The organism is Pantoea sp. USHLN298, assembly GCF_037149395.1.
In the GTDB taxonomy this organism is placed as follows: Bacteria; Pseudomonadota; Gammaproteobacteria; order Enterobacterales; family Enterobacteriaceae; genus Pantoea; species Pantoea astica.
In genome coordinates, this window is the sequence record NZ_JBBCRO010000007.1 from 110,906 (window position 1) to 226,248 (window position 115,343).

General features: G+C 57.2%; 102 protein-coding genes (2 of these 102 running past the window's edge). 40 read left to right on the forward strand and 62 right to left on the reverse strand.

Features of this window, described 5'->3' with window-relative positions; all coding sequences use genetic code 11:
- The 3 genes in view from WFK59_RS18495 to mdcH are tightly spaced (at most 1 nt apart) and all read left to right on the forward strand, a layout consistent with a single transcriptional unit that may run on beyond the window.
- Positions 1 to 266, forward strand: partial view of an AEC family transporter gene (locus WFK59_RS18495; protein ID WP_336756758.1) — the end only. The gene continues 694 nt to the left of window position 1, outside the view; 266 of the gene's 960 nt are visible here — the last part of the coding sequence; the start codon falls outside the window, past its left edge; it ends in the stop codon at positions 264 to 266.
- 1 nt (position 267) lies between these two features.
- Complete coding sequence (locus WFK59_RS18500; protein WP_336756759.1) at positions 268 to 888, forward strand: malonate decarboxylase holo-ACP synthase; 621 nt, start codon at positions 268 to 270, stop codon at positions 886 to 888.
- Positions 885 to 1,787: a malonate decarboxylase subunit epsilon gene (gene mdcH / locus WFK59_RS18505; RefSeq protein ID WP_233986891.1), complete on the forward strand. Its 903-nt coding sequence runs from the start codon at positions 885 to 887 to the stop codon at positions 1,785 to 1,787. Before WFK59_RS18500 ends, mdcH begins: the two co-directional genes overlap by 4 nt.
- Here the strand turns inward: mdcH and WFK59_RS18510 are convergent.
- The 6 genes from WFK59_RS18510 to glgB form a co-directional block, all read right to left on the reverse strand.
- Positions 1,768 to 2,703: a LysR family transcriptional regulator gene (locus tag WFK59_RS18510; protein WP_336756761.1), complete on the reverse strand. Its 936-nt coding sequence runs from the start codon at positions 2,701 to 2,703 to the stop codon at positions 1,768 to 1,770. The genes mdcH and WFK59_RS18510 overlap by 20 nt on opposite strands.
- A gap of 288 nt (positions 2,704 to 2,991) precedes the next feature.
- Positions 2,992 to 5,439 (reverse strand): glycogen phosphorylase, encoded by a 2,448-nt coding sequence (glgP, locus tag WFK59_RS18515; RefSeq protein ID WP_336756762.1) that lies wholly within the window; start codon positions 5,437 to 5,439, stop codon positions 2,992 to 2,994.
- Positions 5,440 to 5,458: 19 nt separating this feature from the next.
- Positions 5,459 to 6,892 (reverse strand): glycogen synthase GlgA, encoded by a 1,434-nt coding sequence (gene glgA / locus WFK59_RS18520; RefSeq protein ID WP_233986888.1) that lies wholly within the window; start codon positions 6,890 to 6,892, stop codon positions 5,459 to 5,461.
- Positions 6,893 to 6,954: 62 nt separating this feature from the next.
- Entirely contained in the window at positions 6,955 to 8,247 is a 1,293-nt protein-coding gene (gene glgC, locus WFK59_RS18525; RefSeq protein WP_233986887.1) for a glucose-1-phosphate adenylyltransferase, read from the reverse strand.
- Between the two features lie 10 nt (positions 8,248 to 8,257).
- Positions 8,258 to 10,240 carry a glycogen debranching protein GlgX gene (gene glgX, locus WFK59_RS18530; protein ID WP_336756763.1) on the reverse strand — a complete coding sequence of 661 codons (1,983 nt, stop codon included), beginning with the start codon at positions 10,238 to 10,240 and terminating at the stop codon, positions 8,258 to 8,260.
- Positions 10,237 to 12,420, reverse strand: coding sequence for a 1,4-alpha-glucan branching enzyme (glgB, locus tag WFK59_RS18535; protein ID WP_336756764.1), 2,184 nt, complete (start codon positions 12,418 to 12,420; stop codon positions 10,237 to 10,239). The genes glgX and glgB overlap by 4 nt, the downstream gene beginning before the upstream one ends.
- A 31-nt stretch (positions 12,421 to 12,451) precedes the next feature.
- On the opposite strand from glgB, the gene WFK59_RS18540 reads away from it, so the two are divergent.
- The 4 genes from WFK59_RS18540 to WFK59_RS18555 all read left to right on the forward strand — a co-directional run bounded on the left by WFK59_RS18540 (position 12,452) and on the right by WFK59_RS18555 (position 14,881).
- Positions 12,452 to 12,754 (forward strand): hypothetical protein, encoded by a 303-nt coding sequence (locus WFK59_RS18540; RefSeq protein WP_233986884.1) that lies wholly within the window; start codon positions 12,452 to 12,454, stop codon positions 12,752 to 12,754.
- A gap of 327 nt (positions 12,755 to 13,081) precedes the next feature.
- Entirely contained in the window at positions 13,082 to 13,591 is a 510-nt protein-coding gene (locus WFK59_RS18545; RefSeq protein WP_336756766.1) for a DUF2778 domain-containing protein, read from the forward strand.
- A gap of 248 nt (positions 13,592 to 13,839) precedes the next feature.
- Complete coding sequence (locus WFK59_RS18550) at positions 13,840 to 14,325, forward strand: Hcp family type VI secretion system effector (protein WP_336756767.1); 486 nt, start codon at positions 13,840 to 13,842, stop codon at positions 14,323 to 14,325.
- A gap of 394 nt (positions 14,326 to 14,719) precedes the next feature.
- On the forward strand, positions 14,720 to 14,881 hold the full coding sequence (locus WFK59_RS18555; RefSeq protein WP_336756769.1) for a hypothetical protein: 162 nt from the start codon (positions 14,720 to 14,722) through the stop codon (positions 14,879 to 14,881).
- 490 nt (positions 14,882 to 15,371) lie between these two features.
- On the opposite strand, the gene asd is transcribed toward WFK59_RS18555, so the two are convergent.
- Positions 15,372 to 16,481: an aspartate-semialdehyde dehydrogenase gene (asd, locus tag WFK59_RS18560; protein WP_233986881.1), complete on the reverse strand. Its 1,110-nt coding sequence runs from the start codon at positions 16,479 to 16,481 to the stop codon at positions 15,372 to 15,374.
- 34 nt (positions 16,482 to 16,515) lie between these two features.
- Complete coding sequence (locus tag WFK59_RS18565; protein WP_233988245.1) at positions 16,516 to 16,851, reverse strand: hypothetical protein; 336 nt, start codon at positions 16,849 to 16,851, stop codon at positions 16,516 to 16,518.
- Here WFK59_RS18565 and WFK59_RS18570 point away from each other — a divergent pair.
- A complete protein-coding gene (locus WFK59_RS18570) occupies positions 16,742 to 17,293 on the forward strand; it encodes a YhgN family NAAT transporter (RefSeq protein WP_233988115.1) in 552 nt (183 codons plus the stop codon). The two genes, WFK59_RS18565 and WFK59_RS18570, sit on opposite strands and share 110 nt — an antisense overlap.
- A gap of 54 nt (positions 17,294 to 17,347) precedes the next feature.
- On the opposite strand, the gene gntU is transcribed toward WFK59_RS18570, so the two are convergent.
- The 4 genes from gntU to WFK59_RS18590 form a co-directional block, all read right to left on the reverse strand.
- Complete coding sequence (gene gntU, locus WFK59_RS18575; protein ID WP_069729847.1) at positions 17,348 to 18,688, reverse strand: gluconate transporter; 1,341 nt, start codon at positions 18,686 to 18,688, stop codon at positions 17,348 to 17,350.
- Positions 18,689 to 18,690: 2 nt separating this feature from the next.
- Positions 18,691 to 19,227, reverse strand: coding sequence for a gluconokinase (gene gntK, locus WFK59_RS18580; RefSeq protein ID WP_233986880.1), 537 nt, complete (start codon positions 19,225 to 19,227; stop codon positions 18,691 to 18,693).
- Positions 19,228 to 19,367: 140 nt separating this feature from the next.
- Positions 19,368 to 20,363 carry a gluconate operon transcriptional repressor GntR gene (gene gntR, locus WFK59_RS18585; RefSeq protein ID WP_233986879.1) on the reverse strand — a complete coding sequence of 332 codons (996 nt, stop codon included), beginning with the start codon at positions 20,361 to 20,363 and terminating at the stop codon, positions 19,368 to 19,370.
- A 102-nt stretch (positions 20,364 to 20,465) separates the two neighbouring features.
- The gene (locus tag WFK59_RS18590; protein WP_233986878.1) at positions 20,466 to 21,161 is read right to left on the reverse strand and encodes a pirin family protein; all 696 of its coding nucleotides are present in this window, start codon (positions 21,159 to 21,161) and stop codon (positions 20,466 to 20,468) included.
- 483 nt (positions 21,162 to 21,644) lie between these two features.
- Between WFK59_RS18590 and WFK59_RS18595 the strand changes: the two genes are divergently transcribed.
- On the forward strand, positions 21,645 to 22,928 hold the full coding sequence (locus WFK59_RS18595) for an HAAAP family serine/threonine permease (RefSeq protein ID WP_336756771.1): 1,284 nt from the start codon (positions 21,645 to 21,647) through the stop codon (positions 22,926 to 22,928).
- A 61-nt stretch (positions 22,929 to 22,989) separates the two neighbouring features.
- The gene (locus tag WFK59_RS18600) at positions 22,990 to 24,357 is read left to right on the forward strand and encodes an L-serine ammonia-lyase (RefSeq protein ID WP_233986876.1); all 1,368 of its coding nucleotides are present in this window, start codon (positions 22,990 to 22,992) and stop codon (positions 24,355 to 24,357) included.
- A 66-nt stretch (positions 24,358 to 24,423) separates the two neighbouring features.
- Here the strand turns inward: WFK59_RS18600 and WFK59_RS18605 are convergent, their stop codons facing one another.
- On the reverse strand, positions 24,424 to 24,867 hold the full coding sequence (locus WFK59_RS18605) for a helix-turn-helix domain-containing protein (RefSeq protein WP_336756773.1): 444 nt from the start codon (positions 24,865 to 24,867) through the stop codon (positions 24,424 to 24,426).
- Between the two features lie 622 nt (positions 24,868 to 25,489).
- On the opposite strand from WFK59_RS18605, the gene WFK59_RS18610 reads away from it, so the two are divergent.
- Positions 25,490 to 25,984 (forward strand): GNAT family N-acetyltransferase, encoded by a 495-nt coding sequence (locus WFK59_RS18610; RefSeq protein ID WP_336756775.1) that lies wholly within the window; start codon positions 25,490 to 25,492, stop codon positions 25,982 to 25,984.
- Between the two features lie 617 nt (positions 25,985 to 26,601).
- Here WFK59_RS18610 and ggt read toward each other — a convergent pair.
- Positions 26,602 to 28,353, reverse strand: a complete 1,752-nt coding sequence (ggt, locus tag WFK59_RS18615; RefSeq protein ID WP_233986873.1) for a gamma-glutamyltransferase — start codon at positions 28,351 to 28,353, stop codon at positions 26,602 to 26,604.
- A 206-nt stretch (positions 28,354 to 28,559) separates the two neighbouring features.
- Here ggt and WFK59_RS18620 point away from each other — a divergent pair, with 206 nt between their 5' ends.
- Complete coding sequence (locus WFK59_RS18620; protein WP_233986871.1) at positions 28,560 to 28,841, forward strand: DUF2756 domain-containing protein; 282 nt, start codon at positions 28,560 to 28,562, stop codon at positions 28,839 to 28,841.
- Here WFK59_RS18620 and ugpQ read toward each other — a convergent pair.
- From ugpQ to WFK59_RS18670, 10 genes are all read right to left on the reverse strand, one after another.
- The gene (gene ugpQ / locus WFK59_RS18625) at positions 28,838 to 29,581 is read right to left on the reverse strand and encodes a glycerophosphodiester phosphodiesterase (RefSeq protein WP_336756778.1); all 744 of its coding nucleotides are present in this window, start codon (positions 29,579 to 29,581) and stop codon (positions 28,838 to 28,840) included. The genes WFK59_RS18620 and ugpQ overlap by 4 nt on opposite strands.
- Entirely contained in the window at positions 29,578 to 30,651 is a 1,074-nt protein-coding gene (locus tag WFK59_RS18630) for a sn-glycerol-3-phosphate import ATP-binding protein UgpC (RefSeq protein WP_336756780.1), read from the reverse strand. The genes ugpQ and WFK59_RS18630 overlap by 4 nt, the downstream gene beginning before the upstream one ends.
- 1 nt (position 30,652) lies before the next feature.
- The gene (gene ugpE / locus WFK59_RS18635; protein ID WP_031375616.1) at positions 30,653 to 31,498 is read right to left on the reverse strand and encodes a sn-glycerol-3-phosphate ABC transporter permease UgpE; all 846 of its coding nucleotides are present in this window, start codon (positions 31,496 to 31,498) and stop codon (positions 30,653 to 30,655) included.
- Complete coding sequence (ugpA, locus tag WFK59_RS18640) at positions 31,495 to 32,382, reverse strand: sn-glycerol-3-phosphate ABC transporter permease UgpA (protein ID WP_233986867.1); 888 nt, start codon at positions 32,380 to 32,382, stop codon at positions 31,495 to 31,497. Before ugpA ends, ugpE begins: the two co-directional genes overlap by 4 nt.
- Before the next feature lie 57 nt (positions 32,383 to 32,439).
- Positions 32,440 to 33,756, reverse strand: coding sequence for a sn-glycerol-3-phosphate ABC transporter substrate-binding protein UgpB (ugpB, locus tag WFK59_RS18645; protein WP_336756782.1), 1,317 nt, complete (start codon positions 33,754 to 33,756; stop codon positions 32,440 to 32,442).
- Positions 33,757 to 34,372: 616 nt separating this feature from the next.
- Complete coding sequence (gene livF / locus WFK59_RS18650; protein WP_233986863.1) at positions 34,373 to 35,086, reverse strand: high-affinity branched-chain amino acid ABC transporter ATP-binding protein LivF; 714 nt, start codon at positions 35,084 to 35,086, stop codon at positions 34,373 to 34,375.
- A gap of 1 nt (position 35,087) precedes the next feature.
- A complete protein-coding gene (gene livG, locus WFK59_RS18655; protein ID WP_233986861.1) occupies positions 35,088 to 35,855 on the reverse strand; it encodes a high-affinity branched-chain amino acid ABC transporter ATP-binding protein LivG in 768 nt (255 codons plus the stop codon).
- Positions 35,852 to 37,132 (reverse strand): high-affinity branched-chain amino acid ABC transporter permease LivM, encoded by a 1,281-nt coding sequence (locus WFK59_RS18660; RefSeq protein ID WP_336756785.1) that lies wholly within the window; start codon positions 37,130 to 37,132, stop codon positions 35,852 to 35,854. The genes livG and WFK59_RS18660 overlap by 4 nt, the downstream gene beginning before the upstream one ends.
- Positions 37,129 to 38,055, reverse strand: coding sequence for a high-affinity branched-chain amino acid ABC transporter permease LivH (gene livH, locus WFK59_RS18665; RefSeq protein ID WP_009087789.1), 927 nt, complete (start codon positions 38,053 to 38,055; stop codon positions 37,129 to 37,131). Before livH ends, WFK59_RS18660 begins: the two co-directional genes overlap by 4 nt.
- A 133-nt stretch (positions 38,056 to 38,188) precedes the next feature.
- On the reverse strand, positions 38,189 to 39,301 hold the full coding sequence (locus tag WFK59_RS18670; RefSeq protein WP_233986858.1) for a branched-chain amino acid ABC transporter substrate-binding protein: 1,113 nt from the start codon (positions 39,299 to 39,301) through the stop codon (positions 38,189 to 38,191).
- Between the two features lie 398 nt (positions 39,302 to 39,699).
- On the opposite strand from WFK59_RS18670, the gene panM reads away from it, so the two are divergent.
- Entirely contained in the window at positions 39,700 to 40,095 is a 396-nt protein-coding gene (gene panM, locus WFK59_RS18675) for an aspartate 1-decarboxylase autocleavage activator PanM (protein ID WP_233986856.1), read from the forward strand.
- A gap of 67 nt (positions 40,096 to 40,162) precedes the next feature.
- Here panM and rpoH read toward each other — a convergent pair whose 3' ends face one another.
- From rpoH to ftsY, 4 genes are all read right to left on the reverse strand, one after another.
- On the reverse strand, positions 40,163 to 41,020 hold the full coding sequence (rpoH, locus tag WFK59_RS18680; protein WP_031376708.1) for an RNA polymerase sigma factor RpoH: 858 nt from the start codon (positions 41,018 to 41,020) through the stop codon (positions 40,163 to 40,165).
- 241 nt (positions 41,021 to 41,261) lie between these two features.
- Entirely contained in the window at positions 41,262 to 42,248 is a 987-nt protein-coding gene (ftsX, locus tag WFK59_RS18685) for a permease-like cell division protein FtsX (RefSeq protein ID WP_233986846.1), read from the reverse strand.
- Entirely contained in the window at positions 42,238 to 42,906 is a 669-nt protein-coding gene (gene ftsE, locus WFK59_RS18690; RefSeq protein ID WP_031376707.1) for a cell division ATP-binding protein FtsE, read from the reverse strand. Before ftsE ends, ftsX begins: the two co-directional genes overlap by 11 nt.
- 5 nt (positions 42,907 to 42,911) lie before the next feature.
- Positions 42,912 to 44,357: a signal recognition particle-docking protein FtsY gene (ftsY, locus tag WFK59_RS18695; protein WP_336756788.1), complete on the reverse strand. Its 1,446-nt coding sequence runs from the start codon at positions 44,355 to 44,357 to the stop codon at positions 42,912 to 42,914.
- A gap of 233 nt (positions 44,358 to 44,590) precedes the next feature.
- Between ftsY and rsmD the strand changes: the two genes are divergently transcribed.
- Both rsmD and WFK59_RS18705 read left to right on the forward strand, forming a co-directional pair.
- Positions 44,591 to 45,190 carry a 16S rRNA (guanine(966)-N(2))-methyltransferase gene (gene rsmD / locus WFK59_RS18700; protein WP_336756790.1) on the forward strand — a complete coding sequence of 200 codons (600 nt, stop codon included), beginning with the start codon at positions 44,591 to 44,593 and terminating at the stop codon, positions 45,188 to 45,190.
- On the forward strand, positions 45,180 to 45,452 hold the full coding sequence (locus WFK59_RS18705; protein ID WP_233986818.1) for a DUF1145 family protein: 273 nt from the start codon (positions 45,180 to 45,182) through the stop codon (positions 45,450 to 45,452). Before rsmD ends, WFK59_RS18705 begins: the two co-directional genes overlap by 11 nt.
- 28 nt (positions 45,453 to 45,480) lie before the next feature.
- On the opposite strand, the gene WFK59_RS18710 is transcribed toward WFK59_RS18705, so the two are convergent.
- Complete coding sequence (locus WFK59_RS18710) at positions 45,481 to 45,837, reverse strand: DUF2500 domain-containing protein (RefSeq protein WP_233986816.1); 357 nt, start codon at positions 45,835 to 45,837, stop codon at positions 45,481 to 45,483.
- Positions 45,838 to 45,990: 153 nt separating this feature from the next.
- On the opposite strand from WFK59_RS18710, the gene WFK59_RS18715 reads away from it, so the two are divergent.
- On the forward strand, positions 45,991 to 46,620 hold the full coding sequence (locus WFK59_RS18715; RefSeq protein ID WP_233986814.1) for a lysoplasmalogenase: 630 nt from the start codon (positions 45,991 to 45,993) through the stop codon (positions 46,618 to 46,620).
- A gap of 100 nt (positions 46,621 to 46,720) precedes the next feature.
- Positions 46,721 to 48,997: a zinc/cadmium/mercury/lead-transporting ATPase gene (locus WFK59_RS18720; RefSeq protein WP_336756793.1), complete on the forward strand. Its 2,277-nt coding sequence runs from the start codon at positions 46,721 to 46,723 to the stop codon at positions 48,995 to 48,997.
- Positions 48,998 to 49,042: 45 nt separating this feature from the next.
- Here WFK59_RS18720 and tusA read toward each other — a convergent pair whose 3' ends face one another.
- Positions 49,043 to 49,294: a sulfurtransferase TusA gene (tusA, locus tag WFK59_RS18725; RefSeq protein ID WP_031375242.1), complete on the reverse strand. Its 252-nt coding sequence runs from the start codon at positions 49,292 to 49,294 to the stop codon at positions 49,043 to 49,045.
- A 204-nt stretch (positions 49,295 to 49,498) separates the two neighbouring features.
- Here tusA and WFK59_RS18730 point away from each other — a divergent pair, with 204 nt between their 5' ends.
- Positions 49,499 to 50,164 (forward strand): 7-cyano-7-deazaguanine/7-aminomethyl-7-deazaguanine transporter, encoded by a 666-nt coding sequence (locus tag WFK59_RS18730; protein WP_233986810.1) that lies wholly within the window; start codon positions 49,499 to 49,501, stop codon positions 50,162 to 50,164.
- 118 nt (positions 50,165 to 50,282) lie between these two features.
- Positions 50,283 to 50,837, forward strand: coding sequence for a DcrB family lipoprotein (locus WFK59_RS18735; RefSeq protein WP_233986808.1), 555 nt, complete (start codon positions 50,283 to 50,285; stop codon positions 50,835 to 50,837).
- 69 nt (positions 50,838 to 50,906) lie between these two features.
- On the opposite strand, the gene iolE is transcribed toward WFK59_RS18735, so the two are convergent.
- The 3 genes from iolE to iolD all read right to left on the reverse strand — a co-directional run bounded on the left by iolE (position 50,907) and on the right by iolD (position 54,864).
- Positions 50,907 to 51,803, reverse strand: coding sequence for a myo-inosose-2 dehydratase (iolE, locus tag WFK59_RS18740; RefSeq protein ID WP_336756796.1), 897 nt, complete (start codon positions 51,801 to 51,803; stop codon positions 50,907 to 50,909).
- 46 nt (positions 51,804 to 51,849) lie between these two features.
- On the reverse strand, positions 51,850 to 52,860 hold the full coding sequence (locus WFK59_RS18745) for a Gfo/Idh/MocA family protein (RefSeq protein ID WP_233986800.1): 1,011 nt from the start codon (positions 52,858 to 52,860) through the stop codon (positions 51,850 to 51,852).
- A 63-nt stretch (positions 52,861 to 52,923) separates the two neighbouring features.
- Positions 52,924 to 54,864, reverse strand: coding sequence for a 3D-(3,5/4)-trihydroxycyclohexane-1,2-dione acylhydrolase (decyclizing) (gene iolD / locus WFK59_RS18750; protein WP_336756797.1), 1,941 nt, complete (start codon positions 54,862 to 54,864; stop codon positions 52,924 to 52,926).
- Positions 54,865 to 55,410: 546 nt separating this feature from the next.
- Between iolD and WFK59_RS18755 the strand changes: the two genes are divergently transcribed.
- Together WFK59_RS18755 and WFK59_RS18760 are read left to right on the forward strand one after the other, a co-directional pair.
- Entirely contained in the window at positions 55,411 to 57,324 is a 1,914-nt protein-coding gene (locus WFK59_RS18755) for a bifunctional 5-dehydro-2-deoxygluconokinase/5-dehydro-2-deoxyphosphogluconate aldolase (RefSeq protein WP_233986789.1), read from the forward strand.
- Positions 57,325 to 57,613: 289 nt separating this feature from the next.
- Entirely contained in the window at positions 57,614 to 58,456 is an 843-nt protein-coding gene (locus WFK59_RS18760; RefSeq protein ID WP_094121845.1) for a MurR/RpiR family transcriptional regulator, read from the forward strand.
- A 673-nt stretch (positions 58,457 to 59,129) separates the two neighbouring features.
- Here WFK59_RS18760 and iolB read toward each other — a convergent pair.
- Together iolB and WFK59_RS18770 are read right to left on the reverse strand one after the other, a co-directional pair.
- Entirely contained in the window at positions 59,130 to 59,948 is an 819-nt protein-coding gene (iolB, locus tag WFK59_RS18765) for a 5-deoxy-glucuronate isomerase (protein WP_233986787.1), read from the reverse strand.
- A gap of 130 nt (positions 59,949 to 60,078) precedes the next feature.
- Positions 60,079 to 61,584 carry a CoA-acylating methylmalonate-semialdehyde dehydrogenase gene (locus WFK59_RS18770; protein ID WP_233986780.1) on the reverse strand — a complete coding sequence of 502 codons (1,506 nt, stop codon included), beginning with the start codon at positions 61,582 to 61,584 and terminating at the stop codon, positions 60,079 to 60,081.
- A 428-nt stretch (positions 61,585 to 62,012) separates the two neighbouring features.
- Between WFK59_RS18770 and WFK59_RS18775 the strand changes: the two genes are divergently transcribed.
- Positions 62,013 to 62,828: a TIM barrel protein gene (locus WFK59_RS18775; protein ID WP_336756799.1), complete on the forward strand. Its 816-nt coding sequence runs from the start codon at positions 62,013 to 62,015 to the stop codon at positions 62,826 to 62,828.
- Positions 62,829 to 62,912: 84 nt separating this feature from the next.
- Here the strand turns inward: WFK59_RS18775 and WFK59_RS18780 are convergent, their stop codons facing one another.
- The gene (locus tag WFK59_RS18780) at positions 62,913 to 64,130 is read right to left on the reverse strand and encodes an MFS transporter (protein WP_336756801.1); all 1,218 of its coding nucleotides are present in this window, start codon (positions 64,128 to 64,130) and stop codon (positions 62,913 to 62,915) included.
- A gap of 274 nt (positions 64,131 to 64,404) precedes the next feature.
- On the opposite strand from WFK59_RS18780, the gene WFK59_RS18785 reads away from it, so the two are divergent.
- Positions 64,405 to 65,460 carry an AI-2E family transporter gene (locus WFK59_RS18785; protein ID WP_233986770.1) on the forward strand — a complete coding sequence of 352 codons (1,056 nt, stop codon included), beginning with the start codon at positions 64,405 to 64,407 and terminating at the stop codon, positions 65,458 to 65,460.
- On the opposite strand, the gene WFK59_RS18790 is transcribed toward WFK59_RS18785, so the two are convergent.
- Positions 65,449 to 66,132 (reverse strand): FadR/GntR family transcriptional regulator, encoded by a 684-nt coding sequence (locus WFK59_RS18790; RefSeq protein WP_233986762.1) that lies wholly within the window; start codon positions 66,130 to 66,132, stop codon positions 65,449 to 65,451. The genes WFK59_RS18785 and WFK59_RS18790 overlap by 12 nt on opposite strands.
- Before the next feature lie 139 nt (positions 66,133 to 66,271).
- On the opposite strand from WFK59_RS18790, the gene uxuA reads away from it, so the two are divergent.
- The 5 genes from uxuA to WFK59_RS18815 all read left to right on the forward strand — a co-directional run bounded on the left by uxuA (position 66,272) and on the right by WFK59_RS18815 (position 73,638).
- Positions 66,272 to 67,456, forward strand: a complete 1,185-nt coding sequence (uxuA, locus tag WFK59_RS18795; protein WP_336756805.1) for a mannonate dehydratase — start codon at positions 66,272 to 66,274, stop codon at positions 67,454 to 67,456.
- Positions 67,457 to 67,782: 326 nt separating this feature from the next.
- Complete coding sequence (locus WFK59_RS18800; protein ID WP_336756806.1) at positions 67,783 to 69,366, forward strand: EAL domain-containing protein; 1,584 nt, start codon at positions 67,783 to 67,785, stop codon at positions 69,364 to 69,366.
- 581 nt (positions 69,367 to 69,947) lie between these two features.
- Positions 69,948 to 71,453: a glycine betaine/L-proline transporter ProP gene (gene proP, locus WFK59_RS18805; protein ID WP_233986739.1), complete on the forward strand. Its 1,506-nt coding sequence runs from the start codon at positions 69,948 to 69,950 to the stop codon at positions 71,451 to 71,453.
- Positions 71,454 to 71,580: 127 nt separating this feature from the next.
- Complete coding sequence (hemB, locus tag WFK59_RS18810; RefSeq protein WP_233986737.1) at positions 71,581 to 72,558, forward strand: porphobilinogen synthase; 978 nt, start codon at positions 71,581 to 71,583, stop codon at positions 72,556 to 72,558.
- 111 nt (positions 72,559 to 72,669) lie between these two features.
- A complete protein-coding gene (locus tag WFK59_RS18815; RefSeq protein WP_233986735.1) occupies positions 72,670 to 73,638 on the forward strand; it encodes a GGDEF domain-containing protein in 969 nt (322 codons plus the stop codon).
- A 25-nt stretch (positions 73,639 to 73,663) separates the two neighbouring features.
- Here WFK59_RS18815 and WFK59_RS18820 read toward each other — a convergent pair whose 3' ends face one another.
- Positions 73,664 to 74,686, reverse strand: a complete 1,023-nt coding sequence (locus tag WFK59_RS18820) for an alpha/beta fold hydrolase (RefSeq protein ID WP_336756809.1) — start codon at positions 74,684 to 74,686, stop codon at positions 73,664 to 73,666.
- A gap of 351 nt (positions 74,687 to 75,037) precedes the next feature.
- Here WFK59_RS18820 and WFK59_RS18825 point away from each other — a divergent pair, with 351 nt between their 5' ends.
- Entirely contained in the window at positions 75,038 to 75,535 is a 498-nt protein-coding gene (locus tag WFK59_RS18825) for a helix-turn-helix domain-containing protein (RefSeq protein WP_233986731.1), read from the forward strand.
- Positions 75,536 to 75,538: 3 nt separating this feature from the next.
- On the opposite strand, the gene WFK59_RS18830 is transcribed toward WFK59_RS18825, so the two are convergent.
- Positions 75,539 to 76,198 carry an epoxyqueuosine reductase QueH gene (locus tag WFK59_RS18830; protein WP_233986729.1) on the reverse strand — a complete coding sequence of 220 codons (660 nt, stop codon included), beginning with the start codon at positions 76,196 to 76,198 and terminating at the stop codon, positions 75,539 to 75,541.
- Positions 76,199 to 76,469: 271 nt separating this feature from the next.
- On the opposite strand from WFK59_RS18830, the gene WFK59_RS18835 reads away from it, so the two are divergent.
- Positions 76,470 to 77,858, forward strand: a complete 1,389-nt coding sequence (locus WFK59_RS18835) for a sugar porter family MFS transporter (protein WP_262287780.1) — start codon at positions 76,470 to 76,472, stop codon at positions 77,856 to 77,858.
- A gap of 15 nt (positions 77,859 to 77,873) precedes the next feature.
- On the opposite strand, the gene WFK59_RS18840 is transcribed toward WFK59_RS18835, so the two are convergent.
- The gene (locus WFK59_RS18840; protein WP_336756811.1) at positions 77,874 to 78,554 is read right to left on the reverse strand and encodes an SDR family oxidoreductase; all 681 of its coding nucleotides are present in this window, start codon (positions 78,552 to 78,554) and stop codon (positions 77,874 to 77,876) included.
- A 253-nt stretch (positions 78,555 to 78,807) separates the two neighbouring features.
- On the opposite strand from WFK59_RS18840, the gene WFK59_RS18845 reads away from it, so the two are divergent.
- Positions 78,808 to 79,827 (forward strand): LacI family DNA-binding transcriptional regulator, encoded by a 1,020-nt coding sequence (locus WFK59_RS18845; protein ID WP_336756813.1) that lies wholly within the window; start codon positions 78,808 to 78,810, stop codon positions 79,825 to 79,827.
- A 61-nt stretch (positions 79,828 to 79,888) separates the two neighbouring features.
- On the opposite strand, the gene WFK59_RS18850 is transcribed toward WFK59_RS18845, so the two are convergent.
- Complete coding sequence (locus WFK59_RS18850) at positions 79,889 to 80,716, reverse strand: hypothetical protein (protein ID WP_233986715.1); 828 nt, start codon at positions 80,714 to 80,716, stop codon at positions 79,889 to 79,891.
- Between the two features lies 1 nt (position 80,717).
- The gene (locus tag WFK59_RS18855; protein ID WP_233986713.1) at positions 80,718 to 80,915 is read right to left on the reverse strand and encodes a hypothetical protein; all 198 of its coding nucleotides are present in this window, start codon (positions 80,913 to 80,915) and stop codon (positions 80,718 to 80,720) included.
- Between the two features lie 294 nt (positions 80,916 to 81,209).
- On the opposite strand from WFK59_RS18855, the gene WFK59_RS18860 reads away from it, so the two are divergent.
- Complete coding sequence (locus WFK59_RS18860; RefSeq protein WP_233986710.1) at positions 81,210 to 82,196, forward strand: aldo/keto reductase; 987 nt, start codon at positions 81,210 to 81,212, stop codon at positions 82,194 to 82,196.
- A gap of 7 nt (positions 82,197 to 82,203) precedes the next feature.
- Here WFK59_RS18860 and WFK59_RS18865 read toward each other — a convergent pair whose 3' ends face one another.
- On the reverse strand, positions 82,204 to 83,388 hold the full coding sequence (locus WFK59_RS18865; protein WP_233986708.1) for an NAD(P)/FAD-dependent oxidoreductase: 1,185 nt from the start codon (positions 83,386 to 83,388) through the stop codon (positions 82,204 to 82,206).
- A gap of 243 nt (positions 83,389 to 83,631) precedes the next feature.
- On the opposite strand from WFK59_RS18865, the gene pitA reads away from it, so the two are divergent.
- Positions 83,632 to 85,134, forward strand: a complete 1,503-nt coding sequence (pitA, locus tag WFK59_RS18870; RefSeq protein WP_233988113.1) for an inorganic phosphate transporter PitA — start codon at positions 83,632 to 83,634, stop codon at positions 85,132 to 85,134.
- A 44-nt stretch (positions 85,135 to 85,178) separates the two neighbouring features.
- Here pitA and uspB read toward each other — a convergent pair whose 3' ends face one another.
- On the reverse strand, positions 85,179 to 85,514 hold the full coding sequence (gene uspB, locus WFK59_RS18875) for a universal stress protein UspB (RefSeq protein WP_031374844.1): 336 nt from the start codon (positions 85,512 to 85,514) through the stop codon (positions 85,179 to 85,181).
- A gap of 417 nt (positions 85,515 to 85,931) precedes the next feature.
- Here uspB and uspA point away from each other — a divergent pair, with 417 nt between their 5' ends.
- A complete protein-coding gene (uspA, locus tag WFK59_RS18880; RefSeq protein WP_094121542.1) occupies positions 85,932 to 86,369 on the forward strand; it encodes a universal stress protein UspA in 438 nt (145 codons plus the stop codon).
- A 438-nt stretch (positions 86,370 to 86,807) separates the two neighbouring features.
- Positions 86,808 to 87,050, forward strand: coding sequence for a hypothetical protein (locus tag WFK59_RS18885; protein WP_233986706.1), 243 nt, complete (start codon positions 86,808 to 86,810; stop codon positions 87,048 to 87,050).
- A 169-nt stretch (positions 87,051 to 87,219) separates the two neighbouring features.
- On the opposite strand, the gene rsmJ is transcribed toward WFK59_RS18885, so the two are convergent.
- Complete coding sequence (gene rsmJ, locus WFK59_RS18890) at positions 87,220 to 87,972, reverse strand: 16S rRNA (guanine(1516)-N(2))-methyltransferase RsmJ (protein ID WP_336756817.1); 753 nt, start codon at positions 87,970 to 87,972, stop codon at positions 87,220 to 87,222.
- Positions 87,973 to 87,980: 8 nt separating this feature from the next.
- Entirely contained in the window at positions 87,981 to 90,023 is a 2,043-nt protein-coding gene (gene prlC, locus WFK59_RS18895) for an oligopeptidase A (protein ID WP_233986702.1), read from the reverse strand.
- A gap of 465 nt (positions 90,024 to 90,488) precedes the next feature.
- On the opposite strand from prlC, the gene WFK59_RS18900 reads away from it, so the two are divergent.
- Positions 90,489 to 91,331, forward strand: coding sequence for a 23S rRNA (adenine(2030)-N(6))-methyltransferase RlmJ (locus WFK59_RS18900; RefSeq protein WP_233986700.1), 843 nt, complete (start codon positions 90,489 to 90,491; stop codon positions 91,329 to 91,331).
- Positions 91,332 to 91,390: 59 nt separating this feature from the next.
- Positions 91,391 to 92,209 carry a CPBP family intramembrane glutamic endopeptidase gene (locus WFK59_RS18905; protein WP_233986699.1) on the forward strand — a complete coding sequence of 273 codons (819 nt, stop codon included), beginning with the start codon at positions 91,391 to 91,393 and terminating at the stop codon, positions 92,207 to 92,209.
- On the opposite strand, the gene rnz is transcribed toward WFK59_RS18905, so the two are convergent.
- Positions 92,206 to 93,117, reverse strand: a complete 912-nt coding sequence (rnz, locus tag WFK59_RS18910) for a ribonuclease Z (protein ID WP_233986697.1) — start codon at positions 93,115 to 93,117, stop codon at positions 92,206 to 92,208. The genes WFK59_RS18905 and rnz overlap by 4 nt on opposite strands.
- 127 nt (positions 93,118 to 93,244) lie before the next feature.
- Here rnz and gorA point away from each other — a divergent pair, with 127 nt between their 5' ends.
- Positions 93,245 to 94,597, forward strand: coding sequence for a glutathione-disulfide reductase (gene gorA / locus WFK59_RS18915; protein ID WP_233986695.1), 1,353 nt, complete (start codon positions 93,245 to 93,247; stop codon positions 94,595 to 94,597).
- Positions 94,598 to 94,693: 96 nt separating this feature from the next.
- On the opposite strand, the gene WFK59_RS18920 is transcribed toward gorA, so the two are convergent.
- The 4 genes from WFK59_RS18920 to WFK59_RS18935 all read right to left on the reverse strand — a co-directional run bounded on the left by WFK59_RS18920 (position 94,694) and on the right by WFK59_RS18935 (position 98,733).
- Positions 94,694 to 95,590 carry an alpha/beta hydrolase gene (locus tag WFK59_RS18920; protein WP_336756820.1) on the reverse strand — a complete coding sequence of 299 codons (897 nt, stop codon included), beginning with the start codon at positions 95,588 to 95,590 and terminating at the stop codon, positions 94,694 to 94,696.
- A gap of 167 nt (positions 95,591 to 95,757) precedes the next feature.
- Positions 95,758 to 96,096, reverse strand: coding sequence for a hypothetical protein (locus WFK59_RS18925; RefSeq protein WP_233986683.1), 339 nt, complete (start codon positions 96,094 to 96,096; stop codon positions 95,758 to 95,760).
- A gap of 22 nt (positions 96,097 to 96,118) precedes the next feature.
- Positions 96,119 to 97,465, reverse strand: a complete 1,347-nt coding sequence (locus tag WFK59_RS18930) for a cation:proton antiporter (RefSeq protein WP_233986681.1) — start codon at positions 97,463 to 97,465, stop codon at positions 96,119 to 96,121.
- Positions 97,466 to 97,527: 62 nt separating this feature from the next.
- Positions 97,528 to 98,733, reverse strand: a complete 1,206-nt coding sequence (locus WFK59_RS18935) for an MFS transporter (RefSeq protein WP_233986673.1) — start codon at positions 98,731 to 98,733, stop codon at positions 97,528 to 97,530.
- Positions 98,734 to 98,826: 93 nt separating this feature from the next.
- On the opposite strand from WFK59_RS18935, the gene WFK59_RS18940 reads away from it, so the two are divergent.
- The gene (locus WFK59_RS18940; protein ID WP_233986671.1) at positions 98,827 to 99,786 is read left to right on the forward strand and encodes a LysR family transcriptional regulator; all 960 of its coding nucleotides are present in this window, start codon (positions 98,827 to 98,829) and stop codon (positions 99,784 to 99,786) included.
- Positions 99,787 to 99,835: 49 nt separating this feature from the next.
- On the opposite strand, the gene WFK59_RS18945 is transcribed toward WFK59_RS18940, so the two are convergent.
- From WFK59_RS18945 to WFK59_RS18990, 10 genes are all read right to left on the reverse strand, one after another.
- Positions 99,836 to 100,339, reverse strand: coding sequence for a TIGR00645 family protein (locus WFK59_RS18945; RefSeq protein WP_031377731.1), 504 nt, complete (start codon positions 100,337 to 100,339; stop codon positions 99,836 to 99,838).
- Between the two features lie 54 nt (positions 100,340 to 100,393).
- Positions 100,394 to 103,069 carry a two-component system sensor histidine kinase KdpD gene (gene kdpD / locus WFK59_RS18950; RefSeq protein WP_233986669.1) on the reverse strand — a complete coding sequence of 892 codons (2,676 nt, stop codon included), beginning with the start codon at positions 103,067 to 103,069 and terminating at the stop codon, positions 100,394 to 100,396.
- 16 nt (positions 103,070 to 103,085) lie between these two features.
- Positions 103,086 to 103,652: a potassium-transporting ATPase subunit KdpC gene (gene kdpC / locus WFK59_RS18955; protein WP_336756824.1), complete on the reverse strand. Its 567-nt coding sequence runs from the start codon at positions 103,650 to 103,652 to the stop codon at positions 103,086 to 103,088.
- A gap of 10 nt (positions 103,653 to 103,662) precedes the next feature.
- A complete protein-coding gene (kdpB, locus tag WFK59_RS18960; RefSeq protein WP_336756826.1) occupies positions 103,663 to 105,711 on the reverse strand; it encodes a potassium-transporting ATPase subunit KdpB in 2,049 nt (682 codons plus the stop codon).
- Complete coding sequence (gene kdpA / locus WFK59_RS18965) at positions 105,708 to 107,396, reverse strand: potassium-transporting ATPase subunit KdpA (protein ID WP_233986642.1); 1,689 nt, start codon at positions 107,394 to 107,396, stop codon at positions 105,708 to 105,710. Before kdpA ends, kdpB begins: the two co-directional genes overlap by 4 nt.
- Positions 107,396 to 107,485: a K(+)-transporting ATPase subunit F gene (gene kdpF / locus WFK59_RS18970; protein WP_010253443.1), complete on the reverse strand. Its 90-nt coding sequence runs from the start codon at positions 107,483 to 107,485 to the stop codon at positions 107,396 to 107,398. Before kdpF ends, kdpA begins: the two co-directional genes overlap by 1 nt.
- A 108-nt stretch (positions 107,486 to 107,593) precedes the next feature.
- A complete protein-coding gene (locus WFK59_RS18975; RefSeq protein WP_336756829.1) occupies positions 107,594 to 108,760 on the reverse strand; it encodes an HD-GYP domain-containing protein in 1,167 nt (388 codons plus the stop codon).
- 180 nt (positions 108,761 to 108,940) lie between these two features.
- Positions 108,941 to 109,897, reverse strand: a complete 957-nt coding sequence (locus WFK59_RS18980) for a 2-hydroxyacid dehydrogenase (protein ID WP_336756831.1) — start codon at positions 109,895 to 109,897, stop codon at positions 108,941 to 108,943.
- Positions 109,878 to 111,269: an MFS transporter gene (locus WFK59_RS18985; protein WP_233986630.1), complete on the reverse strand. Its 1,392-nt coding sequence runs from the start codon at positions 111,267 to 111,269 to the stop codon at positions 109,878 to 109,880. Before WFK59_RS18985 ends, WFK59_RS18980 begins: the two co-directional genes overlap by 20 nt.
- A gap of 870 nt (positions 111,270 to 112,139) precedes the next feature.
- Positions 112,140 to 112,640 carry a GNAT family N-acetyltransferase gene (locus tag WFK59_RS18990; RefSeq protein WP_233986628.1) on the reverse strand — a complete coding sequence of 167 codons (501 nt, stop codon included), beginning with the start codon at positions 112,638 to 112,640 and terminating at the stop codon, positions 112,140 to 112,142.
- A gap of 72 nt (positions 112,641 to 112,712) precedes the next feature.
- On the opposite strand from WFK59_RS18990, the gene WFK59_RS18995 reads away from it, so the two are divergent.
- The gene (locus WFK59_RS18995) at positions 112,713 to 114,545 is read left to right on the forward strand and encodes an ABC transporter ATP-binding protein (RefSeq protein WP_336756834.1); all 1,833 of its coding nucleotides are present in this window, start codon (positions 112,713 to 112,715) and stop codon (positions 114,543 to 114,545) included.
- On the opposite strand, the gene WFK59_RS19000 is transcribed toward WFK59_RS18995, so the two are convergent.
- Positions 114,542 to 115,343 carry the 3' portion of a GNAT family N-acetyltransferase gene (locus WFK59_RS19000; protein WP_336756835.1) on the reverse strand. 323 nt of this gene lie beyond the right edge of the window, so the window shows 802 of its 1,125 coding nt (coding positions 324-1,125); the start codon falls outside the window, past its right edge; the stop codon is at positions 114,542 to 114,544. The genes WFK59_RS18995 and WFK59_RS19000 overlap by 4 nt on opposite strands.

Here is a 115,343-nt window from a genome sequence, read left to right on the forward strand (position 1 = left end):
TGAATGCGGTAGTTGGCTTCGGTACGATAACTAAACTGTTAATTCAACCGTTTATCGCCTGGGGTCTGGTACTGGCACTGGGTCTGAGTGGTCCGGTGGCGATTACTGCGATTCTGATGATTGCCCTGTCTGCCGGCTTCTTTGGCGTGGTATTCGGCAATCGGTTTGGTGTGCAGTCGCCCGATGCCGAAGCCGTACTGTTGTTAAGTTCGATTCTGTGTATTTTATCGTTACCCCTGTTCATTACCCTGACATCCGGAATGTAATATGAGCTGTTCACCGCGTCCCCACGATCTGCTCTGGCTCAGTTCAGATCGCGCCCTGTCAGCCATCAGCGAAGCGTGGGTCAGTCAGCACTGGCATCACGCGCTGCCGGTGGTGGTCAGGCGCGATGTGAATCGTTCCGGGCTGATTCCGGTGGGTGTGCGCGGTGAAAAACGCGAACAGCGCGCTGCCGGCTGGGCAGATCCAGCCGGGATTACGCGCATCGTCACGCCGGAGATGCTGGCCGAACGGCAACATCTGTTCGATTCGCCGTTTGCGGATTACCCACCGGTAAAGGCGGCGATGGCGCTCAGCGACAGCGTCTGGCCCTGGAGCTGGGGCGTCACCGGCAGTACCGGTTACGCGCTGGCCACCCGGATACCGACGCTGCACGCTGCCAGCGATCTCGACTTACTGATTCGCGCGCCGCAGCCGCTGGCACGCGACGACCTGCAGCAGTGGCAGGCCCAAACCGAAACGCTGCCGTGCCGTGTCGATACCCAGGTGGAAACGCCGCTCGGCGCGTTTGCCCTTAACGAGTGGCTGCGTGAAGGCCGCGTGCTGTTGAAAACCGCCACCGGACCGGTTCTGACCCCCTCTCCCTGGAGCAGAGATTCCGCATGAAAATTCTTTTTACTTTTCCCGGCCAGGGCACGCAGCGGGTCGGCATGTTGCAGCATCTTCCTGACGGCGAGGCGCTGTTAAACAGCGTACGCGCCGTACTGGGTGATGAGACCGATCGGCTGGACAGTGCTGATGCGCTGCGCCATACCCGTGCGGTCCAGCTCAGCCTGCTGATTGCCGGTGTTGGCTGGGCGCGCGAGCTGATCAGACATGGACTAAAACCCGATATCGTCAGCGGCCTGTCGATTGGTGCCTATCCCGCCGCGGTCATCTCAGGCGCGCTCGATTTCAGCGATGCGCTGCGGCTGGTGGCGCTGCGCGGCGATCTGATGGAGCAGGCCTATCCGCAGGGTTATGGCCTGACCGCCATCACCGGGCTGACGCTCAGCCGGCTGGAGAAGCTGCTGGTCGACAGCAATACCTATATCGCCAACCTTAATGCGGAAACGCAGATAGTGATTGCCGGACGAGATGAGGATATGGCGCGGGTGGCGCAAGCCGCGCTGGACGCCGGGGCGAGTAAAGCCGTCAGGCTGGCGGTGAGTGTGCCTTCCCACTGCGCGCTGCTGGATAAACCTGCCGCTGAACTGGCGACCGCGTTTGAGTCTGTCCAACTTTCGCGTCCCACCTGTGCTTACCTGAGCGGTTCGACCGGACGGGTTATCTGGGAGCCAGAGAAGATTGCCGACGATCTCGCCTTTAATATGGCGCGGACGGTGCGGTGGAATGATGCGGTGATTTCAGCCAACCAGCGCGATGCCCGGCTGGCGATAGAAATGCCGCCAGGCAATGTGCTGACTGGCCTGACGCTGCAGGCGGGCTGGCAGGGCGAAGCCATCTGCATGGAGCGCAACAGCGTTGAGGTGGCGCGGCATCTGGCTAAACGGCTGAGTCAGTAAGGCTACGGGCATACATCCGCCCTTCTGCCGCCAGTGCCAGCAGGTCATGATCGCGTTCACGGCGATGTGAATAGACGATCGAAATCTGCTGGCGCATCTGATAAGGCTCGGCCAGGCTGAGCAGCTGGATATTGTTTTCGTAGACTTTTTTCATCCGGCCCGGAATCAGCGCCAGCCCGACACCGGCCTGCACCAGGCTGACCATCGAAAAGATGTCATTGACCCTGGTGACCACTCTCGGTTCAAAACCCGCTACCTGAAACGCCTCCTGAAAACCGGCATAGGTGGCAAAGCCTTCGGCCAGCGAAACAAAATCGCGATCGGCATAGTCACGCAGATCCGCCTGGCGCGTCATATCCAGCGGTTCACCGGCTGGTGCGGCGAGGAAAATGTCATCATAAAACAGCGGGACCACATCGAAGTTCGAGTCGCTGAACTCGCCGTTGTGGGTGGCGATCAGTACCGCGTCAAGAGCCTCATCCTCAAGCATGTTAAGCAGCATCTGAGTGGAGCCCATAGTGAGATCAAGCTCCAGCGTCGGCCGACGCAGCTTCATTCCCATAATCAGCCGCGGAATGGTCTCCAGCGTCAGCGAGTAAAGCGTGCCGATGCGCAGACGGCCACAGCCGACACCCGCCACCAGCCGCGCCTCCTCAATGCCTTTACCCATCAGCGCCGTCACATCGCGGCAATATTCCAGCAGCGTCCAGGCGGCGGGTAGCGGCACCAGGTTGCGTCCCTTGTGAATAAACAGCGGGCAATCGATGCCTTCTTCCAGCGTATGCAGGGCGCGGTGAACGCTGACGCTGCTCAGCTCCAGCGCTTCTGCGGTGCGGGCAATATTGCCTTTGTTCATAAACATCATGAAGACACTGAGCTTACGGAAAGTAATCTCGTGATTAATATTGTCACTCATTGTCTGCTCTGCCTGTCTGGTCAAAAGGTGAAACGCATAAAAAACCGGGCTGCATAATAACTTATGCGTCAGCCAGGCCGATATGATCTGGCAAGGCAGCCGCGGCACTTCTGCCGGGGAGTCGATCGAAAAGATCCCGGCGATCCTGCGCCATCAGGGCAGTCCGGGAAGGAGAGTGCGCGAGGCGCCGCGGTCAGGCGGGAGAGCGGAAGGTCACAGCGAATGCGGTGGCGGAGATGACCGGCGCTCACTCTGCGGCCAGGGCTTCAGCCGCAGAGTGAAATCGCGTTACAACCTTATCGGGGAGATATTCCAGATCTCATCGGCGTACTCCTGAATGGTACGGTCCGAGGAGAAGTAGCCCATGCCGGCAATATTCATCGCGGCACGCCGCTGCCATTCTTCCGGCTGACGATAAAGCGCATCCACCTTATCCTGGGTATCGACATAGCTGCGGTAATCCGCCAGCAGCTGGTAGTGGTCGCCGAAGTTGACCAGTGAATCGAACAGGTTACGGTAACGGCCTGGCTCCTGCGGACTAAAGACGCCGGAGGCAAGCTGCGTCAGCACCTGATGCAGTTCCTGATCCTCTTCGTAATACTGGCGCGGGTTATATCCCCCTTTGCGCAGCGCTTCCACCTGCGGCGTGGTATTACCGAAAATGAAGATATTCTCTTTACCGACGTGATCCAGCATCTCGACGTTGGCCCCATCCAGCGTGCCGATGGTCAGTGCGCCGTTCAGAGCAAACTTCATATTACTGGTACCGGAGGCTTCGGTACCGGCAGTGGAGATCTGCTCGGAGAGATCGGCGGCCGGGATGATGATCTGCGCCAGACTGACGCTGTAGTTCGGGATGAAAACCACCTTCAGCTTGTTCTTCACCTGCGGATCGTTGTTGATCACTTTAGCGACATCATTGATCAGATGAATGATGTGTTTGGCGACGTAGTAGGCCGAGGCGGCTTTACCGGCGAAGATATTGACGCGCGGTACCCACTCTGCATCGGGATCGGCTTTGATGCGGTTATAGCGGGTGATCACATGCAGCACGTTGAGCAGCTGCCGCTTGTACTCATGGATACGCTTAATCTGCACATCGAACAGCGCGTTCGGGTCCAGCACCACATCGAGGTTTTTCGCCACCCAGTCAGCCAGACGCCGCTTGTTCTGGTGCTTGGCGACCGCCACTTTTTCAATAAAGGCCGGATAATCGATCTGCGCCTTGAGCTCACCGAGCTGGCTGAGATCGGTACGCCAGTTGCGGCCGATCTCCTCATCCAGCACCTCAGAGAGTGCCGGATTGGCCAGCGCCAGCCAGCGACGCGGTGTAACGCCGTTGGTCTTGTTGCAGAAACGGCCCGGGAACAGACGCGAGAAATCGGCAAACAGCGACTGCACCATCAGGTTGGAGTGCAATTCAGAGACGCCATTAACCTTGTGGCTGACCACCACCGCCAGCCACGCCATGCGAATCCGGCGTCCGTCGTTCTCGTCGATAATCGAAATGCGCGACAGCAGATCCCAGTCATCCGGGTAGTAGTCCTGAATGGTTTTCAGGAAGAAGTCGTTAATCTCGAAAATGATGCTGAGATGGCGCGGCAGAATTTTGCCAATCATATCGACCGGCCAGGTCTCCAGCGCTTCAGTCATCAGCGTGTGGTTGGTGTAAGAGAAGACCTGACAGCAGACGTCAAACGCGTTGTCCCAGCTGAACTTATGTTCGTCGATCAGCAGACGCATCAGTTCAGGGATCGCCAGCACCGGGTGCGTGTCATTCAGGTGGATGGCGATTTTATCGGCCAGGTTATCCCAGGTCTGGTGCATCCGCCAGTGACGATTGAGAATGTCCTGTACGGTGGCCGAGACCAGAAAATACTCCTGACGCAGACGCAGTTCACGACCAGAATAGGTTGAGTCATCGGGATAGAGCACGCGGGACACGTTCTCGGAGTGGTTTTTATCTTCCACCGCCGCGAAATAGTCGCCCTGGTTGAATTTACCGAGGTTGATTTCGTTACTTGCCTGCGCGCCCCATAACCGCAGCGTATTGGTAGCATCGGTGTCAAAGCCAGGAATGATCTGGTCATAGGCCATTGCCAGAATTTCTTCTGTCTCCAGCCAGCGCACCTTCGCGCCTTCATGCTGCACCCGGCCACCGAACCGCACTTTGTAACGGGTATTGAAGCGCTGAAATTCCCACGGATTACCATATTCAAGCCAGTAATCCGGTGACTCTTTCTGCTCACCTTCCACAATGTTCTGTTTGAACATGCCGTAATCATAACGAATGCCGTAGCCGCGACCGGGCATCCCCAGCGTCGCCAGCGAGTCGAGGAAGCAGGCCGCCAGGCGACCCAGACCGCCATTGCCGAGGCCAGGATCGTTCTCCTCTTCCATCAGCTCGGCCAGATCCAGCCCCATCTCATCCAGCGCCTGGTTCAGATCGTCATAAATCCCCATCGCCAGCAGCGCATTGCCCAGCGTGCGGCCCATCAGGAACTCCATCGACAGGTAATAGACCTGGCGCACATCCTGCGACAGCTGAGCACGGCTGGAACGCAGCCAGCGCTCAACCATCCGGTCGCGCACCGCCAGCAGCGAGGCGTTAAGCCACTCATGCTTATTGGCGATAGAAGGATCTTTACCGATGGTAAACATCAGCTTGTAGGCAATCGAATGCTTTAAGGCATCAACCGTCAACGTTGGTGAGGCGTAAGTGAAAGGTGCATTCATATCCAGTTTTCCCAATCCGTTACATCAAACGTTGGTAGAGATCACGGTAGGCTTGTGCCGCCACCTGCCAGCTAAAATCCATCCCCATGGCCTGGCGCTGAACGTAACGCCACAGCGAAGGACGAGACCACAACACAAAGGCACGCCGGATAGCCCGCAATAGCGACCAGGCGTTAGCATCTTCAAAACTGAAACCGCTGGCGATACCGTCCGCCAGGTTCTCTAATGAACTGTCATTGACCGTATCGGCCAGGCCGCCGGTGCGACGCACCAATGGCAACGTACCATACTTCAGGCCATAGAGCTGGGTCAGACCGCACGGCTCGAATCGGCTCGGCACCACAATCACGTCCGCGCCGCCGACAATGCGGTGCGAAAACGCCTCGTGATAGCCAATCTGAACGCCGACGCTGCCCGGATGCTCGGCCGCCGCGGCGAGGAAGCCCTGTTGCAGCTCGGCGTCGCCCTGCCCCAGCAGCACCAGCTGTCCGCCCTGCGCCAGCAGGCCCGGCAGCGCTTCCAGCACCAGATCCAGCCCTTTCTGTTTGGTGAGACGGCTGATGACGCAGAACACCGGCGCCTTATCATCCACCTTCAGCCCCATCGCCACCTGCAGCTGACGTTTGTTTTCCGCCTTGGCTTCCAGCGTGTCGCGGTTATAGCGCGCGCTGAGCAGCAGGTCATGCGCCGGGTCCCAGATTGACGGGTCCACGCCGTTGAGAATGCCGCTCAGGCGGCCTTCGAGCATCCGCTGTGCCAGTAAGGTTTCCATACCATAACCAAACTCGGCCGAGGTGATTTCATGCGCATAGGTCGGGCTGACCGCCGTGACGTGATCGGCGTAGTAGAGGCCCGCTTTGAGGAACGAGATCTGGCCGAAAAACTCCAGGCCATACATGCTGAAAAACGACCACGGCAGACCAATCTCTTCCATGTGATGCGCCGCGAACAGCCCCTGATAGGCCAGGTTATGCACGGTGAACACCGATTTCGCCGGGCGACCGCGTGCCTCCAGATAGGCGCAGGTCAGGCCAGCATGCCAGTCGTGGGCATGAACAATATCCGGTCGCCACATCGCATCCAGCCCGCACGCCAGCTCACAGCCCATCCAGCCGAGCAGCGCGAAGCGCAGATAGTTATCGACGTAGGCAAACTGCGACTCATCATGATACGGACTGCCCGGACGGTCATAGAGCCCCGGCGCGTCAATCAGGTAGATGCCTACCCCGTTAAACTCACCAAACAGTAATCGCACATGTCCGGCAAAAGTATCCAGTTCTGTAACCACCTGAAGATCAGGTATGCCCTTGCGCAATGCTGGAAAAGCGGGCAATAACACCCGCGTATCCGTGCCACCCGCAATTTGTGCTTGAGGTAATGCCCCGACTACATCAGCCAGTCCGCCCGTTTTAAGCAGCGGGAAAAGTTCTGAACAGACATGTAAAACCTGCATCCTCGACCTCATTAAGTTATCAGGCACGATCCGCGTGCCGATTGCGTGTGTTCCGCTATCGCTTACTGCCCGGCCCTGGCCAGTTTAGCCAGCATGGCGCGGGTAACCAGTACGATGCCTTCATCCGAACGGTGAAACCGGCGACTGTCTTCATCAGGGTTTTCGCCGATAACCATTCCTTCTGGCAGCTCGCAGGCGCGATCAATCACACAGCGGCGCAGACGGCAGGATCGGCCAACCACCACATCGGGCAGCAGCACGGTTGAATCAATGTTACAAAACGAGTTAACGCGCACCCGGGGAAACAGCACCGAGTTCACCACCACTGAGCCGGAGATGATGCAACCGCCCGATACCAGCGAGTTCATGGTCATGCCGTGACTGCCGGAACGATCCTGAACAAACTTGGCGGGCGGCAGCGGCTCCATATGGGTGCGGATCGGCCAGGTGACGTCATACATATCCAGTTCAGGCATCACCGAAGCCAGATCAAGGTTGGCGCGCCAGTAGGCTTCCAGCGTGCCGACATCGCGCCAGTACGGCGGCGCGTTGTCGTCGTTCTGTACGCAGGAGAGCGCAAAAGAGTGCGCATAGCCCTCACCGCTCGCCACGATTTTCGGCAGGATATCTTTGCCGAAGTCGTGATTAGAGCCTGGCGTCTGCAGATCCTCTTCCAGCAACGCATAGAGATAATCGGCGTTGAAAACGTAGATCCCCATGCTGGCCAGCGCTTTGGTGTCATCGCCCGGCATGGTCGGCGGTTTTGGCGGCTTTTCGACGAAGTCGATCACCATGTTCTCTTCGTTCACCGCCATCACGCCGAACGCGGTGGCTTCATGCACCGGCACCGGCAAACAGGCGATGGTACATTTCGCCTCGTTGACCACGTGGTCCAGCAGCATGCGCGAATAATCCATCTTATAAATGTGGTCCCCGGCAAGGATCACGATGTACTGCGCCTGATAACGGCGAATCACATCAAGGTTCTGCGTCACCGCATCGGCGGTGCCGCGATACCACTGTTCGGTGGAAAAGCGCTGCTGCGCTGGCAGCAAATCCACAAACTCATTCATCTCTTCATTGAAGATCGACCAGCCACGCTGAATGTGCTGGGTCAGGGTATGAGACTGATACTGGGTAATCACGCCAATGCGGCGGATACCGGAGTTAACGCAGTTGGATAAGGCAAAGTCGATAATGCGGAACTTGCCGCCGAAGTGCACCGCCGGTTTGGCGCGTTTTGCCGTCAGGTCGACCAGGCGTGTACCGCGTCCACCGGCGAGGATCAGAGCAACCGTTTGTGTAGGGAGCTGGCGCGCCAGCATCAGGTGTTCTGTTCTATCTAATTTAACCATGTCTGACTCCTTATGATTGCTTTTGGAACACGCACACACCGTGTGCGGGACCATGCCAGACAGTTAACAGGATGGGGTTGTCGTCCCCGGCGAAAGGAGGAAGGGCACGCCATTCTCCGTCTGGTAAGACGATGTCATTCACCGAGTCCGTGGCGTTTATTGTTATTAACCAGCGGCCGGACAGCAGGATCTGCAATCTGTGCGTTCCCTGTGCCCATTCATCGTGTTGCAGTGGCTGACCACCGGCATTGAGCCACTGCACATTGCCATCACCGTCCTGCCACCAGCGATCCGCCGTCAGCGCCGGAATGCGCTGACGGAGCTGAATCAGGGCGGCGGTGAATCCAACCAGTCCTTTCTCGTCCGCCTGCCAGTCAAGCCAGCTCAGGGCGTTGTCCTGACAGTAGGCGTTGTTGTTGCCGTGCTGCGTATTGCCGCGCTCATCGCCCGCCAGCAACATCGGCGTGCCCTGCGACAGCAACAGCGTGGTGAGCAAACCGCGTACGCTGCGGCGGCGGCGCTCAATCACATCGAAGCTGACACTCAGCCCCTCTTTGCCGTGGTTGTGACTGTAGTTGTCGCCGTGCCCATCACGGTTATCTTCCCCGTTGGCTTCGTTGTGCTTGCGCTCGAAGCTCACCACGTCCCACAGCGTGAAGCCGTCGTGCGCAGTGATCAGGTTGACAGTGGCGTGTGGCAGCCGGTTCTCATGCTGAAAAAGATCGCTGGAGGCGGCAAAGCGGCGGGCAAACTCGCCGTTGCTTAACGCGCCGTGCAGCCAGTAGCGTCGTGCGGTATCGCGGAACCGATCGTTCCACTCGGCAAACGGCGCAGGAAAATGCCCAACCTGATAGCCGTTGGGGCCGATATCCCAGGGTTCGGCAATCAGCTTGACCTGTGACAGCACCGGACAGGCGCGTATCGCTTCAAACAATGGCGCATCGCGCTGGTAGTCGGGCGTACGGCCCAGCACCGGAGCCAGGTCAAAACGGAAACCATCGACGTGACAGACCTGCACCCAGTAACGCAGCGCATCCAGCGCCCACGCCATCACCTGTGGATGATGCAGATTGAGCGTGTTGCCGCAGCCGGTCCAGTTCTGGTAGTCGCCCTGCTCATCCAGCCAGTAGTAGCTGGCGTTATCGATGCCGCGCAGTGAAATTGTCGGGCCGATGACGTCCAGCTCAGCGGTGTGGTTAAACACCACATCCAGCAGCACTTCGATGCCCGCCGCGTGCAGGTTTTTAACTGCCTGCTGAAACTCCTGCAGCGGCGTCAGCCCATCCTGACCCGAGGCATAGCGCGGATCGACGGCCCACAAGGCAAACGGGTTGTAGCCCCAGTAGTTGCTCAGCCCCAGCTGAAGCAGCCGCGGTTCACTGGCAAAATGGGCAATCGGCAGCAGCTCAATCGCCGTGATGCCGAGCCGACGCAGGTAATCCACCATAACAGGATGGCCGAGCGCCGCGTAAGTGCCGCGCAGCGTTTCCGGAATTTCCGGATGCTGGCGGGTCAGGCCGCGCACGTGCGCCTCGTAAATTACGGTGTTGCCCCACGGCGTGCGCGGCGCGACATCGTCCTGCCAGTCAAAATCGTCGGCGACCACCCGCGACTTTGGCGCGATGGACGCGCTGTCATGAGGATCGGGTGCGTCAATGCCGCCATGAAAGCGGGGATCGTCCGGGACATCACCGTCAACGGCGCGGGCGCAGGGATCGACCAGCAGCTTAGCCGGATTAAAGCGATGGCCCTGCTGCGGAGCCCAGGGACCGTGTACCCGATAGCCGTAGCGCTGTCCCGGCTTGAGTCGGGGTACATAGCCATGCCAGATATCCCCGCTGCGGCCAGGCAGATCCATACGCTGCTCCACCCCGTTTTCATCAAACAGGCAGAGCTCGACGCGCCCGGCATGTTGCGAAAACAGGGTGAAATTGACGCCTTTGCCATCGTAACTGGCGCCAGGCGGCTGCGGATCGCCGGCCGTTATGGTCATTCGCCCTCCCGCACCAGCCACAGGGTCGCCAGCGGCGGCAGGTTGAGACTCAGCGACTGCGGTCGCCCATGACTCGGCTGCTGATCGGTATGCACGCCGTGGTTGCGCACGTCGCTGCCGTGATACTCATGCTGGTCAGTGTTCAGCACTTCGCGCCACCGGCCCGGCTGATTGACGCCAAAGCGGTAACCCGGACGCGGCACCGGCGTAAAGTTACTGACCACGATCACTTCATTGCCTTCACGGTCGCGACGGACAAAGGCAAACACCGAATGTTCCGCATCGTCGACCACCAGCCACTCAAAGCCCTGCGGATCGAAGTCGAGCTGGTGCAGCGGCGTATAGTGCTGATAGGTATGGTTGAGGTCGCGTACCAGACGCTGCACGCCGTGGTGCCAGTTGTCGCCGCCCTCCAGCAGATGCCAGTCAAGGCTGACGTCGTGATTCCACTCGCGGCCCTGAGCAAACTCGTTGCCCATGAACAGCAGTTTCTTGCCGGGGAAGCCCCACATCCAGCCGTAATAGGCGCGCAGGTTGGCGAACTTCTGCCAGGCGTCACCCGGCATACGGTCGAGAATGGAGCGCTTGCCGTGCACCACTTCGTCATGTGACAGCGGCAGGACAAAATTCTCGGTGTAGTTGTACATCATGCCGAAGCTCATCAGGTTGTGATGATAACGGCGATGGATCGGATCGAGCTTCATGTAGTCGAGCGTGTCGTGCATCCAGCCGAGGTTCCATTTGAACCAGAAGCCCAGCCCGCCGCCCTCGGTCGGGCGCGTCACGCCAGGATAGTCGGTTGACTCTTCCGCCATCGTCACCGAGCCGGAAGCAACCGTGCCCAGCGTGCGGTTGGTGTAGCGCAGAAACTCAATCGCTTCGAGGTTTTCACGTCCGCCATACTGGTTCGGCACCCATTCGCCTTCAGCGCGGCTGTAGTCGCGGTAGATCATCGACGCCACCGCATCGACGCGCAGACCATCGATGCCAAAGCGTTCGACCCAGTAGAGCGCATTGCCCGACAGGTAGTTGCTGACTTCACGCCGGCCAAAGTTATAGATCAGGGTGTTCCAGTCCTGATGAAAACCTTCACGCGGATCGCTGTGTTCATACAGCTCAGTGCCGTCGAATTTCGCCAGACCGAAGTCATCGCTCGGGAAGTGGCCCGGCACCCAGTCCAGCAGTACGTTCAGGCCGGCGGCGTGAGCGCTATCGATAAAGGCGCGGAACTCATCACGGGTACCAAAGCGGCGGGTTGGCGCATACATGCCCAGCGGCTGATAACCCCAGCTGCCATCAAACGGATGTTCGTTGATCGGCAGCAGTTCAATATGGGTAAAGCCCATCTCTTTAACGTAGGGCACCAGCTGCTCAGCCAGCTCTTTGTAGCTCAGCCAGAAGTTATTATCGGTGTGGCGTCGCCATGAACCGAGATGTACTTCATAAATAGAGATTGGCGCATCGAAGGCGTTGGCCGCTTTGCGCTCCTCTTTCATCTCGATCGCATCCGGCAGGCCACAAATCATTGAGGCCGTTTGCGGGCGCATCTGCGCTTCAAAAGCGAACGGGTCCGCTTTGATACGCAGCTCGCCGTTGGCATCAATGATCTCAAACTTGTACAGCTGACCATTTACCGCACCTGGCACAAACAGCTCCCAGATGCCCATCTCTTTGCGCAGACGCATCGGATGACGGCGGCCATCCCAGAAATTGAAATCACCCACTACCGATACGCGACGGGCGTTCGGCGCCCAGACGCAGAAACGGGTACCGGTAACGCCATCGATCACGTCACCGTGCGCGCCCAGCGTTTCGTAGGGACGCAGATGGGTCCCTTCAGCCAGCAGCCACAGATCCATCTCCCGCAGCAACGGGCCAAAGCGGTAAGCATCATCGATCAGGTTCTGCTGGCCGTGCCAGTTCACCGCCAGCTGATAGCGGAAACGGTTTTTGCGGCGTGGGATCACACCGCTGAAAAAGCCGCGTGCATCTTCGCACGCCAGCTGGGCAAGTTTACGCCCGGTGGAGGTTTCAATAACCCACACTTCCAGCGCTTCGGGTAACAACGCCCGGACTTCCAGGCCTTGCTGAGTCTGGTGCATCCCCAGTAACGCAAACGGATCGGCATAATTACCTGCAAACAGGGCGTTGATCGCATCGCGATCGGGAAGCTCTGACATGACTTTCTTCCTGTGATAGTTGGCAGGCGAAATGAACGCGACGCAGCCTGTCACGCTTCACATGCGCTGCTCTTTATTGAGCCATACGTACGACGACAAAAGGCATCTGGCCATTCCATGGGAAAAGGTCTTTGCCGTGTACAACAACCATTTAGTCCGGAAAGCAAAACAGTCAACTCGCGGCACATCATGGTTAAATCATAGCTTGGTAGCGGCAGTTGCCATGGTTGAAACCAAAAAATTATTCATCGACCGGCAAAAAAGGGAAGCTGATCACTTTGTAAGCGAAACGGCAGGTTGTTTCGTGTACGACAGGGACAAAAAAACCGGGTAAAAACAATGATTATTTTCATTTATGCTGCCTGCAATATCCCGACTGATGAAGCAACATTTTTCATCGGATCGGAAATGTGTCGCTGATGCCGACCCCTGTCAGACGCCAGGATCAATGAGAGCAGACGACGGTTAAGAAAAGCTACCTGATAATGAGCTGTAAATCGATGGTTAACAGCATGTTTCTGACATGAACAGAATCACGCCATAAAAAGGGTAAGAAGTGAATCTGCTTCACGATCTTAAACTTTGCCCGAAATAGCCGTACATCTGTTTTTTACTGTGCATTAGCATGCAAATACACATTGTCAGAGGCCAAAGGATTGCTATGGCTTTACAAGGAAAGTTTGTAATCAATAACGCTGATTATTCCCCACTCATTTTTCCAGGTTTAGGCACATTTTTAGCTTTTTCTGGTAATGGTATCTACCGTAATAAAGGTGGCTGCGGGATGATAATCAATAAGGGGCCATTACCTGCCGGATATTACTACATAGTTGACAGACCTTCTGGAAATTGGGTCAATAGCGTCAGAGCATGGGCTATTGACGAAATAAAAAGTGCATTTAAGTATCATGTTGATCATTCAGAATGGTTTGCCCTTTTTCGTGCTGATAGCATGATCGACGATAGCACTTTCTTTAGGGGTGTAGTCCGGGCGAGTTTCAGACTTCATCCTGGTCAGGTCTCAGAGGGCTGCATTACGCTGGCCTGGCAATCAGACTTCAACATGTTGAGGAATGCTCTGTTAAGAACGTCCAAAATCCCGGTTCCGGGCACAGACTTAAAAGCCTATGGCACTATTGAGGTCATCACTTATGGCGACACTTGCCCATAAATCAGGGAAGGTAGCCTTCTTCCTTCTGCTTTTAATTTTCGTGGGCCGGGCTATGGGTGAACCCTATAACTGGATTCACTATGATTTCGTTTTAAAGCTGGGAAGTATGCTTTATGGCCCTGGGGAAATTGGAGCAGAGGCAATAGATGATACGTATTTCTATATTAGTTTCCTCACTAACATAGTTATCACTACAGCACTTTTTTCCATAACAATGAAGTTAATCAGAAAAATAAGGAGATGATGACATGCCAATTCCTGCTTATATGTGGCTCAAAGATGATGGCGGTGCTCATATTGAAGGCTCTGTTGATGTCAGGGATCGCGAGGGCAGCATTGAGATTGTTGGTTTCAGTCATGGGCTGAATATTCCTGTAGACAGCACCAACGGCAAGATTACCGGTAAGCGTTCACACTCACCGATGATGATCGAAAAGGAGTTTGATAGCTCAAGTCCTTATCTTTACAAGGCGGTAGCTACGGGGCAGACGCTGAAAAGTGCGGAAATCCGTTGGTATAGAATCAACTATGCAGGACAGGAAGAGTGTTACTTTGTCATGACTATCGAGGGGGTAAAGATTACTGGTGTGAATCCCGGTATGCCAAACGCTAAAATGTCAGGTAACGCGCAAATTAATCATATGGAATCGATATCCATGATGTATGACAAAATCACATGGCGTTATGTTGATGGAAATGTGCAGTATACCGATGACTGGAATGTACGGGCATAGAGCATCGGAAAGAAACGCGTAGCTGAAAGAGATTAATGCGGAAAAAACACCTGAAAAAATATAATGACATGAATTTATACTCATCGCTGCAGCGCTAAAGTGGCATACCAGTATCATCGTATAGGTAGTCTATTTCAGAAAGAAACTCGCAGACATTACCTTCACTCCAAACATTGCTGCCTGTAATGACGCAACTATTTTTTTACTTTACCAACTCTGCAAACACAAAGAATTAACATTCTAAAGAATGAATAATTCATTCAGTTTTGAACATCATCACACTTTGGAAATGAAGCGGTGAAAGTTAAAACAAAATGATTGAAAGCAAGAGGAGTTAGTCGTATCTAAACAAAAGACATCAATTAAGATGTCTATATTAATAAGGAAATTAACAATGGCAAAACATTGGTCAGGGCAACCATGCCCTAAGACTGGAACTTATGGTCAGTATCATGATACTGACAATTCATACGCAGGAACTGCCTATGACCGCCATGTAAAAAAAGATGATCCATTCCCGCCATGCAAAAACAATCATCACTATAAAGAAAAGTGATACTGAATAGAAAAAGCCCCACGGGGCTTTTTCTTTTTAACCACTGTATTACATCCTTAGTGACCACCACACCATCATTCTCATGCCGTCAAATGCATTAGCTTCTCAAAAAGCCTGCATTGCGTATGTTTGATAAATGATGATTTGTTGACGATTAAGACCTCAATGAGAGTGTTGGCAGATTCAGTCTGACGAATTCAATTTTTAAGACGCTATCTGCCCCGTTGAGCAGCGATGCAATGTGCATATTACAATGATGCAAGTCTCTGCCCTAAGCCATCCTATCAGTCTCAAAACATACGTCATAAAACGCTGAGAGCTTTTTCGCTGAAACTCAAAAAATCATCCAGATGCTTAACGAAAAACAAAAAGCCCGTAACCATCAGTAATGATTACGGGCTTTTACATAGCGACCAGGCGGTTAGCCGATCATCTTTGTCTCACCTGATCGGCATTGATCATAAATCCGGCCTTTGGCGATGTTTGCTGTTTAGTTGGTTAACAACCGCAACATACGACGCAGCGGTTCAGCCGCGCCCCATAATAGCTGGTCACCGACGGTGAAGGCGGAGAGATACTCCGGTCCCATATTCAGTTTACGCAATCGGCCAACCGGCGTAGTCAGCGTGCCGGTCACCGCGGCAGGCGTCAGTTCGCGCATCGTCAGTTCGCGATCGTTTGGCACCACTTTGACCCACTCATTGTGGGATGCCAGCAGTTGCTCGATTTCAGCCAGCGGCAGGTCACGCTTCAGCTTCAGGGTAAACGCCTGACTGTGGCAGCGCAGCGCACCGACGCGCACGCACAGCCCATCGACCGGAATCACATGACGGGTCGCCAGAATCTTGTTGGTTTCCGCCTGACCTTTCCACTCTTCACGGCTCTGACCGTTTTCCAGCTGCTTGTCGATCCAAGGAATCAGGCTGCCCGCCAGCGGCACGCCGAAGTTATCGGTCGGCAGGGTGCCGGAACGGGTGAAGTCGGTCACGCTACGCTCGATGTCGAGAATTGCCGAAGCCGGGTTCTGCAGCGCAGGGGCAACGTGATCGTGCAGCATGCCCATCTGGGTCAGCAGTTCACGCATATGACGCGCACCGCCGCCTGAGGCCGCCTGATAGGTGGCAACCGAAGCCCACTCCACCAGATCCTGGGCAAACAGTCCGCCAAGCGACATCAGCATCAGGCTGACGGTGCAGTTTCCGCCGACAAAAGTTTTAATGCCGCGATCGATACCCTCACGAATCACCTGATGGTTAACCGGATCGAGGATGATGATCGCATCGTCTTTCATCCGCAGCGTAGAGGCCGCATCGATCCAGTAACCCTGCCAGCCGCTGCTGCGCAGCTTCGGATAGACATCACTGGTGTAGTCGCCGCCCTGACAGGTAATGATGATATCCAGCGCACGCAGTGCCTCAATATCAAACGCATCCTGCAGTACGCCCTGCTGCTTACCGGCAAAGGCGGGAGCCGCCTGACCGTGCTGCGACGTCGAGAAGAAGACCGGATTGATGAGATCAAAATCGCGCTCTTCGCTCATGCGGGACATCAGCACTGAGCCGACCATACCGCGCCAACCAACAAAACCTACATTCTTCATGTCGTGTCCGTCTCAGGCGGTTTTACACCTGCTTTTATGTCAGAGGAGAGAACGACGTGTTCTTTGCACGTCGCTCTGCGTAATAATAAGATTTACCTGTGACCACCAACTCTACAAAATGCAGGCTTTCTGGCAAGTGAATTAATTCGATTACGCTAACTTTTTCAGCAGCGTAACTAATAACAGCCATTTCCGGCACACAAGACGGCGTAAAACGAATGACTGAAATGATTTCAGCGACCATATTATTGTTGTTAATTATGGACCCATTGGGCAATTTGCCGATTTTTATGTCGGTTTTAAAGCATCTGGAACCGAAACGGCGGCGAGTGGTGCTGATTCGCGAAATGTTGATCGCGTTAATCATCATGCTGCTGTTTCTGTTTACCGGCGAGCGCATCCTGGCGTTTCTCAACCTGCGTACCGAGACGGTATCGATTTCTGGCGGGGTGATTCTGTTCCTGATTGCCATCAAAATGATTTTCCCGTCGGAAGAGAGCAGCAGTACCGGTTTACCGGCGGGTGAAGAGCCGTTTCTGGTGCCGCTGGCGATCCCGCTGGTTGCCGGACCCTCGCTGCTGGCGACCCTGATGCTGTTGTCACATCAGTATCCGCAACAGATGACGCACCTGGTTGGCGCGCTGTTGATCGCCTGGGGCGTGACGGTAGGTATTTTGCTGCTGTCAGGCCTGTTCCTGCGGCTGCTGGGCGATAAAGGAGTCAATGCGCTGGAGCGGCTGATGGGATTGATTCTGATTATGCTGGCAACCCAGATGTTCCTCGATGGGATTCGGGCCTACCTCAAGCTGTAGCCCGATCCGTTCTTCCCTGTCACCCCAGGGAAGAACGAAAAGAGTAAAGCGCCGTTACGATAACAGCGTAAAGGCGATCATCCCCACCACTGCACCGACGGTGCCGAGAATGGTTTCCATCAGGGTCCAGGTTTTCAGGGTTTCCGCTTCGCTGGCCCCGGTGAAGCGACCAAACAGCCAGAAACCGGCATCGTTGACGTGGCTGATGATAATCGATCCGCCGCCGATACAGATCGACAGCGCCGCCAGCTGAGCGCCGCTGTAGTGCAGCGGTTCAATCACCGGCATGATCAATCCGACCGTGGTGAGACAGGCGACCGTTGCCGAGCCCTGAATCACCCGCACTGCGCCCGACAGAATAAAGCAGGCCAGCGCAATCGGCAGTCCCGCACCGGTCAGCGCATTCCCCAGCACCGGCCCGACGCCAGAATCGACCAGCACCTGTTTGAATACGCCGCCCGCGCCGATCACCAGCAGGATAATCCCCGCCGGCTGCAGCGCACTGCCGCACACCTGCATCACCCGCTCTTTGTCCATGCCCTGACGGTAGGCCAGACCATAAATCGCCACCAGCAACGCCAGCAGGATCGCGGTAAACGGATGACCGATAAACTCCAGCCACTCATACAACGGGGTGCCTTCGGTGGTGAAGCGCGCGCCGATGGTTTTCAGGCCAACCAGCACCAGCGGGAACAGAATCAGTGACAGGCTGAAGCCAAACGAAGGCAGCTTGCTCTCATCCACATCCGGCTGATGATCTTCCGGCGGTGCGCTGAACGAGACATGATTCCCGATGAAGTTGCCGAACAGCGGACCCGCAATCAGCATGCCGGGGATCGCGGCGCACAGACCCAGCAGGATCATCCAGCCAAAGTCAGCGTGCATCTGCGAGGCCAGCAGCATCGGTGCCGGACCCGGCAGCAGGAAAGCGGCGGCTGCGGCGACCCCGGCAAACAGCGGGATCACCAGCTTAACCAGATTGCCGCCGGTACGCCGCGCCACGGCAAAAGCGATGCTGATTAACAGCACCACCGCCACTTCAAAAAACAGCGGCAGCGCGCAGATCAGGCCAGCAATGCCCATTGCGTAATGGGCGCGACTCTGACCAAAAGTTTTCAGCATCCGGATAGCAATCTGATCGACCGCCCCGGTTTCATGCAGGATTTTGCCGAACATCGCGCCCAGCGCCACCACAATGGCGAGGAAGCCGAGCGTGCCGCCCATCCCCTTCTGCATGGTTTCGGCGATCTGATTCAGCGGCATACCGGAGAACAGCCCGGCGCCAATCGACACTAACATCAGGGCGACAAAGGCGTGCATACGCGCTTTCATCACCAGAAAAAGCAGCAGCAGGACGGAGCCTGCTGCGGTCAGTACAAGTGTTGCGGTATTCATCTCTAACCCTGGCTGATTGCGTCCCTGATAGTCGCAACCGTAGCCGCCACAACCTCGTCGAGTGAATGATCGATATCCACCACCAGTACATCCGGCTCATCACTGCCCGGTTCTTCCAGCGTCGCAAACTGGGTGACCAGCATTTGCGGCTTGAAGAAGTGACCTTTGCGCGCTTTAAGACGGGCTTCGATGGTATCGAAGTCGCCTTTCAGATAGACGAAACGCAGGTTGTCATTACCCTGGCGCAGAATATCGCGATAACTTTTTTTCAGCGCCGAGCAGACAATCACTGAAATCGCCTGGGTACGCTGCATCGCAAACGCAGCATCGTTCAGCGCCTGTAACCACGGCTGGCGGTCGTTATCATCCAGCGGATGACCATCAGCCATTTTCAGGATGTTGGCGCGCGGATGGAGAAAATCACCGTCGAGAAAGGCGGTATTCAGTTGATGCGAAACCTGGTTGGCGACGGCAGACTTACCGCTGCCTGAAACGCCCATCAGGATAAAAACGTGATGCGACGGGGATTGCGTTGTCATTTTTCTGCTCCGGCAGGTGTGGATTTGCCAATGTTACCGATAACAATGTCGTTTCTCATTGTCTTGACCACTTAACAGCCTGGCAACCTTTTTACCGGGAAAAGCACGAAAGTGTGAGCTGACTCATAAAATCGCCAGAATCAGATGCTGCCACCTTCACTGATTTCGAAACCGACATCCAGCGACTGATTTGCGCTGCTCTCTCCGCCGATACGCGCCAGCAGCAGTGCTGCCGCTTCACGCCCCATCCGGTCGCGCGGCGTCAGGACCGTTGCCAGCTGCGGCGTCACCACCTGACTGATGTCATGCCCGTGGAAACCGGCAATCGCCATCTGGCTCGGCACCTGCAAACCCTGTCGCTGGCATTCAAACATCGCGCCGACGGCCAGGTCATCGTTGGTGCAAAACAGGCTGTCGGTTTCAGGATAGAGCCGCTGTGCCTCACGCAGCAGATCACAGCCGGCGCTGAAGGATGAAGCATCTTCCATCATGACGCTGCGCGGAGTCAGCCCCGCTTCGCGCATCGCCGCTTCATAGCCGCGCTGCTTTTGCAGCGTACGTTCATCGAGACGTGCCCCGAGGTAAACGGTGTGACGATGACCTTTGCTGAGGATCGCCTGGGTCATCTGTCGCGCCGCTTCCACGTTGTCGAAGCCTACCGCCATATCCAGGCAGGGCGTCACGCTGTCCATCACCTCAATCACTGGAATGCCGGCTACTTCCAGCATCCGCAGCGTGCCGGGCGTGTGAGTGCGTTCGGTCAGGATCACCCCATCAATGTTCCAGCCGAGCAGCGAGCGCAGCTGTAACTCTTCTTTTTGTGGGTTGTAGCCAAAGTGAGCCACCAGCGTCTGATAGCCCGCCTCATCGGTGACGGCTTCAATGCCGCGCAACACGTCGGCGAAGACCTGGTTGGTGAGCGACGGCAGCAGCACGCCAATGGCGCGGCTGGTCGCGTTTGAGAGCATATCGGGCGCGCGGTTGGGGATATAACCCAGCTCATCCAGCGCAACCGCAATCTTATCGCGCAGGGCAATGGAGACCTGCTCAGGGTTACGCAGGTAACGGCTGACGGTCATTTTTGTAATGCCGACGCGATCGGCAACGTCCTGTAATACCGGTCTTTTCTTCTTCATCGTAGCGCCTGGGATCGCCCTTATAGCTTCAGTACGATGAGTCTATCACTTTTCTGACAACAGATTGCCAACCGGGCGCGACGAGGCGCGCCCGTAACCGAATCAGACCGGTGGCAGATCAAACAGCAGGACTTCGGCGGCGCTGCTGGCCTCGATGGTGAGTGCGCTTTCATCCCAGATTGCCAGCGCATCGCTGGTAGTCACCGCCTGACCGTTGACGGTAACCTCCCCTTTCACCACCTGAATCCAGATGCGACGACCGGCATCGATCGCCACGTTATCCTGCTCACCCGCCGCCAGCACCCAGCGCGATAAGGTCATATCCTGATAGACCTTCAGCGAGCCTTCACGCGCATCCGGACTCAGCACCAGCTGACGTCCCTGCACATCCGGGAAACGGCGCTGATCGTAGCGTGGCTCAATGCCGGTACGCTCAGGAATGATCCAGATCTGATACAGATGCAGCGGCTCGGTGGCGCTGGCGTTGTACTCGGAGTGACGTACACCGGTGCCGGCGCTCATGATCTGAAACTCCCCGGCCGGGATCTGCTCTTTGTTGCCCATGCTGTCCTGATGCTCAACCGTTCCGGAGAGCACGTAGGTCAGAATCTCCATATCTTTATGCGGATGGGTACCGAAACCCTGGCCGCCTTCCACCACATCTTCATTGATCACCCGCAGCGCGGAGAAACCCATAAAGTTAGCGTCGTGATAGCTGGCGAAAGAAAAGGTGTGCCAGCTGTCCAGCCAGCCGTGGTTAGCGTGACCGCGTTCTTCTGCTTTGCGTACATAAATCATGTTCAAATCTCCTCAATGTTTTTTATAGTCTCTCCCTGCGGCGGCATGATTGATAGCTGAAAAAGTTCACGCCTCTGTTCAAAATCATTGAACAAAAGCGGGCGGATTACTGAACGGGACAGAACGAACCGGTTAGAAGGCGGGATGAAGGGAAAAAACAGACATAAAGGTAAATTGATAAAGCCGGTAGATAACAGCCACGCAGAAACTCTGTTAATTTATTTTCCGAATATCACACTGGTGATATTTCCACGGAATTTAAAGCCGCCAAAGATAAAAGCGGGATTAAAAGTGATACCTTAAAAATCATCATTAATAAGGGATGACTTTTGATACCTTAAAAAATAAATTACAAACCGAATAATGTGATCGCCGTAAATAACCCGCCATGACAAACCCTACTAAAATAGCCAGCAAATAAAAAGCCTGTTTTTAAATATCGTCCGATTCATTTTATCTCTTCTTATTATTAGGAACCCTATTATGGATGCCGTTCAAAATACGCTGATATCAGGTGACACCCTACGCTGGAGAAAAAGCGATACCGTCTGGATGCTGGGACTCTACGGCACGGCAATTGGTGCCGGCGTGCTGTTTTTGCCGATCAATGCCGGCACGGGCGGTTTGCTGCCGTTAATCGTGATGGCGCTGTTAGCCTTCCCGATGACCTTTTTTGCCCATCGTGGGCTTACCCGCTTTGTACTTTCCGGCAGGAATCCGGGTGAAAATATTACTGAAGTAGTGGAGGAACATTTTGGTACCGGTGCAGGCAAGCTGATTACCCTGCTCTACTTTTTTGCTATTTATCCCATTCTGCTGGTTTATAGCGTGGCGATTACCAATACCGTCGAAAGTTTTCTCACCCACCAGCTTCATCTGGTATCGCCGCCGCGTGCGTTACTGGCATTGATTCTGATTGTCGGCATGATGGCTATTGTACGCTTCGGCGAAAAAGCGATTGTGAAAGCGATGAGCGTGCTGGTGTTCCCGTTTGTTGCCGCGCTGATGCTGCTGGCGCTTTATCTGATCCCCCAATGGAACGGCGCTATTCTGAATACGCTCTCATTTAGTGGTTCAGAGACCACCGGAGGTGGGCTGTGGTTCACGCTGTGGCTGGCCATTCCGGTCATGGTTTTCTCTTTCAATCACTCCCCGATTATCTCCTCCTTTGCGGTGGCCAAGCGTCAGGAGTACGGTGATCAGGCGGCATCAAAATGCTCACGTATTTTAGCCTGCGCCCATATCATGATGGTTCTCACCGTGATGTTTTTCGTCTTCAGCTGCGTACTGAGTCTCTTACCGGAAAACCTGGCCGAGGCGAAAGCGCAGAATATTTCTATTCTCTCTTATCTGGCTAACCATTTTAACTCTCCGTTAATTGCCTGGATGGCGCCGATTATCGCCATCATCGCCATTACCAAATCCTTTCTTGGTCACTATCTGGGCGCGCGTGAAGGTTTCAACGGCATGGTGATTAAGTCGCTGCGCAGCAAAGGCAAAACCATTGAGCTTAATAAGCTGAACCGGATCACCGCCTGCTTTATGCTGGCCACCACCTGGATTGTCGCCACCCTGAATCCCAGCATTTTAGGCATGATTGAAAAACTGGGCGGGCCGGTTATCGCCATGATTCTGTTCCTGATGCCGATGTACGCCATCAATAAAGTCCCGGCGATGCGCAAGTACAGCGGTCATCTGAGTAATATTTTTGTCATCGTCATTGGCCTGATTGCTATTTCCGCCATCGCTTATTCATTACACAGCTGATGACCGTCGCTCGCCCTCCCGGCGAGCGCCACTTTCCTATTGCAATCCGCATGGGTGAATCATGATTAGCGTTTTCGATATTTTTAAAATCAGCATCGGGCCATCCAGTTCACACACGGTCGGGCCGATGAAGGCAGGCAAACATTTTGTGGATACGCTGAGTGAAAAAGGCCTGCTGGATAAGGTGACTCGTCTGGTGGTGGATATTTATGGCTCGCTTTCTCTGACCGGTAAAGGCCACCACACCGACATTGCGATTATTCTCGGCCTGAGTGGCTATCTGCCTGACACCGTGGATATTGATAAGATTCCAGCCATCATTCGTGACGTGAATAGCCTGCAACAGTTGCGTATCAAAGAAGGTCAGCGGGAAATTGCCTTCCCGGTGGCAGAGTGCATGCGTTTTCACAGCGAGTTTCTGCCATTACATGAAAATGGTATGAGCATTACCGCCTTTTGTGACGGCAAAACCGTTCATTCCCAGACCTACTATTCCATCGGCGGCGGTTTTATCGTGACCGAAGATGATTTCGGTAAAAACCTGGATAACGAAATCGATCTCCCCTTTCCGTTCTACTCCGCCCGCAACCTGCTGGCGCATTGCCATGATAATAACCTGTCGATTTCAGCGGTGATGATGAAGAACGAGATTGCCCGCTATGGCCGCAAAGAGGTGGAAGAAAACATGGCGCAGATATGGCAAACCATGCGCAATGCGATTACCCGCGGCCTCAGTACGGAAGGCATTTTACCCGGCCCGTTAAAAGTGCCGCGTCGGGCATCGTCTCTGCATCGCATTCTGGCGCCGCAGAGTCAGTCGGTGAATCCGTTAAGTGCTATGGACTGGGTGAACATGTTTGCTATGGCGGTGAGCGAGGAAAATGCCGCAGGAGGACGTGTGGTTACCGCGCCAACCAACGGCGCGTGCGGAATTATTCCGGCGGTGCTGGCCTATTATGATCGTTTCATCAAACCGGTCACGCCTGAGCTTTATATGCGTTATTTCCTGACGGCAGGCGCAATTGGCATTCTTTATAAGATGAATGCCTCCATTTCCGGCGCTGAAGTGGGCTGCCAGGGAGAAGTCGGCGTGGCCTGTTCAATGGCAGCGGCTGGCCTGGCTGAATTGCTGGGCGCAGAGGCGGAAAAAGTCTGCGTCGCGGCTGAAATAGGGATGGAGCATAATCTGGGTCTGACCTGCGATCCTGTGGCGGGTCAGGTTCAGGTGCCCTGTATTGAGCGAAATGCGATTGCGGCGGTGAAAGCCATTAACTCAACCAGTATGGCGATGTATCGCACCAGCGATCCGAAAGTGTCGCTGGATAAGATCATTGAAACCATGTTTGAAACCGGCAAAGACATGAATGCCAAATACCGTGAAACGGCGCGCGGCGGTCTGGCGATCAAAGTGGCGATTTGTGAATCCTGACGGTTAAACACCGCCAGCCTGTCAGGCTGGCGGTTTACTCCTTTCACCCTGCCGGTTTTAACGGCGTTATTTCGTTTCGCTCTCCGTTGTCAGATCTGACCAGACCATGCTTCGCACTTCTGAAGAGCTGTACCATTCATTAATGGTGGCGTTGGGCGGCGTCTGCTGGACAGGCTGGCCGGTAGCGGCTGTCTGAGCCGGGCCGGTCTGCTTTTTTCTGATACGGATGCGGGCAGGTGATGAGGCGGTTAACTGTGCATTAAAGGTGCGCCGGTGTGAATCCGAAAGAACGGACTCCAGCTGATGCAGACGTTCCAGACCACGCAAAATACCGATAAGGGTGCTCAGGGTGACAGACTCCCCTAATTCTGCCCGCTTAATGGTTGCCGTACCCACGCGGGCGCGTTCAGCAAGCTCAATCTGAGAGAGCCCAAGCTGCATACGTGTTTCTTTAATTCTGCAACATAATTCAGAAATAATTTCACTGTCGGACATGGTATTAAAACTCATATCAATACCTTATTGCGTGATTCATCGGATAAATTATTTAACAAACCTGAGTGCAAATAAAGGAAATAATTTCAGGATAATCCCTTCAGCATCAATACATGTTATGTTAATGATTATCTGAAAATAAATAGCGCAGATAAGGTCAGCATCAGATAATTTGCCCATCGCGCTTATTTTATCCGGTTAAATTTAACCAAATCCGATCTCTTTTTTCCGCTGGCTGAAGGCCGTTTAACACCATGACCGTCCGTCAACCCGATCTGTTAATCCTGTCAGTCACTGAATATCACGTTGCGGTTTGAGGGTTTATTCGTGATCGCGCCCGCCAGCCCATTTGAGGACGGGTTAGGGGTCAGCTGCCACTGGCCTGACAGAGACCTTGTGCAGGTGCGGCGGTGAGAGCAAAAAAAAAGCCAGCATCTGTGCTGGCTAAATAATACTGGAAGCAATGTGAGCAATGTCGTGCTTTCTCAGGCTGTCGGGCGACACCCCGGGAACGCATCGAAATAATAATCATTATCATTCGTATCTGTAAAGCGATTTTGCCGAAATTTTGTTGATTTATCCGTGCTTTCCCTTGATGTTAAAAGGGATTTATCCATCTAATCCATCGGGAGGCACCATGAGTGAGATCACCGTTCGCCACGTTACGCCGGAAGATGCGGTCGCTCTGCAGCGCATTTATAGCCAGCCCGATACGCAGGCGAACACGCTACAACTCCCTCACTCGTCGTTGCAGATGTGGCAAACCCGGCTCAGCACGCCCCGGCCAGGAGTGCATCTGCTGGTCGCCTGTATGGATGATGAAGTGGTCGGGCAATGCGCCCTGGAAGTGCCCGAGCGCGCCCGGCGGCGTCACTCCGCCACGCTGGGCATGGGAGTCGATGAAAATTATCGCCAGCGCGGTGTCGGCCGTGCGCTGATGCAGGAGATGGTCAGCCTGTGTGACAACTGGCTGCAGGTCTCGCGGATGGAACTGACGGTGTTTGTTGATAATGCCCCGGCTATCGCCCTTTATCGTCGCTTCGGTTTTGAGATCGAGGGAACGGCCAGACGATATGCGATGCGCTATGGCGAGCTGATCGATGTTCATTTCATGGCGCGGCTGAAATCCTGACGCCTCAGAATAAAAAAGGGCACCCTGAGGTGTGATGCTCGTCAGTTAAGCGACAGGTGATAACGCAGTCTGGTGCCGAACAGGGGCTGGCGGTCCTCGCGCCGCTGCGCGGTGCCTTCACTTCATTCCTCGGCCTGACGCACCGTCGGGGATGGCACATCCTGTGCCGCCCCGCCTTTCGCCCGCGTCCTGCGGGCTCTCCTGGCAGACCCATTCTGCTCAGCGCTGCGGATTGCCTGCCCCTGTTCGACTCCAGCCTGCTCTGAAGCTTCAGTGCGTGTTGTTAAAAAGGGCACGATAGTGGAGGCCTGGGCGCCTCTGCTGCTGAAAGGGCTATCCGCAGCGCTGAGGCGTGACGTTGGACCAGAACGCCACGCCGGGAAGCGTGGAGAGTTCGGGGCGGCCAGGGAGGGCCGATCCCCGAACGGTTCGTCGGCACGACGTCAAAGCCGAAGGTACCGCGAAGCGGCGCGAGGACGACCCGGCAGCAGCAGAGGTGCTCAGGCCCGCACTCCGGCACGCCTGCCAGGAAAAAAGCTGCCACGTCTGACCGTGACAGCCTTTGCAAATCTAACCTTCGCTGACGAGCATTACACACCCTCAGGTGCCCTTGTGCCTTAATAACCGGCACTGAGATCGTCGATGCTGCGCGGGTCGGAGGCGCCATACAACATCCCATCGGGACCAATCATAATGCTCTGGGTACTGCCCATCGCTGGCAGCACTTTCACATGCTGGCCTTTGCTTTCCAGCAGACGCAGCGTATCCGGGCTGAAGCCTTTCTCAACTCGCAGCTGATCGGGCAGCCACTGATGATGGAAACGCGGTGCATTGGTCGCTTCGGCGACGTTCATCCCGAAATCGATGCTGTTAACCACCATCTGCAATACCGTGGTGATGATACGGCTGCCGCCCGGACTGCCGGTGACCAGCCAGGTTTTGCCGCCTTTCGCCACAATGGTCGGAGACATCGAAGAGAGCGGACGTTTCGCCGGTTGCACCGCATTGGCTTCACCGCCAACCAGCCCGTAGACGTTTGGCGTACCCGGCTTGGCTGAGAAATCATCCATCTCGTTATTCATCAGGATGCCGCTGTTACCCGCCACAATCCCGCTGCCGAAATAGGTGTTAAGCGTGTAGGTCACCGCGACCGCATTGCCCTGTTTATCCACCACCGAGAAATGGGTGGTCTGGTTACTTTCATAAGGTTCGAGCTTGCCGGGTTTGATCTCACTGGACGGACGCGCTTTGGCGACGTCAATCTGCTGCGCCAGGGTTTTGGCGTAGGCTTTGCTGGTTAATGCCTGCCACGGCACCTTTACAAAATCGGGGTCGCCGAGATATTCAGAGCGGTCCGCGTAGGCATATTTCTCCGCTTCGGCCATAACCTGCATCGCATCCGCGCTGCCAAAGCCCATCTTCGCCAGATCGAAGTTTTCCAGGATATTGAGGATCTGCACGATGTGGATGCCACCGGATGACGGCGGCGGCATCGAGAAGACTTCATAGCCACGATAGGTGCCGCTGATTGGCTTACGCTCAACCGCGCGATAGGCCGCCAGGTCAGCTTTGTTGATCAGGCCGCCGTGCTGCGCCATCTCCCCGGCGATCTCATCCGCGATTTCACCTTTATAAAAAGCATCCGGTCCCTGACGGGCAATCAGTTGCAGACTGTGGGCGAGGTTCTTCTGCACCAGCCGATCGCCCTTCTGCCACGGCGTGCCGTCCGCTTTATAGAAGATCGCTTTGCTGTTGGGATGGTTAATCAGCACCTCTTTGCCGTAGGTTTTCAGGTCATCCGCCAGCGCGTCGTTGACCGGAATACCGTCACGCGCCAGTTTAATCGCTGGTGCCAGCAGCGTGCTCAGCGGCAGCGTGCCATATTTTTGCGCAGCCAGCGCCAGCCCGGCCACGGTGCCCGGTGTACCGGAGGCGAGATGTGAGGTCAGCGACAGCTTGCTGTCGGCGTTGCCCTGCTTATCCAGGAACATATCGCGCGAGGCGTGGCCCGGTGCCATTTCACGGAAATCGATAGCGGTGGCGCGGCCAGAGGCGGTGCGCAGCAGCATAAACCCGCCGCCGCCGAGGTTACCAGCCTGCGGATGGGTGACGGCCAGCGCAAAGCCCACCGCCACCGCCGCATCGACGGCGTTGCCGCCCTGACGCAGAATCTCAACCCCGACCTGGGTTGCCATCGCATCGACTGACGCCACCATGCCGTGCTGTGCTTTCACCGGATGGAAAGTGTCGCTGTCGACGCCGTAAGAGACCGGCGGTGCCTGGGTTGGTGCGGCGTTAGCGCCGGCCACCACGGTAAAACTCATCACCAGCGACCAGCTAAGCTGCCGCACTGTTTGCTGCATTTTCATCCTGCCACCATCCCGTGTTGTTATTTACATTTTTTTATCATTTACGCAAGTGGCTACAAATACAGCAAAATAATCAGGGTTAAGTCAAATCAGGAATACATCTGAAGGTAAGGTCTGTGATATCGCGTAAACTTATGCGTGCGACCCTGAACGCCAGACGATGGCATTCAATATCCAGCACCTGTCGCTTTGAGGAAGGAGGAATAATGAAGAAGTGGATAATTGCTTTGGCGGCCCTGCTGCCTTTCGCCACGCTGGCGAACACGCTGAACAGTACCAACGATCCTAACCGGCCAGGCTATAACCCGAGCCAGCAACGGATGCAGAACCAGATGCAGACGCAACAGCAGCAACAGCAGTTGAAGCTGCGTCAGGATCAGCAACGTCAGACTCAGGATATGCAGCGTAAAATGCAGGAGCAGCGTAACAGCGCCCAGCAACGGGTGATCACCACGCAGCCGGGTCAGCAAAATCAAAATCAGAACTAACTAAAATCGGGGCCGATGATGTCGATGCAGTCGGTACAGATGGCATCAACGCCCCATTTCAGCAGTTCCCGCACCCGCTCCGGGCTGTTTACGGTATAGGCCAGAATCTTCAGGCCAGCCGCCTTTAGTTCCGCCACCCGCGCTTCGGTCAGCACTTTGTGATTGAGATGGATCGAAACGCACGCCAGCGCCGCCGTTTTCTCGCGCCACTCATTATCCCAGCTGTGTGACAGCAAACCACGCGGCAGCTGCGGTTCCGCCTGCATCGCCGCTTCCAGCGCCTCATACGAGAAAGAAGAGAGCAACGGTGCGGTTTGTCCGTGCCACAGGCTGGCTGCCGCCTGCGCCACGGCGCGCCCGGTTTCTGCTTCGCTGCCGGTGGTCGGTTTGATTTCGATATTCGCCATCATCTGATGCTGACGGCAGCGATCCGCCACCTGATCCAGCCGCGCCAGCTTTTCGCCATTAAACGCCTTGCTGAACCAGCTGCCGGCATCAAGCTGTGACAGTTTCTCCCACGGCAGCTGCCCGGCAACGCCCCAGCCGTTGCTGGTGCGATCCAGCGTGTCGTCGTGCAGCAGAAAGATCTGTGCATCGCCCGACAGTTTGGCATCAAATTCAATCATCTGATGACCATATTTCGCCCCGACGTCAATTGCCGCCAGGGTGTTTTCCGGTGCCAGTTTACCGCCGCCGCGATGCGCGACGATGTGCGGATAGGGCCAGTGTTGTGTGCTCATTCCAGACGCTTTCCATGGGTTGAATCGAAGAAGTGTAACGCATCTGCGGGCAGATGCAGCCACAGCGTGCTGCCAGGCTGTGGCCGCTCGCTGTGGGCTAAGCGTACCACCAGCGGCGTATCACCGATGCGGCCATGCGCAAGATTATCGGCACCCAGCATCTCCAGCGTATCGACCCGCAGCGGCACGCCGCCCTGCTCACGGCTGCTGAGCTGGATATGTTCCGGCCGGATACCCAGCACCACCGGACGGTTGGCCCACTTCGCTTTGCTGTCGCTGAGCGGCAAAGCGTGCGACGCATCCAGATTAAAGCGCGTACCGTCACTGTTGAACTGCCCTTTCAGCAGGTTCATCGCCGGTGCGCCGATAAACGAAGCGACGAACTGACTGGCGGGACGCTCATAAACCTCAACCGGCGTGCCCAGTTGCTCGACCACGCCTTTGTTCATCACCATCACCCGCTGCGCCAGCGTCATCGCTTCGACCTGATCGTGCGTGACATAGAGGCTGGTGGTCTGCAAACGCCGATGCAACTGTTGCAGTTCAAGACGCATCTGCACCCGCAGCCGTGCATCCAGATTGGAGAGCGGCTCATCGAACAGAAACACCGCCGGTTCACGCACGATGGCGCGCCCCATAGCAACGCGCTGACGCTGGCCGCCGGAGAGCTCACGCGGCCGGCGGGTCAGCAGATGATCCAGCTCAAGGCTGCGCGCCGCGTCAAGCACCCGCAGCCGAATCTGCTCTTTGCCCATGCCGCGGATCTTCAGGCCATAGGCCATGTTCTCTTCGACGGACATATGGGGATAGAGCGCATAGTTCTGGAACACCATCGCAATGCCGCGATCTTTTGGCTCTTCCTGGGTGACGCGTTTGTTGTCGATGTAGATGTCGCCGGAGCTGACGCGCTCCAGGCCCGCCACCATCCGCAGCAGGGTCGATTTCCCGCAGCCGGAAGGGCCGACCATCACCATAAATTCGCCATCATTAACCGTAACGTTCAGCGGCTGAATGATCTGATTTTTACCATCGTAAGACTTGGTCACTGCCTGAAGGGTTACGCCTGCCATCTTATTTCTCACTCTCAACCAGGCCGCGCACAAAGGCACGCTGCATGACTAACACCACCACAACCGGTGGGATCAGGGTTAATAACATCGCCGCCATCACTTCGTTCCACTGGGTCGGTGAACCGCTGGTGGAGATCATACTTTTGATCCCCGCGACCGCCGTGCCGAGGCTGGCGTCATTAATGATCAGCAGCGGCCAGAGATACTGATTCCAGCCGTAGATAAAGGTGATCACGAACAGCGCCGCCAGGTTGGTTTTCGACAGCGGCAGCACGATATCGCGGAAGAAACGCATCGCGCTGGCACCATCGATGCGCGCCGCTTCCACCAGCTCATCCGGTAGCGACATAAAAAACTGGCGGAACAAAAAGGTGGCGGTCGCTGACGCCATCAGCGGCAGGGTCAGGCCGCTGTAACTGTCGAGCAGGTTCAGATCGGCGATCACCTGCACCGTCGGGAAAATACGCACTTCGACCGGCAGCATCAGGGTGATGAAAATCAGCCAGAAGAACAGCGTCCGTAGCGGAAAGCGAAACCAGACCAGCGCAAAGGCTGACAGCATCGAGACGGTGATTTTGCCGACGGTGATCCCAAGCGCCATGATCGTGCTGTTCAGCAGCATCAGGCCGAATGCCGGGCCGTTACCGTTCACGCCGTGGGTCCAGATGCGCGAGACGTTCTCCCACAGGTGGGTGCCGGGCACCAGCGTCATCGGCACCTGATAGACCGCGTCGTTATCCAGCGTGGCCGCCACAAAGGCGACATAGAGCGGGAACAGGATAGTCAGCACGCCCAGTATCAGCACGATGTGGCTGAAGATATCCAGCCCGCGTCGGTTCTCAATCATTGGTATTGCACCTTACGTTCAACGAAGCGGAACTGAATCACCGTCAGGCCGATCACCAGCACCATCAGCACCACCGACTGGGCGGCGGATGAGGAGAGATCCAGACCGGTGAAGCCTTCGCGATAGATTTTGTAGATCAGCGTGGTGGTGGCCTGCACCGGCCCGCCGCCGGTCGCCGCGTCGATCACCGGGAAGGTATCGAAGAAGGCGTAAATCAGGTTCACCACCAGCAGAAAGAAGCTGACCGGCGTAATCAGCGGCAGAGAAAGGTTGAAGAAGCGACGCACCGGCCCGGCACCGTCAATCGCGGCGGCTTCCACCAGCGATTTGGGAATCGACTGCAGCGCGGCGAAGAAGAACAGGAAGTTGTAGCTCATCTGCTGCCAGATTGACGCCAGCACAATCAGGAACATCGCCTGACCGCTGTTTTGCGCATAGTTCCAGTTGTAGCCGATGTGGTTCAGCAGGTAGCTGAACAGGCCCAGACCGGGATTAAACAGAAACATCCACAGCACCGCCGCCACGACCGGCGCAACGGCGTAAGGCAACAGCAGCAGCGTCTGGTAAAGTTTGCGCAGCCGCACCACGTAATCCACCAGCGCCGCCAGCAGCAGCGACAGCACCATGCCGCACACCGTGACCAGACCGCTGAATTTGATGGTGGTCCAGAAGGAATCCAGATAGTAAGGATCGGCAAACAGCCGTTTAAAATTATCCAGCCCGACGAAGGTGCTGGAGATGCCAAAAGGATCGAGGCTTTGCAGCGAATACCATAAGGCTTCACCCGCAGGCCAGAGAAAGAAGATGGCGGTGATCAACAGTTGCGGCAGCACCAAAAGATAGGGCAACAGGCTGGTGCGAAAGACCGGACGAGATGAGGACATGGCGCACTCTGATTCAGAAAGAGAAAGGGCCAGCCTGGGCTGGCCCGGTGGAGCGGGTTACTTCACCTGCTGCTGGAAACGACGCAGCAGATCGTTGCCGCGTTTAACCGCATTATCCAGTGCGCTTTGCGGCGACTGTTTACCGGTCCAGACGCTCTCCAGCTCTTCATCCACCACGGTACGAATCTGCGGCATATTGCCGAGACGCATCCCTTTGGTGAACGGCAACGGCGGCTTGTTCAGCATCTGACGGGTGGCGATATCGGCTCCCGGATTTTTATCGTAGAAGCCCTGCTGTTTGCTCAGCTCATAGGCGGCGGTGGTAATCGGCAGATAGCCGGTTTTCTGATGCCATTCCGCAGCGATTTCCGGCTGGGCGAGGAACTGCATAAACTCAGCGACGCCTTTGTAGGTGGCTGCATCTTTGCCCTTCATCACCCACAGGCTGGCCCCGCCGATGATGGCGTTTTGTGGTGCTTCAGGAACGGTGTCGTCATACGGCATCATGCCCACGCCGAAGTTAAATTTGGCGTAATGACGGATATCCGCCAGCGAACCGGATGAGGCGGTGGTGATACCGCAATCGCCGTTGTAGAACTTGGCGGTGGACTCATCTTTACGACCAAAGTAGGTGAAGTCGCCCTTTTTATTCATCTCTTCCAGCATCTGGATGTGACGAACCTGCACCGGCTTATTGAACTCCAGCACCGCATCGCGACCATCAAATCCGTTGTTTTTGGTCGCCACCGGCAGCGCATGCCAGGCGCTGAAGTTTTCGATCTGAATCCAGCCCTGCCAGCCGCTGGCGTAACCACAGCTCATGCCCGCTTTACGCAGCGCCGCGGCATCTTTTGCCAGCTCCTGCCAGGTTTTCGGTGACTGATCCGGGTTAAGTCCTGCTTTTTTGAAGGCGTCTTTGTTGTAGTAAAGCACCGGCGTCGAACTGTTGAACGGTTGAGAGATCAGCTGACCTTTGCTGTCGCTGTAGTAGCCCGCCACCGTCGGTACAAACTGCTTTTCATCAAACGGAATACCGGCATCTTTAAACACCTGATGCACCGGCACAATCGCCTGTGAGGCCATCATGGTAGCGGTGCCGACTTCATACACCTGCAACACCGCGGGCGCTTTACCGGTGCGCACTGCCGCGATACCTGCCGCCAGGCTCTGCTCGTAGTTACCTTTGTAGGTCGGAACAATTTTGTAATCGGGATGGGCCTGGTTAAACCGTTGTGCCAGCGAATCCACTTCTTTGCCTAACTCGCCTTCCATAGAGTGCCAGAACGGGATCTCAGTGGCGGCCAGCGCCTGGCCGCTGAGCGTCAGGCCAAGCAGCGCGCTGATCAGGCTACGACGATAGGTAACGACGGACATAGAATTTTCCTGTGCAGGTAAATACGCGTGAAATCACGGATTTCTGTTTCGCGAAGTAACATGACACGGGGAAATGAAGGATTAATAACAGAAAGATGACAGCCGGGTGACAGACTGAATAGCGGAAAAGGCAGAGCGACTAACTGCAGCTGAGCTTGTTGACAAAGTCTCGCCTGGTCGCTGTAAGACTGAGCCCTGCACAGAGAACACGGTCAGATCGGAAAGACGCAAAATCCGTCATCCATGACATGCTCGGCCCGCGCCGTCCATGGCGCGGGACGCTTTCCTCCTCTGCCCGTGTTCCCTGTGCGTTGAGTTTGTTCGTTGCAGCCAAATTCACCCTGATTTGGGTTTTCAGCAATCTGAGCGGCTATACACCATTACAAAGTCGCGTTTATTTACATAAATTGTAACGGATACTGGCAATGACAGCACTTGTCCGTGCTTTTTAAGGGCAAACTCAAAGGCCGTCAGTGGCACCACCCATGCTCAAGGCCGTCGGCGGCGCAGGCAGTTCGGCACCGGCCAGCGCGCAGTAACCGGAGCGTATATATATACGTGAGGATTACGAGCACTGCCCGGTGTCGAAATGGCAAGTAAGCCAGGCCTCTGAATATTAAGCTCCGAGGTACGCGCTGCGGACGGCTTCGTTGGAAAGAAGTGCTGCGCCTGTGTCTTCCAGCACCACATGGCCGTTCTCCAGCACGTAACCCCGATCCGCCAGCTTCAGCGCCTGATTCGCGTTCTGCTCCACCAGGAAGATGGTCATCCCTTCGCTGCGTAACTGTTCGATGGTGTCGAAAATCTGCTGAATGATTATCGGTGCCAGACCCAGCGACGGCTCATCCAGCAGCAGCAGGCGCGGCTGACTCATCAGCGCCCGACCAATCGCCAGCATCTGCTGCTCACCGCCGGACATGGTGCCGGCCCGCTGGATTTTGCGCTCCTCCAGCCGCGGGAATAGCTGATAAACGCGCTTGATCCGTTCCAGATATTGCGGGCGGCTGGCAAAAAAGCCGCCCATCGCCAGATTCTCTTCCACCGTCATGCGCGCAAACACCCGACGACCTTCCGGTACGATGGCGATCGCTTCACGCATGATGCGCGCCGTCTGCCAGTCGGTAATGGTTTTCCCGTCAAAGGTGATGTTGCCGTGGGTAGCTCGCGGTTCGCCACACAGCGTGCCGAGCAGCGTGGTTTTCCCGGCGCCGTTGGCCCCAATCAGCGTGACGATTTCGCCCTGATTGATGTAGAGGCTGACATTATGCAGCGCCTGAATTTTGCCGTAATGGGCGCTCACGTTCTCAATGGTTAACATCGCATTTGCCATCTTACGCCTCTCCTAAATAGGCACGGATCACGTCCGGGTTATTACGAATCTCTTCCGGCGTACCGTTAGCCAATGGCGTTCCCTGATTAACCACGTAAATGCGATCAGAAATGCCCATCACCAGCTTCATATCGTGTTCAATCAACAGCACTGACACCTTGTGCTCACCGCGCAGTTCGGCGATCAGCTCATCCAGTTCGTGCGTCTCTTTGGGGTTAAGACCCGCCGCCGGTTCATCCAGCATCAGAATTTCCGGGCGCGTCACCATGCAGCGCGCAATCTCCAGACGGCGCTGCTGACCATAGGCCAGGTTTCCGGCCTGGCGGTTAGCCAGATCCAGCAGACCGACCCGCTCCAGCCAGTTGGCCGCACGATCCAGCGCCTCGCCTTCACTGCGACGAAACGCCGGCGTCTTGAGCAGGCCAGCAAACAACCCGCTTTTCAGATGCTGATGTTGCGCCACCAGCAAGTTTTCGATCACCGTCATTTCGCGGAACAGACGTACGTGCTGGAAAGTACGCACAATCCCCATCCGCGCAATCTTCTGGCCAGGCAATCCTTCCAGATGCTGCTCACGCAGTTTAATGCTGCCACCGGTTGGCTTGTAGAAGCCGGTCAGGCAGTTGAATACCGTGGTTTTCCCGGCACCGTTTGGCCCGATCAGCGAAACGATCTCCTGAGGATGCAGCGCCATCGAAACGTTGTTTACGGCTAACAGGCCGCCGAAGCGCATCATCAGGCCTTCAACGGCTAATAAAGGCTGACTCATGCCTGTTCTCCCTGTTTACCCTGTTTACCCTGTCTTAATTTCAGATGCGGACGCTTCATCGGCAACAGTCCCTGCGGACGCCAGATCATCATCAGCACCATTAATCCTCCCAGCACCAGCATGCTGTACTCGTTGAGGTCACGCATCAGTTCACGCGAAACCACCAGCAGAATGGCAGCCAGAATCACCGCAAACTGCGAGCCCATGCCGCCCAGCACCACAATCGCCAGCACAAACGCTGATTCGACAAAGGTAAAGGATTCCGGGCTGACAAAGCCCTGACGCGCGGCGAACAGGCTACCGGCAAAGCCGGCGAAGGCGGCGCTGATGGTAAAGGCCGTCAGTTTGATTCGGGTCGGGCTGAGGCCCAGTGAACGACAGGCGATCTCATCCTCGCGCAGCGCTTCCCAGGCACGGCCCAGCGGCATCCGCAGCAGCCGGTTGATCACGAACAGCGTCAGCACCACCAGCAGCAACGCCACCAGATACAGGAAGATAATCCGGTCGCTGGGATCGTACTTCAGGCCAAAGAAGTGGTGGAAAGTATCCCAGCCGCCTTCACGCGGCGTACGGCCAAATTCCAGACCAAAGAAGGTCGGTTTCGGGATCTGGCTGATGCCGTTCGGGCCGCCGGTCAGGGCGGTATTGTTGAGCAGCAGAATACGCACGATCTCACCGAAGCCCAGCGTCACAATCGCCAGATAGTCGCCGCGTAACCGCAACACCGGGAAGCCCAGCAGCAGGCCAAACAGCGCGGCCACCATGCCGGAGAGCGGCAGGCACTGCCAGAAGCCGAGCCCGTAATAGTGGTTCAGCAGGGCGAAGGTATAGGCACCGATGGCGTAGAAACCGCCGTAGCCCAAAACCAGCAGGCCCGACAGGCCGACCACCACATTCAGTCCAAGACCGAGCATCACGTAGATCAGCGTCATGGTGGCGATATCGACCGTGCCGCGCGACACCAGGAACGGCCAGGCGAGCGCCGCCACGATCATCACCGCCATCACCAGCTTCTGCTTTGGCGTCGAGCCATCGATGCCCGGCAGCACCAGCGCCGGACCGGAGATTTTCTTCAGGCCGCTCTGCCAGACCGGACGCAGCAGCTGAAACAGAAACACCACCACACAGGCAACAGCAATCCAGTTCCAGCGCACGCTGCCGGCGTTTTGCACCACCAGATTTGTGCCATCCAGATTAAGGCGCAGCCCCATAAAGAAGCTGGCGAGCAGCAGCAACATCAGCGACGAAATCAGGGCGTTGAGAAAGGAAGACTTCATACTTTTTCCACCTCCGGACGGCCCAGAATCCCGGTCGGCATCACCAGCAGCACCACAATCAGTAAGGCAAAGGAGACGACATCTTTATACTCGGTGCTCAGATAGGCGGAGGTCAGCGCTTCCGCAATCCCCAGCACCAGGCCACCAATCATCGCGCCCGGAATACTGCCAATCCCGCCCAGCACCGCGGCGGTGAATGCCTTCATGCCGGCCATAAAGCCGATAAACGGGTTAATCGATCCGTAAAACTGGCCCAGCAACACGCCCGCGACTGCGGCCATCGCGGCACCGATGACAAAGGTCAGTGAGATGACGCGATCGGTGTTAATCCCCAGCAGGCTGGCCATTTTCAGATCTTCAGCACAGGCGCGGCAGGCGCGGCCCATACGCGAATAGCGAATAAAGGTAGTCAGCGCCAGCATCGCCAGGAACGTCACCACCCAGATCACGATTTGCATGGTGGAGATGGTGGCGGCAAAGCCGTTGCTCTCGCCCACCGTCCACTGCCCGGTAATCAGGCTCGGCAGCGCCAGGTCGCGCGAACCCTGGGTCAGGCTGACGTAGTTTTGCAGGAAGATTGACATGCCGATGGCGGAGATCAGCGCGATCAGGCGCTTGGAGGAGCGCACCGGCCGGTAGGCGACGCGCTCGATGCTCCAGCCGTAGGCGCTGGAGATAATTACCGCCATCACAAAGCCGGCCGCAATCATCAGCCAGGTGGTGTCGATGCCCATCATCATCAGGGCGGCAATCACGATAAAGGAGACATAGCTACCGATCATGTAAACCTCGCCGTGAGCGAAGTTGATCATGCCGATAATGCCGTAAACCATGGTGTAACCGATGGCGATCAGCGCATAGGTGCTGCCGAGGGTAACACCGTTGAACATCTGCTGAATAAAATAGAGGAACTGCTCGGACATACCTTAACCCTTACTTATCCGATCGTCGCCGAACGGAGTACAAAAAACGCCTGGCAGCACAGACCAGGCGTTAGTGTTGCAGGGGAGCAGGCAGCGGTTACCCGACACCTGACCCGCCAGTAAACCGCCTGACTTACTTCACAGCGGTCGAGGTACCGTCGGCATGCCATTTGAAGACGCCGAACTCAAAGCCTTTCAGATCGCCCTTCTGATCCCAGCTCAGGTTGCCCATCACGGTTGGCACCGCAGCGCCCTCTTTCAGGTTCTTCACAATCTCTTCCGGCTCGGCGCTCTTGCTGCGCTCCATCCCGGCCGCCAGCGATTGCAGCGCGGCATAGGTGGTCCAGACGAACGGACCGGTTGGATCAAGTTTCTTCGCTTTCAGCGCATCCACAATCGGCTTGTTGGTCTCAACCTGATCGTAGCGTTTCGGTAAGGTCACCAGCATCCCTTCAGAAGCGGCACCCGCGATGTTAGACAGTGAAGCGTTGCCCACGCCTTCCGGACCCATGAACTGGGTTTTCAGACCGGCAGCACGCGCCTGGCGAACAATCTGGCCCATCTCCGGGTAGTAACCGCCGAAGTAGACGAAATCGACGTTCTCTTTCTTGAAGCGCGCCACCAGGGTAGAGAAATCTTTGTCGCCGGCGGTGATACCTTCAAACATCACGATGTTGGCGCCCTGCTTTTTCAGGCTCTCCTGCACCGAACGCGCCAGGCCTTCGCCATACTGCTGCTTGTCGTGTACCACAGCGATACGCTGCGGCTTCAGCTCGGTCATGGCATATTTGGCCGCGGTCGGGCCCTGATCGGAGTCGAGACCGGTGGTGCGCATAATCAGTTTGTAGCCACGGGCGGTGAGATCCGGCGCGGTGGCGGCGGGGGTAATCATCAGCACGCCTTCATCTTCGTAGATGTCAGACGCAGGCTGGGTCGATGAGGAGCAGAGATGGCCGATGACGTAGCGGATGCCGTCGTTGATCACTTTGTTGGCGACCGCGACCGCCTGTTTCGGGTCACAGGCGTCATCATATTTCACCGCAACCAGTTTGTTGCCGTTAACGCCGCCTTTGGCATTGATATCTTCAATCGCCTGGGTCGCTCCGGCAAACTGCATGTCGCCATACTGCGCAACCGGGCCAGACATCGCCCCGACAATCGCCACTTTAATATCTTCAGCCAGTGCGGCATGGCTCATCGCCAGTGCTACACATCCCGCCAGTAATGCGCGACCTTTCATTTTCATCCGGACTACCCCATCTGTTATGTCGTGGTTGTTGTGAGTGCAAACTGCCAGATAAAGTCGAAAAACTGATTAAGCAATAATGAGTTAGCGTACTTTTCTGGCATTTATTAGTAATAAGGCTTTATTTTTCAGGTTATTAAACAGGAAGTTTCTTCTGTAAATCAACTGACATATTCAGAATTGCCTGAGTGCAACAGCATAATACACTGGATGCAACGGCCGGATTTTCACCACTTTGCCAGCGGGTTATGCTGGATTGATCGCATCCAGGGCCTGTTTACAACTATCATCCTGGCAGCCAGGCCATCTTTTGACCTGTTTTATTGATGAAAATGTGTCAGCGCTCTGGTTGTATACTTTCGCTACACTTCCCCCTTTTACAAGTACAGGTGTTTGTCATGAAGCTCACCATCCAGCGTTTAACCACGCTGACGCCGCAGGACCGGATCGATCTGGGTAAAGTCTGGCCGGATCTGGAGATTGATAAACTGGAACAGACGCTGAATGAAAGTCATCGCCTTTATGCCGCGCGTTTCAACGACCGCCTGCTGGGCGCATTGCAACTGGAGATTTCAGGTATTCACGGCAAGGTTCATCGGCTGGCCGTACGCGATGTCACCCGGCGACGCGGAGTGGGTCAATATTTGCTGGAAGAGACCATCAGGCAGAACGGATCATTAGCGGACTGGTGGATTGCAGATGATGGCAGCGACGATCAGCGGGTGCGGGCGGCGTTTATGCAGGCGTGTGGTTTCAGAGCCCAGACCGATGGCTGGATACGGGCGGTGGAGTAAAGCAGGCGAGCGCAGAAAACAAAAAGGGCGACATGATCATGTCGCCCCTGAAGGTTACCTTGCGGTATTACGCTTCGATCGCCATGCGCAGTTTTTTCATGGCGTTCTTTTCCAGCTGGCGGACACGTTCCGCTGAGACGCCATATTGATCGGCTAACTCCTGCAGCGTGGTTTTGTTGTCTTCATCCAGCCAGCGGGCACGGATGATGTGCTGACTACGCTCATCCAGACCTTCCATCGCATAGCTCAGCTTATCGGCAGCGTGCGCATCCCAGTTATCCTCTTCAATGCCGTCGGCAAAGTCAGAGGTTTTATCCTGCAGATAGAGCACCGGTGCCATTGATTTGCCTTCACCGCTCTCATCGTCGGCCGACATATCAAAGGTCATATCCTGGGCCGCCATACGTGATTCCATTTCACGCACGTCTTTACTGCTCACGCCCAGTTCACGCGCCACCATCTCGACTTCGTCCTGATTGAACCAGCCCAGACGCTGCTTGGTTTTACGCAGGTTAAAGAACAGCTTACGCTGTGCTTTGGTGGTCGCGACTTTCACGATACGCCAGTTACGCAGCACGTACTCATGAATTTCGGCTTTGATCCAGTGTACGGCGAAAGAGACCAGTCGCACGCCCACTTCAGGGTTAAAGCGACGCACCGCTTTCATCAGACCGATGTTGCCTTCCTGAATCAGGTCAGCCTGCGGCAAGCCGTAGCCGGAGTAATTACGAGCGATATGAACTACAAAGCGTAGGTGAGACAGGATCAGCGTCTTTGCCGCATCCAGATCGCCCTGGTAATGCAGCCGTTCAGCCAACGCTTTTTCCTCTTCTGCCGACAGCATCGGCCAGGTATTGGCAGCCCGAACGTAAGATTCCAGGTTGCCCAGAGGAGCAATAGCTAAAGTTTGCATTTCTTTGGTCATTCAAACCCTCACAAATTCAGTGGAATTGCCGCACATTTCCTTGCGCAGACGATACAGTATGTCAACGTCGCGCGAAATCCGAAAGCAATCTGTGCTACCGGGACAACAAAGTTATCCACAACAACAATTATAGCAGTGAATATTTTACACACAGATGACAGGAAGGGAAGAGGCGAGTGCGTCCTCTGCATCCCATCGCCGGTAGCAGAGGACTATTATAACAAAAAAATGTTGCAGGCGTTTACTGGGGCGTAAATCGGCGTAAATGTTGTACCGTCGCCAGCCAGGCGGCGATCCAGCCGATAATCGCGGCAATCAGCACTAACAGCAGCGCCTCATCCCAGGAGAAGCCTTCCAGCGAGAAAGTGGTGCCGAACACGGTTGCCACATGGGCCACCACCGATTGCAGCCGCAGCACCAGCACTTCCGACAGCAGCAGCGACAATACCGCGCCGCTCAAGCCCAGCAACGCTCCGCCATAGAGGAACGGCCGCAGAATAAAGCCATCGGTGGCGCCAATCAGCTTTTGTACGTTGATGGTATCGCGGCGGGCAAAGATGCTGAGCCGCACGCTGTTACCGATCACCAGGAACACCGCCACAATCATCAGTACGCCGATCATCGAGGCGATCTGCCCTACCAGCCCGGTCAGCGCCGCCAGCCGCGCGAACCAGCTGTCGTCCATGCGTACTTCATCCACGCCCTGCACTTTAGTCACCCGATCGCGCAGGCTTTGCATGGTGTCGGAATTCTGAAAATTGAGCTTCGGCGTGATAATCGCCACCGCAGGCAGCGGGTTCTGCTCCAGCATATCCATCGCACCGCCAAACCCTGACCAGTTGCGGAACTCATTGAGCGCCTCTTCCCGCGTCAGGTAATTGACGTTATCCACGCCTTCCACCTGTTTGAGCTGCGCCACCACGTTTTCGGCGGCGGTGTCATCCAGCGCTTTATCGAGATAGACCGTCAGCTGCGGTGCCGGATACCACTGGGTCGCCGCCTGGCTGACGTTCTTCCACACCATGTAGCAGACGCTTGGCAGGGTCAGCGAAATGGCGATCACCATAACCGTCAGCAGCGTCGCCAGCGGCTGACGCCACATGTCCGACAGCGTGCCGCGCAGGGCATAGCGCCACTGCTCCTGCCAGCCGCCTTTCAGCGCTTTGCTTTTCGACGGCTGCTGCTTCGCTTTCGGCGCCGTCGGGCGTTTATTGCGTTTATTGACCATCGTGGCCTCCGTGCAGGCGTCCCTGATTCAGCGTCATGACGCGGTAGTTACGACGGGCAATTAAGCCGTTGTCGTGCGTCGCCATCAATACGGTGACGCCCACGCGGTTGAACTCTTCAAACAGTCGCAGAATGTCTTCCGACAGCGCTTCGTCAAGGTTACCGGTGGGTTCATCCGCCAGCAGCACCGCCGGTTTATTCACCACCGCACGGGCGATACCCACACGCTGCTGTTCACCGCCTGATAGCTGAATCGGGTAACTTTTCGCTTTGTCGAGCAGGCCGACTTTGTCCAGCGCTGCCGAAACGCGACGACGGATATCTTCGCCGCTGGCGCCGGAGATAATCAGCGGGATCGCCACGTTGTCGTAGACCGAACGATCCATCAGCAGGTGGTGATCCTGAAAGATCATGCCGATCTGACGGCGCAGAAAAGGCACCTCGCTGTTACGCAATCGGGAAATATCGTGGCCGCTAAACCAGATTTGTCCGGCACTCGGACGCTCAATGCCACAAATCAGCTTCAGCAACGTACTTTTACCGGCACCGGAGTGGCCGGTCAGGAACGCCATTTCGCCGGGACGCAGATGGAAATCCACCCCCTGCAGTGCCTGACGTCCGCCGAGATATGCCTTACTGACCTCTTCAAAGCGAATCATCCTAATTAGTCCTCTCGGGCAAACAGTGCCTCAATAAAATCATCCGCCTTAAACGGGCGTAAATCTTCGATGCCTTCCCCGACACCGATATAGCGAATCGGAATACCGAACTGATCGGCGACCGAGAAGATCACTCCGCCCTTGGCGGTGCCATCCAGCTTGGTCAGCGCGATGCCGGTTAAGCCCACCGCTTCATCAAACAGTCTGGCCTGGCTGACCGCATTCTGCCCGGTACTGGCGTCAAGCGTCAGCATCACTTCATGCGGCGCATCTTCATCCAGCTTCTTCATCACCCGGGTAATTTTCTTCAGCTCTTCCATCAGGTGCGATTTGTTCTGCAGGCGACCGGCGGTATCGGCAATCAGCACGTCGACACCGCGTGATTTCGCCGCCTGAATCGCATCGAAGATCACCGAGGCAGAATCTGCACCGGTATGCTGAGCAATCACCGGAATATTGTTGCGCTGACCCCAGACCTGCAGCTGCTCGACCGCGGCCGCACGGAAGGTGTCACCGGCAGCCAGCATCACTGATTTGCCCTCGGCCTGATACTGACGCGCCAGTTTACCGATGGTGGTGGTTTTACCCACACCGTTGACGCCGACCATCAGGATCACAAACGGGGTTTTGCCGGAGACGTCCAGCGGCGCATCCACTTTGGCCAGAATCGACGCCATTTCGGCTTTCAGCAAACCATAAAGCGCTTCCGCATCACGCAGCTGCTTACGGTTCGCCTGCTGAGTCAGATGGGTGATGATCCGGCGGGTGGTATCGACGCCGACGTCAGCAATCAGCAACTGCTCTTCCAGCTCATCAAACAGGTCATCATCAATCTTTTTGCCACGGAACAGGCTGACGAAACCGGAACCGAGGTTCTGACGGGTTTTTACCAGGCTGCGCTTCAGGCGGGCAAAGAAGCCCTCTTTGCTGGGGCGTTCCTGCTCCTGCGTAATGATTGGCGCAGCGGCTAACGGCAGATCGCTGACGGTATCCGGCACGGCATCGGCTTCTTCACTTTCTGCCAGCGCCAGGGCTTCCAGCTCTTCATCGCTCAGCGGCGCGTCAGCCTGGGTTGCTGCGGCATCAGCCGCTGGGGTGATGATGGCGTCAACCTCGACGACCGGTACGCCGTGCGGATCGCTTTCCGTTTCCAGTAAGGCTTCCGGGTCAGCCTGAATCGGCTCCGGTTCCGCCAGGGCTTCCGGTGCGGCTTCATGCGGCGCGGCAGCCGTTACCTCCGCATCACGTTGCTGTCCGGCCACCGTTTCGGTGATGGCGACAGTCTCTTCCGCTTGCGATTCAGCCTGCGTTAAGGTTGCGGCTGGCTGTTCTGCCTGCTGCGGCGTGGACTCAGCCGCCGGTTGCGCCTGCTCCTCTGCAGAGGGTTGCTTCTCTTCTTCTTTGCCAAATCCCAGCCAGGAAAAAAAGCCACGTTTTTTCTCTTTTGCCATTGTGTGACTACACTCCTCGATGGCTTTGTCCCGGTCGCGCGTCGTTTCCAGGGGTGAATCAATTAAAATTGGCTAACGCCAGACCGGCGTAAAACCGCAGAATACTGCATGACTTCAGCAACTCAGTAGTCTAACACTTTCCAGCCAGCTCACCACAGCACCCTTTTTTAACGTTTCTTCTCACCGATTCGCCCGTTAAACTACGCAACAAATTATGACGAGTTGTGAGCAAGATGACTAAAAACACCCGCAGTACCGGCGGTGCCGGGCAGATCCGCATCATCGGCGGACAATGGCGCGGACGCAAATTGCCGGTGCCCGACAGCGCCGGGCTGCGTCCCACCACCGATCGGGTGCGTGAAACCCTGTTTAACTGGCTGGCGCCGGTACTGCCAGCAGCACGTTGTCTCGACTGTTTCGCCGGCAGCGGCGCGTTAGGGCTGGAAGCGCTGTCGCGCTACGCGGGATCGGCGACGCTGCTGGAGCTGGAGCGTCCGGTAGCACAGCAGCTGATGAAGAACCTGCAGACGCTGAATGCCCACAACGGCAAGGTGATTCAGACCAATGCGCTCACTTTTCTGGCGCAGCCAGGCGAACCCTTTGACGTGGTGTTTATCGATCCGCCGTTTCGCCAGGGATTGCTGGAGCAGACGCTGCAGCTGCTGCAGCTGAATCACTGGCTGGCGGACGACGCGCTGATCTATGTCGAAAGTGAAGTGGAAAATGGCGCGCCGCCGGTGCCGCCAGAGTGGAATCTTTATCGCGAGAAAATAGCCGGACAAGTGGCTTATCGTTTATATCAACGTCAACAGGAGACGCAGGATGTTACTTAATTTGGGGCGTCTGTTGATGCTATGCGTATGGGCATTTTTACTGGTTAACGTGGTGCATCCCTACCCGAAACCGCTGACCTACTTTATTAATGTCGCGCTGTTTTTCATGATCATGATGCACGGCCTGCAGCTGGTATTACTGCGCGCCACGCAGACCAAAGATGCCCCGCCGATTGACCGCCTTACCCAGGCGAAGGTGTTTGTGTTTGGCGTATTTGAACTGGTCGCCTGGCAGAAAAAGCACTTTCCCCGCAAAAAATAGTTCTGTGAGCGGGCGCCCTGCCCGCTGATTACTGCGCTGGGGTAAAGCTGATAAAGCGCGTTCCCTGCATTTTCAGTTCGCCCTTCGTCCCTTTATCCAGCTGATGATATTCGCCTTCTTTAAGCTGCACTTTAATGTCGCTGGCACCGTTAAGCGGATGAAACAGGGCTTCGTAGCGCATCTCTTCCCCGGCAATCACCTCACGCTGACGTGAACGGCGATTGGGTGCCGGAAATTCACGTTTGGTTTTGACTTCCGCCGTCAGGGATCGCACCGGAGAGGCATCATTGACGGCGGTTTCGCGGCGCTGTTTGATGAACTGACGGGTAGCCAGCACGGCGATAATCGCCAGGACGATAATAATGATTAGCGGTGGTTTGCTCATAATTCTCTCGTGCTTAAAGAAATGCGGATGGCGTTAACTGCGCGGCAAAGCATACAACCAGAGTTGCCCGATTGTCACATCGTCAGGACGTAACCTAAACTGGAAGGGATATTTTGGGATCTTTCACCATTTTGGTTAAAAAAGGGAGAAACAATGCTCTGGTCTTTCCTCGCTGTACTTTTCTCCGGCTGGCTCTACGTTGATGCCACCTATCGCGGTCCGCAATGGCAACGCTGGTTGTTTAAACCGGTCACGCTGCTGCTGCTGGTCGGCCTCGCCTGGCAGGCCCCGACGCTGAACACCACGGACTACCTGATTCTTGCCGGTCTGATCGCCACTCTGGTCGGCGATGCGTTAACGCTGCTACCCCGTCAGCAGATGCTCTACGCCATTGGCGCGTTTTTCCTGTCGCATCTGCTTTATACCCTCTGTTTCGCCGCCAGCATGACCATGACCTTCTTCTGGCCGATTCCGCTGACGCTGTTGATTATCGGCGTGGTGCTGATTGGCATTCTGTGGAGCCGACTGGAAGATCTCCGCTGGCCGATCTGTACGTTTATCGGTATGACGCTGGTAATGACCTGGATAGCGACAGAGCAGTACTTCTTCCGCCCGACCGATTACAGCTTCTCCATCATGGTGGGTGCCGGTCTGCTGTTGCTGGCGAATATTGTCTGGTTTATCAGTCATTATCGTCGCCGTTTCAGTGCCGACAGCGCCATCGTTGCCGCCTGCTACTTTGCCGGTCACTTTATGATTGTCCGTTCGCTGTGGGTGGTGTAACAGAACGCCTGGTTTAAAAAATGGCCTTGACTCTGGAGTTAACTCCAGAGTGTAGGATAACGGGATGGACAGCTTCGTTCATCCCTTATCCGGAGGTCATATGCATCAACATCACGCCTGTGGCTGCGGTAAACCGCGTGCCAGCCACGCCGCAGCCAAACCCCTGTGCCAGATCCCTCAGACTCGTCCCCTGACGCTCTCCATCCACGCCGCAACCCCGGTTACCGCAGACAGCGCGGGCTGCTGCTGCGACAGTAACAGCAGTCCCGGCAACGATGCCGATGAGGAAGGCGACCGGCGACGCGCCGGTCACCTGCCGTTTAGCTGGCAGGTCAGCGGGATGGATTGTCCCGGCTGCGCCCGCAGCATTGAAACCGCGGTTCAGCAGGTGGCGGGCGTCACCGAAGCGCGCGTGCTGTTCAGCAGTGAAAAACTGGTGGTCAGCGCCGACAGCGACGTGCGACAGGCGGTAGAACAGGCGGTTAAAAAAGCCGGTTTCCAGCTCAGCAGCCAGACCGACACGGCAGCCGATGGCCCGCGCTGGCAACATAACCGCATGCTGATTGCGCTGGCGCTGCTGGTGCTCGCCAGCAGCCTGCTCAGCCATTTCGCGCCGCTGTGGGGCGATCGCCTGTTTGTCATCACCACCCTGATCGGCCTGTTTCCGGTGGCACGCAGCGCCTGGCAGCGGCTGCGCAGCGGTTCGCCTTTCACCATCGAAACCCTGATGACGCTGGCCTCAGCCGGTGCGCTGATCATCGGTGCCCATGCCGAAGCGGCGATGGTGCTGGTGCTGTTTCAGCTCGGCGAGCAGCTGGAAAGTTACGCCGCCGCGCGGGCACGCAGTGGCGTCACCCGTTTAATGGCGCTGCGCCCGGAATCGGCGATCCGCCTTGAGCAGGGCCAGCGTCGTGACGTGCCACTCGCCGCGCTACAGCCCGGCGATCAGATTGAAGTGGCGGCGGGCAGCCGCCTGCCGGTCGATGGCTGCTTAATGACGCCGCTCGCCAGTTTTGATGAAAGCGCCTTAACCGGCGAATCGCTGCCGGTGACGCACAGCCGCGGCGACAAAATCCTGGCTGGTGCCACCAGCATTGACCGTCTGGTGACGCTGGAAGTGGTGTCGAAGCCGGGCGAAAGCGCGATCGACCGGATACTGCAACTGATCGAGGAGGCGGAAACCCATCGCGCGCCGGTTGAACGCTTTATCGATCGGTTCAGCCGCATCTATACGCCGCTGGTGATGCTGCTGTCGCTGCTGGTGATGCTGGTCCCGCCGTTGCTCGGCGCGGGGGAATGGCAGCCGTGGATCTACAAAGGCCTGACCTTGCTGCTGATTGGCTGTCCCTGTGCGCTGGTGATCTCCACGCCAGCGGCGATTACCTCCGGACTGGCCGCCGCTGCCCGTCAGGGCGCGCTGATCAAAGGCGGCGCGGCCTTAGAACGACTGAGCTCGCTGCGCATGATGGCGTTCGATAAAACCGGTACCCTGACCGTCGGCAAGCCGCAGCTCAGCGGAATTGTGCGCTTTGGCACCGCCAGTGAAACGGAGATGCTGGCGCTGAGCGCCGCCGTGGAACAGGGCGCGACCCATCCGCTGGCCACGGTGATTGTGGCGGCAGCGGCGGCTCGCAATCTGACGATTCCGGTCGCAGACGATCAGCAGGTTCAGGCGGGTCGGGGCATTACCGCCTGGGTCGGCGGTCAGCAAATCCAGCTGCTGACGCCTGCACAGATAGGCGGGCTGACAGCGCAGCAAACCGAAGAGATCACCCGGCGCGAAGCAGAAGGTGAAACCGTGGTGGTACTGGTGCGGGATGACGACGTGCTGGGGGCGCTGGCCTTGCACGATCGGCTGCGCAGTGATGCGGCAGCGGCTCTGCAGGCGCTGAAAAAACTGGGCATTGAGAGCCTGATGCTGACCGGTGACAATCCGCGTGCAGCCGCGACCATTGCCCGTCAGCTGGGCATTGATTTCCGGGCCAGCCTGCTGCCCGCCGATAAGGTCGCGGCAATAGCCGAACTGAGCCAGCAGCAGCCGCTGGCGATGGTCGGTGATGGGATTAACGATGCGCCGGCGATGAAAGCGGCGACGCTGGGCATTGCGATGGGCAGCGGCACCGATGTGGCGCTGGAAGCCGCCGATGCCGCGCTGACGCGCAATCAGCTGAGCCATCTGGCACCGATGATTGTGCTGGCGCGCCGCACGCGCCGCATCATTCGTCAGAACCTCACCATCGCGCTGGGGCTGAAGGCGGTTTTCCTGGTCACGACGCTGCTGGGACTGACCGGATTGTGGCTGGCGGTGCTGGCGGACTCGGGCGCCACGGCGCTGGTCACCGCCAACGCGCTGCGGTTACTGCGCAACCGCAGCTAAAGAGAGGCGGCCTGTCTGATGACGGGCCGCGCTCAGCCAGCACGACTACTCCGCCATGCCTTTCTGGATCAGGAACTGATACGGCAGGTTATCGGTCTGCTGCGCCAGCAGACGATGTTCCATAAAGCGGCAGAAGCCCGGAATATCGCGGGTGGTGGCCGGATCGTCGGCGATGATCAACAGCGTGTCGCCATCCTGCAGGCTGCGTACGGTTTTGCGCACCATCATCACCGGCTCCGGGCAACGCAGGCCACGGGCATCCAGTTGATGGTCGGCAGAGGAAAAAGCATCGCTCATAATGGACTCGGTTCAGGTTTGGGGCGCTCATTCTAGCGCGTGATGATGATGACGCAAGGCGATAACGATTGCGCTAAAATTAACCATTGCATAAATAGCACAACGCGGTAAGATGCCGCCGCTTTTTGCTCATAAAACTGCCAGGCGCTGCCCGAACGGCGTCCCGCAATGGGTTCCCTCACCCCAACATTAAAAAGGTTGATTATGCTCGCATTCTCTTCGCGTCAGCGCATGCACGCGCTGTTCTGGTTATCGCTGTTTCACCTGCTGGTGATCACCTCCAGTAACTATCTGGTGCAGCTGCCGATCTCGATTTTTGGCTTCCACACCACCTGGGGCGCATTCAGCTTCCCGTTTATCTTCCTGGCAACCGATCTGACCGTGCGCATCTTTGGCGCGCCGCTGGCCCGTCGCATTATTCTGGCGGTGATGATCCCGGCGCTGTTTATCTCCTATGCCGTCTCTGCGCTCTACTATCAGGGTGAATGGCAGGGCTGGCAGGCGCTGGAACAGGTGAACCTGTTTGTCGCCCGCATCGCCTGCGCCAGCTTTATGGCTTACGCACTGGGTCAGATCCTCGACGTACACGTCTTTAACCGTCTGCGCGCCCTACCGCAGTGGTGGATCGCGCCAGGCTGCGCTATGTTCCTCGGCAACATCAGCGATACGCTGGCCTTTTTCTCCATCGCTTTTTACAAGAGCCCTGATGCCTTTATGGCCCAGCACTGGGTGGAGATTGCCCTGGTGGATTACAGCTTCAAAGTGCTGATCTGCATGATTTTCTTCCTGCCCGCCTACGGCGTACTGCTCAATGCCGCGCTGAAACGGCTGGCTGAGCGCCGTTCTGCCGCTCAGGTAAATTTCGGCTAACCCGCCATACCGATTTTCGCCATTACCCGCTAAGATCTGCTGACAATCATCAGGTTGCGTTTGCAACCTGATTCCTGTTGTATTAACGGCTGACTGGAAACTTAAAAAAGGGATTCTGATGCGCAACCTGGTGAAATATGTAGGAATGGGCTTACTGGTGCTCGGCTTAGCCGCCTGTGACCAGAAGAAAGATGACGCGGCAAATGACAACGGCGTCAGCGCCAGTCAGTCGGCGCAGACGGTGACGCTGATGGATGGCAAACTGAGCTTCTCGCTGCCGCCTGGCATGTCAGATAAGAGCGGCAAGCTTGGTTCGCAGACCACTAATATGCACGTTTACGCCGATGAAACCGGCGCGCGCGCGATTATTGTGATTGCCGGTGAGCCGACCAATGATGGCCTGGACGTGTTATCACAGCGTATGGAACAGCAGCAGCGCAATCGCGATCCGCAACTGCAGGTGGTTTCAAACAAATCGGTTACGCTGAAAGATCAGCCGGCACAGCAGCTGGATACGGTGATTTCAGCGAACAACCAGACATCATGGTCATCGGTGATTCTGGCGAAGGTCGATGGCAAACTGGTCACGCTGCAGATTACTCTGCCGGGCGATAACCAGCAGCAGGCACAAAGCGATGCCGACAACATTGTGAAAAGTATCACTCTGAAATAAGGCCGGGCGACTGCCCTGCTGGCTTCCGGCTTCCCCGGTTCGGGGAAGCCGGTTATTTCCCGCCTGCGCTTACAGCCCGGTATTCTCACGAATATAACGGCGCGCTTTCACCGCATATTCAAACGGGTTAGCCAGCGCCGGGTCCTGCTCCGCTTCCACCACCATCCAGCCTTTGTAGCCGTAATCGTCGAGAATTTTGAAAACCGGTTTAAAATCGATCACGCCATCGCCCGGCACGGTGAAGGTGCCTTTCTTCACCCCTTCCAGGAAGGAGAGATGATTGTCGCGCACCTCAGCGACCACCTCGTCGCGCACATCTTTCAGATGGACGTGAAAAATGCGCGGCAGATATTTTTCCAGCACCGCCAGCATCTTCTGCTGTGAACCTTCCGAATAGTAGACGTGACCGGTGTCATACAGCAGGCCAACCTGCTCGTCGGTCAATGCCATAAAGCGGTCGATCTCTTCGGTGGTCTGAATGCCGGTGCCCATATGGTGATGCAGCGTGACCCGCATTCCCTTTTCAGCCGCAATGCGCGCCAGTTCGTTGTAGCCGTCTGCAGTGCGCTGCCACTCTTCATCACTGAACACCGGTTTCTGCTCAAACACCGCCAGCGTGGTGCCCTGAATACTTTTGCTCTGCTCTGAACAGCCAATGACCCGTGCGCCCATCGCATGCAGGAAGTTCATGTGATTAATGAACTCATCGATGGTTTTGGCCTTATCGCCGTTGGCAAAAAATGTGCTGAACCAGGCGTTACAGATTTCGATGCCGCGAATATCCAGCATCGGTTTCAGGATCGCCGGATCGCGCGGATATTTACTGCCGACTTCGCTGCCGGTAAACCCCGCCAGCGCCATCTCACTGACGGTTTGCTGGAAGGTGTTCTCGCTGCCGAGATCCGGCATGTCGTCGTTGGTCCAGCCGATCGGGGCAATCGCCAGTTTTACGTTGTCTTTGTTCATTATGTTGTTCCTTAGCCGGGCGGGCATCCCGCCTGTCTGTGCTGAATCAGGAGTAGAAAGCAGGACGTGGCGGCATCTCTACCGTTTCAATCGCACCGCTGTTTTGCGCTTTGATACAGGCATCGGCAGCCACTGAGGCGGCGAAGCCATCCCAGGCTGACGGACCGGTCAGCGTGCCCGCTTTCACGTCGTTGATGAACGCCTGCAGCTCAACGTCATACGCTTCGATAAACCGATCTTTCCAGTCAACCAGAATGGTGTTCGACAGCCGGGCATCTTTACGCAGCTGAACCGACGACGGCTCCGGTAACCGGGCAATGCCCTCTTCGCCAACCACTTCACATTGAATGTCATAGCCATAAGCGCAGTTGACGAAGATCTCGACGTCGATGCGTACCCCTTTCTGGGTTTCAAACAGCACAATCTGCGGGTCTTTCAGCTGAGCATGCGATTTTGAGGTGACGCGCGGGAAGACCACCTGCACGGTTTTGTAATCGTCACTGGTCAGCCAGCGCAGCACATCCAGTTCGTGGATCAGCGTGTTAGTGATCGCCATCGGCGTGGTGTAATTTTCCGGCACGGTCGGGTTGCGGTGCGCGCAGTGCAGCATCAGCGGCTCACCGATATCTCCGTCGGTAATGACTTTTTTCAGGGCGCGATAACCGGCATCGTAAGGTCGCATAAAGCCAACCTGGACCAGCCGTTTGCCCGCCTGAATTTCAGCATCGACCACCCGGCGGCAGCCTTCGGCGCTCATCGCCAGCGGCTTCTCACAGAACACCGGTTTGCCGGCGGCGATGGCGGCTAAGGTGAACTCTTCATGGGTCGGGTCCCATGACGTCACCAGCACCGCATCGACGTTCGGCGACTGGATCACGTCATGCCCGTTCTGAAACACCTCCGCCTCGATATTCAGGCGCTGCAGCGCAGCGCGCGCGCCGTCAACGTTGATATCCGAGACGGCAACCACCTGCGCTCCCTGCAACACGTGGTTGCAGCGGCGAATATGTTCCTGACCAATTGCACCGGTACCGATGACGCCAAGTTTCAAAGTCATAATTACACCTGTGTAGGGTTCGTGCTGAGAGAAGAAGAAAGGGGCCGTGCTCCGGCCCTGAAATTAGTATTTACGGGCCTGATCCAGATGGGCTTTCAGCTTATCCGCGACCGCCTGAACCCGTTCAGAATCGGAGGCCTGTGCAACGCCAACGTGCCACCAGCTGAAATATTTGTGGATCATGGTTTTTGGCAGCACTTTGATGTCGATAAGAGTGGAAACGGTCTGCGTTCTGGCATCTTCCAGTGCGGCTTTTAACTGCTCCAGCGTGGTGACGCGGTAGGTTTTACAGCCGTAGCCTGCCGCGATGGCGGCGAAATCAACCGGCACAAAGCCGCCATCCAGCTTGCCGCCTTCCGGATTACGGAAGCGAAACTCGGTGGTGAAGCTGTCCATGCCGTGTTCCATCTGCAGGTTATTGATGCAGCCGTTGGTCATGTTATCCAGCAGGACCACGTTGATCTTCGCCCCTTCCTGAATCGAGGTCACCAGCTCGGAGTGCAGCATCATGAAAGAACCGTCGCCGACCAGCGCATAGACTTCACGCTGCGGCTGCGCCAGTTTTGCGCCCAGCGCGGCGTTAACTTCATACCCCATACAGGAGTAGCCATACTCAACGTGATAGGCGTTGTAATCTTTGGTGCGCCAGACGCGCTGCAGATCGCCAGGCAAACTGCCTGCCGCCGCGACAATCACCGCCTCTTTGGGTAACTGTTCGTTCAGCGTGCCGAGCACGCTGCTCTGGGTCAGCACCGACTGAGTCAGGCGGTTGAACTCGGCGTAAACCGCTTCACGATCCAGGTGGTCAGCAATTTCCGGCACAAAATCCTGCTCGTGATAGGTCACCTGATAGACGCGCTGGGTCTCTTTCAGCAATTTGCTCTGCGCCTGCTCAATCTGGCTGCCCCAGTCGTTGCTGTAATGTTGTGACGCCAGCGCGGCGGTCAGCGCGGTCAGCCCTTCACGGGCATCGGCCAGCAGCTGCACGCCATCCAGCTTGTAGCTGTCGAAATTACTGACGTTGATATTGAGGAAGCTGACGTCCGGGTTCTGGAAAATCCATTTCGAGGCGGTGGTGAAGTCGGTGTAACGGGTCCCGATGCCGATAACTAAATCAGCCTCTTTGGCCAGCAGGTTCGCCGCCAGACAGCCGGTTTCGCCCACGCCGCCGACGTTCAGCGGATGATCAGAGATCACCGTGCCTTTGCCCGCCTGGGTCTCCGCAAACGGGATCTGATAGCGTTCGGCGAACTGGCGCAGTGCCTCGCCTGCTTCGGAATACTTCACCCCGCCGCCACAGACGATCAGCGGCTTGCGCTTACGGCCGATCAGCGTCAGGGCATCGGCCAGCTGCGCCGCAACCGGCAGGCGACGATCCAGTCGATGTACCCGCTTCTGGAAGAAATAGTCCGGATAATCCCAGGCTTCGCCCTGCACATCCTGCGGCAGCGACAGCGTTACCGCACCGGTTTCGGCCGGATCGGTCAGCACCCGCAGGGCGTTAATGCAGGCGGACATCAGCTGTTCCGGACGGCTGACGCGGTCCCAGTATTTGCTGACGGCCCGGAAGGCGTCGTTGGTGCTGATGCTGAGATCGTAACTCTGCTCAATCTGCTGCAAAACCGGATCGGGCTGACGGGTAGCGAACACGTCGCCCGGCAGCAGCAGCAGCGGAATACGGTTTGCGGTGGCGGTAGCGGCGGCAGTAATCATGTTGGCGGCGCCCGGTCCGACTGATGAACTGCAGGCGATGATCTGACGACGCAGTGACTGTTTCGCAAAGCCGGTCGCGGCATGCGCCATGCCCTGCTCATTGCGACCCTGATAAACCACCAGATCGCCGCTGTCCTGCTCCAGCGCCTGCCCCATTCCCAGCACGTTGCCATGACCGAAAATCGCGAAGATGCCTTTTACAAACTTTGTCTCAACGCCATCAACATCAATATATTGATTATCAAGAAATTTAACCAGCGCCTGTGCAGTGGTCAGTCTGATTGTGCCCATATGCTCTTCCTTTACATGCTGGTGGTACCTGACTCCGGTACAACGCGCCAGGCGAAGTCATACTGCGGAAAAGGCGACCGGTATAATTGAAACGTGAGGCGATTATAAACAAATATATTTTTCATAAAATACAATTACAGAAGAAACATTTCATTTTGCGAGTGAGATCAAATTTAGTCATGCTGCAGGGTCTGACGAGGCATCCGGGCGGGAAAAACTGGAACGTTTTATGGACAACAAGGTGCGTTGAAAAAATTCATTTCACTTCAGTAGCTTCCTCTATTGCTGGCAATATTCCTGCGATCTCTCTCACAACCCTGACACACCGGGCACGGCGAAGATAAGGTTACCCGTCACCAGGCGGAATCAGGAGTTTTACCTGGTTCACAAAATCGCGATGGATATTTCATTTCATATTGAATCTGGAATTTTTATTCCTCATACTGACCTCATAGCCAATCAGGCACCTATAGACCCGGAAGCAAAGCGCGCGTCGTCGGGCTTTTCGCCCGCAGTGTCTGCTAATCACAGAAGGAAACCACAGGTATGAGTACACAACAGAAGCGGCTTGATGTGATTTGTATCGGGCGCATCGCCGTCGATTTTTATGGTCAGCAGATCGGGGCGCGGCTGGAGGATGTCACCTCATTTGCCAAATATCTGGGGGGTTCGTCAGGTAACGTCGCCTATGGCACCGCGATTCAGGGTCTGAAATCGGCGATGCTGGCGCGGGTGGGAGATGAGCACAATGGTCGCTTTCTGCGGGAAGAGCTGCAGCGCGTAGGCTGCAATACCGACGCCTTAATTACCGATGAAAAACGCCTGACCGGCATGGTGATCCTCGGTATTAAAGATGAAGAGACTTTTCCGCTGATTTTCTACCGTGACAACTGCGCGGATATGGGACTGGTACCGGAGGACGTGCAGGAAGCGTTTATTGCCTCTTCGCGTGCGGTGGCAGTAACCGGCACCCATTTATCTCATCCGCAAACCCGCGAAGCGGTACTGAAAGCGCTGGATATTGCCCGCCGCCACGGCCTGCGTACCGCGCTGGATATCGATTATCGTCCGGTGCTGTGGGGACTGACCTCGCTCGGCGACGGTGAAACGCGTTTCATTGAATCGTCGCAGGTGACGCAGCAGCTACAGGAAGTGGTGCATTATTTCGATTTGATCGTCGGCACCGAAGAAGAGTTTCATATTGCCGGTGGCAGCACCGACACGCTGACCGCCCTGAAGAATGTGCGTCAGGCCAGCCAGGCGACGCTGGTCTGCAAACGCGGCCCGCTGGGTTGCGTGGTGTTCGAAGGCGAGATCCCGGATAGCTGGGAGCAGACCCGGCTGCACACCGGCGTGCGCGTCGAGGTGTTAAACGTACTGGGCGCGGGCGATGCCTTTATGTCGGGCCTGCTGCGTGGCTGGCTGAACGATGAGGGCTGGGAGCAGGCATGTCGTTACGCCAACGCCTGCGGTGCGCTGGTGGTGTCACGCCACGGTTGCGCACCCGCCATGCCGACCAAAGCGGAGCTGGATGATTTCCTGAGCCGCGATAAAGAGGTGAAACGGCCCGATCTCGACGATCGCCTCAACCATCTGCATCGCGTGACCACCCGCAAGCAGCAGTGGCCAGAACTGAATGTTTTCGCCTTTGATCATCGCAAACAGCTGCTGGATATGGCGCGTGAAGCGGGCGTTGATGAGAGCAAAATTCCACAGCTTAAACTGCTGCTGCTGAAAGCGGCCGAGGAAGCGGCGCAAACGGCCGGACTGGAAAACAAGAGCGGTATCCTGGCTGATACCACCTACGGCCAGAAAGCACTGAATGCGATTACCGGAAAACAGTGGTGGATTGGCCGTCCGATTGAGCTGCCGGGTTCGCGCCCGCTGCGACTGGAGCATGGCAATATCGGCTCGCAGTTAATCGACTGGCCAGCCGAGCATGTAGTGAAATGCCTGGTATTTTATCATCCACACGACAGCGCCGAACTGCGTAAAGAGCAGGATGAGCTGGTACTGGATGTCTGGAACGGCTGTAACAAAAGCGGACACGAGCTGCTGCTGGAAGTGATTCTGCCGGAGAGCAATCCGGACCGTGATGAGCGCTACTATCTTGATATTCTCAGCCACTTCTACAGCCTCGGCATTCAGCCGGACTGGTGGAAACTGCCGCCGCTCTCTGCTGAGAGCTGGCAGGCGATCAGCGGGTTGATTGAGCAGCAGGACCCGCACTGTCGCGGCATTCTGCTCCTCGGCCTTGATGCGCCAGAGGAGAAGCTCAAAGCTGGTTTTGCCGCCGCGGCAAAAGCGCCCTGGGTTAAAGGCTTCGCAGTGGGCAGGACTATTTTTGGTCAGCCATCACGCCAGTGGCTGCAGGGCGAACTGGACGATCAGGCGCTGATCGAGACCGTGAAGGGCAACTACCTGCGGCTGATAGAGTACTGGCGCGCCGCCCGCGCCTGATTGATTCACCGCCAGACGCCATCCTCCGGCCGGAGGGTGGCGCTTTTTTTTTCATCTTCCGCCGCGCTTAATTCATTTCTGTTGCCATTCGCGCCCGCCGTTTGTCCCCTTTCGGCCTGCAGGGAGTCGCGGTCGGCCAGCAGACAGGTGATGCAGAGACAATCTGTGAAGCATTTCATAAAGCCATGAAATAAACCGCTCTGTTGACGCAAACAAATGAAATTTTCCATCCATCTGGTACTATAGCGCTCATTATCCAGCCATTATTCTTATTACACGGGCAGAAGTAATGACCAATAATCCCACCCAACTTTCTTTATTGCAGGACGATATTCGTCGCCGCTACGAAACGCTGAGCAAACGTCTTAAACAGGTTGCGCGTTACATCCTTGATAACAGCAATAGCATCGCCTTTGACACCGTGGCTTCCATCGCCCAGCAGGCCGATGTGCCGCCATCGACTCTGATTCGCTTTGCCAACGCTTTTGGCTTTAGCGGTTTCAACGAAATGAAACAGGTTTTTCGTCAGCACCTGATGGAAGAGACGGTGAACTACACCGAGCGCGCCCGCCTGTTTCGCCAGACGTCAACCGACGACAGCGCCAGCGCGCCTGAGAGCCCGGCTGAGATCCTGAATGTCTTTACCATGGTGAACAGCCAGGCGTTACAGCAGCTGGCGATGCAGGTGAATCCGGAGCAGTTGAACAAGGCGGTGAAACTGCTTAACGAGGCCGAGAATATCTATGTGATTGGCCTGCGCCGTTCCTTTAGCGTGGCCTCTTACCTGGTCTATGCGCTGCGTCATCTGGAACGTCGGGCATTCCTGATCGACGGCCTCGGCGGCATGTTTACCGAACAGCTCAGCCTGGTAAATCCAAAAGATGTGGTGATTGCCATCAGCTATTCGCCGTATGCGCGTGAAGCGGTCGAAGTGGTCGAAATGGGTGCCAAGCGCGGTGCGCATCAGATCGCCATTACCGACAGCCAGGTGAGTCCGCTGGCGGCTTTCAGCGACGTCTGCTTTGTGGTGCGTGAAGCACAGGTAGACGGCTTCCGCTCGCAGGTGGCATCGCTCTGTCTGGCACAGACGCTGGCCGTTTCACTGGCGCTGAACAACGTGGAAACGCCCTGATTTGCGGCGTTAATGCTGGATAGCGGCAATAACAAAGGCAGCCGATGGGCTGTAGTGCTGGTCAGTTAAGGTTGAATTTGCAAAGGCTGTCACGGTCAGACGTGGCAGCTTTTTTTCTGCGCGAGTGTGCCGGAGTGCGGGCCTGAGCATCTCTGCTGCTGCCGGGCCGTCCTCGCGCCGCTCACGCGGTACCTTCGGCTTTGACGTCGTGCCGACGAACCGTTCGGGGATCGGCCTTCCCTGGCCGGCCCTAACTCTCCACGCTTCCCGGCGTGGCGTTCTGGCCCAACGTCACGCCTCAGCGCTGCGGATAGCCCTTTCCGCAGCAGAGGCGCCCAGGCCTCCACTCTTGTGCCCTTTTTAACAGCACACACTGAAGCCTCAGAGCAGGCTGGGGCCGATCAGGGGCAGGCAATCCGCAGCGCTGAACATTAGCCAGGAGAGCCCGCAGGACGCGGGCGAAAGGCGGGGCGGCACAGGATGTGCCATCCCCGCCGGTCCGTCAGGCAGACGAATGACGTGAAGGCACCGCGCAGCGGCGCGAGGACCGCCAGCCCCTGAGCGGCACCAGACTGCGTTATCACCGGTCGCTTAACTGACAGGCATTACGCCCATCGGCTGCCGTTTTACTTTTCTGAGGGTTATCCGCTGCTGACGAGAATCAGTGCAGCGGTTACTTCTGACGCGGATAGGCGTCGCTGTTAACCCAGGCGTGATCTTTCTCCCAGGTAAACTTCCACAGCCTCACCGGCCCGGCCATCACGTTCAGGTAGTAGTTGTTGTAACCCGCCAGCGTCGCCACCGGATGATAGCCACGCGGTACCATCACCACATCGCGATTGTAGGGTGCCATGCAGGCATCCAGCGAGCGATCGTCGGTGTAAACCCGCTGCATAGCGAAACCCGGTTCCGGATCGAAACGGTGATAATAGGTCTCTTCCAGATAGGTTTCGTCTTCGCTCTCTTCCTGATCGTGCTTGTGGCTGGGATAAGAACTGGTGTCGCCTTCATCGGTGTAGACTTCCACCACCAGCAGACTGTCAGCGGGTTTATTATCCGGCAGAATATTGTGCACCAGCCGCTGATTACGCCCTTTCCCGCGATGCTCAACGCCGACATCTTCTGGGGCAATCAGCCGCGCAGGCAGGTTGCCGTGCCCCGGCGCGCTGCATACCGCCAGCTCCAGATCGCTGTCGGCCCGCACTTCCACTTCATCGTTATGCGGCACATAGACTGACCACGGCGGCACGCGCTCAAACGGTGACATGCGCTTTCCGATGCCCGGAAATTCCGCATGGCGGGTTTTCACCGAGGCCAGCCCGGCAACTAATACCAGGCACAGCTCTTTATCACCGCTGCTGAGCCGCAGGGTTTCACCTTTCTTCAACAGATAAGCGTCGAAACCGACATAACGCCAGCCGGCGCGCTCCGGGGTTACGTGCTGAATGCGCCCCTGACTGTCTGGTGCTTGTGCTTTCGAAAGTAAAGACATTCCCTTCCTCCTCTCTGTCATGCTTTACGTGCCCGCCGTGACCCGGATTTAACCGGGCAACAAAACCGGATACCGGCAGGTCAACGCAAGGCGGCCTGCCGGTCTGGCACGTTAAACAGCGTGCATTGAATTAACTGAGCGTTGGCATACTGAATTCAGAAACGGTCTGCTGACCCGCTGGCCAGCGCACCGTGGCGGTTTTCATTCGGGTATAGAAACGCACACCGTCCGGACCGTGGACGTTGAGCGCACCGAACACCGAGCGCTTCCAGCCACCAAAGCTGTGAAACGCCATCGGCACCGGCACCGGCACATTCACGCCGACCATGCCCGCTTCAACGTTCTGGACAAATTCACGCGCGATATTGCCGTTGCTGGTGAAAATGGCGCTGCCGTTACCAAACTCATGGCTGTTGACCAGCTGTAACGCACTGTCGTAGTCCGGCGCACGCATGATGCTCAGCACCGGGCCAAAAATCTCTTCGCGCCAGATCACCATGTCAGAGGTGACGTTATCAAACAGCGTACCGCCGACGTAGTAACCCTCAGCGTGACCCGCCACCTGAACGTTGCGGCCATCGACCACCAGCTTCGCGCCTTCCTGCTCGCCTTTATCGATGTAGCCGAGCACTTTCTTCTGATGCGCCGCGGAAACCACCGGCCCCATCTCATTCTCATCAGCGCCTTTATTGATGCCGGGACCAATGCGCAGCGCGTTTACCAGCGGCGTCAGTCGGGCGATCAGTTTGTCAGCCGTATCATCACCGACCGCGACCACCACCGGCAGAGCCATGCAGCGCTCACCCGCTGAGCCAAACGCACCGCCCATAATGGCGTTCACGGTGGCATCCAGATCGGCATCCGGCATTACGATGGCGTGGTTTTTGGCTGCGCCAAACGCCTGCACTCGTTTGCCGTGAGCGCTGGCGGTTTTGTAGATGTGCTCAGCGACGCCGGATGAACCGACAAAGCTCACTGCCGCGATGCGCGGATCTTTATACAACTGTTCCGCATCGTCATTGGAGCTGTGAACGACGTTGAACACGCCATCCGGCAGTCCCGCTTCGGTCAGCAGTTCCGCCATGCGTACCGCTGCACTCGGATCGAGCGCTGGCGGCTTCAGGATAAAGGTATTGCCGCAGGCCAGGGCGATCGGGAACATCCACAACGGCACCATCGCCGGGAAGTTGAATGGGGTAATCCCCGCCACCACGCCCACTGGCTGCATCAGCGAGTAGCTGTCCACGCCGCTGCCGACGTTTGGTGAATATTCACCTTTCAGCAGATGCGGGATGCCGCAGGCAAACTCAATTACTTCGATACCACGGGTCAGTTCACCCAGCGCATCAGACCAGACTTTGCCGTGTTCCGAAACAATCAGCGCGGCCAGCTCGTCGCGGTGTTGTTCCATCAGCGCTTTGAAATTAAATAGCACACGGGCGCGGCGCAGCGGCGAGGTTTTCGACCAGGCCGGAAAAGCGTTGTGCGCAACCTCAATCGCATGAGCCACTTCATCAGCGGTACTTTGCGTCAGTTCACGTACCACCTGGCCGGTTGCCGGATCGTAAACCGGGATGGTTTCGTTGCTGGCGCTGAAGGTGGTTTTACCGCCAATAAAGTTTCCTGTGATCGTCATGATGTTGCCTCTTTAAAGGGTTAAGTTTCCTGCAGACGCACCGTGCGGCCTGTCCCGCAGTCTGATCAGGCAAACCTGAAAGCGTGTTATGAAGCTATTACAGTGGAACAAATTTTTCAAATAGATATTTTTGGAAAATTTCCTTTTAGCGGCACAGATCGCATTTTTCTGGTCAGTGAGGCAGCGCGGTCTGAAAAGCGGTGAAATCCAGCCAGTAAAGGCGCTGCAACGGCGTTAGCAAACCGGGAAAGAGCGACGAAAATTGACGTTTATTGCAGGCCCGATCCGGTTTTGCTTACACAGGCTGAAACGGAATATGGAATTAATGCGAGGCTGATCTAATAATTACTATTTCATAATTCATAAACAATGAAATAAATGTTCTCTTTAGCGCTATCTCTTACGCTGCCTGCCACCGGAGTCGCCGCATGGCCATCGATCCCACCCGCTTCTGTATTAACCGTAAAATTGCGCCCCGCCTCTCACTGGAGGCCTTCTTCCAGCTGGTACACCGGCTTGGACTGAGCAAGGTTGAACTGCGCAATGACATGCCGGGCGGCAAAGTCACTGACGGCCTCAGTGCCGATCAGCTGCGCGCGCTGACCGACAAATATCATATCGATATCATCACCATTAACGCGCTCTATCCGTTTAACCGCATCGATGATGACCTGCTGACCCGTGCCGAAGCGCTGTTGCAGGAAGCACAACGGATTGGTGCCCGCGCGCTGGTGATGTGTCCACTGAATGAAGGTCTCGCCGTGTCGCCGCAACAGACCCTGGCGGCGATGCAGCAACTGGCACCGCGCTTTGCGCATTACGGCATTCAGGGTCTGGTGGAGCCGCTGGGTTTTCCGGTCAGCTCACTGCGTTCGTCGGTGCAGGCACAACAGCTGATTGCAGAGGCGGATGTGCCGTTTAAGCTGGTGCTGGATACTTTCCACCATCACCTCTATGAGCAGGCTGAACAGGAGTTTCCGGCCAGCATCGATATTGAGCAAATCGGGCTGGTGCATCTCTCTGGCGTGGAAGATTTGCGCCCGACCGCTGAACTGACGGATGAAGAGCGGGTGATGTTAAGTGACAGTGATGTCCTGAACAGCGTGGTGCAGGTGAAGCGGCTGGAGATGCTCGGCTACAAGGGGATTTACGCCTTTGAGCCTTTCTCAAGCCAGCTTGAGCGCTGGACGCCCGCGGAGATTGAACGCCAGATTCGCCACAGTATCGAGCTGCTACAGGCCTGAAACCGGCTACGGGGAAGTGACCTCGTGCCAACCGATTCTTATCTGTGTCTGAAAAGACGTTTGGCCCCGGTCGGGGCCTTTTTTTCAGCGCTGATCCGGCTCTGTCACCGGTTGCCTGAACTGCAGACGCAGGGTGCAGAAAAAAGCCAGACAGACCAGCAGCGCCGTCAGCAGATAGACATGGGAAACGCCGGCATAGCTCATGATCAGTCCGGCGATGGGCCCGGTAATGCCCAGCGACAGATCCATAAAGGCGGTGTAGGTTGCCAGCGCGCTGCCCTGATTCTGCTGCGGCACCACTTTTACCGCGACAACCCCCAGCGCCGGGAAGACCAGCGAGAAACCAGCACCGGTAAGAAAGGCACCCGCTTTAGCCATCCACGGATCGCCCGCGGCGGCCACCAGAAACAGCCCGGCTGCTTCCACTGCCAGACAGAGGCTGGCAACCCGCAAACCACCATGACGGTTGATGGCATTCGGAAACAGCAGCCGCGCCCCGACAAACGCCCCACTGAACAGCGACAGCGCAAAGGCGGCCCCTTCCCAGCCTTTATCCTGATAAAACAGCGTAATAAAGGTGGCGATGACGCCGAAACCGGCCGAGCCCATCGCCAGAATAGCGCCGAATCCGGCAATTTTCCCCAACACCGCGCGGAACGGCAGCGGCCGGCCTTTACTGCCTTTCACCGCCGGACGCGGCACTGCCCCGGCAATCCCCACCAGACAGATGGCAATGATAATCCCTGACAGCCACAGCAGGCCGCCAAGCCGGTAGATCAGCACGCCAAGCGGCGCGCCAATCGCCATCGCGCCGTAGGTGACGATGCCGTTCCAGGAGATCACCCGACCAATGTGCAATGAACCGACCCGCGCCACGCCCCACAATGAGGTGCCGGTGCCGGTGAAACTCTGCCCCACACCGAGGATCAACCGGCCGATGCAGAGCAACGTCAGGCTCAGCAACGGACGGTCGAGCGTCAGCGCCGCCAGCAGGATGCAGACGCCGCTGATCAGACAGCCCACCAGCCCCACCACCACCACTTTCTTGGGTCCCCAGAGATCGGCATAGCGACCGGCATGCGGTCGGCTCAGTAGCGTCGCCACATATTGCAGGCTGATCACTAATCCGGCCCAGAAGGCGCTAAAGCCCAGCGTGTCATGTACCCATCCCGGCAGGATCGCCAGCGGCAGGCCAATAGTGAGATAACTGGCAAAGTTGTAGATCACGATGGAGAGGATCAGCAGGGAGATTTTTACGCTACCGGATGCAGAACCCGGCTCTGCTGCAGGTTGGTCAGGCATGAATCATTGCACTCGTAGTCGGCTGAAAGCTAAAGAGTAATGTTTAACTATACCTGCTTTCGCCGGGCGCGCATCCGTACAGCGCCGCAACCGGCGATATTATCCCGCCAGACAGCAAACGCGCTGCAGCAGACCGCCTGATCTCTGGCACACTCAGCAGCGGCTTTGCGCCCGCCCAGACTGCTGGCCATTTTTACCGTTTCTCTGATAAATCAGTTTGTTAATTTTACTTCAGCTACACTTTCATCAGCCAATTTGCGTGATGGGAGAGGGAATGAGCGAGCTGCAACGGGAAAAAATCGGACAAAATATTTTGATCAAACTGGCGATGCTGGTGATTATCCTCGCTGGCGTGCGGGCCGCGTCCGATATTCTGGTGCCGCTGTTGCTGGCGGCCTTTTTTGCCATTGTGCTCAACCCGCTGGTCACCCTGCTGATGCGGCGCGGCTTCCGGCGTGGGCTGGCAATTACTCTGGTGATCACGGTGATCTTCTTCGTCATTCTGCTGCTTGGCGCGGTACTGGCCAGCTCGATGAGTGAGTTTTACGATCTCTACCCGCAACTGCGCGCCACCATGGAACAGAAAATGACGGTGCTGCAGCATCTGGCGGCCGGTTTTCACCTCAACATTTCCACCGATGCGTTGATTCAGCGCTTCGACCCAAACACCATGGTGAATCTGGCCACGGTGGCCCTGAGCGGCTTCTCAGGCGCGATGACCAATACGGTGCTGCTGATTCTGACCGTGGTGTTTATGCTGTTTGAAGTCCACCACCTGCCCTACAAAATGCGTAACGCGCTGGTTAATCCCAAAATCCGCATTGCCGGGCTGCATAAGGCGCTGAAAGGGGTGACGCACTATCTGGCACTGAAAACGCTGGTGAGTCTGATAACCGGCCTGTCGGTCTGGCTCAGCCTTTATCTGCTGGATGTGAAATTTGCGCTGCTGTGGGGCGTCGTGGCGTTTATCCTCAATTTTATTCCCAATATCGGGCCGATTATTGCCGGCATCCCGCCCTTTTTACAGGCGCTGCTGCTGAACAGCCTGTTTGATGCGGCGATGGTGGCGGCGCTGTTTACGGCCATTCATATGGTGTTCGGCAATATGCTGGAGCCGCGCCTGATGGGCCGGGGACTGGGTTTATCCACCCTGGTGGTGTTTCTGTCGTTGGTGTTCTGGGGCTGGCTGCTCGGCCCGGTCGGGATGCTGTTATCGGTGCCGCTCACCAGCATTACCAAAATTCTGATGGAGACCACGCCAGGCGGCAGCCGGCTGGCGATTATGCTGGGCACCGGACGGCCGAAGCGGGCGCGCGGTTTAACCAAGTAACCGTTGCTGGACGTGGCGCAGATGGTTTTCCATCGCCTGACGGGCCGCCACTTCATCACCGGCCACGATGGCGTTCGCAATCTGCTGATGGTCAGCGTTCATCTCCAGGGCAAAACTGTTGGCGGCGAAATGGCGCTCCAGCCGCTGCACATGCGGAGTGTGGCGCTGATTCCATAACTGCTCCAGCAGCTCGCGCAGCAGATCGTTGCCACTCATCTCACTGATCAGCAAATGGAAGCGCTTATCCTGCGCCAGAAAGGCCGCATCATTCTCCTGGTGCTGTTGCAGCTCAGCAGTCAGCGCCAGCAGGGCGGCACGCTGGTGCGGGCTACCGTTGCGCGCGGCCAGTCCTGCCAGCATTCCTTCGAACGCCTCTCTGGCCTGTAACAGATCCTGCAGGCTACAGGCTTCGCTCTCCGTTGCCGGTGCGGACGCAGGCAGCGGCTGCGCGACAAAAACGCCGGTGCCGGTGCGGATATCGACCCAGCCCGTCATCTCCAGCGCGATCAACGCCTCACGTACCGAAGAACGGCTGACCCCCAGCTGCTTCGCCAGCTCCCGCTCCGGCGGCAGCAGATCACCGGCGACAAAATCACCGCGCTCAATCCCCGCCATAATGGCATTAGCAATCTGACGATAGAGACGTTCAGTTTTTATGACAGGCAGCGTCATCACCTTCTCCTTGTTATCTGGCTGCACCGATCGCGCAGTTTGTCATGCTGCGATCCGGATCACGGCCCCGTTTTGCTGGCTATCATACTCTTGGTCCAGCGGCCTGACCACTGGGCCACATCACAGTTGAGGAGTAAACATGGAACAGACATGGCGATGGTACGGTCCGAACGATCCGGTCTCTCTGGATGATGCCCGTCAGGCTGGCGCAACCGGCATCGTAACCGCACTACACCATATTCCTAACGGCGAAATCTGGCCGGTAGAAGAGATTAAGGCCCGCCAGGCATTGCTGGCAGAAAAAGGCCTGGTCTGGTCGGTGGTAGAGAGCATCCCGGTGCATGAGTCGATCAAGACCCAGCGTGGCGACTACCTGCACTACATTGCCAACTATCAGCAGTCGATACGCAACCTGGCCGCCAGTGGCGTGGATACCGTCTGCTACAACTTCATGCCGGTGCTCGACTGGACCCGTACCGATCTCGCCTGGACGCTGCCGGATGGCGCAAAAGCGCTGCGCTTTGACGCCGATGCCTTTGCTGCGTTTGAACTGCACCTGTTGCAACGGCCGGGTGCCGAACAGGATTACAGCGCCGCCGAGCAGCAGGCAGCGGCACAGCTGTTCGCCGCCATGAGTGAAGACGACAAAAACAGGCTGGTGCGCAATATTATCGCCGGTCTGCCGGGTGCCGAAGAGGGCTACACGCTGGAGCAGTTCCAGGCGCAATTGGCGCAATATGACGGCATCGATAAAGCCCGGTTACGTGAGCATATGGCCACCTTCCTGCGGGCAATCGTGCCGGTCGCGGAAGAAGTGGGAATTAAGCTGGCGGTGCATCCGGACGATCCACCGCGCCCGATCCTGGGCCTACCGCGAATTATCTCGACGCAGGAAGATATGCAGTGGCTGAAAGAGACGGTGGATAGTCTGCATAACGGTTTCTGCTTCTGTACCGGCTCGTATGGCGTTCGCGCCGATAACCCGCTGATTGAGATGGCGGAAGCGTACGCCGACCGCATCAACTTTGTTCATCTGCGCGCCACCAAACGTGAGGCGAATCCCAACAGCTTCCACGAAGCGGCACACCTTGCGGGCGACGTTGATATGGTCGGCGTGATCAAAGTGATTCTGGCTGAAGAGCAGCGCCGCCGTCAGGCGGGTAATCACCGGGCAATTCCGATGCGCCCCGATCACGGGCATCAGATGCTCGACGACCTGCATAAACGCACCAATCCCGGCTATTCGGCGATTGGACGGCTGAAGGGTCTGGCGGAATTACGGGGTGTCGAAGTGGCCCTGAAACAGATCTATTTTAACGACTAAACCTGCGTCACTGGCCCTGCGTCCGGCCTGGTGCCGGCCAGGGCATTTACCTTCCTTCATCGCAGCAAATGACTCTGCCACCTGCTGCGTTTCACTCTGCCACCAGACCCACAGCGGCTCTGTGGTTGCGCTGAACGGTTATGAACCCTATCTGAATGCCAGCAAAAGCAAAACATTGTCAACAAATGCAATCTCTGGTCGATAATTGACCTTAATCAGTTCTGTTGGCGGACAAAACGCTAACCTGCATCGCCCGGAGACATGCTATGCTGCGCCGATTGATTAGCACCTCCTCATAACGTCTATAACATTCAGAGGAATTTGCGGTGCCGCTATTGCAACGAAAACGCGACTACGCCCGGCTGATTATCATCGTTTCCGGCGTGTTGCCCCTGATACTTGGCATCTTTTTTACCGCCCTCGATGCGCGTCATACGGTCCACCAGCAGCAGGTGAGCGCCGCCAATACCCTTTTATCTCAGGCTGAGAAAATGAGCGACAGCGCCTGGGATATGATCACCTCACTCCGCCAGTTTCAGAACCAGCCCTGCAGCCAGATCGAAAATTCCCTGCAGCGACTCGGTACGCTCAACGCCTATTTCCGTGCCATTGGCAAACTGGAAGATGATCACATCGCCTGCTCCTCCGCCTATGGTTTAAATTCTGGCTCGCTATCTGAAATGATGATGCGTGATGTGCCGGTGACCGGCAAAGCCTGGTGGAGTTTGTCGATAGCCGGCACGCACGCTGTCCCGGATCGCCCGGCGGTGCTGTTCGTGCGTGAACTGCCAGGCGGCGAAGGATTCTGGGCGGTGATTGATGGTCAGTATCTGATCGATTTTATGCGTGCCATCGGCAGCGCGCGCGGCTATCAGCTGAGTATGCAGTTCAGCGGTGGCGCACCGATCGCCTATGGTATCCAGCAAACCACGGCGCAAGGCTGGTTTGAACCGCTGGTTTATCACGCCGCCTCACAGCGTTATCCGCTAAGCGTCACGGTGATCGCCCCGCCCGGCGAGCTGATCACGGCCTGGCGTCAGGTGCTGTTTATCTTCCTGCCGATGGCGGCAATCTTTTCCATTCTGCTGATGATCCTGACCTCAAACTGGCTGCAGCGGCGCATTTCATGGCGTGACGAGATCCGCCGCGCCATCGCCGGGGGTCAGTTCCGCGCACACTATCAGCCGGTTTATGACGATCGGTTGCAGCGTTGCAGTGGCGTGGAAGCGCTACTGCGCTGGACCACGCCCGATGGCAATGGCGTCCGTCCCGATATTTTTATCGGTGCCGCCGAAGCGGAAGGGATGATTGTGCCGCTGACCCGTCATCTGCTCGATCTGATCGTGGAAGATGTCCAGCAGTGGCAGGTCCCGGCGCACTTCCATCTGGCCATTAACGTGGCGGCAGACCATCTGCAGCATCCCGATTTTGTCAGCGACATGCTCTATTTTGCCGAGCGGGTGAAAGAGAAGCAGTTTGTGATCACCCTTGAACTGACGGAGCGCAGCCTGATTAAAGATGGCGAAGGCGTGGCGCGTAAACTCGACCAGCTGCGTCAGTTCGGCATGAAAGTTGCGATTGACGATTTCGGCACCGGTCACTGCTCCCTGAGCTACCTGCAGACCTTCGCACTGGATTACCTGAAAATCGATCGCGGCTTTATTAACGCCATTGAATCGCTGGAGGGCGAAACGCCGGTGCTGGACGCCATCATTAACCTCAGCCATAAGTTGCAGTTACAGGTGCTGGGCGAAGGGGTGGAAACCGCCCTGCAGTTTCGTTATCTGCAGCAACGTGGCGTGGTCTTTATCCAGGGTTACTACTATGCCCGTCCCATGGATAACGCTGCGCTGATCGTCTGGCAGCAGGAACAGGGCGATCGGCCCATGCGGGATGATAAACCCGGTTAACATCCGCTGAATCACGCCGGTTCTGCTGCCTGCCGGCGGCGCGCAACGCCACGGCGGCTGGATGGTCCCGCCTTACTGTGTGCTCTGCCCTCACAACCTGCCCGTTGCGGCGTTTGTCGCCAGCGCCTCTGTATCCGGGCAGCCTCAGCGATCAACCCTTTCACCCCTGCCCTTGCGAAACACCCCATGTTACTGAATGTTTCTGTGCCGCGCTGAGCGTCAGCTTGCCGACGGCAAACCGCTGAAAATCTAACCGAAGCGGCTGACAATGCGGACCCACAGTGAGCAATCTGATGAAAAAAGCGTCATTCGTCACGCAGAGTGATTATTTTTTCAGGGATGATATACGGACTAAATGATCGGTCTGATGGCTCAGTTTTAGGCCAAACATGACAGATATCACACAAAAACGGTATACTCTGCCGCTTAACGCACTAATTCCGGCACGAATTATTGTGTTGGCTGGCCGGTAAAACAGGCCTGTTTACGGCTATGCTTTAATTTCCTCAACGCCGCGGTCTGAACCCTTTTGCTCGGTTCGCGCCGTTGAGGACTTTCATGTTCCATTACAGGGTAATTCTATGAAATTGCGTAGGAAGCGTGTAAAACCAATCGGGATCGATGATGTAACCATCATTGATGATGCCCGTTTACGTAAAGCCATCACCGCAGCCTCTCTGGGTAATGCGATGGAGTGGTTCGACTTCGGTGTGTATGGCTTTGTGGCTTACGCGCTGGGTAAAGTCTTCTTCCCGGACGTCTCGCCGGGCATTCAGATGATTGCGGCGCTCGCCACCTTCTCTGTTCCTTTCCTGATTCGCCCGCTGGGTGGCCTGTTCTTCGGTATGCTGGGCGACAAATATGGTCGTCAGAAAATACTCTCCATCACCATTATCATCATGTCGGTCAGTACCTTCTGTATCGGCCTGATACCGTCCTATGCCTCTATCGGCATCTGGGCACCGATTCTGCTGCTGCTCGCCAAGATGGCTCAGGGCTTCTCGGTCGGCGGGGAATATACCGGTGCCTCTATCTTTGTCGCCGAATACTCGCCTGACCGTAAGCGCGGTTTCATGGGGAGCTGGCTCGACTTTGGTTCGATTGCCGGCTTCGTGCTCGGCGCAGGCCTGGTGGTTCTGATTTCCTCCATCATCGGGGAAGAGAGTTTCCTTGAGTGGGGCTGGCGTCTGCCATTCTTTGTGGCGCTGCCGCTGGGAATTATCGGTCTTTACCTGCGTCATGCGCTGGAAGAGACCCCGGCCTTCCAGCAGCACGTGGACAAACTGGAACAGGGTGACCGCGAAGGCCTGCAGGATGGCCCGAAAGTCTCATTCAAAGAGATTGCGACCAAACACTGGCGCAGCCTGCTCTCCTGTATCGGTCTGGTGATCGCTACTAACGTCACCTACTACATGTTGCTGACGTACATGCCGAGCTACCTGTCGCATAACCTGCACTACAGCGAAGATCATGGCGTGATGATTATTATCGCCATCATGATCGGTATGCTGTTTGTCCAGCCAATGATCGGCATGATGAGTGACCGTTTTGGTCGTCGTCCGTTTGTCATCATCGGCAGTATCGCCCTGATGATTTTCGCGATTCCGGCCTTCATGATGATCAACAGCGGTGTGCTGGGACTGATTTTCGCCGGTCTGCTGCTGCTGGCGGTAATCCTTAACGCCTTTACCGGCGTGATGGCCTCGTCGCTGCCGGCGATGTTCCCGACCCACATCCGCTACAGTGCGCTGGCCAGTGCCTTTAACATCTCGGTGTTGATTGCCGGTCTGACCCCGACGCTGGCCGCCTGGCTGGTCGAGACCACCAACAACCTCTACATGCCAGCCTACTATCTGATGGTAGTCGCGGTGGTGGGTCTGATTACCGGTCTGTTTATGAAAGAGACCGCCAACAAGCCGCTGAAAGGGGCGACACCAGCCGCCTCCGATATGGCTGAAGCGCGCGAAATTCTGCAGGAGCATCACGATAACATCGAGCACAAAATCGAAGATATCGACGAAGAAATTGCCCGCCTCGAAGCGAAACGTAAAAACCTGGTGCAGCAGCACCCGGACATTAACGAGTAACCGCCTCCTCTCCCGCCGCCCGGCGGGAGAGTTTTTTTTGCCCCCCGATGACCGCACACAAACCTTCATGCCACGCAGACAAAGGGAGTAAACTGTTGTCACTTTTTTCACCTGCGTAAGAATGAATATGTCTGATTATTCCCTTATCCAGCGCCCAAGAAGATTGCGCGCCAGCGCGTCAATGCGCGAAATGTTCCAGGAATCTACCCTCAGCCTGAACGATCTGGCTCTGCCCATTTTCGTTGAAGAGGGTGCTGACGATTACAAAGCGATTCAGGCGATGCCTGGCGTGATGCGTATCCCGGAAAAGCGTCTTGCCTATGAGATTGAACGCATCGCGAAAGCCGGTATCCGCTCGGTGATGACCTTTGGGATTTCACACCATACCGATGCCACCGGCAGCGATGCGTGGAATGAAAACGGTCTGGTGGCGCGGATGTCACGCATCTGCAAAGAGACGGTGCCGGAAATGATTGTCATGTCCGATACCTGTTTCTGTGAATACACCAGCCACGGCCACTGCGGCGTGCTGTGCGATCACGGCGTGGATAACGATGCGACCCTGATCAACCTCGGCAAGCAGGCGGTCGTGGCCGCAGCAGCAGGGGCTGACTTTATTGCCCCTTCGGCGGCGATGGACGGTCAGGTGCAGGCGATTCGTCAGGCGCTGGACGCGGCGGGCTTCACCCAGACCGCCATCATGTCCTACTCCACCAAGTTCGCCTCTTCTTTCTACGGTCCGTTCCGTGAAGCGGCAGGCACCTCGCTGAAGGGCGACCGTAAGACTTATCAGATGAATCCGATGAACCGTCGTGAAGCGATCCGTGAATCGCTGATTGATGCGGCTGAAGGTGCAGATTCGCTGATGGTTAAACCGGCAGGCGCCTATCTCGACATCCTGCGTGACATCCGCGAGCGCACAGAGCTGCCGCTGGCTGCCTACCAGGTGAGCGGCGAATACGCGATGATCAAATTTGCCGCGCAGGCGGGCGCCATCGATGAACGTAATGTGGTGCTGGAAAGCCTGGGTGCGATAAAACGTGCCGGTGCGGACCTGATTTTCAGCTATTTCGCGCTTGATCTCGCCGAACAAAAAGTGCTCTGATCCCCCCCTCAATAAGACAGTGAATTGAATCGCTTCGATCACTGTCTTTTTTCTTTGCCGTAAGGCTCACACCAGAACCTGGCTCCAGTTAAAAAAATAAAGGGCTCTGCGATGAAAGCACCTGAGATCGCTGCCGATGAGGCACAACGTTTGTCGCAGTTGCGTGCGCTGAACATTATGAATACGCCTGCGGAAGAGCGTTTCGATCGTTTAACCCGTCTGGCGCGCCGCCTGTTTGACGTGCCGATTGCGCTGGTTAGCCTGCTGGAAGCCGATCATCAATGGTTTAAGTCAGCGCAGGGTTTTGAGCCTGCCGGTTCGCCGCGCAACATCTCTTTTTGCGGCCATGCCATCCTGCAGGATGAGATCATGATCGTCGAAGATGCCGCAGCAGACCCGCGCTTTCATGATAATCCGCTGGTGACCGGTGAGCCGCATATTCGCTTCTACGCTGGCTGCCCGCTGCGGGCGCCGGGCGGCGCGAAGATGGGCACGCTTTGCATCATTGGCCGGTCGCCACGCCCGTTCGACGAAGAAGATCGGGCCACGCTACGCGACCTGGCGGCGATGGCTGAAGCGGAACTGGTGGCATTTCAGACCGCAACCTGTGATGAGCTGACGCAGATTACTAATCGTCGCGGCTTTATGACGCTGGGCGAGATGGTGCTGAATGAGTGCCGGATGAAGAACCGCCCCGCCTGTCTGACCTTTCTCGATCTCGACAAGTTCAAGCAGATCAACGATTCACTCGGCCATCGCGAAGGCGACCGCGCCCTGATGGATTTTGCTGATGCGATGAAGGTGGTGTTTAAACACTCCGATCTGTTTGCACGCTTAGGCGGCGATGAATTTGTGGTGCTGTTCAACGGCCTGCAACAGCAGCAGACTGAAGCGCTGCTGCAGCAGTTTGCCCACTATCTGGCGCAGCAGTCGATCAGCCTGAACCGCCGTTATCATCTGCACTTCTCGTGCGGCGTGGTGGAGTTTGATCCGGCCGGGCCGCAGTCGCTGGAGCAGTTGCTGCATGACAGCGATGAGCAGATGTACCGCAGTAAAAAGCAGAAGCGCGCGGCGTTGTAACGTCGGACGCCGCGCGCCTGACCGGTTACTGACGCGCCAGGTCGTCGAGCAGCGTCTGATTAAACTTCGCCGGCTCTTCCATTTGCGGCGCATGACCCATCCCCGGAAATTCGATTAAGCGCGCGCCCGGAATGCGTTTTGCCGTCTCTTTTCCCAGCACCTTGTAATCACCCAGCCGCGCTTTCACCGCCGCAGAGGCGATATCACTGCCGATGGCGGTAGTGTCTGAGGTGCCGATCATCAGAGTGGTGGGCACTTTCAGATCGCCAAACTCATAAAATACCGGCTGCGTGAAGATCATGTCGTAGATTAGGGCGGAGTTCCACGCCACCTTCTGGTGTCCTGGCCCGCTGTTCAGGCCAGCCAGCATATCGACCCATTTGTCATACTCCGGTTTCCAGCGTCCGACATAGTAGGTCTGCTGTTCATACTTCTTAATCCCTTCGGCACTCAGCTTCAGCTCGCGCTGATACCACTGATCGACGGAACGCCACGGCGCGCCTTTGGCCTTCCAGTCTTCCAGCCCGATCGGGTTGACCAGCACCAGCTTCTGCGTCTGTGCCGGATACATCAGCGCATAGCGTGTTGCCAGCATCCCGCCGGTGGAATGGCCAATAATCACCGCTTTTTCCACTGCCAGTTTCGTCAGCAACTGATGGGTATTCTCCGCCAGCTGCTGAAAACTGTACTGGTAATTCGCCGGTTTGGTTGAGCTGCAGAAACCGATCTGGTCGGGCACCACTACGCGATAACCTTGCTGGCTCAGCGCGCGAATCGTCTCTTCCCAGGTGGCTCCGCAGAAATTTTTACCGTGCATCAGCACCACGGTTTGTCCGTTGGCATTTTTTGCCGGTTTCACATCCATATAGCCCATGCTCAGCGGCTGCTGCTGGGAGGAAAAATTAAAATGTTGCAGAGGATAAGGGTATTGAAATCCTTCCAGCTGCTCGCCGTAGACGGTGGCGGCAAGAGCCGGTGCCGTGCTGAGTAAAGTCAGCGAGGTGAGCAAGGCGGCAAGCGGTTTCTTCAACGCGTATGTCGGGCTCATCCAGAGTTCTCCAGGTTAAAGGTGAGGGTTAAGCCTGGCATGAAGCGGCGAAAAGTGTATTGATGGGCTGTGCGATATGATGACTCCATTATCAGCGTCTGGCGTCACCACGGGACAGTTTGAGCGAAAGAAAATCCTTTAATGAAGATTACGGTTTCCGCTTATTCAAACCACTAACCCCACCAATACACTCAACACATCAATAACAATTACGCTATTTATATTATCAAATGATCATTAAAACTGTTTTATCGGAGATAAAGATTCATTTCCTGATAAAACTTTACGCAAGTCATGCTCAGCAAAAGATAAATTATTTTAAACTGCCCGCACAAAAATTAGGGGGCCGATATGAATGAGAGTAAATATAATGAAAGCGTGATCGTCTCTGTCACTGAGTGGATTAATAATAATCTCGACCAGCGATTAAGCGTTGATGATATTGCTGAAAAAGCAGGTTATTCCAAATGGTATTTGCAGAAATTATTTGCGCGTTATCACGATGAAACGCTGGCACGTTATATTCGCAAGCGCAAGCTGGCTGCCTGTGTCAATGATTTAAAAAACAGCCGCACGCCGATAATAAGCCTGGCGCTGAAGTATCATTTTGAAAGCCAACAATCTTTCACCCGCTCGTTTAAACAACTGATGGGCTGTACGCCCAGCGTCTGCCGCCGGCGCGCGCTGGATGAGGCGGCGCGACAGCAGTTAGCCGGGACCGATAATCCCTGCGCATTATGCAGCTATGCTCAGGGCAGAACGCCGGAAAAAAGCTGCAGTGGAATCACTCAGCGTATTGCGATATCACCGCACCACTATCGCCAGACTGAATCCTCCCACAGCCTGTGAGGTTCAGAGATCGTCCGGCTGATAATATTGCACACCAATCTGAATCCGCTCACGACCCTGCGTGACGCGATGACGATTGGTGTCGCGCAGTGAATAAACGCAGCCACAATATTCCTGCTGATAAAAACTCTCGCGCTTGCTGATTTCAATCATGCGCGAAGATCCGCCGCCTTTACGCCAGTTAAAATCCCAATAAAGCAGATCCGGATACGCCGCCGCTGCGCGGACACCACAACGGTTAATCTGCTTCATATCTTTCCAGCGTGAAATACCCAGGCAACTGGTCATTACCGGAAAGCCATTTTCATGCGCATAGAGCGCGGTACGTTCGAAACGCATATCAAAACACATGGTGCAGCGTTCGCCGCGCTCCGGCTCCCACTCCATACCGCGCGCGCGTTTGAACCAGTCATCGCGGTCATAATCGGCATCAACAAACGGCACGCCAAATTTTTCAGCAAAACGAATATTCTCCTCTTTGCGCAGCTCATATTCTTTGAGCGGATGAATATTCGGGTTGTAGAAATAGATGGTGTATTCAATACCCGATGCCAGCATCGCCTCCATGACTTCGCCCGAACAGGGAGCGCAACAGGAGTGTAAAAGCACCTTTTTGTGACCGCCCGGTAAGGGCAGCGGCTGGCGCTGATAAGGCTGAGACATAAGCACCTTCAATCATTAGCAGAAAAACTGCAGTGTAATGGCGCACGCCGGGGGTTGCAAAATTTCCCCGGCTGGCCGGTTTTTGGGTATTCGTGCGCTTGCGCCCACAGCGGTGCTGAGTCGCCGATCCTGTGCCAGCGGGTTCTGGCGGGCAACCACGGCCTTCTGCCACGTCGCTGATGTTTTAAACTGTGACCGGTAACACACTGCCATCGACTATGTTTACATAACATTAACAATACTGACAAAGTCACAGGGCAAGGAGTGAGGCATGGCTGCAACTAACAAATCGCCGTCGGGTCAGAACCGCTTTACCTGGTTCGTCTGTTTTATGGCCGCGCTCTCCGGCCTGTTGTTTGGTCTGGATATCGGCGTTATTGCCGGCGCGCTGCCGTTTCTCGCCAAAGATTTGCAGATCACTAACCATCAGCAGGAGTGGGTCGTGAGCTCGATGATGTTCGGGGCTGCGCTGGGTGCGCTGGGCGCGGGCTGGATGTCATCAAAGCTGGGACGCAAGAAAAGTATGCTGGCCGGTGCCACGCTGTTCGTCATCGGCTCGCTCTGGTCAGCGCTGTCACCGGATGTCGAATCGCTGGTCTGCGCCCGGGTGATCCTGGGGCTGGCGGTCGGCATCGCCTCTTACACCGCCCCGCTCTATCTGGCTGAAATTGCGCCTGAGCGTATTCGGGGCTCCATGATTTCGATGTACCAGCTGATGCTGACCACCGGCATTGTGGTGGCTTATCTCTCTGATACGGCCTTTAGCTACACCGGCAACTGGCGCTGGATGCTGGGGATTATCGCCATTCCGGCGGTGATTCTGTTCATCGGCGTGCTGTTTCTGCCTAACAGCCCGCGCTGGCTGGCGGCGCACGGCCGTTTTAATGAGGCACAGCGGGTGCTGGACCGGCTGCGTAATACCAGCGAACAGGCGCGGCAGGAGCTGGAAGAGATCCGTGAAAGTCTGCAGGTGAAGCAACGCGGCTGGTCACTGTTTCGTTCGAACAGCAACTTCCGCCGTGCCGTGTGGCTGGGCATGTTGCTGCAGGTAATGCAGCAGTTTACCGGCATGAATGTGGTGATGTATTACGCCCCGAAAATTTTCAATATTGCCGGTTTCTCCAGCACCAGCGAACAGATGTGGGGCACGGTTATCGTCGGGCTGGTCAATATGCTGGCGACGCTGATTGCGATCTTCCTGGTTGACCGCTGGGGACGTAAGCCGATGCTCACCACCAGCTTTCTGGTGATGGCGGTGGGAATGGGCGTGCTCGGCACGCTATTGCATCTTGGCGTCGAAACCGACTTCCGCAAATATTTTGCTATCGCCATGCTGCTGATGTTTATCGTCGGATTTGCGATGGCTGCCGGACCGGTGATCTGGCTGCTGTGCTCAGAGATTCAGCCGCTGAAAGGGCGTGACTTTGGCATCACCGCGTCGACCACCACCAACTGGGTCGGTAACATGATTGTCGGTGCGACCTTCCTGACCATGCTCGATCAGCTGGGCAACGCCAACACCTTCTGGTTCTACGGTGCGCTTAATCTGGTGTTCATTGTGGTGACGATGATGCTGGTGCCGGAGACCAAACATGTCACGCTGGAGCATATCGAACGCAACCTGATGAAAGGCAAAGCGCTGCGTGATATCGGGGCGTAACCGCCCCGTCGTCGATTACCATTGCAGCGTTTTACCGGCGTAATCGATGTAGTGATGGCCGCCGCGGCCCTGCCAGGCGGTCAGCTGCTGCACAATACCGGCCGCGCTCTCCTCTGCGGTTAAAGGTGCCGCTTCGCCACCCATATCTGTTTTTACCCAGCCCGGATGGAGCGTCACCAGCGTACCGGCCACGGCTTCCACATCTTCGGCCAGCGTCCGGCTCAGCATATTCAGCGCCGCCTTGCTGGCGGAATAGAGCGGCATGTCGGCACGCGGGTTTTCGCTCAGGCTACCCAGCTGTGATGAGGTGATCGCCAGCACGCCCTTTTGCTTGCTGAGCAGCGGCAGCAGAATCTCGGCACTGCGCACCGGTGCGATCGTATTGGTCATAAACAGCTGCGCCAGTTCCTGAGGGTCACTTTGCGCCAGTTTCTGATGCGCCGGCCCGGAAATTCCGGCATTAATCAGAATCACATCGAAGGTCTGTCCGGCGAGCTGGCCGGCCAGCTGCTGCACCGAGGACGATTCGGTCATATCCAGCGCGTGCCAGTCAACGCCCGACGGGTTGCCCTGCGTCGGGATGCCGCTGCGGTGCGTGGCCGTAACCTGCCAGCCTTGTGCAGCAAACGCCTGTACCACCGCCAGGCCGATACCCCGCGATGCGCCAATCACTAACACTTTCTGTTGCTGAGCCATGTTCATTCCTCGTTGTTAATCTCACTACTAGCTTAACGACAAATCTGCGTTGCCAGCGCCCGGATGTGCGTTTTAGTCGGGTGACCGCACGGCAGGTAAAATGCATCAGCTGATGCGGCTGATCGGCCCGGTCGGCTTCATTGATGGTTTTCCATCAAAGTTTCGCTTTATCTTTTACTTTTAACCGGTTAGAAGATATCGACTGGCAGGCAGGCGGCGCGATGTTCGCCGACTTTTTTCGCGTGGAGTCTGAATGAAAAAGCTCACCTTAGAGACGGTGGCAAAAATGGCGGGCGTGGGCATCGCGACGGTCGATCGGGTATTGAACGAGCGTGGCGGCGTGTCGCTGGAGACCACCCGCAAGGTGTTAAAAGCGGCGCGCGAAGCCGGTCTCAAACGTCTGCTGCCGGAGGAGTATCAACATCCGTGGCAGATTGAGGTCTTCCTCAGCAACAACGGCTCTGCCTTTTTCCAGCAGCTCACCGCCCATTTCAGCGACGTCGCCAGCCAGCTCGGCTACCGGCGCCTTAAACTGCATAAAACGCTGGTCACAGAAGCGCAGCCCGAAAAGCTGGCGCAGAGCATTATTGCCCGCAGCGCCACCCGCGACGGCATTATTGTCTTTGCCCATGACTCGCCGCCGATCTATCGCGCCCTGGCGCTGTGTCGCAGTCGTCACGTACCGGTGATCACCATCGTGACCGATCTGCCCGCCGCCGATCGTCTGTGCCATGTCGGTATCGATCAGTATCAGGCGGGACGGACCGCCGGTTTACTGATGAGTAAGACCGCCCATCAGGCCGGGGATATTGTGATGGTGAGCGGCCGGTTTGATTATCAGGCGCACCGGCAGCGCATCGCCGGCTTCCGTGAGGTGATGACGCAGCGCGCGCCGCAGCGTCACCTGCGTGAAGTGCTGCTCGGCCAGGATGATCGTGACACCATTCGCAGCCTGCTGGCGCGCAATCTGACGCAATCGCAGGCGATAGCCGGCGTCTATAACACCGGGATGGGCAATACCGACGTTAGCGAAACCCTGCGCGCCCACCGGCTGTTGGGCCACTGTACCTATATCACCCATGAGCTCTATCCGGTAACCCGCCAGCTGCTGCTGAACGATGAGGTGGCGTTCACGCTGGATCAGCACGCGCAGCAGCACGCGCGATTGTCGATTGATCTGTTGCTGCGCCATCTGGAAACCGGTTATCAGCCGGATGAGTATCAGGAAGGTAAGGTCGCGTTCCGGCTGTTTACGGCGGAGAATATGGCATAAGGCAGGTTAACTCCCTCAATGTGGCCATCTCATTGAGGGAGGCTGGCAGCCCACGCAGGGGTTATTGCGGCGGCTCCCGGCTCTGATCATCCGGGCTCTGACCGTCTTCGCTGCCCTGGCTTTTCTCGACTTCCTGCGGATGGCCCATAGAGAGCGCCGTCGCGCTGGCCGGGTCGAACAGCGACAGGCTCTCAATCTGATCCACCATGATCACCTTGCGGAACGACATGGCATCTTTGGGCGTCGAGTCCAGCGTGATGTCGTGTTCGGCGTACCACTTACTGTAATTATGCTCCACCGCCAGCTTCAGCGTTTTACTGTCGCGGTAGCCACTGAGCATCGGGATCAGCACGATATTTTTGGTGCTCTCATACTCAAACGTCGAGGCGTGTACCATGCCGATATATATGCGGCGTGACTTGAGGGTTATCCACGCCAGCTCGCCCTCTTCCATGCACTGAAACAGCAGCTGCTCCACACCGTTCGAGCGCGACAGTTGCTGATAGAGATCTTTACGGCCCGAAACGTTGAGTCGTGCGCTGCCCGCCCAGTTCGAGCGATACAGACAGAGCAGAATAGCGAAGGCCAGCATGATGACAATCGGTGCCTGGATGCCAAGGAAGCTCCAGTTCATAAACTCCATCTGCCATTTGAGATGGACGCCGGGGATCATCTGTACCGCATTGGCAATAGCAGAGACGGCGAGCAGCAGTAACCAGACGATGCCGGTCGCAAACACGCCCTGCAGAACGAAAATACAGCCATAAAGCGCAACCAGAAAATAAACATCCCAGCCCGATGAACGGCGAATTTTAAAACGGCTATTTAAATCGCGGCTGGTGTACCAGTAACCACTGACCATTAACACCATGAATATTGCGGTACCCACCTCAGACTCCCTTTAACGTATTCACATGGCGGGCAAAATCTTCGTGTACTTCTTCACTGAGCGTGTTGACCGAAATATTGCCGTTCTCGTCAATAATGATGCGCTCGCCTTCGGCGATAGAGTCGTTGATATCCTGGCGGGTCATGATTTGCAGAAATTTATCGGGGCTGGCAAACAGCGATTTTACAAATTTGAACATGGCGATCCACTTATCTGGCCTAAAAGAGGAAGTATGTGACTGAAACGACACTCTCGCCTGGTTAATTTCAGGTGAAATTTCTTAAAATCAATTAATTAGCGAAGCGGCTGGCGATCATTACACAGCGTGATTGGCTGAAATAGCTAATATAACCAGTAGATTGGCAGTGACAACTCTCCCTTTCCGGCTGCACAGTCTGTGAGCGTGCTTCCCCCCTTTCTCGCCGGTTAGCGCTAAGCTCACTCTTTGTCCGATGACGGTCACCCTGTCTGCAACATATTGAGGAAGATTCAGATGAAACAACGCACGTTAGGTCGTACCGGTCAGCGCGTCTCCGAAATTGGCTTTGGCGCATGGGCGATTGGCGGGACCTGGGGAGAAGTCAGCCAGCAGGATGCCGAGGCGGCGCTGCATGCTGCTCTTGATGCCGGTATCACCTTTATTGATACCGCCGATGTCTATGGCGACGGCCGCTCTGAAAAGATTATTGCCGGAGTGCTGAATCAGCGTGGCGGTGAACGGCCGTTTGTCGCCACCAAGCTGGGCCGCCGGCTTTCGCCGCACGTTGCCGAGGGCTATAACGCCAGCAACCTCAACGCCTTTATTGACCGTTCGCGCGAGAACCTGCAAACCGACACGCTGGATTTAGTGCAGCTGCACTGCCCACCCACCGAGGTCTATTACAACCCGGAGGTGTTTGCGGTGATGGATGAGATGGTGGCTGCCGGCAAAATCCGTCACTACGGCGTGTCGGTGGAAAAGGTAGAGGAAGGATTGAAGGCGCTGGAGTTTCCGAACGTCTCATCCATTCAGCTGATTTACAACCTCTTCCGCCAGCGACCAGCGGAGCTACTGCTGCGTGAAGCGAAGCGGCGTAATGTCGGGATTATCGCCCGTGTGCCGCTGGCGTCAGGCTTGCTGACCGGCAAAATGGGGCCAGACAGCCAGTTTGCTGCCGACGACCATCGCGCCTTTAACCGCAATGGCGAAGCGTTTGATAAGGGCGAAACCTTTTCCGGCGTGCCGTATGAGGTAGCGCTGGAGGCGGTCGAGGAGATTCGCCGCTATGTCACTGGCGACACCACCATGGCGATGCTGGCGCTGCGCTGGATCCTGATGAACGAGGATGTCAGCGTAGTGATTCCTGGCGCGAAAAACCGCCAACAGGCGGAAGCCAATGCCCGCGCCAGCGACGTCGATGCGCTCTCTGCGGATACCATGACGGCGCTGAAGCAGATCTATCAGGAGAAGATCGCGCCTCACGTCCATCAGCGCTGGTAAACGCGCGTTACAACGCCTGGGCGCACGCCCAGGCGGAACTCCACGCCCACTGGAAATTATAGCCACCCAGCCAGCCGGTCACATCCGCAACCTCCCCAATAAAATAGAGCCCCGGTACGGCCCGCGCTTCCATGGTTTTCGAGGAGAGTTGGGTGGTATCGACGCCGCCCAGTGTTACCTCGGCGGTGCGATAGCCTTCGGTGCCGTTGGGCTGAATACGCCAGGCGTGCAGCGTCCCGACCAGCTCCGCCTGCTGCCGGCTGTTGAGCTGCTTCAGCGTGATATCCGGCACCACTTTCAGCGTCTGCAACACTTCCACCAGCCGCTTCGGCAGAATTTTCGCCAGGCTGTTCTTCAGGCTGAGGTTAGGATGCGCCTCACGCTGGACGGTCAGGAAGGCATCCAACGGCGTCGCGGGTGACAGATCGATGGTGACGAACTCACCTGGCAGCCAGTAGCTGGAGATTTGCAATACCGCCGGGCCAGAGAGGCCGCGATGGGTAAACAGCATCGCCTCTTTAAAGCGGGTGCCATCCTGCGCGTCAATGGTGGTCTCCAGCGCCACGCCAGACAGGGTCTGCAGCTGTTCCAGCAGCGGTTTATGCAGGGTAAAGGGCACCAGCGCCGCGCGTGTCGGGAAGACGTTGAGGCCAAACTGTTCCGCGATTTTATAGCCGAACGGCGTTGCGCCCAGGCCGGGCATCGACAGGCCGCCGCTGGCAATCACCAGCTTTTCCGCCTGTACCGTGCTGCCGTTCAGCTGCAGGGTATAACCGCTGTCGTCACGCGCCACGTTCAGCACTTCACTGCGCAGCCGCAGCGTCACGTTGCCCTTTTCGCACTCGGCCATCAGCAGATCGACAATCTGCTGCGCGGACTCATCGCAAAACAGCTGGCCGAGGGTTTTCTCATGCCAGGCAATGCCGTGACGATTGACCAGATCGATAAAATCCCACTGGGTATAGCGCGCCAGCGCCGATTTACAGAAATGAGGATTGTGCGACAGATAGGCCGCCGGTTCAGTATAGAGATTGGTGAAGTTGCAGCGTCCTCCGCCCGACATCAGAATCTTACGTCCCGGCTTTTTGCCGTTATCCAGCAGCAAGACGCGACGCCCGCGCTGTCCGGCCTGGGCGGCACAGAACAGCCCTGCGGCACCGGCTCCAATGATGATAACGTCAAACTGTTCCACGGCGGTTCACTCACTTAATCGGAAAGGCGCAGATTGTAGTGATCTGCTCACTGAGACGCCAGCGTCAAAAATTTGCCGTAAATGTGTCATAATGTAACTAGCTAATATCTGGAGCTTTTTAACCCTTTAAGTCAGGTGCGTTACTGCTAAAGGTCAAATTAAGACTATATTTTCCTTTCCCATACAGCACGTTGTCGCGGATAATGCGCCGCGTTCATGTCCTCCAAAAATGGCGTAACGTTTATGCTACATCTGTTTGCTGGTCTCGACCTCAGTACTGGCCTGTTATTGGTTCTTGCCCTGCTGTTTGTATTGTTTTACGAAGCAATCAACGGTTTCCACGACACGGCCAACGCAGTTGCGACGGTCATCTATACGCGTGCCATGCGTGCCCAGCTTGCTGTGGTAATGGCGGGTGTATTTAACTTCTTTGGCGTGCTACTCGGTGGATTGAGTGTCGCCTATGCCATTGTTCATATGCTTCCCACCGATCTGTTGTTGAATGTTGGATCGGCTCACGGTCTCGCCATGGTGTTTTCTATGCTGCTGGCGGCGATCATCTGGAATCTCGGCACCTGGTATCTGGGTCTGCCGGCCTCCAGCTCCCATACCCTGATCGGCGCCATTATTGGTATCGGTCTGACCAACGCCCTGATGACCGGTACCTCGGTGGTTGATGCGCTCAACATCCCGAAAGTCCTGAACATCTTCCTGTCGCTGATCCTGTCGCCGATTGTCGGCCTGGTGATTGCGGGCGGCTTAATCTTTATTCTGCGTCGCTACTGGAGCAGCACCAAAAAGCGTGCCCGCATCCATATGACGCCCGCCGACCGCGAGAAGATCGACGGCAAGAAAAAGCCGCCGTTCTGGACCCGTATTGCGCTGATTGTTTCGGCGATTGGCGTCAGCTATTCGCATGGCGCGAATGACGGCCAGAAAGGCATCGGCCTGATTATGCTGGTGTTGATTGGCGTCGCGCCGGCTGGCTTCGTGGTGAACATGAATGCCTCTGGCTATGACATCACCCGGACCCGCGATGCGGTCAATCATCTGGAGCAATATTATCAGCAGCACAACGCCTCGCTGACCCATATTATCCAGATGGCTCCGCCTAAGCTGCCGACGCCGGAAGAAGTGCCGTCATCCAGCCCGAAAGAGTTCCACTGTGACAGCGCTCGCGCGTTACAGGCGGTTCAGCGCGCGCAGGGGCTGCTGAATAATCTGCAAAGCTACGATCAGCTGACGGTTGATCAACGCGGTCAGATGCGTCGTCTGCTGCTGTGTATCTCTGATACCGCCGACAAAGCGGCCAAACTGCCGGAAACCACCCCGGAGGATCAGCGCTTCCTCAATAAGCTGAAAAGCGATCTGCTGGGCACTATTGAGTATGCGCCGGTCTGGATTATCGTCGCCGTCGCGTTAGCGCTGGGCACCGGTACCATGATTGGCTGGCGTCGTGTTGCCACCACCATCGGTGAGAAGATCGGTAAGAAAGGCATGACCTATGCGCAAGGGATGTCGGCGCAGGTAACGGCAGCGCTCTCTATCGGCGTCGCCAGCTACACCGGAATGCCGGTTTCCACCACCCACATCCTCTCCTCATCGGTTGCCGGTACTATGCTGGTTGACGGTGGCGGATTGCAGAGTCGGACCATCAAGAACATCGCCATGGCGTGGATCTTCACGCTGCCGGTTTGTATTGTGCTGTCAGGCTCGCTCTACTGGATTGCGTTAAAACTGGTGTAACACCAGAAACCAGTGATACCCGAGGGCGACGCAAGTCGCCCTTTTTAATGCCAGATGGCCATCGCCACCAGACTGATCACTACCAGTCCGCACAGCGCGCTGGTCAGCATAAACTGTCCACGCACCCGCTCGCAGCGCCGAATAAATTCGTCATCATGATGATCAAGATAGCGTTTCGCCCAGATATAGGTCACCAGCCGCACCTGTTTGCTGGGCTGACCGTGTGAGGTGAAGAATCCCGCACCGTCGACGTACTGATACAACAGCGGATCGCACCCACGTAACACCGCCAGCAGGGCGCGCAGTGACGAAAAATAGCGCGCCATATTCACAATACACACCACACAAAGAGCCCAAAAAAGCGCGATAGTGCTGATCATATTCTCCCCTCCTGGCTGGAGCCGCAGGAACAGACGCAGCGGGAAAACGCTGAGCACGCCCACAGAAATAGCCAACCACTGAATTACCGGACTGCGATAGTGTTATGAACGCCTGGGCGGAAACAAACCAGACCGCCTTTTTTCAGTGTAGGAGAAATGTTTAAATTTTTTCCAGCGATGTTTTTCGTTCGGGGCGAGTAAAATTGCCGCATCGTTGATCTTATTCACAAGCCAGGCGGCAACAGCAGCATTTGCCACCAGAGAAGGCTATACTCAGAGACATAACAACATCGTCACCTGCAGCGCAGGTACACACTTTGGTGGCGCTCATCGCCCGTTCGCGCAAAGGATTTCGCTACGCTGTGACGCGGCAGGAACACCGGATGCCATCCTTAATCTCGTGAAAGGAGTTTTATCATGGCTTATAAACATATCCTGATTGCAGTAGACCTTTCTCCCGAAAGTCAGTTACTGGTGGATAAAGCCGTTTCGCTGGCCCGCCCTTATGACGCTAAAATTTCCCTGATCCACGTTGATGTGAACTATTCCGACCTCTATACCGGCCTGATTGATGTCAACCTTGGCGATATGCAGAAGCGTATTTCCGAAGAGACCCATTCGGCGCTGAAAGGTCTGTCTGATTCCGCCGGCTACCCGATCAGTGAGACGCTGAGCGGCAGTGGCGATCTCGGCCAGGTACTGGTCGATGCGATTAAAAAGTATGACGTCGATCTGGTGGTATGTGGTCATCACCAGGACTTCTGGAGCAAGCTGATGTCCTCGGCGCGTCAGTTGATCAACACCGTGCACATCGACATGCTGATTGTGCCGCTGCGCGATGAAGACGACGAATAACCGCCGATCATAAAGCCGGCGACAATCACCGGCTTTTTCCCGTTACGTCGGGTCCGGCACGGCCCGTGAGTGAATATCGCCAGCCCGCTTCGCCTGTCGCCAGCATTGCGCTTTCCTGATGTTCCCCTGTCAGCACGATTCGCCACAATGGAAAAGGGCCTGTTCAACTGACACCGCCGTGACCGATATTACCAGACATCAGATAATTCGCACTTTCACGATAAAATTGCGCATTTAGCCTCTATAAAAATAATCTTTATATTAGCAATACATTAACAAGCAAAGGTTCCTCTCACGCTTTACGCCGCAATTTCATTTATCAATATTTTACTATAGGCAAGGTTCGCCGGGTTCATTATATTCGTTCTGCTCTCTCAGTCGCCGGGCGACTGATGAAGCACAATAATGTAATTTAACAACAAGATAAGGATATTAATTATGAGAGAAATCAACCAGACTGAAATTGCTGCCGTTAGCGGCGCGGGCCTGACTGAATTTATCGGCAACGTTAATGATGCATTAACTCAGGTTTCTGATCTGTTCGACACCACAATTAAATCTCTGAATGAAACAACCGTTATTCAGGAAGAAATTGGTCTGTCTTATAAAGCCTTTGGCCTGAGCGTAGCGAAAAGTTTTTTAAGCGCTTTCTCAGGTTTTCTGACTAAATTAGCCGCCTGATTAAATATAAGCGGTTGCGTATTTACTACGGCAGGTTGATCGCCCGCTAAATACGCTAATAAAAAGCCTGCCTGATATCATCAGGCAGGCTTTTTCTGGTTGGCGCGGCGGCCGGCATTAAACAGGAAGGGCTGGTCTCCGGTTTGCCAGATGCGCAGATCCGTTACGGTCAGCTGAACAGCGGGGGATAGATATCGAAGCGATGACTTTTGGTGACCACCGCCGCCTGAGTGACGACCCCTGCCAGCGGCGGCGCATAGTCGGGCCGCTTCACCACGATACGTTTCTTTGCCAGACGACGGGCCGGTTCCAGCAGCGCGTCAGCATCCTCATCGGCACCGACCAGCGACTGAAACACCCGCATCTCTTTCTTCACCATGGCGCTTTTCTGACGATGCGGATACATCGGATCGAGATAGACCACGTCCGGTGCTGGCGTGATATCGCTCAGCGCCTGGGCGCTGGCGGCGTGAATCAGCGTCAGACGCTGACGCAACCAGCCGCCGATCTCCGCATCCTGATAGCCACGCTGTAAGCCATCATCCAGCAGCGCCGCGACCACCGGATGGCGCTCCAGCATCCGCACCCGACAGCCCAGCGCCGCCAGAACAAAGGCATCGCGTCCGAGGCCAGCGGTAGCATCCACCACATCGGGCAGATAGTCACCTTTAATGCCGACCGCTTTCGCCACGGCTTCGCCGCGTCCGCCGCCAAAACGGCGACGATGCGCCATCGCACCGGAAACGAAATCGACAAAGATGCCGCCCAGTTTCGGTTCATCGCGCTTACGCAGCTCAAGATGGGTCGGCGTCTGTACCAGCGCCAGCAGCGCGTTCTCGTCGTGCTCCAGCTGCCAGCGCTGCGCCAAAAGTGATAAGGCGCCGTCTCCGGCGCCTGATTCATCGACCAAACAGATTTTCACGTAACGACTTATCCCTGAATGCCGTAATGTTCCAGCATCGCGTCGAGCTGCGGCTCACGGCCGCGGAAGCGTTTGAACAGCTCCATCGGCTCTTCCGAACCGCCGCGCGTCAGGATGTTGTCAAGGAAGGACTGACCGGTTTCGCGGTTGAAAATCCCCTCCTCTTCAAAGCGTGAATAGGCATCCGCAGCCAGCACATCCGCCCACAGATAGCTGTAGTAACCGGCTGCATAACCGCCGGCGAAGATGTGGCTGAAGGCGTGCGGGAAACGGCCCCATTCCGGGCTCGGGACCACTGCAACGCGGCTTTTCACTTCACGCAGCGTCTCCAGAATCTGTGCCCCTTTGGTCGGGTCAAATTCGGTGTGCAGACGGAAATCGAACAGGCCGAACTCCAGCTGACGCAGGATAAACAGCGCCGCCTGATAGTTCTTCGCCGCCAGCATTTTATCCAGCAGCTCTTTCGGCAGCGGTTCACCGGTCTCGTAATGGCCGGAGATAAACGCCAGCGCATCCGGCTCCCAGCACCAGTTTTCCATAAACTGGCTTGGCAGCTCGACCGCATCCCACGGTACCCCACTGATGCCGGAAACGCCTGGAACTTCTACGCGGGTCAGCATGTGGTGCAGACCGTGACCAAATTCGTGGAACAGGGTGATTACTTCGTCATGGGTGAAGAGTGCCGGTTTGCCCTGCACCGGACGGTTAAAGTTACAGGTCAGATAGGCGACCGGCTTCTGCAGGCTGCCATCGGCTTTACGCATCTGACCGACGCAGTCATCCATCCAGGCGCCGCCGCGTTTGTGTTCACGGGCATAGAGATCGAGATAGAAGCTGCCGCGCAGCTCACCGGTCTCATCAAACAGATCGAAGAACTTCACGTCAGGATGATAGACATCCACATCGGTACGCTGTTTTGCGGTGATGCCGTAGATGCGTTTAACCACTTCGAACAGGCCCGCTACCGCGCGCGATTCCGGGAAGTAAGGACGCAGCTGTTCGTCGCTGATGGTATAGAGGTGCTGCTTCTGTTTTTCACCGTAATAGGTGAGATCCCACGGGTTCAGCTCGGTGACGCCATGCTCTTTCTGGGCAAAAGCGCGCAGCTGCTCCAGCTCTTTTTCACCCTGCGGACGGGCGCGTTCCGCCAGATCGTTGAGGAAGTCGATCACCTGAGACGGGCTTTGCGCCATCTTGGTCGCCAGCGATTTGTCGGCGTAGGAGTCGAAGCCCAGCAGTTGCGCCAGTTCATGACGCAGCGCCAGCTCTTCCGCCATGATGGGACCGTTATCCCATTTACCGGCGTTAGGACCCTGATCGGACGCGCGGGTCGCATAGGCGCGATACATCTCTTCACGCAGCGCGGCGTTGTCGCAATAGGTCATCACCGGCAGATAGCTGGGGATATCCAGCGTCAGCAGCCAGCCTTCCTGACCTTTGGCTTCCGCCTGCGCTCTGGCGGCAGCCATCGCGCTTTCCGGCATACCGGCCAGATCGTTTTCGTCAGTGATCAGCTTGCTCCAGCCCATGGTGGCATCCAGCACGTTATTGCTGTAGGCCGATCCCAGCTCAGAGAGGCGGGCCGCAATTTCGCCATAGCGTTGCTGTTTATCTTTTGCCAGGCCGATACCGGAGAGTTCGAAATCACGCAGCGCGTTATCGACCGCTTTCTTCTGCGCCAGATCCAGCGCGGCGTACTGGTCGCCCTCTTTCAGGTTGCGATAGGCCTGATACAGACCTTCATGCTGGCCGACCCAGGTGCTGTATTCAGAGAGCAGCGGCAGCGTCTGCTCGTAGGCTTCGCGCAGTTCCGGGCTGTTTTTAACCGAGTTCAGATGGCTGACCGGCGAGAAAATGCGGCTCAGGCGGTCATCACTCTCTGCCAGCGGCTGAACCAGGTTATCCCAGCTGTAAGGTGCGCCTTGCGCCACCACTTTTTCGACCATCGCGCGGCAGTCGTTCAGTACCTCCGTGACGGCAGGAACCACATGTTCAGGCTGGATGGCAGAAAAAGGGGGAAGCGTAAAAGATGTCAGTAGCGGATTGGTCATAGCGCAGTCCTTTATTGATGTGTGGGGCGCGATGGGTCGCGCAACGCAATCTAAGTAACATGCGGCTAAGTGTAGCGAAAATCAATGGGGCCTAACTTCGCTGCGGAAGAAACGAGCGCAATATGACCATGGCGCGGCAAAAACTAAACGGTGCTTATCGCGGCGCATTTCATGGGCAGCCGGGCGAAAAAAATTTGCGTTACGTCAAGGCAGTGCCGCTTCGGTCAGGGCGTAATGACGCTTTTACTCTGGCTGTGAGATTTTCACCTGCGTCACGCGCGGCAGCGGCTGGATTAGTTATCACGCTTTCGACCCATCAGCGAGGCATCCCTGATATAATCGCGGATTCTCATGCTGTTCCTGCGTCGGTTGCTGTGCGTCGTTCTGTGGGTAATACGTGAGGTAATAATTGGTATAAATTGATTTTCCATCAGTTAAAACCTTATACATTCAACAGGATAAACAATGCTGAGTTATCGTCATAGCTTCCATGCTGGCAACCACGCTGACGTGCTGAAGCACACCGTACTGAGCCTGATCATCACCGCGCTGAAAGAGAAAGAGAAACCGTTCTTTTATCTCGATACCCATGCGGGCGCGGGTCGCTATCAACTGAGCGGTGAGCACGCTGAGCGTACCGGCGAGTATCTGGAAGGCATCGCCCGCATCTGGCAGCAGCCGGACGCGCCTGAACTGCTGCAACCCTACTTCGACGCCATCCGGGCGCTGAACCGTAGCGGGACGCTGCGTTATTATCCGGGTTCGCCGCTGATTGCCCGCCATCTGCTGCGCGAAGATGACCGCCTGCAAATGACCGAACTGCACTCCAGCGACTATCCGCTGCTGCGCAACGAATTCAGCAAAGATAGCCGTGCGCGGGTAGAGCGGGCTGATGGTTACCAGCAGCTGAAATCTAAACTGCCGCCACCGTCACGTCGCGGCCTGATTCTGATCGATCCCCCTTATGAGATGAAAAGTGATTATCAGGCGGTGGTGAAAGGGATTCATGAAGGTCATAAGCGATTCGGCACCGGCGTCTTCGCGCTCTGGTATCCGGTGGTGCTGCGTCAGCAGATCAAACATATGCTGCGCGATCTCGAAGCGACCGGCATTCGCAATATTCTGCAGATTGAGCTGGCGGCCCGTCCCGACAGCGATCAGCGCGGTATGACCGCCTCCGGCATGATTGTGATTAATCCGCCGTGGAAGCTGGCTGCCCAGATGAACGAGCTGCTGCCGTGGCTGCATAAGAAACTGGTTCCGGCTGGCACCGGCCACTTTGTGGTCAACCAGATCGTACCCGAATAACTTTTTCTCCTTTTAAGCCGCACACTGCCGGTGCTGCGGCGTTGTATCAGGTCTTTACCATGTGGATCATACTGGCTGGCGCGCTGGCCGCGCTGCAACCGGCCCGGCGGCTGGCATTACTGTTACTGGCGCTCGCCACGCTGCTGGGTTTTTATCAGGACGTATTAGCGTGGCCCGCGCTGCTGCTGTTCGCGGGCACTGCCGCGGTGGTGGCATTCCGTATTTATGACCGAGACCATCCCCGGCGGCAATTGCTGACTGAAGCGGTGCTGGTGCTGATCGCCATCGGGCTATTCCTCCATCTGTTCCCGGGTTTTGCTAATCCACGCAAAATTGATGATGTGCAGGTCGGTGCGCGCAGCGTGGCGTTCGGCTTCTCGTTTAACTTTGATAAAGCGCTGGTTCCCTTTGTGCTGCTGGCCTGTCTGCCGACGCTGTTTCGCGCTCCGGCCAGTCCGCCGCGTTATAAACTGCCCGCCGCGCTGGCGCTGATCGCCGCCGTTCCGCTGCTGTTATACAGTGCCGTATTGCTGGGCGGATTAGCCGTTGAACGTCACTTCCCGGACTGGCTGGGCGCATTTATGCTCGCCAATCTGTTCTTTGTCTCGCTGGCGGAAGAGGCGCTGTTTCGTGGCTATCTGCAGCAAAAATTGGCGCTGGCGCTGGGCGGCATACCTGCGCTGTTACTGAGCTCACTGCTGTTTGGTCTGGCGCACCTGAGCGGCGGTCTGTTGCTGGTGATCTTCGCCACCCTCGCCGGGCTGCTGTATGGCCTGGCGTGGCACTGGAGCGGCCGGTTATGGCTGTCGACCGCCCTGCACTTTGCCCTCAACATGACCCATTTGCTGTTTTTCACCTATCCCGCACTGCATCACTAAAGGGGAAAGACCGCCAGATCCCAGGCCATCTCGGTACAGGGGAAGATGGTCTGGCATTCAGCCAGCAGGCGGCGCATATCTTTCGCCAGATAGCGTGAGCTGAAGTGGGTGGCGATCAGCCGTTTTGCCCCGGCGCGCTTCGCCACCTCCGCCGCCTGTAGGGTGGTAGAGTGGCCCCGCCCGTTGGCCTTCTCCGTCATCGCCGCCTCCAGCGTGGTTTCATGCACCATCAGGTCCACGTTAGCCGCCATCTGCAACGCCACCTCGGTCGGCGCGGTATCGCCAAAAATCGCCAGCGTTTTGCCTTTGGTCGCCGGACCCAGATAGTCCGCGCCATTGATCACCCGGCCATCCTCCAGCGTGACGGTTTCGCCCAGCTTTAGCTGCTGATACCACGGGCCGCGCGGCACGCCTTCGGCCTTCAGGCGCGGCGCATCGAGGAATCCCGGCTTATCATGCTGCTCAATCCGATAGCCCAGACAGGGCAGCGTATGGTTCAGCGGCCAGGCACTGATGCGGAACTCACCGTCATCCCGCGTCCAGCCCGGCTCAATCTCAACAATATTTAGCGGATAATCGGTATAAGAACCGCTGATCGACAAGGCCGTTTCGACAAAGGTCTTCAGGCCTTTCGGGCCATAAACGGTCATCGGGCTGGTCAACCCGGCCATTGAGCGGCTGGTCAGCAATCCCGGCAGGCCAAAGATATGATCGCCATGCAGATGGGTAATAAAGATGGTATCCAGCTTGCCCGGTTTCAGATCGGAACGCATAAACTGCAACTGCGTCCCTTCCCCGCAATCAAACAGCCAGGTTTCACCACTTTGCGCCCGGGTAAAAGCGATAGCGGTGACGTTACGCTGCAGGCTGGGCGCGCCGCCGCCGGTACCGAGAAAAGTAAGGTGCATGGTATGCTTCCCTGTCAGTGAATGAAAAACAGAACCCTATTACAATCATAGGCGCAAACTTTGCGTCAATTCGACCCGCAGCGTTACACTCTATGCCAATTTTTCATGCAACCGGATGGATACTTCAATGACCCGACATTTCGACTATCTCGCCATCGGCGGCGGCAGCGGCGGCATCGCCTCGATCAACCGTGCAGCCATGTATGGCCAGAAATGCGCCCTGATTGAAGCTAAAGAACTGGGTGGCACCTGCGTTAACGTGGGATGCGTACCAAAGAAAATTATGTGGCATGCTGCGCAAATCGCCGAAGCTATCCATCTCTACGGGCCGGACTACGGCTTCGACACCACGGTTAACCGCTTCGACTGGGCCACGCTGGTAAAAAACCGCACGGCCTATATCGATCGTATCCACACCTCTTACGATAACGTGCTGGGTAAAAACAACGTTGAAGTGATCAAAGGTTTCGCCCGTTTTGTTGATGCGCACAGCGTCGAAGTCAACGGCGAGATCATCACGGCTAACCATATCCTGATTGCCACCGGCGGGCGTCCCAGCCAGCCATCGATTCCAGGTGCGGAATACGGCATTGATTCCGACGGCTTCTTTGAACTGGATGCGCTGCCTAAGCGGACTGCGGTAGTGGGCGCGGGTTATATCGCCGTTGAACTGGCGGGCGTGGTGAATGCACTGGGATCGGAAACCCATCTGTTTGTGCGTAAACATGGTCCGCTGCGCGACTTCGATCCGCTGATCACCGAGACGCTGGTGGAAGTGATGAACAGCGAAGGCCCGACGCTGCATACCGAATCAATTCCAAAAGCAGTGATTAAAAACGACGATGGCAGCCTGACGCTGCAGCTGGAAAACGGCAGCGACTTTACCGTGGATTGCCTGGTGTGGGCGATTGGTCGTGAACCGGCTAACGACAACCTGAATATCGCGGCTGCGGGCGTGGCGCTGGACGAAAAAGGCTATATCAAAGTCGATAAGTTTCAGAACACCAACGTATCTGGCGTTTATGCGGTCGGTGACAATACCGGCGCGGTAGAACTGACGCCGGTCGCCGTGGCGGCGGGTCGTCGCCTCTCTGAGCGCCTGTTCAACAACAAGCCGGACGAGCATCTCGACTACAGCAACATCCCGACCGTGGTCTTCAGCCATCCGCCGATTGGCACCATTGGCCTGACTGAACCGCAGGCGCGTGAGCAGTATGGCGACGATCAGGTGAAAGTGTACAAATCGGCATTTACCGCCATGTACACCGCCGTGACCCAGCATCGCCAGCCGTGCCGCATGAAGCTGGTCTGCGTCGGTGCCGAGGAGAAGATCGTCGGCATTCACGGTATCGGATTTGGTATGGATGAGATGCTGCAGGGCTTCGCGGTGGCGCTGAAAATGGGTGCCACCAAAAAAGACTTCGACAATACCGTGGCGATTCACCCGACCGCAGCGGAAGAGTTCGTAACCATGCGCTAAGCCGCAACGGCAGAGTGCTTCAGACAGGCGACTCCGGTCGCCTGTTTTTTTTGCCTGCGATAAGGAGAGTGCAGGACTGCACCACCGCAGGGCAACTCAGCTCACGCGATCCAGCCAGCGCACATATGCCTGATCCCATAACGCGGCGGGCGTTCCCGCTTTGCCGAGCCCAAAGCCGTGACCGCCTTTACTGATCTGAATCAGCTCGACCGGCACCCGATTACGGCGACAGGTGTCGTGCATCAGTTCGGTGTTAAACGGATTGGAGGTGTGGTCGTCTTCAGCCTGCGCCAGAAAGGTCGGCGGATACTGGCGGGTGACATAGTTCTGTACCGACCAGTTAGCCTCATCCTGCGGCGTGGCATTTTTGCCGACCATCATCAGGTGCGTATTGGTGTGCTGATAAGGCGCTTCCAGCGTAATCACCGGGTAGATCAGGCCAACGCTATCCACTTTTGGCACCACCTCATCCAGCGGATCGATGGCCGGATAGGACTCAAACGTGGGCCGCGCCGCCGCCATGCCTAACAGATGACCACCGGCCGAGAAGCCCAGCACATGCACCTTACGCTCAAAGGATCGCACCAGCCGAATCGCCCGCTGTGCATCCTGCAGCGGAGCCAGCCGGCCCGCCTGCCACTTCTCATGCGGTAAACGATAGCTGAGCACATAGGCGGTGTAGCCGTTGGCGTTCAGCCAGCGCGCGACCGGCCAGGCTTCGCGTCCCATGCCAATCCAGCGATAGCCGCCGCCAGCGGCAATCAGTACCGCTTCACCGTTCGGATTTTCCGGCTTAAAACGCTGGATCGCCGGGCTGACGATATTTGACCATGAACCGCTGGAATTAATATGGAGTTCGCCGGATGGGCCGCCGCCGCCGGGCGGATTGTCCGGCCAGAGGGGAATAATGTCATCGCGGGCAAATAATTTGCCGGCGGTCATGGAGAGCCCAAGCGCTCCCGTGCCGAGAATAAAGCGTCGACGCGTAATCATGATGCCTGTTAAGTGATATCAAAACGCTCAGCCAGCCGTTGCGGCGGGCTACTGAATAAAGTGTGATGCAAGTCCGGTGCCATGGCTGGCGATTATGTACGCAATCCAGTGCCAAAATCCATAAAAAAACGCGCCCGGACGGCGCGTTTTTACCTTGACCAGACGAATTAATCTTCCTGCTGGAACTGTGCCATCACGGCCTGCTCACACTGTTGTTCATTGACCCGCAGTTTAGCGCGCTCATCGTCGCCCAGTTGCAGCCAGGCGCTGGCCACTTCACGCGCGGTATCTTCATCAAAACCGGGCTGGTTCATCGCCGTGGGCGACTGGCTGCGCGCCACGTACGATTTCATCTGCTCAACATACTGGTCCGCACTGGCGACCGATTTTTCGCTGCTGACAATGTGACACAGCTGGCTGGCATAGACATTCTGTTCACTGTCGTCCGCCGCCAGGGCGCTGCCAGAGGCCAGTACGCTCAGCAGCAGTATGTGGGTCACTCTCATTCTCTACTCCTGTTTTTCGGGGTTAAACCTTGCGCTGAAGGGCTTCCAGACGCCTTTGACGCCAGTTTAGCAGGGGTGACACGGTTGTGCCGTGTATAACCACGCTACAGACCACCAGGGTTAACGCCATATTGGTCATGATCTCCATCTGCGGCCCTTCCATGCCGTGCGTCCAGGCGTAGGCGATGTAGTTCAGACTGCCGATGCCGCGAATGCCAAGCCAGCCAATCAGCAGCCGCTGCCCCAGCGGCAGACCGGCGCGCAGCGTGACCAGCCAGACCGCCAGCGGGCGCACCACCACAAACAGCACCAGCCCCAGCAGCACACCATAGAGATTCCAGTGCTGCGCCAGCGTGACGCCCAGCACCACCATCATGCCCGCCGCCAGTAACCGTTCAATGGTGTCACCAAACGACAGCGCATCGCCGACCACAAAGCCTATCGACTTCACCATGCTGCTATCGCCCTGGTGCGCCAGTCGCTTATTCGGGTTGACCAGCGCTTCAGACGGCAGCACCCGTTCATCTTCGGAGAGATCCTCGGGCTGATGGCGACGGAACACGCCCAGCTCGGCGCGGCGCAGGCCCAGACCCGCGGCAAAGGCCGCCAGGAAGCCGGAAGCACCCAGCCACTGCACCAGCGAATAACTGAGTGCAATCAGCGCCAGCGCCAGAAAGTCGTTGGGCGCAACGTCGCCATTGGCGTTACGCAGTCTGGTCGCCAGGATGCCGATCAAACGGCCCAGGCTGAAACCGATGACCAGGCCGCCACCGATCGCCCATATCACCTCTTTCGCGCCCCAGTGCGCCAGCATCGCGCCGTTCAGGCTTTCGCCATTAAACAGCAGCAGGGCCAGCACCAGCAGCGGCAGCGCGGAGCCATCGTTCATCCCGGCTTCGCTGGAAATGGCGACGCGCAGCGAATCGTCATCCTGCGCATCGTTGACCGAGATTAAGCTCGCCAGCACCGGGTCGGTCGGGGCGACAATCGCCCCAAACGCCAGCGCGATCGGCCAGTCCAGCCCCACCAGATAGTGCGCCAGCAGCGTCATTGCGCCCACCGTAAGCAGCATGGCGGGAAAAGCCAGCCGCAGACCGGTATGCCAGCAGTTATTCTGTAACGGTAAACGCAGCTTCAGGCCGGTGATAAACAGCGACGCGGCCATGGTGATTTCGGTGATGTGGGCCACCGCTTCGGAATGGGTGACGATATCAATGTGCAGCACATCAAACGCCCACGGCCCGCACAACATACCAGCGATAAGAAACAGGCCAAACGAGGTCACCGGCCCCCGGTGAATCCAACCGGAAGCCAGTGACATCAGCAGCAGCAGGGCACCCGCTGCACCTGTCCAGGCTAAAAAGCTCATAACACTCCAGATTATTTCGGGTTTATGAATAAGCCTGGCACATTTTTTGACGGCCGCTGAAATCAGTTCTTCAGATGACGGCTGGCAAAGCGCACCGCCAGGCTGGCGGCACCGGCCAGGGTTGAAAGCGCCACCACGCCGTTCCAGCCCCAATGCGCCAGCGCCAGGCTACCCAGCGCCGCGCCGCTTGCCATACCGATAAACACCACGGTAAACAGCAACGCGTTCAGACGGCTGCGCGCTTCCGGCGCCAGGCCATAGACCAGCGTCTGATGCGCCACCAGCGTCGCCTGCACCCCTAAGTCGAAACCGATGGTGCTGACCACAATCAACGCCAGCTGGGCCGGCAGCGGCAGGAGCGGCAGCAGAAACATCAGGGCGAACGAGACGGTGACCAGTGCGGCGCCCGCCTGGGTTACCCTGGCCGGACCGATACGGTCAGCGAAGCTGCCGGCCAGCGGCGCAGCCATCGCACCGGCGGCACCGGCTAAACCAAAGGCGCCGGCCACCGCGCTGTCGAGATGAAACCGATCGCTCAGCATTAACGCCAGCGTCGACCAGAAGGCGCTAAAACCGACCGACAGCAGTCCCTGCGCCAGTGCGGCACGGCGCAGCGTCTGATGATGACGCCACAGATGCGCCAGCGACAGCAGCAGACGCGGATAGCTGACCGACGTACCGGGCGTAAAGCGCGGCAGCACCCGCCACAGCGTCAGGCTGATCAGCAGCACCGCCAGCGCCGCTACCATATACATGGTGCGCCAGCCGAAATATTCGGCCACCACGCCACTGATCACCCGCGACAGCAGAATGCCGACCAGTAGGCCGGTCATCACCGTGCCGACCGTTTTACCGCGGCTGCGTTCCGGAGCCAGCGCCGCCGAAGCCGGTACAATATCCTGCGCCACCGTCGCGGTCAGGCCGGTTACGAAGCTGGCGATCAGCAAGGCGCTCAGCCCGCCAGAGAAACCACACAGCAGCAACGCCGCCACCAGCAACAATCCTTTGATAAAAATAATAGTACGGCGGTCATGGCGATCGCCAAGCGGCGCCAGCAATAAAATGCCCAGGGCATAGCCCGCCTGGGTCAGCATCGGCACCATGCCGACCGCGCCGATGCCGACGTTAAACTGTTTGCTGATGATATCCAGCATCGGCTGGCTGTAGTAAATCGATGCCACGCTCAGTCCGGCGCCTGCCGCCAGGGTAAAAACCAGCGGAGCGGGAAGCGTTTCGTTCGGAGTGGCGATGCTGCGTATGGCTGACATGGTGTGATCCTCATAAGTGCGTAAGGCTATTAGCGCATATCGCGGCCATACGCGGTAGACTACTGTCAGACAAAACTGTTATGCGTGGTGCGTATGAGCAATCCAGCGACCGGCGATCGTATCGACCTGATGCAGACTTTTATTCGTATCGTGGAAAGTGGCAGCCTCTCTGCCGCTGCCGCCCAGCTCGGCACCACCCAGCCGACCATCAGCCGGCGTCTGCAAGCCCTGGAGCAGCGGCTGGGCCTGAAGTTAATCCTGCGTACCACCCATGCACTGAAACTCACTGACGATGGCGAGCGCTGTTACGCTCAGGCGCGGCAATTGCTGGCGACCTGGCATGCGCTGGAAGATGAGCTGACCGGTGCCAGCGACGAGCCGGTCGGTACGCTGCGGGTCCGTGCGCCGCACGCGTTTGGTCAGGATCAGCTGATCGCCCCGCTGGTCGACTACCTTCGCCGCTATCCGCGACTCAATATTGAGTGGATGCTCAATGACCGCACGCCCGATTTTATGGCGGAAAATGTCGACTGTGCCATTCAGGTCGGCGCGCCGACCGATCCCTCCGTGGTGGCGATTCTGCTGGCGGAAGTGCCGCGCATTGTGGTCGCGTCGCCCGAGCTGCTGGACCGTCATCCGCCGATTGAGCAGGTTGAACAGTTGCGCGATCTGCCGTGGCTGGCGCTGACCAGTTTTTATCGTAACGAAGTGGCATTACAGAAGATTGACGACGGCCAGCCGATCAATCTGGCTATCACGCCGCGACTGAGCAGTGACAGTTTATATGCGGTCCGTAAAGCGGCGCTGGCGGGGATGGGCGCGGCGATCGTGTCGTCGTGGGTGGTGCAGGAGGATTTAGCGGACGGACGGCTGATTCAGCTGACGCCGCAGTGGCAGGCACCGCCGCTGCCGATCTGGCTGACCTATCCGTGGGCCAGCTACTATCCGGCCCGGCTGCAGCATTTTTTTACCATGATCAAAGCGGTGATGCCGCAGCTGGCAGGAACCCAACCCGCCACCGCAGCGCGTCGTCAGGCGAAATCGGGGCAATAAAGGCGATGGCGGGCGGGGCAAAAAGCGGGTGCTCTGGCACCCGCCTCACTCAGTGGCCTTTCTTGTCGCCACGCGACATATTATCCAGCCAGCCCATCACAAAGGCAGAGAGCACAAACGTCAGGTGGATAATCACGTACCACATCAGTTTGTCATTGGCGACGTTGCGCGCCTCCATGAAGACCCGCAGCAGGTGAATCGAGGAGATAGCGACAATCGACGCCGCCACTTTATTCTTCAGCGAGCCGGAATCCATCTTGCCGAGCCAGCTCAGCTTCTCTTTGCTTTCGTCGATATCGAGTTTAGAAACAAAGTTCTCGTAGCCCGACAGCATCACCATCACCAGCAGTCCGCCAACCAGCGTCATGTCGACCAGCGACAGCAGCAGCAGGATCAGATCGTTTTCCGCAATGCTGAAAATGTTGGGCAGCAGGTGGAAAATTTCCTGGAAAAATTTGATGGTCAGCGCCAGCAGGCCGAGTGAAAGTCCAATGTAAACCGGAGCCAGCAACCAGCGCGATGCATACATCAGGTTTTCGGTAAAACGTTCCATACATTCCCAATAATAATCAGACAGGTCGGGCAGTATAACTGATCAACTGTGAAGTTATTTCAGCCCTTCGTCAGAAATTTCCGGAACCGGCGGCAGCGGCAGCGAGAGACGAAATGCGGCGCCGCCTTCAGGCCGGTTCTCCGCCCAGATCTGCCCGCCGTGACTCTCAACAATGGTTTTACAGATCGCCAGCCCCAGCCCGACGCCGGGAACCGCCGACTCTTTATCGCCACGCGAGAACTTATCGAAAATCCGGCTTAAATCGGCGTCTGCAATGCCGGGCCCGCCATCCCAGACGGCGATCTCCAGCCGCGTCCCGGCACGCCAGGCACGAATCCCGCGCGGCGCGCAGTTACCGGCATACTTGAGGCTGTTCTCAATCAGGTTGGTAAAGACCCGCTCCAGCAGGGTGCTGTCGCCTTTAATCAGCACGATATCGTCCGGCAGATCGAGCTGGACCTCATGCCCTTTCAGCGACGGTGCCATGCTGCTCAGCGCCCCGCCGATCACCTCTTCCAGCGCCAGCCACTCTTCACGCAGGTTCAGCCCGCCCGACTGAATGCGCGCCATATCCAGCATGTTGCTCACCAGCCGGATGGTGCTCAGCGTCTGCTCACGGATCTGGCTGGCCTGCGGCACATATTTTGAGTTGTCGCTGGCGAGGTCGAGCATCAGCATCTCCGCCTGACCAAACAGCACGGTCAGCGGAGTACGCAGGTCGTGTGACAGGGCAGAGAGCAGCGCATTGCGCAGCTGCTCCCGCTCTGCCGACAGCCGCGACGCCGCCTCGCTGTGCGACAGCGCCATCCGCTCCAGCGCGTTGGCGATCAGCACCGTAAAGGTTTCCACCAGCCGCTGCTGCTCGGGGATCATCAGCTGCCGCAGATTTTGCGGCTCCACCACCAGCAGGCCGCGGCAGTGCGCGCCACTTTTCAGCGGCAGAATCTGGTACGGCACCGCCGGTAAGGTGTCGGTTCCGGCACCGGCCGGCTGGCCTTTGCTGTAGCTCCACTTAGCGATGGCGCGATCCGGTTCACTGGCGGGCAGCGCATCACCCACCGGATGCAGTTCGTCCTGCTCATCCGGCAACAGCAGCAGACAGCGCGCCTGTAACGTCGCATCCAGCACCCGCTGACTGGTGGCGGCAATATCCTGCGGCGTTAAGGCGCTGCCGAGTGATTTCGCCATCTCATAGAGCTGGCGCGCCCGCTGCTCGCGGTAGCGCGCCACCCGCGCCTGATAACGCACTCCGGCGGTCAGGTTGCCGACAATCACCCCGACCGCCAGCATTACGCCAAAAGTCACCAGATATTGCAGGTCAGAGACCGCCACCGTGCCGGTGGGTGCCACAAAGAAGAGATCGAAGGCAAGAATATTCATCACCGTGGCGATCACCGATGGCCAGCGTCCATAGCGCAGCGCCACGATCACCACCGCCAGCAGGTAGATCATCACGCAGTTAGCGGGATCGAAACCGATCAGCAGCGACTGACCGGCGACGGTCACCAGGATGCACAGCACCAGCGCCATCATCACGCCGCGCAGCTGGATACGCCACTTGTCGCTGGTGACCCGCCCGTCCGCCAGCGGATGCGGCGCGTCGTGCAGCGGCTCATCCAGCGCCACCACCAGCAGATCGAGATCGGGGCCGAGCTGGCCCAGCCGCTCGGCAAAACTGTCACGCCGCCAGCGCCGCAGCGGGCGTCGGCCGGTGACGATTTTGCCGAGATTGTGCTCGCGGGCGTATCGCAGCACCGCTTCCGCTTCGTCAGGATCGGAGAGCGTGGCGGTTTCCGCGCCCAGCTCCTGCGCCAGCTGCAACGTACGCAGAATCGCCCGCCGCCGCGCTTCCGGTAGCCGGTTCAGCCGCGGCGTCTCGACATAGACTGCATGCCATTCACTGCCGAGCCGCGCCGCCAGCCGTGCGGCGGTACGCACCAGTTTTTCACTGCCGCTATCATCGCCGATGCACAGCAGAATCGCATCGCGGGTGTGCCAGACCCGATCCCGTCCCTGCTGATCCCGCCAGGCGCGCATCTGGTCATCAACCCGGTCGGCGGTACGACGCAGCGCCAGTTCGCGCAGGGCAAACAGGTTGCCCTTGCGGAAAAAATTCTCAATGGCGCGTTCGGCGCGGTCACCGATATAGACCTTGCCCTCTTTCAGCCGCTGCCGCAGATCGTCAGGCGGCAGATCGACCAGCACCACCTCGTCGGCGCTGTCGAAAAAGGGATCGGGCACGGTTTCGCGCACCTGAATACCGGTGACGCCGCCCACCACATCGTTGAGGCTCTCCAGATGCTGCACGTTGACGGTGGTCAGCACGTCAATGCCCGCCTCCAGCAGCTCCTCAATGTCCTGCCAGCGTTTGGGATGGCGCGAACCCTGAACGTTGGTGTGCGCCAGTTCGTCCATCAGGATCACCGCCGGATGGCGCGCCAGCGCCGCATCGAGATCAAACTCGGCGTGGCGTGAGCGACCAGTGGCGCGGCGCGGCAGCAGAGTTAAGCCGGTCAGCAGCTGCGCCGTTTCCGGCCTGTCGTGGGTCTCGACCACGCCGATCAGCACATCCAGCCCCTGCGCCCGCAGCCGTTGCGCCTCCTGCAGCATGGCGTAGGTTTTGCCAACGCCTGCGCAGGCGCCAAAGTAGATTTTCAGCCGCCCGCGATGGCTGTCGCGGTTAGCCTGCAACAGAGCATCGGGATCGGGGCGCGTCGGTTCGTGGTTCATAGAGTCCTTGTCGGCATTACAGATCGCTGAGCGCCAGGTTGAGCTGCAGCACATTGACCGTCGGATCGCCGAGGAACGGCATCAGCGGCCGGTGAGTCTGCTGATCGATCAGCGCCTCTACCTGGGCTAAGGGTATCTGACGGCTGGCGGCGATACGCGGTGCCTGCCAGCGGGCTGCGTCAGGTGAAATATCGGGGTCCAGTCCGCTGGCCGAGGCGGTGACCAGCTCAACCGGCACCGCGGTCGGCGCCTGCGGATTGGCAGCGCGCAGCGCGGCAACCCGTTCAGCGACCGCTTTATCCAGCGCCGGATTGCTGGCGGCCAGATTGCTGCCGCCCGAGGCCAGCGGATTATAGGGCCGATCGCTGCTGGCAGAAGGGCGACCCCAGAAATAACCGGGCTGGGTAAAGTTCTGCCCAATCAGCGCCGACCCGCGCGCCACGCCCTGTTTCTCCAGTAACGATCCGTTGGCCTGCGCCGGAAACAGCGCCTGCGCCAGGCCGGTGGTGAGCAAAGGATAAACCACGCCGCTGATAACGGTAAGCAGCAACAACAGTAAAATCGCCGGACGTAACTGACTCATTTTCTTCTCCTCAGGCCATGCCTGACAGCACTAACAGCAAATCGATCGCTTTGATGCCGACAAACGGCACCAGCAGGCCACCCAGCCCGTAGATCAGCAGGTTGCGGCGCAGCAGGGCCGCGGCGCTCAGCGGGCGATAGCTGACCCCCTTCAGCGCCAGCGGAATCAGAAACACAATCACCAGCGCGTTAAAGATCACCGCCGACAGAATCGCGCTGGCCGGTGAGTGCAGATGCATCACGTTGAGCATGTTGAGTTGCGGATAGGTGGCCGCAAACGCCGCCGGAATAATGGCGAAATATTTCGCCACGTCGTTGGCGATGCTGAAGGTGGTCAGTGAACCGCGCGTCATCAGCATCTGTTTACCGATGTGTACCACTTCCAGCAGTTTGGTCGGGTTCGAGTCGAGATCGACCATGTTGCCCGCCTCTTTCGCCGCCTGGGTACCGGAGTTCATCGCCACCGCCACGTCGGCCTGGGCCAGCGCCGGCGCATCGTTGGTGCCGTCACCGGTCATCGCCACCAGCCGTCCTTCTGCCTGATACTGGCGGATCAGCGCCAGTTTGGCTTCCGGCGTCGCCTCGGAAAGAAAATCATCCACGCCCGCTTCGGCGGCAATCGCCGCGGCGGTCAGTGGGTTATCGCCGGTGATCATCACGGTTTTGATGCCCATCTTGCGCAGCTCGGCAAAGCGCTCTTTAATGCCGCCTTTGACGATATCTTTCAGCGCCACCACACCCAGCACTTTCGCCCCTTCTGCCACCACCAGCGGCGTACCACCGGTGCGCGCCACCTCTTCAACCCGGGCATTCACCTCGGCCGGAAACGCGCCGTGGCTGGCTTCAATATGGCGACGTACCGCATCGACCGCGCCTTTACGGATCAGCCGGTCCTGCACGTTGACGCCGCTCATCCGGGTCTGCGCCGAGAACGGAATAAAGCTGGCGCCCATGCTGCTGAGATCGCGCTCACGCAGATTAAATCGCTGTTTCGCCAGCACCACGATGCTGCGACCTTCCGGTGTTTCATCGGCCAGCGAGGCGAGCTGAGCGGCATCCGCCAGTTGCTCTTCGCTGACGCCCGGTGCCGGCAGAAACTGCGTCGCCTGACGGTTGCCCAGGGTGATGGTGCCGGTTTTATCCAGCATCAGCACATCCACATCACCCGCCGCTTCCACCGCGCGGCCGCTGGTAGCGATGACGTTAGCACCCAGCATCCGGCTCATCCCCGCCACGCCAATCGCCGACAGTAAGCCGCCGATGGTGGTCGGGATCAGACAGACCAGCAGCGCCACCAGCACCGTGACGCTGACCGGCGTCCCGCCCCACGCCGAGAACGGCCAGAGGGTGACGGTCGCCAGCAGAAACACGATGGTGAGCGACACCAGCAGAATGGTCAGGGCGATCTCATTCGGGGTTTTACGCCGTTTGGCCCCTTCCACCATGGCGATCATCCGGTCAAGGAAGGTTTCGCCCGGATTGGCGCTACAGGTGATCACCAGCCAGTCCGAGAGAATGCGGGTCCCGCCGGTTACCGACGCGAAATCACCGCCCGATTCACGGATGACCGGCGCGGATTCGCCGGTAATCGCGCTCTCATCCACCGAAGCTCCGCCTTCTATCACTTCGCCGTCGCACGGAATGATGTCGCCCGCTTCCACCAGCACCGCGTCGCCTTTACGCAGCTGATCGGCGCTCACCTGCTGCCACTCTGCGCCATAGCGCGCCGCCGTGAGTTTTTTGGCAAAGCTGGTCTTTTTCACCCCTTTCAGGCTGCTGGCCTGGGCTTTACTGCGCCCTTCCGCCAGCGCCTCGGCCAGATTGGCAAACAGCACGGTGAACCACAGCCAGACCGCAATTGCGCCGGTAAAACTGGCGCTGCCGTTCAGTTTGCCAGCCAGCATCGCCAGCGCCAGAAATGAGGTGAGAATGCTGCCAAGGTAGACCACAAACATCACCGGATTACGGAACTGCACCCGTGGATCGAGCTTTTTCAGCGCATCCCAGGCTGAAGTACGCAGCAGCGCCGCGTCAAATAACGCCTGTTGTTGACGACTCATGAGGATTGTCCCTGAACAAGTTGCAGATGCTCAGCCACCGGGCCCAGCGCCAGAGCAGGAATAAAGGTCAGCGCCCCCACCAGCAGCACGGTACCGACCAGCAGCGCAATAAACAGCGGGCCGTGAGTCGGCAGTGTGCCGTTGCCCACCGGCTGCACTTTTTTCACCGCCATGGCACCGGCAATCGCCAGCACCGGAATGATGATGCCGAAGCGACCCAGCAGCATGCAGGCGGCCAGCAGCAGGTTCCAGAACGGCGTGTTGGCGCTCAGCCCGGCAAAGGCGCTGCCGTTGTTATTGGCCGCCGACGAGACCGCGTAGAGCACTTCACTGAAGCCGTGAATGCCGGGGTTAGCCATCGCTGAGCGACCGGCGTCCGTCATCATCGCCAGCGCGGTGCCGATTAACACCAGTGCCGGCGTCACCAGAATCGCCAGCGCGGTCATTTTCATCTCCCATACGTCGATCTTTTTACCGAGAAATTCCGGGGTACGGCCGATCATCAGCCCGGCGATAAATACCGCCAGCAGCACAAACAGCAGCATCCCGTAGAGTCCGGCACCGACGCCGCCGAACACCACTTCACCCAGCTGCATCAGCCACATCGGCACCATGCCGCCCAGCGCGGTGAAGGAGTCGTGCATGGCGTTGACCGCACCGCAGGAAGCCGCCGTGGTGATCACCGCAAACAGGCTGCTGTTAAGAATGCCAAAGCGGGTCTCTTTGCCCTCCATGTTGATGGCGCTGTCGGCCCCCAGCTGGAGGAAGTGCGGGTTGCCGCGCAGTTCGGCCCACATGACGACTGCCACCGCCACCACAAACATCAGCGTCATCGCCCACAGCAGCATGTTGCCCTGACGGCGATCGCGCACGCTTTCACCAAAGGCAAAGCAGAGCGCCGCCGGGATCAGGAAAATGCTCAGCATCTGGATCAGGTTGGTCAGCAGATTCGGATTTTCAAACGGATGAGAGGAGTTGGCGTTAAAGAAGCCGCCGCCGTTGGTGCCGAGCATTTTGATCGCTTCCTGCGAGGCGACCGGGCCCATCGCCAGCGTTTGCTGCGTGCCTTCCAGCGTGGTAAGCGTGTGATAAGGCGACAGCGTCTGAATACTGCCCTGGCTGACAAACACCAGCGCCATCAGCAGGCTGATTGGCAGCAGCACATAGAGCGTGATGCGCGTCAGGTCACGCCAGGCGTTGCCGAGCGTCCCGATGCCGCGCTGGGCGAAGCCGCGAATCAGCGCAAACGCCACCGCAATACCGGTCGCCGCCGACAGGAAGTTCTGCACCGTCAGGCCCACCATCTGACTGAAATAGCTCAGGGTGCTTTCACCGCTGTAGGACTGCCAGTTGGTGTTGGTGACGAAGCTGACCGCGGTATTGAGCGCCAGATGCCAGCTCAGGCCCGGCAGTCCCTGCGGGTTAAGCGGCAGCGTGCCCTGCAGCAGTAAAATCGCCAGCAGCAGCGCAAAGCCGAGCGCATTAAACAGCAGGATCGCCAGCAGGTAGTGCGGCCAGCGCATCTCGCTTTGCTCTGCGCCCAGCAGTCGCCACAGCGGCGCTTCGGCCCGGGCGAACACCGGCTTATCGGCAATCAATGCCGCCAGCCCGCGGCCAAGCGGCTGCGCCAGCACCATTAACAGCAGCAGGTAACATCCGACGAGTAAAAAAGCATTAGCCGCCATCAGAAGGCCTCCGCATTTAACAGGGCATAGATCAGATAGCCCAGTAACAACACCACCAGCACAATGCCGGTTATTACGCCCACGCTCACAGGAACCTCCAGAGGTTTGGATTTGCTGATTAGCTTGCGCGGCGGCGTATAAAGAAGGGGTTAAAATGCAGCGGGCGGGCGTAAAAATAGTGTAAAAATGGCGAAAAATCAGGCGACTTCCAGCGCCCAGATGCGGTTGAGGTCGACATTGCCCCACCGCGTGCTGTCTTCCGCCCCGACGATGCTGTCGGTACAGAAGCTGTCGCCAAGGTCGAGCTCTTCCGGTTTCACTTCGCGCTGGGCGTGCAGCGACCAGAAAACGTGGACACAGGGCTTCATCAGCGATTTTTCACCCGCTTTCACCACCAGTGCCACCCGACCTGAGGCCAGCCGCACCAGTGAACCGACCGGATAAATGCCGATGGTGCGGACAAAGGCGTGCAGCAGGCCGTTATCGAAGTGGCCGCGCCAGCTCAGCATCTGATGCATCGCCTCGGCGGGCGTCCAGCCGGTGCGGTAGGCGCGCGTCGAGGTGATGGCGTCATAGACATCGCACACCGTCGCCATGCGGGCATAGAGCGAAATCTCCTCGCCTTTCAGGCCGTGCGGATAGCCGCTGCCGTCATACTTTTCATGATGGTGCAGCGCAATATCCAGCAGATCGGCGTCGGCATTGGCCTCCATCAGCATCTGCGCGCCGACGATGGGGTGCTGCCGCATGATAGTAAATTCGTCATCGGTCAGCTTGCCCGCTTTGTTCAGGATCGCCAGCGGCACCGCCGCTTTGCCCACATCATGCAGCAAGCCGCCCATCCCGACGCGCCGCAGCTGGATCTCATTCAGCCCGAGCCTTTTACCCAGCGAAATCATCAGCCCGCAGACCGCCATCGAATGCAGATAGGTATAATCATCGTGATTTTTCAGCCGCGCCACGCTCAGTAGCGCAGAAGGCTCACGCCGGATCGATCCGGAGATTTCATCCACCAGATCCATCATATAATCGAGGTTAAGGCTGGTCCCGAGACGCGCCTCGTTAAACATTGCCAGCACTTTCGATTTGCCCTGCTGAAAGATCTGCTGCGCCTGATCCAGCTCCTGGAAAAACGGCGTCCGGGCGATCGACCTTTTTGTCACAACCGGCGCGATCGGCGCCTGCACCGATCGATCGAGGTCGATCCAGAGTTGCTGGATCCCTTCGTTGCGTAGCAAAGCGATTTGTCGTGGATCGGTGATTAGCATCTGGTTGCGAATACGTTTGTCTTTTATCCACCAGACCTCCAGTTTGTGGATAAACATGCCTGGACGTAATTCGTCAACGGTAATCAGCTTTATCACGATATCACTCCTTAATATCAGCGGGGGGTAAGGTGATATCGGCAGCTGGACAAAATTTCTTCAGGCCGTTTTGTGCGGAGTGTGTGGTCGGAGGAGGCAGGATAAATCGCGGGGAAAAGCATCCTGTTCACAGGTTTTCGCTGGCACTACGGCGATGCCCGCCACGGCATCGCCGGTACGTTACGCTACCGGGGTCAGCACCGCTTTACCGCTGGCGAACGCCAGCATATTTTCGAACACCAGATCGGCCATCGCCGCCATGGTTTCTGTGGTATTGCTGGCGATGTGCGGGGTGATCACCACGTTGTCACACTGACGCAGCGCCGCAGGCACCTGCGGTTCCTGCTCAAACACATCCAGCCCGGCCCCGGCGATCTGCCCGCTTTCCAGCGCCGCAATCAGCGCTTGCTGATCGACCACGCTGCCGCGCGCAATATTAATCAGATAACCCTGCGGACCCAGCGCCTGCAGAACTTCGGCGTTGATGATCTGCCGTGTGGCCGCCCCGCCAGGCAGCGTCAGCACCAGAAAATCTGCCTGCTGCGCCAGTGAGACAAGGCTGTCGTGACGGATATAAGGCACATCCGGGCGTGAGCGCGGGTTGTAGTAGTGAATCGTCATATCAAACGCCTGCGCCCGCTTTGCCACCGCCTGACCGATATTGCCCAGCCCGACGATGCCGCACACCTTGCCACCCACTTTGCGGCTCAGCGGAAAACGTCCCTGCTGCCAGTGGCCGGCGCGGGTAAAGCGGTCCGCTTCGCTGATGCGTCGCGCCACGTCCAGCAGCAGCGCCATGCCGAGGTCCGCGACGCACTCATTCAGTACCTCGGGCGTATTGGTCACCACAATGTTGCGCGCCCGGGCCGCCGCCATGTCGATGCTGTCGTAACCGACGCCGTTGCTGCAGATCGCCCTGAGATTGGGCAGCGCCGCAATCAGCGCCGCCGGTGCGCCCATTACCGCATTGCCGCTGGTGACCAGCATGTCGATTTTTGCACCCATTTCCGCCAGAAAAGCCGCTTCGTCGTCCGCTTCCCACAGCCGATAGGCGGTAAAAGACGTTTCGATATTCGCTATCAGCTGTGGTGGCAGAAATTTTCCCTTAATCAGCACGTTACATTGCTTTAATGCCATCTTCTTTCCCCTGTTTTTCGTAGGATACCGGCCGTTGATTCTGTTCGCCGACCCGTTCAATCGGTCCCATCACCAGCAGGAACAGCAGTGCCGCCACCACACAGTGCGCAGCAACGAAGGCCAGCCCGATGCCGTAGCTGCCGGTCAGGCCGACGATGATGCCGAACAGCAGCGGCGTGGTGAAACCGGCGATATTGCCGATGCCGTTAAAAATTGAGCCTGCCAGGCCGACCGCTTCTTTCGGCGCGGTGTCGCTGATCACCGTCCAGGTTCCGGCACCCGCCGCCACTCCTTTGCCATAAAAGGCAAATGACATAATGGCGATAATGCCGACGTTGCTGGGGATGACCGCCGCCAGCACCAGGCTGGCCGCCATCAGCATCCCGACGATATAGGGCGTTTTGCGCGCCCAGGAGACGCTCCAGCCTCTGGCAATCAGTTTGTCAGAGATATAGCCGCCGCTGATGCCGCCGAGGAAGCCGAACAGCGCCGGTGCAATGGTGGCAAAGCCCGCTTCCATGATGTCCATCCCGCGCGCCTGCACCAGATAGATTGGAAACCAGGTAATGAAGAAGTAGCTCAGCGCGATAATGCAGTACTGGCCGAGATAGGCGCACCACAACATGCGGTTAGTCAGCAGCTTTCTGAACATCGCTTTACTGACCGGCGGACGCGCTTTAAGGGTCTGTGCGGCGTCGATATCTACCAGGCCGCCGCCTTTAATAATGTGCTGCAGTTCGCTTTCTGATACGCCGGGATGGTTGCGCGGCTCGCGCATATAGGCGGCCCAGACAAACACCGCCAGCACGCCGATACCGCCCAGCACGAAGAACGGCCATTCCCAGCCGAAGCGCGATACCAGCCAGCCCGACAGCGGCGAGAAGATGGCGACAGCGAAATATTGTGCCGAGCTGAACAGCGACGAGGCGCGACCGCGCTCTGCGCCAGGGAACCACATAATCACCACCCGCGCATTGGCGGGAAAGCTGGGGGCTTCAATCAGTCCCAGCAGAAAACGCAGGCCGAACATCAGCATCAGTGCGCCGCTCAGGCCGGTGGAGAACTCACCGACGAAGCCCATCGCCAGCGTCGAGACCGACCAGAGCGCCAGCGTCACGCCATAGACCTTTTTGGCACCAAAGCGATCGAGAAACAGCCCGCCGGGGATCTGCCCAATGACATAAGCCCAGCTGAAGGCGGAGAGGATCAGCCCAAGCTGGATCGCTGACAGGCCGAACTCCTCTTTAATCGCCGATCCGGAGATCGACAGGATCGAACGGTCGGCATACGCCACCACCGACAGAAACAGGATCAGACACAGGATCCAGATGCGAACATGGGTGGTGCGGGTGGTCGTTTTGTCTTTAACCATGAGGTGAATTCCTTAAAAAGCGGCGGGTTACGTCGCGAGGTTTTTTTCAGGAATACCGCTGAGATTCCCCTGTTGAGCAAATATAGATAGGAGGCTAATCATTGGTCATTGTGCGAATGTTGAGATCGTCGACGCTGATTTGGCTTAATTCTGGCAACCGCCACAACCGCCAGTGCGGCGCTGCACAAAAGCAGAAAAAGCCGCTGCGTTGTGCCGGAGAATGTGCGCCAGATCGAGGAATTAGCGCCAGCCGACAGCTATGGCTTAATGCTCGTCAGTTAAGCGACCGGTGATAACGCAGTCTGGTGCCGCTCCGGGGCTGGCGGTCCTCGCGCCGCTGCGCGGTTCCTTCACGTCATTCCTCTGCCTGACGGACCGCCGGGGATGGCACATCCTGTGCCGCCCCGCCTTTCGCCCGCGTCCTGCGGGCTCTCCTGGCAGACTCATTCTGTTCAGCGCTGCGGATTGCCTGCCCCTGATCGGCCCCCGCCTGCTCTGAAACTTCAGTGTGTATTGTTAAAAAGGGCACAAGAGTGGAGGCCTGAGCGCCTCTGCTGCTGAAAGGGCTATCCGCAGCGCTGAGGCGTGACGTTGGGCCAGAACGCCACGCCGGGAAGCGTGGAGAGTTCGGGGCCGGCCAGGGAGGGCCGATCCGCGAACGGTTCGTCGGCACGACGTCAAAGCCGAAGGTACCGCGCAGCGGCGCGAGGACGGCCCGGCAGCAGCAGAGGTGCTCAGGCCCGCACGCCGGCACGCCTGCCCAAAAAAAGCTGCCACGTCTGACCGTGACAGCCTTTGCAAATTTAACCTTAAATGACGAGCATGAGTCTCAATGGCCTGGCTTGATCAGAACAGCCTGACCACCGTCTGTCAGGCCTCGTGCAGCAGTTTCGCCATCACCACCACGTCATGCAGTTTACCGTCACGCAGTGCCGCCTGACGAAGAACCCCTTCCCGCTCAAACCCCAGACGCTGATAGAGCCGAAGCGCCCGTTGATTGTCGTGAAACACTTCCAGCTGCATACGGCTGATGCCGAGCCAGTTGCGCGAATAGTCGAGCGCGGTGCGGATCAGCCGTTCGCCCACGCCGCGGCCGCTAAAGGCGGGATCGACGCCCAGCCCGAAACTGATGCTGTGCCGGGTGCGCGGTTTATTATCGACAAACAAGGTCAGCTCTCCGGCCATCTCCCCGTCGATTTCCGCCACAAAGGCGATAAACCCTTCGGCATCCATTTTCAGGAACTTTTTCTCCCAGGTCGCGACGCTGGGAAACGGCAACTGTAGCGTCCAGGGGTAGACATCAGGGTGACTGTAGAGCCGCTGATAGGCGGCGGCATCGTGAGGTTCGCGTCCCCGAATGGTAATTTCCATATTTTCTCCTGTTAGCCGGGCGGGTTTATTGCACTAAGCTGTAGCTCTTCATCGGACGGAAAGAGTACTGCTATGTTGTATCGCCGTTTTGAACGCTTTATCAATATTTTTCATGATGCTCCCAGCGATTCGCCACCCACTACGGTCTGGTCCTTTTATGCTTACTACCTGCGCCAGGTCTGGCCGAGTTTTGCCGCGCTGCTGCTGGTCGGGCTGGCGTCCGCACTGATCGAAGTGGCGCTGTTCAGCTACCTGAGCCGCATTATCGACCTGGTGAATCACTCAACGCCCGCCACCCTGTTCAGCGATAACTGGCCGCTGCTGCTGTGGATGGGCGCGGTGGCGCTGATCCTGCGGCCGATTTTTATCGCCCTGCACGATATGCTGGTGCATCAGAGCATCAGCCCGAGCATGACCAGCATGATCCGCTGGCAGCATCACAACTACGTGCTGCGTCAGAGCCTGAACTTCTTTCAGAACGATTTCGCCGGCCGTATCGCGCAGCGGATTATGCAGACCGGCAGTTCGCTGCGCGATTCTTCGGTGCAGCTGGTCGACGCCATCTGGCATGTGCTGATCTACTCAGTCACCTCGCTGGTGCTGTTCGCCGAAGCGGACTGGCGGCTGATGATCCCGCTGGTGCTGTGGATTCTCGCCTACAGCGCCTCGCTGCGTTTCTTTGTGCCACGCGTCAAGGCGCGCTCGGTGGTCTCATCGGAAGCGCGCTCTAAGCTGATGGGCACCATCGTCGATGGCTACACCAATATCACCACCATCAAACTGTTCGCCCACAGCGATCTGGAGCGGCGGTACGCGCGCGAAGCGATTCAGGAGCAGACCGACAAAACCCAGCACGCCAGCCGCATGGTCACCAGCATGGATCTGACGCTGTCGGCGCTGAACGGGATGCTGATTGTCTCAACCTCCGGACTGGCGCTGTGGCTCTGGAGCCAGTCGCTGATTAGCGTCGGGGCGATTGCGCTGGCGACGGGCCTGGTGATCCGTCTGGTGAATATGTCGGGCTGGATCATGTGGGTGGTGAACGGCATTTTCGAAAACATCGGCATGGTGCAGGATGGCCTGAACACCATTTCTCAGCCTCTCAGCGTGCAGGATGCGCCGGGGGCGAAACAGCTGAAGGTGACGCGCGGTCAGATCCGCTATGAAGATGTGCGTTTTGACTACGGCGGCGGCCGTCAGGTGATTAACCAGCTCAACCTCGACATCAAACCCGGCGAGAAGATTGGCCTGATTGGCCCGTCCGGTGCCGGTAAATCGACGCTGGTCAATCTGCTGCTGCGGCTGTATGACCTGAACGGTGGACGGATTGTGATTGACGATCAGGATATCGCCACGGTGACTCAGGAGAGTCTGCGCAGTCAGATCGGCATGATCACTCAGGACACCTCGCTGCTGCACCGTTCGATACGTGAAAACCTGCTCTACGGGCGTCCCGACGCCAGTGAAGCGGAGTTACAGATGGCGATTCGCCGCGCCCGCGCGGACGAGTTCATTCCGCTGCTCTCCGATCCGCAGGGCCGCACCGGGCTTGATGCCCACGTCGGGGAACGCGGCGTGAAGCTGTCGGGCGGTCAGCGTCAGCGGGTGGCGATTGCCCGCGTGCTGCTGAAGGATGCGCCGATCCTGATCATGGATGAGGCGACGTCGGCGCTGGACTCCGAAGTGGAAGCGGCAATTCAGGAGAGCCTGGAGTCACTGATGCAGGGCAAAACCGTTATCGCTATCGCGCACCGCCTGTCGACCATCGCGAAAATGGACCGGCTGGTGGTGCTGGATAAAGGCGGGATTGTCGAGACCGGCAGCCACGCGGAGCTGCTGGCGCGCAACGGCTTGTATGCGCGCCTGTGGCAGCATCAGACCGGCGGTTTTGTCGGCGTCGATTAATCGCCGCGTCGGTAAGGCAAGGCGTCGCGTGCTTCTTCGGCCCAGCCGCGCACGCCTTCCCGCTCCTGCTGCAGGAAATCAGCGACTGCGCTGCGTAAGCCGGGATGCAGCAGATAGTGCCACGAGTGGGTGATCTGCGGCTCGAAACCGCGCACCAGCTTATGCTCGCCCTGCGCACCAGCATCGAAGCGCGTCAGCCCCTGCTCAATCGCGAAATCCATCCCCTGATAAAAGCAGGTTTCGAAGTGCAGCCGATCGAACTCCGCCAGACAGCCCCAGTAGCGACCATATAACGCTTTCTCATCCCGCAGGTAGAACGCCATCGCCGCCGGTTGCTGCTGTAGCCGTGCAATGACCACCATGATGCTGTCCGGCATCCGTTCCGCCAGCAGGCTGAAGAAATCCCGCGTCAGGTAGGGTTGCTGACCGCGCACCGCATAGGTATTGGCGTAACAGGTATAAACAAAATCCCACTGATCTTCGCTGAGCTGGTCACCGCGATAGCGCTCGAACACGAAACCGCTTTGCATCACCTGCTCGCGCTCTTTACGCAGCTGTTTGCGCTTGCGCGACATCAGCGTATCGAGGAAATCCTGAAAATCGCGGTAGCCGCGGTTGTGCCAGTGGTACTGGCAACCGAGCCGCGCCAGCCAGTCGGGCTGGTCAGCCAGCAGCTGGTTGGCCTGCGCATCGGTAAAGTTAATGTGCGCCCCGCTTAATCCCTGCTGCAGCAATCGCTCCGGTAACGCCGCCAGCAACTGCGCCGCGGCCGCGCTGTCACCCAGCAGGCGCGCTCCG

Coding starts and splice junctions, on each gene's coding strand:
- WFK59_RS18500 (WP_336756759.1), top strand. CDS start 268: ATGAGCTGTTCACCGCGTCCCCACGATCTGCTCTGGCTCAGTTCAGAT.
- mdcH (WP_233986891.1), top strand. CDS start 885: ATGAAAATTCTTTTTACTTTTCCCGGCCAGGGCACGCAGCGGGTCGGC.
- WFK59_RS18510 (WP_336756761.1), bottom strand. CDS start 2,703: ATGAGTGACAATATTAATCACGAGATTACTTTCCGTAAGCTCAGTGTC.
- glgP (WP_336756762.1), bottom strand. CDS start 5,439: ATGAATGCACCTTTCACTTACGCCTCACCAACGTTGACGGTTGATGCC.
- glgA (WP_233986888.1), bottom strand. CDS start 6,892: ATGCAGGTTTTACATGTCTGTTCAGAACTTTTCCCGCTGCTTAAAACG.
- glgC (WP_233986887.1), bottom strand. CDS start 8,247: ATGGTTAAATTAGATAGAACAGAACACCTGATGCTGGCGCGCCAGCTC.
- glgX (WP_336756763.1), bottom strand. CDS start 10,240: ATGACCATAACGGCCGGCGATCCGCAGCCGCCTGGCGCCAGTTACGAT.
- glgB (WP_336756764.1), bottom strand. CDS start 12,420: ATGTCAGAGCTTCCCGATCGCGATGCGATCAACGCCCTGTTTGCAGGT.
- WFK59_RS18540 (WP_233986884.1), top strand. CDS start 12,452: ATGAACGCGACGCAGCCTGTCACGCTTCACATGCGCTGCTCTTTATTG.
- WFK59_RS18545 (WP_336756766.1), top strand. CDS start 13,082: ATGGCTTTACAAGGAAAGTTTGTAATCAATAACGCTGATTATTCCCCA.
- WFK59_RS18550 (WP_336756767.1), top strand. CDS start 13,840: ATGCCAATTCCTGCTTATATGTGGCTCAAAGATGATGGCGGTGCTCAT.
- WFK59_RS18555 (WP_336756769.1), top strand. CDS start 14,720: ATGGCAAAACATTGGTCAGGGCAACCATGCCCTAAGACTGGAACTTAT.
- asd (WP_233986881.1), bottom strand. CDS start 16,481: ATGAAGAATGTAGGTTTTGTTGGTTGGCGCGGTATGGTCGGCTCAGTG.
- WFK59_RS18570 (WP_233988115.1), top strand. CDS start 16,742: ATGGACCCATTGGGCAATTTGCCGATTTTTATGTCGGTTTTAAAGCAT.
- WFK59_RS18565 (WP_233988245.1), bottom strand. CDS start 16,851: ATGATGATTAACGCGATCAACATTTCGCGAATCAGCACCACTCGCCGC.
- gntU (WP_069729847.1), bottom strand. CDS start 18,688: ATGAATACCGCAACACTTGTACTGACCGCAGCAGGCTCCGTCCTGCTG.
- gntK (WP_233986880.1), bottom strand. CDS start 19,227: ATGACAACGCAATCCCCGTCGCATCACGTTTTTATCCTGATGGGCGTT.
- gntR (WP_233986879.1), bottom strand. CDS start 20,363: ATGAAGAAGAAAAGACCGGTATTACAGGACGTTGCCGATCGCGTCGGC.
- WFK59_RS18590 (WP_233986878.1), bottom strand. CDS start 21,161: ATGATTTATGTACGCAAAGCAGAAGAACGCGGTCACGCTAACCACGGC.
- WFK59_RS18595 (WP_336756771.1), top strand. CDS start 21,645: ATGGATGCCGTTCAAAATACGCTGATATCAGGTGACACCCTACGCTGG.
- WFK59_RS18600 (WP_233986876.1), top strand. CDS start 22,990: ATGATTAGCGTTTTCGATATTTTTAAAATCAGCATCGGGCCATCCAGT.
- WFK59_RS18605 (WP_336756773.1), bottom strand. CDS start 24,867: ATGAGTTTTAATACCATGTCCGACAGTGAAATTATTTCTGAATTATGT.
- WFK59_RS18610 (WP_336756775.1), top strand. CDS start 25,490: ATGAGTGAGATCACCGTTCGCCACGTTACGCCGGAAGATGCGGTCGCT.
- ggt (WP_233986873.1), bottom strand. CDS start 28,353: ATGAAAATGCAGCAAACAGTGCGGCAGCTTAGCTGGTCGCTGGTGATG.
- WFK59_RS18620 (WP_233986871.1), top strand. CDS start 28,560: ATGAAGAAGTGGATAATTGCTTTGGCGGCCCTGCTGCCTTTCGCCACG.
- ugpQ (WP_336756778.1), bottom strand. CDS start 29,581: ATGAGCACACAACACTGGCCCTATCCGCACATCGTCGCGCATCGCGGC.
- WFK59_RS18630 (WP_336756780.1), bottom strand. CDS start 30,651: ATGGCAGGCGTAACCCTTCAGGCAGTGACCAAGTCTTACGATGGTAAA.
- ugpE (WP_031375616.1), bottom strand. CDS start 31,498: ATGATTGAGAACCGACGCGGGCTGGATATCTTCAGCCACATCGTGCTG.
- ugpA (WP_233986867.1), bottom strand. CDS start 32,382: ATGTCCTCATCTCGTCCGGTCTTTCGCACCAGCCTGTTGCCCTATCTT.
- ugpB (WP_336756782.1), bottom strand. CDS start 33,756: ATGTCCGTCGTTACCTATCGTCGTAGCCTGATCAGCGCGCTGCTTGGC.
- livF (WP_233986863.1), bottom strand. CDS start 35,086: ATGGCAAATGCGATGTTAACCATTGAGAACGTGAGCGCCCATTACGGC.
- livG (WP_233986861.1), bottom strand. CDS start 35,855: ATGAGTCAGCCTTTATTAGCCGTTGAAGGCCTGATGATGCGCTTCGGC.
- WFK59_RS18660 (WP_336756785.1), bottom strand. CDS start 37,132: ATGAAGTCTTCCTTTCTCAACGCCCTGATTTCGTCGCTGATGTTGCTG.
- livH (WP_009087789.1), bottom strand. CDS start 38,055: ATGTCCGAGCAGTTCCTCTATTTTATTCAGCAGATGTTCAACGGTGTT.
- WFK59_RS18670 (WP_233986858.1), bottom strand. CDS start 39,301: ATGAAAATGAAAGGTCGCGCATTACTGGCGGGATGTGTAGCACTGGCG.
- panM (WP_233986856.1), top strand. CDS start 39,700: ATGAAGCTCACCATCCAGCGTTTAACCACGCTGACGCCGCAGGACCGG.
- rpoH (WP_031376708.1), bottom strand. CDS start 41,020: ATGACCAAAGAAATGCAAACTTTAGCTATTGCTCCTCTGGGCAACCTG.
- ftsX (WP_233986846.1), bottom strand. CDS start 42,248: ATGGTCAATAAACGCAATAAACGCCCGACGGCGCCGAAAGCGAAGCAG.
- ftsE (WP_031376707.1), bottom strand. CDS start 42,906: ATGATTCGCTTTGAAGAGGTCAGTAAGGCATATCTCGGCGGACGTCAG.
- ftsY (WP_336756788.1), bottom strand. CDS start 44,357: ATGGCAAAAGAGAAAAAACGTGGCTTTTTTTCCTGGCTGGGATTTGGC.
- rsmD (WP_336756790.1), top strand. CDS start 44,591: ATGACTAAAAACACCCGCAGTACCGGCGGTGCCGGGCAGATCCGCATC.
- WFK59_RS18705 (WP_233986818.1), top strand. CDS start 45,180: ATGTTACTTAATTTGGGGCGTCTGTTGATGCTATGCGTATGGGCATTT.
- WFK59_RS18710 (WP_233986816.1), bottom strand. CDS start 45,837: ATGAGCAAACCACCGCTAATCATTATTATCGTCCTGGCGATTATCGCC.
- WFK59_RS18715 (WP_233986814.1), top strand. CDS start 45,991: ATGCTCTGGTCTTTCCTCGCTGTACTTTTCTCCGGCTGGCTCTACGTT.
- WFK59_RS18720 (WP_336756793.1), top strand. CDS start 46,721: ATGCATCAACATCACGCCTGTGGCTGCGGTAAACCGCGTGCCAGCCAC.
- tusA (WP_031375242.1), bottom strand. CDS start 49,294: ATGAGCGATGCTTTTTCCTCTGCCGACCATCAACTGGATGCCCGTGGC.
- WFK59_RS18730 (WP_233986810.1), top strand. CDS start 49,499: ATGCTCGCATTCTCTTCGCGTCAGCGCATGCACGCGCTGTTCTGGTTA.
- WFK59_RS18735 (WP_233986808.1), top strand. CDS start 50,283: ATGCGCAACCTGGTGAAATATGTAGGAATGGGCTTACTGGTGCTCGGC.
- iolE (WP_336756796.1), bottom strand. CDS start 51,803: ATGAACAAAGACAACGTAAAACTGGCGATTGCCCCGATCGGCTGGACC.
- WFK59_RS18745 (WP_233986800.1), bottom strand. CDS start 52,860: ATGACTTTGAAACTTGGCGTCATCGGTACCGGTGCAATTGGTCAGGAA.
- iolD (WP_336756797.1), bottom strand. CDS start 54,864: ATGGGCACAATCAGACTGACCACTGCACAGGCGCTGGTTAAATTTCTT.
- WFK59_RS18755 (WP_233986789.1), top strand. CDS start 55,411: ATGAGTACACAACAGAAGCGGCTTGATGTGATTTGTATCGGGCGCATC.
- WFK59_RS18760 (WP_094121845.1), top strand. CDS start 57,614: ATGACCAATAATCCCACCCAACTTTCTTTATTGCAGGACGATATTCGT.
- iolB (WP_233986787.1), bottom strand. CDS start 59,948: ATGTCTTTACTTTCGAAAGCACAAGCACCAGACAGTCAGGGGCGCATT.
- WFK59_RS18770 (WP_233986780.1), bottom strand. CDS start 61,584: ATGACGATCACAGGAAACTTTATTGGCGGTAAAACCACCTTCAGCGCC.
- WFK59_RS18775 (WP_336756799.1), top strand. CDS start 62,013: ATGGCCATCGATCCCACCCGCTTCTGTATTAACCGTAAAATTGCGCCC.
- WFK59_RS18780 (WP_336756801.1), bottom strand. CDS start 64,130: ATGCCTGACCAACCTGCAGCAGAGCCGGGTTCTGCATCCGGTAGCGTA.
- WFK59_RS18785 (WP_233986770.1), top strand. CDS start 64,405: ATGAGCGAGCTGCAACGGGAAAAAATCGGACAAAATATTTTGATCAAA.
- WFK59_RS18790 (WP_233986762.1), bottom strand. CDS start 66,132: ATGACGCTGCCTGTCATAAAAACTGAACGTCTCTATCGTCAGATTGCT.
- uxuA (WP_336756805.1), top strand. CDS start 66,272: ATGGAACAGACATGGCGATGGTACGGTCCGAACGATCCGGTCTCTCTG.
- proP (WP_233986739.1), top strand. CDS start 69,948: ATGAAATTGCGTAGGAAGCGTGTAAAACCAATCGGGATCGATGATGTA.
- hemB (WP_233986737.1), top strand. CDS start 71,581: ATGTCTGATTATTCCCTTATCCAGCGCCCAAGAAGATTGCGCGCCAGC.
- WFK59_RS18815 (WP_233986735.1), top strand. CDS start 72,670: ATGAAAGCACCTGAGATCGCTGCCGATGAGGCACAACGTTTGTCGCAG.
- WFK59_RS18820 (WP_336756809.1), bottom strand. CDS start 74,686: ATGAGCCCGACATACGCGTTGAAGAAACCGCTTGCCGCCTTGCTCACC.
- WFK59_RS18825 (WP_233986731.1), top strand. CDS start 75,038: ATGAATGAGAGTAAATATAATGAAAGCGTGATCGTCTCTGTCACTGAG.
- WFK59_RS18830 (WP_233986729.1), bottom strand. CDS start 76,198: ATGTCTCAGCCTTATCAGCGCCAGCCGCTGCCCTTACCGGGCGGTCAC.
- WFK59_RS18835 (WP_262287780.1), top strand. CDS start 76,470: ATGGCTGCAACTAACAAATCGCCGTCGGGTCAGAACCGCTTTACCTGG.
- WFK59_RS18840 (WP_336756811.1), bottom strand. CDS start 78,554: ATGGCTCAGCAACAGAAAGTGTTAGTGATTGGCGCATCGCGGGGTATC.
- WFK59_RS18845 (WP_336756813.1), top strand. CDS start 78,808: ATGAAAAAGCTCACCTTAGAGACGGTGGCAAAAATGGCGGGCGTGGGC.
- WFK59_RS18855 (WP_233986713.1), bottom strand. CDS start 80,915: ATGTTCAAATTTGTAAAATCGCTGTTTGCCAGCCCCGATAAATTTCTG.
- WFK59_RS18860 (WP_233986710.1), top strand. CDS start 81,210: ATGAAACAACGCACGTTAGGTCGTACCGGTCAGCGCGTCTCCGAAATT.
- pitA (WP_233988113.1), top strand. CDS start 83,632: ATGCTACATCTGTTTGCTGGTCTCGACCTCAGTACTGGCCTGTTATTG.
- uspB (WP_031374844.1), bottom strand. CDS start 85,514: ATGATCAGCACTATCGCGCTTTTTTGGGCTCTTTGTGTGGTGTGTATT.
- uspA (WP_094121542.1), top strand. CDS start 85,932: ATGGCTTATAAACATATCCTGATTGCAGTAGACCTTTCTCCCGAAAGT.
- WFK59_RS18885 (WP_233986706.1), top strand. CDS start 86,808: ATGAGAGAAATCAACCAGACTGAAATTGCTGCCGTTAGCGGCGCGGGC.
- prlC (WP_233986702.1), bottom strand. CDS start 90,023: ATGACCAATCCGCTACTGACATCTTTTACGCTTCCCCCTTTTTCTGCC.
- WFK59_RS18900 (WP_233986700.1), top strand. CDS start 90,489: ATGCTGAGTTATCGTCATAGCTTCCATGCTGGCAACCACGCTGACGTG.
- WFK59_RS18905 (WP_233986699.1), top strand. CDS start 91,391: ATGTGGATCATACTGGCTGGCGCGCTGGCCGCGCTGCAACCGGCCCGG.
- rnz (WP_233986697.1), bottom strand. CDS start 93,117: ATGCACCTTACTTTTCTCGGTACCGGCGGCGGCGCGCCCAGCCTGCAG.
- gorA (WP_233986695.1), top strand. CDS start 93,245: ATGACCCGACATTTCGACTATCTCGCCATCGGCGGCGGCAGCGGCGGC.
- WFK59_RS18920 (WP_336756820.1), bottom strand. CDS start 95,590: ATGATTACGCGTCGACGCTTTATTCTCGGCACGGGAGCGCTTGGGCTC.
- WFK59_RS18925 (WP_233986683.1), bottom strand. CDS start 96,096: ATGAGAGTGACCCACATACTGCTGCTGAGCGTACTGGCCTCTGGCAGC.
- WFK59_RS18930 (WP_233986681.1), bottom strand. CDS start 97,465: ATGAGCTTTTTAGCCTGGACAGGTGCAGCGGGTGCCCTGCTGCTGCTG.
- WFK59_RS18935 (WP_233986673.1), bottom strand. CDS start 98,733: ATGTCAGCCATACGCAGCATCGCCACTCCGAACGAAACGCTTCCCGCT.
- WFK59_RS18940 (WP_233986671.1), top strand. CDS start 98,827: ATGAGCAATCCAGCGACCGGCGATCGTATCGACCTGATGCAGACTTTT.
- WFK59_RS18945 (WP_031377731.1), bottom strand. CDS start 100,339: ATGGAACGTTTTACCGAAAACCTGATGTATGCATCGCGCTGGTTGCTG.
- kdpD (WP_233986669.1), bottom strand. CDS start 103,069: ATGAACCACGAACCGACGCGCCCCGATCCCGATGCTCTGTTGCAGGCT.
- kdpC (WP_336756824.1), bottom strand. CDS start 103,652: ATGAGTCAGTTACGTCCGGCGATTTTACTGTTGTTGCTGCTTACCGTT.
- kdpB (WP_336756826.1), bottom strand. CDS start 105,711: ATGAGTCGTCAACAACAGGCGTTATTTGACGCGGCGCTGCTGCGTACT.
- kdpA (WP_233986642.1), bottom strand. CDS start 107,396: ATGGCGGCTAATGCTTTTTTACTCGTCGGATGTTACCTGCTGCTGTTA.
- WFK59_RS18980 (WP_336756831.1), bottom strand. CDS start 109,897: ATGGCATTAAAGCAATGTAACGTGCTGATTAAGGGAAAATTTCTGCCA.
- WFK59_RS18985 (WP_233986630.1), bottom strand. CDS start 111,269: ATGGTTAAAGACAAAACGACCACCCGCACCACCCATGTTCGCATCTGG.
- WFK59_RS18990 (WP_233986628.1), bottom strand. CDS start 112,640: ATGGAAATTACCATTCGGGGACGCGAACCTCACGATGCCGCCGCCTAT.
- WFK59_RS18995 (WP_336756834.1), top strand. CDS start 112,713: ATGTTGTATCGCCGTTTTGAACGCTTTATCAATATTTTTCATGATGCT.